This window comes from Bradyrhizobium sp. AUGA SZCCT0176, from assembly GCF_018130145.1.
GTDB lineage: Bacteria > Pseudomonadota > Alphaproteobacteria > Rhizobiales > Xanthobacteraceae > Bradyrhizobium.
Window position 1 is genome coordinate 282412 of sequence record NZ_JAFCMB010000001.1, and the last position, 113045, is coordinate 395456.

Annotated in this window: 109 protein-coding genes and 2 tRNA genes (1 of these 111 running past the window's edge); 51 read left to right on the plus strand and 60 right to left on the minus strand. The window is 63.5% G+C overall.

The genetic code is table 11. The annotated features are described in order from the left end of the window. The 4 genes from JQ600_RS01375 to rsmI all read right to left on the minus strand — a co-directional run. Positions 1-553: the 5' portion of an MBL fold metallo-hydrolase gene (locus JQ600_RS01375; protein ID WP_212386248.1), read on the minus strand. It extends 431 nt beyond the left edge of the window; 553 of the gene's 984 nt are visible here — the first part of the coding sequence; its start codon is at positions 551-553; its stop codon lies off the left edge, out of view. A 155-nt stretch (positions 554-708) separates the two neighbouring features. Continuing rightward, a complete protein-coding gene (gene gshB / locus JQ600_RS01380; RefSeq protein WP_212386249.1) occupies positions 709-1656 on the minus strand; it encodes a glutathione synthase in 948 nt (315 codons plus the stop codon). Between the two features lie 31 nt (positions 1657-1687). After that, entirely contained in the window at positions 1688-2101 is a 414-nt protein-coding gene (locus JQ600_RS01385; protein ID WP_212264132.1) for a YraN family protein, read from the minus strand. Then, on the minus strand, positions 2088-3047 hold the full coding sequence (gene rsmI / locus JQ600_RS01390) for a 16S rRNA (cytidine(1402)-2'-O)-methyltransferase (protein ID WP_212386250.1): 960 nt from the start codon (positions 3045-3047) through the stop codon (positions 2088-2090). Before rsmI ends, JQ600_RS01385 begins: the two co-directional genes overlap by 14 nt. Positions 3048-3411: 364 nt before the next feature. Here rsmI and JQ600_RS01395 point away from each other — a divergent pair, with 364 nt between their 5' ends. After that, positions 3412-4626 carry a penicillin-binding protein activator gene (locus JQ600_RS01395; RefSeq protein WP_212386251.1) on the plus strand — a complete coding sequence of 405 codons (1215 nt, stop codon included), beginning with the start codon at positions 3412-3414 and terminating at the stop codon, positions 4624-4626. 171 nt (positions 4627-4797) lie between these two features. Here the strand turns inward: JQ600_RS01395 and JQ600_RS01400 are convergent, their stop codons facing one another. From JQ600_RS01400 to rph, 5 genes are all read right to left on the minus strand, one after another. Then, positions 4798-5649, minus strand: coding sequence for a hypothetical protein (locus JQ600_RS01400; protein ID WP_212386252.1), 852 nt, complete (start codon positions 5647-5649; stop codon positions 4798-4800). 2 nt (positions 5650-5651) lie between these two features. Further along, positions 5652-6761, minus strand: coding sequence for an aminotransferase class I/II-fold pyridoxal phosphate-dependent enzyme (locus JQ600_RS01405; RefSeq protein WP_212386253.1), 1110 nt, complete (start codon positions 6759-6761; stop codon positions 5652-5654). A 273-nt stretch (positions 6762-7034) separates the two neighbouring features. Continuing rightward, on the minus strand, positions 7035-8216 hold the full coding sequence (gene hemW / locus JQ600_RS01410) for a radical SAM family heme chaperone HemW (protein WP_212386447.1): 1182 nt from the start codon (positions 8214-8216) through the stop codon (positions 7035-7037). After that, complete coding sequence (gene rdgB / locus JQ600_RS01415) at positions 8209-8838, minus strand: RdgB/HAM1 family non-canonical purine NTP pyrophosphatase (RefSeq protein WP_212264127.1); 630 nt, start codon at positions 8836-8838, stop codon at positions 8209-8211. Before rdgB ends, hemW begins: the two co-directional genes overlap by 8 nt. Before the next feature lie 11 nt (positions 8839-8849). After that, positions 8850-9563 carry a ribonuclease PH gene (gene rph / locus JQ600_RS01420; RefSeq protein WP_192736159.1) on the minus strand — a complete coding sequence of 238 codons (714 nt, stop codon included), beginning with the start codon at positions 9561-9563 and terminating at the stop codon, positions 8850-8852. A gap of 158 nt (positions 9564-9721) precedes the next feature. Between rph and hrcA the strand changes: the two genes are divergently transcribed. Together hrcA and grpE are read left to right on the plus strand one after the other, a co-directional pair. After that, positions 9722-10810, plus strand: coding sequence for a heat-inducible transcriptional repressor HrcA (hrcA, locus tag JQ600_RS01425; RefSeq protein ID WP_192736160.1), 1089 nt, complete (start codon positions 9722-9724; stop codon positions 10808-10810). A gap of 193 nt (positions 10811-11003) precedes the next feature. Further along, positions 11004-11603 carry a nucleotide exchange factor GrpE gene (grpE, locus tag JQ600_RS01430; protein ID WP_212386255.1) on the plus strand — a complete coding sequence of 200 codons (600 nt, stop codon included), beginning with the start codon at positions 11004-11006 and terminating at the stop codon, positions 11601-11603. A gap of 20 nt (positions 11604-11623) precedes the next feature. On the opposite strand, the gene JQ600_RS01435 is transcribed toward grpE, so the two are convergent. From JQ600_RS01435 to JQ600_RS01450, 4 genes are all read right to left on the minus strand, one after another. Beyond that, complete coding sequence (locus JQ600_RS01435) at positions 11624-12052, minus strand: VOC family protein (RefSeq protein WP_212386256.1); 429 nt, start codon at positions 12050-12052, stop codon at positions 11624-11626. Between the two features lie 70 nt (positions 12053-12122). Beyond that, positions 12123-12977 carry an AraC family transcriptional regulator gene (locus tag JQ600_RS01440; RefSeq protein WP_212386257.1) on the minus strand — a complete coding sequence of 285 codons (855 nt, stop codon included), beginning with the start codon at positions 12975-12977 and terminating at the stop codon, positions 12123-12125. Positions 12978-13006: 29 nt separating this feature from the next. Beyond that, positions 13007-13732 (minus strand): bifunctional nicotinamidase/pyrazinamidase, encoded by a 726-nt coding sequence (gene pncA / locus JQ600_RS01445; protein ID WP_212386258.1) that lies wholly within the window; start codon positions 13730-13732, stop codon positions 13007-13009. A gap of 121 nt (positions 13733-13853) precedes the next feature. After that, positions 13854-14789 carry a hypothetical protein gene (locus tag JQ600_RS01450; RefSeq protein ID WP_212386259.1) on the minus strand — a complete coding sequence of 312 codons (936 nt, stop codon included), beginning with the start codon at positions 14787-14789 and terminating at the stop codon, positions 13854-13856. Between the two features lie 556 nt (positions 14790-15345). Between JQ600_RS01450 and dnaK the strand changes: the two genes are divergently transcribed. From dnaK to dapB, 7 genes are all read left to right on the plus strand, one after another. Then, complete coding sequence (gene dnaK, locus JQ600_RS01455) at positions 15346-17247, plus strand: molecular chaperone DnaK (RefSeq protein WP_212386260.1); 1902 nt, start codon at positions 15346-15348, stop codon at positions 17245-17247. A gap of 140 nt (positions 17248-17387) precedes the next feature. After that, positions 17388-18527, plus strand: a complete 1140-nt coding sequence (gene dnaJ, locus JQ600_RS01460) for a molecular chaperone DnaJ (RefSeq protein WP_192736167.1) — start codon at positions 17388-17390, stop codon at positions 18525-18527. A 91-nt stretch (positions 18528-18618) separates the two neighbouring features. After that, positions 18619-19221, plus strand: a complete 603-nt coding sequence (locus JQ600_RS01465; protein ID WP_192736168.1) for a class I SAM-dependent methyltransferase — start codon at positions 18619-18621, stop codon at positions 19219-19221. 136 nt (positions 19222-19357) lie between these two features. Further along, entirely contained in the window at positions 19358-19936 is a 579-nt protein-coding gene (locus JQ600_RS01470; protein ID WP_212264119.1) for an NADPH-dependent FMN reductase, read from the plus strand. 6 nt (positions 19937-19942) lie between these two features. Then, positions 19943-20653, plus strand: a complete 711-nt coding sequence (gene pyrF / locus JQ600_RS01475) for an orotidine-5'-phosphate decarboxylase (RefSeq protein ID WP_212264118.1) — start codon at positions 19943-19945, stop codon at positions 20651-20653. Positions 20654-20684: 31 nt separating this feature from the next. Next, positions 20685-20987, plus strand: coding sequence for a DUF1330 domain-containing protein (locus JQ600_RS01480; RefSeq protein WP_212264117.1), 303 nt, complete (start codon positions 20685-20687; stop codon positions 20985-20987). Between the two features lie 170 nt (positions 20988-21157). Continuing rightward, complete coding sequence (gene dapB / locus JQ600_RS01485) at positions 21158-21973, plus strand: 4-hydroxy-tetrahydrodipicolinate reductase (RefSeq protein WP_212207554.1); 816 nt, start codon at positions 21158-21160, stop codon at positions 21971-21973. Positions 21974-22020: 47 nt separating this feature from the next. On the opposite strand, the gene JQ600_RS01490 is transcribed toward dapB, so the two are convergent. The 4 genes from JQ600_RS01490 to JQ600_RS01505 form a co-directional block, all read right to left on the minus strand. Then, the gene (locus JQ600_RS01490; protein ID WP_212386261.1) at positions 22021-22482 is read right to left on the minus strand and encodes a GNAT family N-acetyltransferase; all 462 of its coding nucleotides are present in this window, start codon (positions 22480-22482) and stop codon (positions 22021-22023) included. A 44-nt stretch (positions 22483-22526) separates the two neighbouring features. After that, a complete protein-coding gene (gpmI, locus tag JQ600_RS01495; RefSeq protein ID WP_212489641.1) occupies positions 22527-24059 on the minus strand; it encodes a 2,3-bisphosphoglycerate-independent phosphoglycerate mutase in 1533 nt (510 codons plus the stop codon). A gap of 234 nt (positions 24060-24293) precedes the next feature. After that, positions 24294-25190 carry a methylated-DNA--[protein]-cysteine S-methyltransferase gene (locus tag JQ600_RS01500; protein WP_212489717.1) on the minus strand — a complete coding sequence of 299 codons (897 nt, stop codon included), beginning with the start codon at positions 25188-25190 and terminating at the stop codon, positions 24294-24296. 55 nt (positions 25191-25245) lie between these two features. Beyond that, positions 25246-25767 carry a DUF2244 domain-containing protein gene (locus tag JQ600_RS01505; RefSeq protein ID WP_212386263.1) on the minus strand — a complete coding sequence of 174 codons (522 nt, stop codon included), beginning with the start codon at positions 25765-25767 and terminating at the stop codon, positions 25246-25248. 22 nt (positions 25768-25789) lie between these two features. On the opposite strand from JQ600_RS01505, the gene nth reads away from it, so the two are divergent. Continuing rightward, positions 25790-26566 carry an endonuclease III gene (gene nth, locus JQ600_RS01510; RefSeq protein WP_212386264.1) on the plus strand — a complete coding sequence of 259 codons (777 nt, stop codon included), beginning with the start codon at positions 25790-25792 and terminating at the stop codon, positions 26564-26566. Between the two features lie 154 nt (positions 26567-26720). Here nth and JQ600_RS01515 read toward each other — a convergent pair whose 3' ends face one another. Continuing rightward, positions 26721-27473 (minus strand): sulfate transporter family protein, encoded by a 753-nt coding sequence (locus tag JQ600_RS01515; RefSeq protein WP_212264111.1) that lies wholly within the window; start codon positions 27471-27473, stop codon positions 26721-26723. 232 nt (positions 27474-27705) lie between these two features. Here JQ600_RS01515 and JQ600_RS01520 point away from each other — a divergent pair, with 232 nt between their 5' ends. Both JQ600_RS01520 and JQ600_RS01525 read left to right on the plus strand, forming a co-directional pair. After that, positions 27706-28869, plus strand: a complete 1164-nt coding sequence (locus JQ600_RS01520) for a CaiB/BaiF CoA-transferase family protein (protein WP_212386265.1) — start codon at positions 27706-27708, stop codon at positions 28867-28869. A 7-nt stretch (positions 28870-28876) separates the two neighbouring features. Continuing rightward, on the plus strand, positions 28877-29821 hold the full coding sequence (locus JQ600_RS01525) for a hydroxymethylglutaryl-CoA lyase (protein ID WP_212386266.1): 945 nt from the start codon (positions 28877-28879) through the stop codon (positions 29819-29821). Positions 29822-29862: 41 nt separating this feature from the next. Here the strand turns inward: JQ600_RS01525 and nikR are convergent, their stop codons facing one another. After that, complete coding sequence (nikR, locus tag JQ600_RS01530; protein WP_212264108.1) at positions 29863-30306, minus strand: nickel-responsive transcriptional regulator NikR; 444 nt, start codon at positions 30304-30306, stop codon at positions 29863-29865. Between the two features lie 186 nt (positions 30307-30492). Here nikR and JQ600_RS01535 point away from each other — a divergent pair, with 186 nt between their 5' ends. Further along, positions 30493-32637 (plus strand): TonB-dependent receptor, encoded by a 2145-nt coding sequence (locus JQ600_RS01535; RefSeq protein WP_212489718.1) that lies wholly within the window; start codon positions 30493-30495, stop codon positions 32635-32637. 3 nt (positions 32638-32640) lie between these two features. Here JQ600_RS01535 and JQ600_RS01540 read toward each other — a convergent pair whose 3' ends face one another. Then, positions 32641-33636, minus strand: coding sequence for a YiiX/YebB-like N1pC/P60 family cysteine hydrolase (locus JQ600_RS01540; protein ID WP_212264107.1), 996 nt, complete (start codon positions 33634-33636; stop codon positions 32641-32643). 185 nt (positions 33637-33821) lie between these two features. Between JQ600_RS01540 and JQ600_RS01545 the strand changes: the two genes are divergently transcribed. The 4 genes from JQ600_RS01545 (at position 33822) to JQ600_RS01560 (ending at position 36908) form a co-directional block, all read left to right on the plus strand. Beyond that, positions 33822-35240: an NAD(P)/FAD-dependent oxidoreductase gene (locus JQ600_RS01545; protein ID WP_212386267.1), complete on the plus strand. Its 1419-nt coding sequence runs from the start codon at positions 33822-33824 to the stop codon at positions 35238-35240. Next, complete coding sequence (locus tag JQ600_RS01550; RefSeq protein ID WP_212386268.1) at positions 35240-35920, plus strand: adenine nucleotide alpha hydrolase; 681 nt, start codon at positions 35240-35242, stop codon at positions 35918-35920. The genes JQ600_RS01545 and JQ600_RS01550 overlap by 1 nt, the downstream gene beginning before the upstream one ends. A gap of 135 nt (positions 35921-36055) precedes the next feature. After that, entirely contained in the window at positions 36056-36421 is a 366-nt protein-coding gene (locus tag JQ600_RS01555; RefSeq protein WP_212386269.1) for a helix-turn-helix transcriptional regulator, read from the plus strand. Beyond that, a complete protein-coding gene (locus JQ600_RS01560) occupies positions 36396-36908 on the plus strand; it encodes an SRPBCC family protein (RefSeq protein ID WP_212489642.1) in 513 nt (170 codons plus the stop codon). The genes JQ600_RS01555 and JQ600_RS01560 overlap by 26 nt, the downstream gene beginning before the upstream one ends. Positions 36909-37054: 146 nt before the next feature. Here JQ600_RS01560 and JQ600_RS01565 read toward each other — a convergent pair whose 3' ends face one another. From JQ600_RS01565 to pheS, 4 genes are read right to left on the minus strand one after another with little or no spacing between them, the layout of a single operon-like run. After that, positions 37055-37825: a sulfite exporter TauE/SafE family protein gene (locus JQ600_RS01565; RefSeq protein WP_212489643.1), complete on the minus strand. Its 771-nt coding sequence runs from the start codon at positions 37823-37825 to the stop codon at positions 37055-37057. A gap of 59 nt (positions 37826-37884) precedes the next feature. Next, entirely contained in the window at positions 37885-40293 is a 2409-nt protein-coding gene (gene pheT / locus JQ600_RS01570) for a phenylalanine--tRNA ligase subunit beta (protein ID WP_212386272.1), read from the minus strand. Continuing rightward, positions 40290-40700 carry an endonuclease domain-containing protein gene (locus tag JQ600_RS01575; RefSeq protein WP_409363264.1) on the minus strand — a complete coding sequence of 137 codons (411 nt, stop codon included), beginning with the start codon at positions 40698-40700 and terminating at the stop codon, positions 40290-40292. The genes pheT and JQ600_RS01575 overlap by 4 nt, the downstream gene beginning before the upstream one ends. Further along, complete coding sequence (gene pheS, locus JQ600_RS01580) at positions 40697-41779, minus strand: phenylalanine--tRNA ligase subunit alpha (protein WP_212386273.1); 1083 nt, start codon at positions 41777-41779, stop codon at positions 40697-40699. Before pheS ends, JQ600_RS01575 begins: the two co-directional genes overlap by 4 nt. A 145-nt stretch (positions 41780-41924) precedes the next feature. Here pheS and JQ600_RS01585 point away from each other — a divergent pair, with 145 nt between their 5' ends. Further along, positions 41925-42299 carry a hypothetical protein gene (locus JQ600_RS01585; protein WP_212386274.1) on the plus strand — a complete coding sequence of 125 codons (375 nt, stop codon included), beginning with the start codon at positions 41925-41927 and terminating at the stop codon, positions 42297-42299. A gap of 47 nt (positions 42300-42346) precedes the next feature. On the opposite strand, the gene rplT is transcribed toward JQ600_RS01585, so the two are convergent. Continuing rightward, on the minus strand, positions 42347-42706 hold the full coding sequence (rplT, locus tag JQ600_RS01590) for a 50S ribosomal protein L20 (RefSeq protein WP_192736192.1): 360 nt from the start codon (positions 42704-42706) through the stop codon (positions 42347-42349). 80 nt (positions 42707-42786) lie between these two features. Continuing rightward, positions 42787-42987: a 50S ribosomal protein L35 gene (rpmI, locus tag JQ600_RS01595; RefSeq protein ID WP_008539890.1), complete on the minus strand. Its 201-nt coding sequence runs from the start codon at positions 42985-42987 to the stop codon at positions 42787-42789. 265 nt (positions 42988-43252) lie between these two features. On the opposite strand from rpmI, the gene JQ600_RS01600 reads away from it, so the two are divergent. Together JQ600_RS01600 and JQ600_RS01605 are read left to right on the plus strand one after the other, a co-directional pair. After that, the gene (locus JQ600_RS01600) at positions 43253-43672 is read left to right on the plus strand and encodes a hypothetical protein (protein ID WP_212264100.1); all 420 of its coding nucleotides are present in this window, start codon (positions 43253-43255) and stop codon (positions 43670-43672) included. Positions 43673-43747: 75 nt separating this feature from the next. Further along, entirely contained in the window at positions 43748-44737 is a 990-nt protein-coding gene (locus JQ600_RS01605) for a Gfo/Idh/MocA family protein (protein WP_212386275.1), read from the plus strand. 70 nt (positions 44738-44807) lie between these two features. On the opposite strand, the gene infC is transcribed toward JQ600_RS01605, so the two are convergent. Beyond that, a complete protein-coding gene (gene infC, locus JQ600_RS01610) occupies positions 44808-45347 on the minus strand; it encodes a translation initiation factor IF-3 (protein WP_212264220.1) in 540 nt (179 codons plus the stop codon). 249 nt (positions 45348-45596) lie between these two features. Here infC and JQ600_RS01615 point away from each other — a divergent pair, with 249 nt between their 5' ends. Further along, positions 45597-46421, plus strand: a complete 825-nt coding sequence (locus tag JQ600_RS01615; protein WP_212386276.1) for a carboxylesterase — start codon at positions 45597-45599, stop codon at positions 46419-46421. A 62-nt stretch (positions 46422-46483) separates the two neighbouring features. Next, positions 46484-46954 carry a nuclear transport factor 2 family protein gene (locus JQ600_RS01620; protein ID WP_212386277.1) on the plus strand — a complete coding sequence of 157 codons (471 nt, stop codon included), beginning with the start codon at positions 46484-46486 and terminating at the stop codon, positions 46952-46954. Between the two features lie 143 nt (positions 46955-47097). On the opposite strand, the gene JQ600_RS01625 is transcribed toward JQ600_RS01620, so the two are convergent. From JQ600_RS01625 to JQ600_RS01635, 3 genes are read right to left on the minus strand one after another with little or no spacing between them, the layout of a single operon-like run. Further along, positions 47098-47895 carry an acyl-CoA thioesterase domain-containing protein gene (locus JQ600_RS01625; protein WP_212386278.1) on the minus strand — a complete coding sequence of 266 codons (798 nt, stop codon included), beginning with the start codon at positions 47893-47895 and terminating at the stop codon, positions 47098-47100. Between the two features lie 34 nt (positions 47896-47929). Continuing rightward, the gene (queG, locus tag JQ600_RS01630) at positions 47930-49123 is read right to left on the minus strand and encodes a tRNA epoxyqueuosine(34) reductase QueG (protein ID WP_212386279.1); all 1194 of its coding nucleotides are present in this window, start codon (positions 49121-49123) and stop codon (positions 47930-47932) included. Then, complete coding sequence (locus JQ600_RS01635; RefSeq protein ID WP_212031986.1) at positions 49072-49764, minus strand: glutathione S-transferase family protein; 693 nt, start codon at positions 49762-49764, stop codon at positions 49072-49074. Before JQ600_RS01635 ends, queG begins: the two co-directional genes overlap by 52 nt. A 379-nt stretch (positions 49765-50143) precedes the next feature. Here JQ600_RS01635 and JQ600_RS01640 point away from each other — a divergent pair, with 379 nt between their 5' ends. Continuing rightward, positions 50144-50950 carry an undecaprenyl-diphosphate phosphatase gene (locus JQ600_RS01640; RefSeq protein ID WP_212386280.1) on the plus strand — a complete coding sequence of 269 codons (807 nt, stop codon included), beginning with the start codon at positions 50144-50146 and terminating at the stop codon, positions 50948-50950. 59 nt (positions 50951-51009) lie between these two features. Here the strand turns inward: JQ600_RS01640 and JQ600_RS01645 are convergent, their stop codons facing one another. After that, positions 51010-51978: a complex I NDUFA9 subunit family protein gene (locus tag JQ600_RS01645; RefSeq protein WP_212386433.1), complete on the minus strand. Its 969-nt coding sequence runs from the start codon at positions 51976-51978 to the stop codon at positions 51010-51012. A gap of 225 nt (positions 51979-52203) precedes the next feature. Between JQ600_RS01645 and JQ600_RS01650 the strand changes: the two genes are divergently transcribed. Next, positions 52204-52290: transfer RNA gene (locus JQ600_RS01650), tRNA-Leu, on the plus strand. Positions 52291-52386: 96 nt separating this feature from the next. Here the strand turns inward: JQ600_RS01650 and JQ600_RS01655 are convergent. Both JQ600_RS01655 and JQ600_RS01660 read right to left on the minus strand, forming a co-directional pair. Continuing rightward, on the minus strand, positions 52387-53658 hold the full coding sequence (locus JQ600_RS01655) for an MFS transporter (RefSeq protein ID WP_212264093.1): 1272 nt from the start codon (positions 53656-53658) through the stop codon (positions 52387-52389). 522 nt (positions 53659-54180) lie between these two features. Next, positions 54181-54936, minus strand: a complete 756-nt coding sequence (locus tag JQ600_RS01660; RefSeq protein WP_212264092.1) for an NYN domain-containing protein — start codon at positions 54934-54936, stop codon at positions 54181-54183. A gap of 165 nt (positions 54937-55101) precedes the next feature. Between JQ600_RS01660 and JQ600_RS01665 the strand changes: the two genes are divergently transcribed. The 7 genes from JQ600_RS01665 to ptsN all read left to right on the plus strand — a co-directional run bounded on the left by JQ600_RS01665 (position 55102) and on the right by ptsN (position 61642). Beyond that, on the plus strand, positions 55102-55716 hold the full coding sequence (locus tag JQ600_RS01665) for a ribonuclease D (protein WP_212386281.1): 615 nt from the start codon (positions 55102-55104) through the stop codon (positions 55714-55716). A 141-nt stretch (positions 55717-55857) separates the two neighbouring features. Beyond that, entirely contained in the window at positions 55858-56601 is a 744-nt protein-coding gene (gene lptC, locus JQ600_RS01670) for an LPS export ABC transporter periplasmic protein LptC (RefSeq protein ID WP_212264090.1), read from the plus strand. 5 nt (positions 56602-56606) lie between these two features. Continuing rightward, positions 56607-57284 carry an LptA/OstA family protein gene (locus tag JQ600_RS01675; protein ID WP_212264089.1) on the plus strand — a complete coding sequence of 226 codons (678 nt, stop codon included), beginning with the start codon at positions 56607-56609 and terminating at the stop codon, positions 57282-57284. A gap of 185 nt (positions 57285-57469) precedes the next feature. Further along, positions 57470-58501: an LPS export ABC transporter ATP-binding protein gene (gene lptB, locus JQ600_RS01680; protein WP_212386282.1), complete on the plus strand. Its 1032-nt coding sequence runs from the start codon at positions 57470-57472 to the stop codon at positions 58499-58501. A 93-nt stretch (positions 58502-58594) separates the two neighbouring features. After that, positions 58595-60265, plus strand: coding sequence for an RNA polymerase factor sigma-54 (gene rpoN / locus JQ600_RS01685; RefSeq protein WP_212386283.1), 1671 nt, complete (start codon positions 58595-58597; stop codon positions 60263-60265). Positions 60266-60336: 71 nt separating this feature from the next. Then, positions 60337-60936 carry a ribosome hibernation-promoting factor, HPF/YfiA family gene (gene hpf, locus JQ600_RS01690; protein WP_212386284.1) on the plus strand — a complete coding sequence of 200 codons (600 nt, stop codon included), beginning with the start codon at positions 60337-60339 and terminating at the stop codon, positions 60934-60936. Positions 60937-61180: 244 nt separating this feature from the next. Continuing rightward, the gene (ptsN, locus tag JQ600_RS01695; protein ID WP_192736214.1) at positions 61181-61642 is read left to right on the plus strand and encodes a PTS IIA-like nitrogen regulatory protein PtsN; all 462 of its coding nucleotides are present in this window, start codon (positions 61181-61183) and stop codon (positions 61640-61642) included. A 225-nt stretch (positions 61643-61867) separates the two neighbouring features. Here ptsN and JQ600_RS01700 read toward each other — a convergent pair whose 3' ends face one another. From JQ600_RS01700 to JQ600_RS01735, 8 genes are all read right to left on the minus strand, one after another. Beyond that, positions 61868-62134, minus strand: a complete 267-nt coding sequence (locus JQ600_RS01700; protein ID WP_211995367.1) for a DUF1150 domain-containing protein — start codon at positions 62132-62134, stop codon at positions 61868-61870. Positions 62135-62184: 50 nt separating this feature from the next. Beyond that, a complete protein-coding gene (locus JQ600_RS01705; RefSeq protein WP_212489644.1) occupies positions 62185-62610 on the minus strand; it encodes an Hsp20 family protein in 426 nt (141 codons plus the stop codon). A gap of 164 nt (positions 62611-62774) precedes the next feature. After that, a complete protein-coding gene (locus JQ600_RS01710; protein WP_212386285.1) occupies positions 62775-63866 on the minus strand; it encodes a sn-glycerol-3-phosphate import ATP-binding protein UgpC in 1092 nt (363 codons plus the stop codon). 36 nt (positions 63867-63902) lie between these two features. Further along, the gene (gene ugpE / locus JQ600_RS01715) at positions 63903-64751 is read right to left on the minus strand and encodes a sn-glycerol-3-phosphate ABC transporter permease UgpE (protein ID WP_212264084.1); all 849 of its coding nucleotides are present in this window, start codon (positions 64749-64751) and stop codon (positions 63903-63905) included. Next, positions 64751-65632: a sn-glycerol-3-phosphate ABC transporter permease UgpA gene (ugpA, locus tag JQ600_RS01720; protein ID WP_212264083.1), complete on the minus strand. Its 882-nt coding sequence runs from the start codon at positions 65630-65632 to the stop codon at positions 64751-64753. Before ugpA ends, ugpE begins: the two co-directional genes overlap by 1 nt. A 64-nt stretch (positions 65633-65696) precedes the next feature. Continuing rightward, complete coding sequence (gene ugpB, locus JQ600_RS01725; protein ID WP_212264082.1) at positions 65697-67010, minus strand: sn-glycerol-3-phosphate ABC transporter substrate-binding protein UgpB; 1314 nt, start codon at positions 67008-67010, stop codon at positions 65697-65699. Between the two features lie 229 nt (positions 67011-67239). Then, positions 67240-68442 carry a CaiB/BaiF CoA-transferase family protein gene (locus tag JQ600_RS01730; RefSeq protein ID WP_212386286.1) on the minus strand — a complete coding sequence of 401 codons (1203 nt, stop codon included), beginning with the start codon at positions 68440-68442 and terminating at the stop codon, positions 67240-67242. 154 nt (positions 68443-68596) lie between these two features. Further along, positions 68597-69025 (minus strand): organic hydroperoxide resistance protein, encoded by a 429-nt coding sequence (locus tag JQ600_RS01735; RefSeq protein ID WP_212264080.1) that lies wholly within the window; start codon positions 69023-69025, stop codon positions 68597-68599. Positions 69026-69186: 161 nt separating this feature from the next. On the opposite strand from JQ600_RS01735, the gene JQ600_RS01740 reads away from it, so the two are divergent. Next, on the plus strand, positions 69187-69642 hold the full coding sequence (locus JQ600_RS01740; protein ID WP_212386287.1) for a MarR family winged helix-turn-helix transcriptional regulator: 456 nt from the start codon (positions 69187-69189) through the stop codon (positions 69640-69642). Positions 69643-69776: 134 nt separating this feature from the next. Here the strand turns inward: JQ600_RS01740 and JQ600_RS01745 are convergent. Both JQ600_RS01745 and JQ600_RS01750 read right to left on the minus strand, forming a co-directional pair. After that, positions 69777-69852, minus strand: a tRNA-Ala gene (locus tag JQ600_RS01745). A gap of 62 nt (positions 69853-69914) precedes the next feature. Beyond that, positions 69915-70334: a TIGR02300 family protein gene (locus JQ600_RS01750; RefSeq protein WP_192736224.1), complete on the minus strand. Its 420-nt coding sequence runs from the start codon at positions 70332-70334 to the stop codon at positions 69915-69917. A gap of 147 nt (positions 70335-70481) precedes the next feature. Between JQ600_RS01750 and aroA the strand changes: the two genes are divergently transcribed. Continuing rightward, on the plus strand, positions 70482-71831 hold the full coding sequence (gene aroA / locus JQ600_RS01755; protein WP_212386288.1) for a 3-phosphoshikimate 1-carboxyvinyltransferase: 1350 nt from the start codon (positions 70482-70484) through the stop codon (positions 71829-71831). A gap of 17 nt (positions 71832-71848) precedes the next feature. Here aroA and JQ600_RS01760 read toward each other — a convergent pair whose 3' ends face one another. Beyond that, positions 71849-72838, minus strand: coding sequence for a tripartite tricarboxylate transporter substrate binding protein (locus JQ600_RS01760; RefSeq protein WP_212386289.1), 990 nt, complete (start codon positions 72836-72838; stop codon positions 71849-71851). Positions 72839-73085: 247 nt separating this feature from the next. Here JQ600_RS01760 and cmk point away from each other — a divergent pair, with 247 nt between their 5' ends. Then, the gene (gene cmk, locus JQ600_RS01765) at positions 73086-73715 is read left to right on the plus strand and encodes a (d)CMP kinase (protein WP_212386434.1); all 630 of its coding nucleotides are present in this window, start codon (positions 73086-73088) and stop codon (positions 73713-73715) included. Positions 73716-73725: 10 nt separating this feature from the next. On the opposite strand, the gene JQ600_RS01770 is transcribed toward cmk, so the two are convergent. Next, positions 73726-73896, minus strand: a complete 171-nt coding sequence (locus JQ600_RS01770; protein ID WP_212386290.1) for a hypothetical protein — start codon at positions 73894-73896, stop codon at positions 73726-73728. A 205-nt stretch (positions 73897-74101) separates the two neighbouring features. Continuing rightward, positions 74102-74281 carry a hypothetical protein gene (locus tag JQ600_RS01775; protein WP_212386291.1) on the minus strand — a complete coding sequence of 60 codons (180 nt, stop codon included), beginning with the start codon at positions 74279-74281 and terminating at the stop codon, positions 74102-74104. A 109-nt stretch (positions 74282-74390) separates the two neighbouring features. Between JQ600_RS01775 and rpsA the strand changes: the two genes are divergently transcribed. The 11 genes from rpsA (at position 74391) to JQ600_RS01830 (ending at position 85184) form a co-directional block, all read left to right on the plus strand. Further along, a complete protein-coding gene (rpsA, locus tag JQ600_RS01780) occupies positions 74391-76091 on the plus strand; it encodes a 30S ribosomal protein S1 (protein WP_192736228.1) in 1701 nt (566 codons plus the stop codon). 294 nt (positions 76092-76385) lie between these two features. After that, positions 76386-77366 carry a signal peptide peptidase SppA gene (sppA, locus tag JQ600_RS01785; protein WP_212386292.1) on the plus strand — a complete coding sequence of 327 codons (981 nt, stop codon included), beginning with the start codon at positions 76386-76388 and terminating at the stop codon, positions 77364-77366. Positions 77367-77538: 172 nt separating this feature from the next. Beyond that, a complete protein-coding gene (locus JQ600_RS01790; RefSeq protein ID WP_192736230.1) occupies positions 77539-77844 on the plus strand; it encodes an integration host factor subunit beta in 306 nt (101 codons plus the stop codon). Positions 77845-77997: 153 nt separating this feature from the next. Then, positions 77998-78390, plus strand: coding sequence for a lipopolysaccharide assembly protein LapA domain-containing protein (locus JQ600_RS01795; RefSeq protein ID WP_212386293.1), 393 nt, complete (start codon positions 77998-78000; stop codon positions 78388-78390). 64 nt (positions 78391-78454) lie between these two features. After that, positions 78455-79114, plus strand: a complete 660-nt coding sequence (locus tag JQ600_RS01800; protein WP_212386294.1) for a phosphoribosylanthranilate isomerase — start codon at positions 78455-78457, stop codon at positions 79112-79114. After that, positions 79111-80340: a tryptophan synthase subunit beta gene (gene trpB, locus JQ600_RS01805; protein ID WP_212386295.1), complete on the plus strand. Its 1230-nt coding sequence runs from the start codon at positions 79111-79113 to the stop codon at positions 80338-80340. The genes JQ600_RS01800 and trpB overlap by 4 nt, the downstream gene beginning before the upstream one ends. Next, positions 80337-81173 (plus strand): tryptophan synthase subunit alpha, encoded by an 837-nt coding sequence (trpA, locus tag JQ600_RS01810; protein WP_212386296.1) that lies wholly within the window; start codon positions 80337-80339, stop codon positions 81171-81173. The genes trpB and trpA overlap by 4 nt, the downstream gene beginning before the upstream one ends. Positions 81174-81275: 102 nt before the next feature. After that, the gene (gene accD, locus JQ600_RS01815; RefSeq protein ID WP_212264070.1) at positions 81276-82217 is read left to right on the plus strand and encodes an acetyl-CoA carboxylase, carboxyltransferase subunit beta; all 942 of its coding nucleotides are present in this window, start codon (positions 81276-81278) and stop codon (positions 82215-82217) included. After that, positions 82214-83581: a folylpolyglutamate synthase/dihydrofolate synthase family protein gene (locus JQ600_RS01820; protein WP_212386297.1), complete on the plus strand. Its 1368-nt coding sequence runs from the start codon at positions 82214-82216 to the stop codon at positions 83579-83581. The genes accD and JQ600_RS01820 overlap by 4 nt, the downstream gene beginning before the upstream one ends. A 167-nt stretch (positions 83582-83748) precedes the next feature. Further along, positions 83749-84489 carry a metallophosphoesterase gene (locus tag JQ600_RS01825; protein WP_212386298.1) on the plus strand — a complete coding sequence of 247 codons (741 nt, stop codon included), beginning with the start codon at positions 83749-83751 and terminating at the stop codon, positions 84487-84489. Between the two features lie 95 nt (positions 84490-84584). Further along, positions 84585-85184, plus strand: coding sequence for a class I SAM-dependent methyltransferase (locus JQ600_RS01830; RefSeq protein ID WP_212386299.1), 600 nt, complete (start codon positions 84585-84587; stop codon positions 85182-85184). A gap of 36 nt (positions 85185-85220) precedes the next feature. Here JQ600_RS01830 and trxA read toward each other — a convergent pair whose 3' ends face one another. The 12 genes from trxA to ubiE form a co-directional block, all read right to left on the minus strand. Then, positions 85221-85541 carry a thioredoxin gene (gene trxA, locus JQ600_RS01835; protein WP_192736238.1) on the minus strand — a complete coding sequence of 107 codons (321 nt, stop codon included), beginning with the start codon at positions 85539-85541 and terminating at the stop codon, positions 85221-85223. 68 nt (positions 85542-85609) lie between these two features. After that, entirely contained in the window at positions 85610-89137 is a 3528-nt protein-coding gene (gene addA / locus JQ600_RS01840; protein WP_212386300.1) for a double-strand break repair helicase AddA, read from the minus strand. Next, the gene (gene addB, locus JQ600_RS01845) at positions 89131-92277 is read right to left on the minus strand and encodes a double-strand break repair protein AddB (protein WP_212386301.1); all 3147 of its coding nucleotides are present in this window, start codon (positions 92275-92277) and stop codon (positions 89131-89133) included. The genes addA and addB overlap by 7 nt, the downstream gene beginning before the upstream one ends. Positions 92278-92528: 251 nt before the next feature. Then, positions 92529-93251, minus strand: coding sequence for a nucleotidyltransferase family protein (locus tag JQ600_RS01850; RefSeq protein ID WP_212386302.1), 723 nt, complete (start codon positions 93249-93251; stop codon positions 92529-92531). 124 nt (positions 93252-93375) lie between these two features. Beyond that, positions 93376-93702 carry a PilZ domain-containing protein gene (locus JQ600_RS01855; protein ID WP_212264063.1) on the minus strand — a complete coding sequence of 109 codons (327 nt, stop codon included), beginning with the start codon at positions 93700-93702 and terminating at the stop codon, positions 93376-93378. A gap of 89 nt (positions 93703-93791) precedes the next feature. After that, on the minus strand, positions 93792-95309 hold the full coding sequence (gene tsaE, locus JQ600_RS01860) for a tRNA (adenosine(37)-N6)-threonylcarbamoyltransferase complex ATPase subunit type 1 TsaE (protein ID WP_212386303.1): 1518 nt from the start codon (positions 95307-95309) through the stop codon (positions 93792-93794). Next, positions 95306-97825: a PAS domain-containing sensor histidine kinase gene (locus JQ600_RS01865; protein WP_212386304.1), complete on the minus strand. Its 2520-nt coding sequence runs from the start codon at positions 97823-97825 to the stop codon at positions 95306-95308. Before JQ600_RS01865 ends, tsaE begins: the two co-directional genes overlap by 4 nt. Positions 97826-98017: 192 nt before the next feature. Continuing rightward, complete coding sequence (locus JQ600_RS01870; protein ID WP_212386305.1) at positions 98018-99817, minus strand: alkaline phosphatase family protein; 1800 nt, start codon at positions 99815-99817, stop codon at positions 98018-98020. 123 nt (positions 99818-99940) lie between these two features. After that, positions 99941-100399, minus strand: coding sequence for a dUTP diphosphatase (dut, locus tag JQ600_RS01875; protein ID WP_212386306.1), 459 nt, complete (start codon positions 100397-100399; stop codon positions 99941-99943). Continuing rightward, positions 100396-101859 carry a bifunctional phosphopantothenoylcysteine decarboxylase/phosphopantothenate--cysteine ligase CoaBC gene (coaBC, locus tag JQ600_RS01880; protein WP_212386307.1) on the minus strand — a complete coding sequence of 488 codons (1464 nt, stop codon included), beginning with the start codon at positions 101857-101859 and terminating at the stop codon, positions 100396-100398. Before coaBC ends, dut begins: the two co-directional genes overlap by 4 nt. A 55-nt stretch (positions 101860-101914) precedes the next feature. Further along, on the minus strand, positions 101915-103489 hold the full coding sequence (ubiB, locus tag JQ600_RS01885; protein ID WP_212386435.1) for a 2-polyprenylphenol 6-hydroxylase: 1575 nt from the start codon (positions 103487-103489) through the stop codon (positions 101915-101917). Then, entirely contained in the window at positions 103486-104247 is a 762-nt protein-coding gene (gene ubiE, locus JQ600_RS01890) for a bifunctional demethylmenaquinone methyltransferase/2-methoxy-6-polyprenyl-1,4-benzoquinol methylase UbiE (protein ID WP_212386308.1), read from the minus strand. The genes ubiB and ubiE overlap by 4 nt, the downstream gene beginning before the upstream one ends. A gap of 79 nt (positions 104248-104326) precedes the next feature. On the opposite strand from ubiE, the gene mutM reads away from it, so the two are divergent. The 4 genes from mutM (at position 104327) to JQ600_RS01910 (ending at position 109948) form a co-directional block, all read left to right on the plus strand. Next, positions 104327-105235, plus strand: a complete 909-nt coding sequence (mutM, locus tag JQ600_RS01895) for a bifunctional DNA-formamidopyrimidine glycosylase/DNA-(apurinic or apyrimidinic site) lyase (RefSeq protein WP_212386309.1) — start codon at positions 104327-104329, stop codon at positions 105233-105235. Positions 105236-105266: 31 nt separating this feature from the next. Next, positions 105267-105851, plus strand: coding sequence for a GNAT family N-acetyltransferase (locus JQ600_RS01900; protein ID WP_212386310.1), 585 nt, complete (start codon positions 105267-105269; stop codon positions 105849-105851). A gap of 108 nt (positions 105852-105959) precedes the next feature. Next, positions 105960-107639 carry a gamma-glutamyltransferase gene (gene ggt / locus JQ600_RS01905; RefSeq protein ID WP_212386311.1) on the plus strand — a complete coding sequence of 560 codons (1680 nt, stop codon included), beginning with the start codon at positions 105960-105962 and terminating at the stop codon, positions 107637-107639. Positions 107640-107845: 206 nt separating this feature from the next. Continuing rightward, positions 107846-109948 carry a methyl-accepting chemotaxis protein gene (locus JQ600_RS01910; RefSeq protein ID WP_212386312.1) on the plus strand — a complete coding sequence of 701 codons (2103 nt, stop codon included), beginning with the start codon at positions 107846-107848 and terminating at the stop codon, positions 109946-109948. A gap of 187 nt (positions 109949-110135) precedes the next feature. Here the strand turns inward: JQ600_RS01910 and JQ600_RS01915 are convergent, their stop codons facing one another. After that, a complete protein-coding gene (locus JQ600_RS01915; protein ID WP_212386313.1) occupies positions 110136-111509 on the minus strand; it encodes a serine protease in 1374 nt (457 codons plus the stop codon). 136 nt (positions 111510-111645) lie between these two features. Here JQ600_RS01915 and JQ600_RS01920 point away from each other — a divergent pair, with 136 nt between their 5' ends. Then, positions 111646-112446: a molybdopterin-synthase adenylyltransferase MoeB gene (locus tag JQ600_RS01920; protein ID WP_212386314.1), complete on the plus strand. Its 801-nt coding sequence runs from the start codon at positions 111646-111648 to the stop codon at positions 112444-112446. 120 nt (positions 112447-112566) lie between these two features. Here JQ600_RS01920 and JQ600_RS01925 read toward each other — a convergent pair whose 3' ends face one another. Next, positions 112567-113001 carry a hypothetical protein gene (locus tag JQ600_RS01925; protein WP_192736253.1) on the minus strand — a complete coding sequence of 145 codons (435 nt, stop codon included), beginning with the start codon at positions 112999-113001 and terminating at the stop codon, positions 112567-112569. Between the last annotated feature and the right edge of the window lie 44 nt (positions 113002-113045).

Sequence of the window (113045 nt, forward strand, 5' to 3'; positions counted from 1 at the left end):
CGGTCCAGAACTCGAAATCGCTCTGGGTGATGTAGACCTGCGCGTTCGGGAATAGCGGCTTGTCGTCGGCGCCGACGAGGCCGCCGATGTGGTCGATATGCGCATGCGAGCACACCACGGCGTCGATATCGCCCGGCTTGATGCCGGCTTCCGCCATGCTCTTCTGCTGGCGGCCGGTGGTCGCCCCGAACGCTTTCGAAGTGCCCATGCCGGTGTCGAACAGGATCAGCTTGTCGCCGGTGTTCACGATCGGCGAGTTCTGCTCGAGCACGACATTTTCGGCGTCGAGGAAGTTGTCGGTCAGCATCTTCTTCACTTCGTCGTCGGACACGCCGACGAAGGTGCCCTTGGGTGGGCCGAGCGGCAGCGGGCCGTCGGAGACCACGGTTACCTCGGCGTCACCGAGAACGAAGCGGTGCCAGTAAGGCGTCTGCGTGCCGAGCTTGGGTGCCTTGGCGAGCGCGCTGCCGCCGAGCATGGTCGAGGCGCCGAGGCCAACACCAAGTCCTGCGCCGAGAGCAAACAGGGACCGTCGCGATACGTCCATCGTCATGCGTCTTCCTCCAGTGTTTTTGTAGAACTGCGTTGTGGCCGGACAGATTCATCCGCGGCTACAGGCTGCTCCCGCGCCTCGAAATTGGCAAGTAGGATTAGACGCCTGACAGGCGTGCAGCTGTGGTGTGCAGGCGCACAACCGCGCGAAGAAGATTATTTCGCGGCCCGCTTCGCCTCAATGCTGTCCCAAACCATTGCAGCGACGTCAGGCCCGTTGAGCCGGGCGATGGCGCGGATGCCGGTGGGCGAGGTGACGTTGATCTCGGTGAGGTTGCCGTCGATCACGTCGATGCCGACCAGCAGGAGGCCGCGCTCGCGGAGATGCGGTCCCAGCGTGGCGCAGATCTCGCGTTCGCGCGGCGAGAGGTCGGTGGCCTGGGCGGCGCCGCCGCGCACCATGTTGGAGCGCAGATCGTCGGCGGCCGGCACGCGGTTGACCGCACCCGCGAATTCGCCGTCGACCAGGATGATGCGCTTGTCGCCGTGTTTGACCTCGGGCAGGAAACGCTGGATCACCCAGGGCTCGCGGAAGGTGACCGAGAACATGTCGAACAGCGAGCCGAAGTTCATGTCCTGCGGCATTACGCGAAATACCGCGGCGCCGCCATGGCCGTGCAACGGTTTCATGACGACGGCGCCATGCTCGTCGCGGAACGAATTGATCTCATTGATGTCGCGCGAGATCAGCGTCGGCGGCATCAGCTGCGGAAAGTTCAGCACGAACAGCTTTTCCGGCGCGTTGCGCACGCTGGCGGGATCGTTCACGACCAGCGTCTTGGGGTGGATGCGCTCCAGCAGATGCGTCGAAGTGATGTAGGCGAGATCGAACGGCGGATCCTGCCGCAGCAGGATGACGTCGAAGCCATCAAGCGCCGTGCGCTTGGGCTCGCCGAGGGTGAAATGATTGCCGGGCTCGTCGCGTACGGTCAGCACCTGCACCGGCGCCACCAGTTCCTCGCCGCGCAGCGAGAGCTGGTCCGGCGTGTAATAGGAAATCGCGTGGCCCCGCTTCTGCGCTTCCAGCAATAAGGCAAAGGTCGAATCGCCGCGGATGTTGATACGCGCGATGGGGTCCATCTGGACGGCGACATTCAATTTCATGGGGCGGGTCCGGGTCTGTGGAAGGGGTGGTTTAAACGCTGGCGTCGAATGCCGCTAACAGATGGCGTGGCAATCGCCGCGGCGCAATCAGGATGGCGTCGAATCGCAGCTCGAATTCGGCATGCTCGGGATGCGCCATCAGCCAGGCCTGCGCGGCATCGATGATGCGGGCCTGTTGGCGCGGCGTCACCGCATAGGCGGCATCATCGAGGCGGGCTCGCGCCTTGACCTCGATGAAGGCGATCAGATTGCGCTTCTTGGCGACGATATCGATCTCGCCATAGGGGGTTTTGAAACGCTTGGCGAGAATGCGGTAGCCCTTGGCCATCAGGAACGCGGCGGCGCGGGTCTCGGCCGAAAGCCCGGTCTGGAAGGCGGCGACCCGCTCGGGCGCGGCGAGTTTTGTGGACGCGTCGGGCGGCGTGGCGCCGTCAGTCTTCGCCATCGTCCTCTCCATCCCGAATTTCTTTCGCGAGCTCGAGCGCGCGGGCATAGACCTCGCGGCGCGGGCGGCCGGACAGTTCGACGGCATGGGCGACCGCATCCTTGACGCTGTCCTGCGCAAGCGAGGAGCGTAGCAGGTCATCGAGATCAGCCTCGGTCATGACAAGTGCATCCGCCCGGGGCGGGCCGACGACCAGCACGAATTCGCCCCGCGTCTCCAGCGTGTCGGCGGCCTTCGCCAACTCCGCGATGGGGGCGCGCGAAATCTCCTCATGCAGTTTCGTCAGTTCGCGGCAGATCGCGGCGTCGCGCTCGGCCATGATCCCGGCGAGATCGCCCAGCGTGTCCGCGATGCGGTTACCGGATTCGAACATCACAAGCGTGGCATCGATCCTGGCAAGTTCTGCCAGCCGCGTGCGGCGCGCCTGTTGCTTGGCGGGTAAAAATCCCTCGAAGAAAAACCGGTCGGTGGGCAATGCTGCGACCGATAGCGCCGTCAGCACCGAGGAGGCGCCCGGTATCGCGATCACGGCATGGCCGGCGGCGCAGACCTCGCGCACCAGCTTGAAGCCGGGATCGGAGATCAGGGGCGTGCCGGCGTCCGAGACCAGCGCGATCGAGGCGCCCTGCGCCAGCTTTTCCAGGATCTTTGGCCGCGCCAGCGCGGCGTTGTGCTCGTGATACTGCTTGAGTTGCGCCGAGATCACGTAACGCTCGGTCAGGCGGCGGGTGATGCGGGTGTCCTCGCAGGCGATGATGTCGACGCCGGCCAGGGTTTCAAGCGCACGCAACGTGATGTCGCCGAGGTGGCCGATCGGGGTGGCCACCAGATAGAGCCCGGGAACCGGCTTTGGGGCGGTCAGGACATGGCCGCCAATCGAAAATGTCCTGATCACAGAACCCGGTTCGGCTTCAGGCCCGTAGTTGGAGCTGGTTTTTGCGCGCATCATGCCAATCTAAAGCGTTTTCAAGCGAAGTGGATACCGGTTCGCGTGAAGAAAACGCGTCAATACAAAGACCGGGTGTTCCGGTTCTGATAAGATCAGAACCGGAACACAGTGGTAGTAGCGCCAGCGCCACAGTGCGGTGGCAACGTTGGTGCTAGCATCACGGGAAGGGGGCAGGTATCCGCAACCGGCGTTGCGCCCGCGGGACCAAAATCCTTTTGTTTTGGTTAACTATTCGCCGACAATATGCCTGAATCCGCCCGCCTTTATTCCGGAGGTTGGAGCCTTAGGATTCAGGTCCTGAGGTTCAAGTCCTTGAGGTTCAAGGACTGGCCGATCCAGGTCGGTCAAGAGAAGAGATACGATGGTGGGCCCGCTCATTCGCAAACCTCAGCCGTCAGGGGCAACCCGGCGGACGGCGGTCGGCTTAATTCTCGGTGCGCCGCTGCTCGGCGCCTGCTCCAGCGTGCAGCAGAGTTTTGGCCAGTTTTCCAACCCGTTCTCCTCACCGCAACCCGAGGCCGGACCCGCGGGCCCGCAGCAGCAACCGCTCGCGGTCGGCACCGGGCAGGTCAAGGTCGGCCTGATCCTGCCGCTCTCGGCCGCCGGCAATGCCGGCGTCGCCGCGCAGTCGATGAAGAACGCCGCCGAAATGGCGCTGGCCGAGTTCCAGAATCCCAACATCCAGCTTCTGATCAAGGATGACGGCGGCAGCCCGCAAGGCGCCAGCCAGGCAACCCAGCAGGCGCTCGGTGAAGGCGCGGAGATCATCCTCGGCCCGCTGTTTGCGCAGTCGGTTCCCGCGGTCGCTCAGCAGACGCGCACGAAGGGCGTGTCCGTGATTGCATTCTCGACCGACTCCAGCGTGGCCGGCCGCGGCGTCTATCTGCTCAGCTTCCTGCCGGAGTCCGACGTCAACCGCATCGTCGATTACTCGGCCGGCATCGGAAAGAAATCATTTGCGGCGCTGCTGCCCGACAACGCCTATGGCAATGTGGTGGAAGGCGCCTTCAAGCAGGCGGCGGCGCGCAAGGGCCGCATCGTCGCGTTCGAAAAATATGGCGCCGATCGCTCGGCCGCCGTGCGCACCGTTTCGCAGTCGCTCGGCCAGGCCGACGCGCTGTTCATGGCCGATGACGGCGATTCGGTGGTGGCCACGGCGGATGCGCTCACCGCGGCAGGCGTGAATTTGCGCAACATCCAGTTGCTCGGCACCGGCCTGTGGGACAATCCGCGGGTGTTCGCGAGCCCGGCGCTGCAGGGCGGTCTCTATGCGGCACCGGATCCGTCGGGTTTCCGAAGTTTCGCGGGCCGCTACCGTACCAAATATGGCGGCGAGCCGGTGCGCACCGCGACGCTGGCCTATGACGCGGTCGCGCTCGTCGCCGCATTGTCGCGCACGCAAGGTCCGCAGCGTTTCGCGCCGGAAACGCTGACCAATCCGTCCGGCTTTGCCGGCATCGACGGGCTGTTCCGCTTCCGCTCCGACGGCACCAACGAGCGCGGGCTTGCGGTCATGAAGGTGGCGCAGGGCGGCGGCACGCCGGTTGCGGGCTCGCCGAAGAGTTTTGGGGCTTAGCCTCCGAGTAGTAGCGGTACTTCCAAACCCTCATGGTGAGGAGGCGCGTCAGCGCCGTCTCGAACCATGTGGCCCCGCCGGTGCCATTCATCCTTCGAGACGCGCTTCGCGCTCCTCCAGCGATGAGCTTGCGCTCACGCGGGGATGAGGTCTGACAGAGCAGTTGCCGCCCTATCGATCCGCTGCCTTGGCCGCGTTCGCGAATTCAGCCTCGTAACGGCGCCGGTTGCTCCAATAGATATTGGCGAACAGCGCGGCTTCCTGACGGTAGGGGATGTGATCTTCGGCATCCTGACCGGCCTGCGCCTCGATCCATGCCGCATGCTCTGCAATCGCGCCGGCGCGATCACCGCGCAACGCCTTGATCTGGAATTCGAACATGTGGCTCTCGATCTCCAGATAGCGATCGTACCAGCAGGTCGACCATTGACGGTTCTGCAGCGCGAAGCGGCGGATCCAGCGCTCCGTCAAATCCATCTCGTGTTCGGGTTTTGAAAACATCACGTCGCGCCGCGCTTCCTGCAGCGTTTCGATCGCAACGGGTTTGTTCTTGGCCCACAGCGTCTGCATCGCAGGATCGGACAAATAGCGGTCTGCATAGATCGGATGCGCAAAGGCCTGTTCGCGCAGATGCGGCAGTTCGAAATAGACGCGGATTTCCGAACAGACGCTGGCCTTCAGTTCATTGTCTTCCATCTTGCGGTGGAAGGCGTCGAAACCGATGCCGGGAAAGTAGGGCATGAACGCCGCGTGGAACATCTCATGCAATCGGTAGAGGTCCTCGATCGCGGGATTGTCGTAAGCGCGGTTCATGGTGACGCCCCACCATGAGCAGAAATGGGCGCGCTCCAACCGGTCGTCGGTGGAGTCGCAGAACAGCCGCGGCAGACTCGCGAACTGCTCGACGATGTCGTGGATGAATCCGCCATCAGTGTGGGAAGCACGGATCGGCGCGCTGCGCCACAGACCGTGAACGTGGCGGTGAATCTCTTTTACATCCGTCAGAATGACCGGGTTTTTCAAGTTCAGCCTCCGGAAACGGCGATCGGCCCGGCGGTTCCGATCATTTCGGCCATCGTTGGCGTCAGGCACAGCCGCAAGCGTGCATCGGGATCGCCGGCCGGGCGACGCAGGAAATCCGCAAGCGCGCGGTCGGTGGTGGCGTTGGCTTCTGCTTGGGCCAGCACGGTGACGTCGCTGGGCGAGAGCGTCAGCCCGAGGCGTCGGCCGACTTGAATGGCCGCTTCGCGCTGAACGGTTTTGTAGCGGCGCGGCAGCTCGAACACGTCGTGACGTTCCAGCAAGGTCAAGCCGAGTTGCAGCGAGGTGAGATTCTTGAACCATTGATTGCCGAACAGGCTCGGCATTGCGTGACGGCAGAGCACGCCGCCGATGCGGTCGTAATAGACCCCGAACGGTTTTGACAGGCTGAACGCCAGCGCCTGCACCGCCGGACTGTCGACGGCAATTTTCGCGGCCGGCGCTTCGGCAATCGAGCCGACATAGGTGGCGTCGAGCAGCACGCGGGGCTTTTCGGTGGCGGCGAGCAGCGCCAGGAAATCATTGGCGTGCGGCCAGACATTGCCGTCGATCGCGGAGGGTTGGCTCAGGCAGAACAAGGCATTTTTCGGAAGCGCGCGGCCGACGGCTTGCCACTCGGCGCGGCGATGTTCGATCACCGCGATGCCGCAGGCTTCGGCATAGGCCTTGTAGCCTTCATACTCGCCGGCGAAGACGTGCACCTCGGGATTGAATTTTTCGACGCGGGCGCGATTGCCGTAGGCGGTGATGACGTGAAACAGCGCTTCGCTGCCGCCGGCGGTTGGATATCGCCAGGGGAAGCCGGCGGCATCGATTGCGACCACGGGCGCCGCCCACGCCATCCAGCGTTCGATGAAGGCTTCATGCGAGGCGAATTGCTTTCCGGTCCAGGCGTCGCGGAATTGTTCGAGATGATGACGCCGCGCGGCGTCGGGGCCAGCAACCGCGTTGCCGAGAAGGAAATTCTTGACGGCTTCGGTTTCGGGGGTGACCAGCGCATAAACCGTCTTGCTCGCGCCGGCGCTTTTGACGCGGCGGTCGAGCTCGGGATCATGGATCGGCGGGGTGATGGTCCGGTCGTTCACGATCGTCATGCAAATGGCGGTTGGGGCAAAATCCGTGAAGGCAATTTACCACAGCCGGAAGCGCAGCGTCCGAATTCTCAGGCTTTGGCTTATCAAACCTTTACGCGGCGACGGGCCCGGATATCTCAACACGTCGTCCCGGACAAGTGAGCGCAGCGAACGCGATCCGGGACCCATACGCCGCGGCCTCTCGTTGAGACAACGCCGGCAGACGCGTTTTTCTAACAACAACGGCCGCGGCGTATGGGTCCCGGCTCAAGGCCGGGACGACGGAAGGAAAATTTACGCAGCCAGATCCGCGACAACAGCATCGAGCACGGGAAAACCGGCCTGCGTCACCCGCAGCCGGCCGTCGGTGTCGACGATGATCGCGCCTTCTTCGCGCAGCACGGCGATCCGGCCGGGATCGAGCGTGCGGCCCGACAGCGCGGCGTAGCGTTTGGGATCGATGCCTTCCGCAAGCCGCAACCCCATCAGCAAAAATTCGTCGGCGCGTTCTTCCGAGTTGAGGACGTCGTCGGTGATGAAGCCATGGCCGTTGGCCTCGACCCGCATCAGCCAGGCTTCGGGACGTTTCTCGGTCGCGATCGCGTGTCTTTCGCCATCGATGTCGAGGCGGCCATGCGCGCCGGGGCCGATGCCGGCATATTCCTCACCGCGCCAATAGACGAGATTATGTTTGCACTCCGCGCCCGGCCGCGCGTGGTTGGAAATCTCATAAGAAGGAAGACCCTGCGCGGCGCAGACATCCTGCGTCACGTCGTAGAGTGCGCGGGCGACGGCCTCATCCGGCGTCTTCAACTTGCCTGCGGCGTGCAATCCGAAGAACGGCGTGCCTTCCTCGATCGTAAGCTGATAGAGCGACAGATGTTCGGCGGCTTCCGAAATCGCCAGCTTCAGTTCATCGGCCCACATCTGCGGCGTCTGGTCGGGGCGGGCGTAGATCAGGTCGAACGAATAACGATCGAAGGATTGCCGCGCGATCGCCACCGCATCCAGCGCCTCGCGCGCGCTGTGCAGGCGGCCCAATGCTTTCAATGAGGCATCATCCAGCGCCTGCACGCCGAGCGAGACCCGGTTGACGCCGGCCGCGCGGTAGCCGCGGAAGCGCGTCGCCTCGACGCTGGTGGGATTGGCTTCCAGCGTGACTTCGACATCACCAGCGACGCGCCAGTGTTTGCCGATTGCATCCAGGATGGCGCCGACGGTCTGCGGCGCCATCAGCGACGGCGTGCCGCCGCCGAGAAAGATCGAGGTGACTTCCCGTCCCGGCGCGCGCTCGGCGGAAGTTTCGATCTCGCGCGCAAAGGCACTGACGAACCGCGCCTCGTCGATCGGGGCGTGGCGGACATGGCTGTTGAAATCGCAATACGGGCATTTCGACAGGCAGAATGGCCAGTGCACATAAACACCGAAAGCCGCTTTGCCGGTCTTGAGGATCTCGGGGCGCTCGAAGCTAGCCAAGGCAGATCTCCGCCAGTTTGACGAAGGCGCGGGCGCGATGCGACAGACCGAGTCCCAGCGGCGGCAGGCCGTGCTTCTCGATGCTGGCCATCTCGCCGAAGGTACGGCCGTGTCCATCGGGCAGGAACGACGGATCGTAACCGAAACCCTCGGTGCCGCGCGGTGGCCACACCAAAGTTCCATCGACCCGCGCCTCGACCTCTTCGAGGTGGCCGTCGGGCCAGGCGACGCACAATGCCGATACGAAATGCGCCTTGCGCTTGTCAGGCGTTTTGGCGCCGCGCTCCTGCAACAGGCGTTCGACCCGCGTCATCGCCGCCATAAAATCCGCAGGTTTGCCGGCCCAGCGCGCCGAATAGATCCCGGGCGCGCCGTCCAGCGCATCGACCACGAGGCCGGAATCATCGGCGAAGGCCGGAAGCTGCGCGGCTTTCGCGGCTGCGATCGCCTTGATCGCGGCATTGGCCCGAAAGGTCTCGCCGGTCTCCTCGGGCTCATCGAGGCCGAGCTCGCCCGCGGAGATCGCCTCGACGCCATGCGGCGCCAGCAATTCGCGCATCTCGGCAAGCTTGCCGGGATTGTGGGTCGCGATCACCAGGCGGCCTGTGATTCGACGGTGCATGATCAATCAGACTACGCGACGGCCATTTTTTGCAAGTCCACCAAACGCGCGACACCCTTGCGCGCCAGCGCCATCAGCGCCAGGAACTCGTCCTGCGAGAACGGCGTCTTCTCCGCGGTGCCCTGCACCTCGATGATGCGGCCGTCGCCGGTCATGACGAAATTGGCGTCGGTATCGGCCTCGGAATCCTCGGCATAATCGAGGTCGAGCACCGGCGTACCCTGATAGATGCCGCAGGAGATCGCCGCGACATTATCGCGGAGCACATTGGCTTTCAGCATGTTGCGGTTCTTCATCCACGAGATGCAGTCGGCCAGCGCCACCCAGGCGCCTGTTATCGAGGCGGTGCGGGTGCCGCCATCGGCCTGGATCACGTCGCAATCGACCGTGATCTGGCGCTCGCCGAGCGCTTCGAGGTCGACCGCCGCCCGCAAGGAGCGCCCGATCAGGCGCTGGATTTCGACGGTGCGGCCGCCCTGCTTGCCGGCCGCGGCCTCGCGGCGGGTGCGTTCCAGGGTGGCGCGGGGCAGCATGCCGTATTCGGCGGTGACCCAGCCGCGGCCCTGACCCTTGAGCCAGGGCGGCAGGCGTTCTTCCAGCGTGGCGGTGACCAGCACATGGGTATCGCCGAATTTCACCATGCAGGAACCTTCGGCGTATTTGACGACGCCGCGTTCCAGCGACACGGGGCGCAGCTCATCGGGCGCACGGCGGCTTGGCCGCATGGGAAATCCTCCGGAAAATCAAGTAAAAGCGGTTCGCGGTGCTTGTAGGAGGGGGAGCGGGCAGCGGCAAGGGCCTTTGCCACCTCTTTGAGGTGTAATGCGTGCTTGTCACCGGCCCTCCGGATAGACAGATTAGGGGCAGCTGTGAGGGAGTAATTGTGGCCCACCACGATCCGATTGGCCTGATCGCACCGAATGCCGGGCTGGCCCAGCTCAATGAGCGCTCGCGCGACATTTTTCGTCAAATCGTCGAGAGTTACCTCGCAACCGGCGAGCCGGTGGGCTCGCGCAACATCTCGCGCCTGATCGCGATGCCTCTGTCGCCGGCCTCGGTTCGCAATGTGATGTCGGACCTCGAACAGCTCGGCCTGATCTACGCGCCGCATACCTCGGCCGGCCGGCTGCCCACGGAACTCGGCCTGCGCTTCTTCGTCGATGCGCTGATGCAGGTCGGCGACCTCACCGAAGACGAACGGCAGTCGATCCAGACCCAGCTTGCCTCCGTCGGCCGCGCGCAGTCGGTAGAGGCGGCGCTCGGCGAAGCGCTGACGCGGCTGTCGGGCCTGACGCGTGCCGCCGCGGTGGTGCTGACCGCCAAATCCAATTCGCGGCTGAAGCACATCGAATTCGTGCGGCTGGAACCGGAACGCGCGCTGGTGGTGCTGGTCAGCGAAGACGGCCAGGTCGAAAACCGCGTGCTGACCCTGCCGCCCGGCGTTCCCTCGTCGGCGCTGACGGAAGCCAGCAATTTCCTCAATTCTCGCATTCGCGGCCGTACGCTTGCCGAGTCGCGCCTCGAACTTGAAACCGCGCTGACGCAAAGCCGCGCCGAACTCGATCAGCTGACGCAGAAGATCATCGCGGCCGGCATCGCGAGCTGGTCCGGCGGCGAAAGCGAGGACCGCCAGTTGATCGTGCGCGGTCATGCCAATCTGCTCGAGGATCTGCATGCGCTGGAAGATCTGGAGCGCGTGAAATCGCTGTTCGACGACCTCGAGACCAAGCGCGGCGTCATTGATCTGCTCGGTCGCGCCGAGCGCGCCGAGGGCGTGCGGATCTTCATCGGATCGGAGAACAAGCTGTTCTCGCTGTCCGGTTCCTCCACCATCATCGCGCCCTATAGTGACGCCGCCGGCCGCATCGTCGGGGTTCTCGGCGTGATCGGGCCGACGCGGCTCAACTATGCAAGGGTGATTCCGACGGTGGACTATGCCGCGCGCATCGTCAGCCGCATGCTCGGTGGTTAATCCGGCCCGAAAAAAGCTTCGCTTTGTTGTTTTGACGCCTTTCCCGGCGCGAACCGGGCCCCACCCCGGATCAGGTCCGGTGCAGGCATCACTCGAAAACGCCATGGAACGCTTGATTTTCGCCCGCTAAAGCACGATATCCCGGGCAGCAAATCCCCATTTAACCGAACGGTTCTTTTGAGAAGGCAGACTTATGACCGATCCCAACCGGCCGAATGATGATGCGGCGGCCCAGAGCGGCGAGCCCGTGGTCTCAAAGCCCTACATCATGCCTGATGATCCCGAAGAAGGATCGGTCGAGGCGTTGACGAAGGAAGCGGCTGAAGCGCGCGACAAGATGCTGCGCACGCTGGCGGAGATGGAAAACCTGCGCAAACGCACCGCCAAGGAAGTTGCCGATGCGCGGGCCTACGGCATCACCGGCTTCGCGCGCGACATTCTCGATATCGCCGACAATCTGCAACGCGCGCTGGATGCGGTTCCTGAGGAAATGAAGGCCTCGGCCGACCCGGCGCTGAAGGCGTTCATCGAAGGCGTCGAGCTGACCGAGCGGTCGCTGCTCAACACGCTTGAGAAAAACGGCGTCAAGAAATTCGATCCGTCGGGCGAGAAGTTCAATCCGAACTTCCAGCAGGCGATGTATGAAGTCCCTGACGCGTCGGTGCCGGCGGGCACCGTGGTTCAGGTGGTGCAGGCTGGCTTCATGATCGGCGAGCGCGTGCTGCGTCCGGCGCTGGTCGGCGTCTCCAAAGGCGGCGCCAAGGCGGCGCCCGCCGCCGACGTCACGACCTAAGCCGAAAGAGCCGATCCGACCTACGCGTCCATCGGCTTCTCATTCGCCTTCGGCCAGTAGGTGCCAAAGCTCCAGAGATTGCCTTCCGGGTCCCGGCAGGCGAAATCGCGGCTGCCGTAGTCGGTGTTGTGCAGCTCCATTTCGATTTTGGCGCCTGATGCCTTCACCTTGGCGCACAGCGCGTCGGGATCCTCGACGGCGACATAAAGCGCGTCGGTGCGGTGGCCGCTGATGTCGCCAACCAGCCTGCCGTACTCATCGTCACGGGCCTGACCGAGCATCAGAAGCGACGCGCCGCAGGCGAGTTGTGCGTGCTGTACCACGCCGTCCGTGCGGTAGACGACATGCTCGGTGAAACCAAGCACATCCTTGAGCCAGCGGATCATCGCCTCGGCATCCCTGCAGCGCATTGTCGGGTAGATGCGCTGCGCGTCATTGCTGTTCGTCACGGCAAACTCCTTCTTTCGGCTTCACCGCGTCAATATGCTGATACGGCCGCGGCGCCGGCTTGAAGATTTGTTACCAGCTCGAAAGCGCTTCGTTCGGGCGTGTCAGCCGGCTGTCGATCAGCGCCAGACGCCGTGCCCAGGCCGTCGGCGTCTCGCCGGCCAGTTCGCCGAATTCGCGCACCAGATGGGCCTGGTCGGAAAAGCCGCTCTCGGCGGCAATCCCGGCCCAGCCGGGAGCTGTCCCGCTGCGTGCCAGCCGGCAGGCCCGGTGAAAGCGCATCATGCGCGCGATTGATTTGGGCGCGAGGCCAAGCTCGGATCTAAAACGCTCGACCAGATGTTTGCGGCTCCAGCCGATCTCGCCGGCCAGCGCCGTGATCCGCGCGCTGCCCGCGGTCAGCGCCAGCCGGCGCCAGGCGAAGGCGATCTCCGGCGACGGCAGATGATTGGCGCGGCCGGCGATGAAGTCCTCGAGCAGGTCGAAGCGGTGTTGCCAGCAAGCCGTCGCGCCCAGTCTCTCGCGCAATTGCCGGCCTTCGTGGCTGAGCACGTCGCCGATATCGACCATGCGCGCGGCAAGATCGATGACGGCGCCGCCGAAAAAGCGGTAAGCGCCGAGCGGCGTGAAATCCACCTGCACGCATTCGGCGCCGCCATCGGACTCGATATGAACAGGCCCGGCGTAGAGGCCCGCGGCGAAGCTTGGCTGGCGGTCGGCCGCATCAGGCTGGCGCCCGAGCGCGATCAGGAACGGGCTGCCGAGGCTGATGATCAGCGGCACAATCAGGTGTGCGGCTTCACGCTGCGAAAACCGGCCAAGTGCGGTCTCGCGGTAACCCGTCATTCCCGTGATCAGGCCCGCCGTGCGCTGTGAGGGTGCACGGCGGATCATCTCGAACGCGAGGGGTGCGCCTAGATCCGACATTGTGCTCTCTCGCGAGAGAACGCTCTACTTTAAGCGGCGATATCGCTGGACTGGATGCGCTTGACGCCGGCCTCGCCCATATCGGCCCAGGCTTTCGCGAGCGAGCCTTGGGTATCGATGCCGCGGCAGGCGTCTTCGACGACATAGGTCTCAAAGCCGGCCTTGCGGGCGTCGAGCGCGCTCCATGCCACGCAAAAATCGGTGGCGAGACCGGCGAGGAACACGTGTTCCACCTTGCGCGCCTTCAAATAGGCGGCAAGCCCCGTCGTGGTCTTGCCATCGGCTTCGGTGAAGGCCGAATAGCTGTCGACGTCCTTGTTGGAGCCCTTGCGGATGACAAGTCCGGCATGGGCGATCGAAAGGTCCTTTGACAGCGCAGCGCCTTCGGTGCCCTGCACGCAGTGATCGGGCCACAGCACCTGCTTGCCGTAGGGCAAGTCGATCGTCTCGAACGGCTTCTTGCCGGAATGCGTCGTGGCGAACGAGACATGGCCTGACGTGTGCCAGTCCTGCGTCAGCACGACGTTGGCAAAGCTCTTGGCGATGCGGTTGATGACGGGAACGACCTGGTCGCCATCTTTTACCGCAAGGCTGCCGCCCGGCAGGAAGCAGTTCTGAACGTCGATCACCAGCAATGCCGACGCATTGTCGGGTTTGATCGACACGGCCAAAGCTGCCTTCGGAAGAATGGTCGCCATTGCCGCCGTGCCGAGAATCGTGCCGAAGCTCGTGAGAATTTGCCTACGCTCGAACATGGTGCATCTCCCTGTCAAAGAGGTCAACACCAGCAAATCAGGTCGCAGGCAGAGCGTAAAGCGGCTTTAGGCGGCGGTCTGCGGCTGATTCTTCGGCACCCCGTGCACCGGCATTCGATGTTTAGCGCGGGCGAATTCCGTCACGCACGGCGCGAAAACGCGTGAACGCGGTGGTCCAACCGTCGCGCGGCGAGCTGCCGATGATGCGCAGCGAATTCTGGCCGCCGAACCGCAACCATTGCACGATCGTCACCGGCGTATTGTCCTTGCCGCTGGTGGCTTCGATGCGGGTTTCGTATCCGGGCTGGCCGTCGATGCGGACCGCCTCCGACATCGTGATCCGCCCGTCGCGCACGCCGGGAATCGTCGTCGCCATCTGCTGGGCAAAGCGTCCGCGGTCGTCGGGCTGCGCCGGCGCGGATCCGACCAGGCCGACGATCATGAAGGGCGCGGTTTCAAAACCGCTTTTCTCGTCGCCATCGGCAATGATCAGGGCGGCGCCCGGCGCCAGCGTGCGGACCGTCTTGAAATTGCTGAGTTCGGCCATCCTGAACGGCATCAGGCCGAGCTGCTCATCGACCGGAACTTCGCTTCGGATCACGGCGGAAGCGAACATCTGGCGGATGGCGTCGTCGGTGTAGATCCGGGAGGCATTCTCCGGCACCTGCACGGCGACGTAGCCGGAGAAGGTCGGACCCGGCACGATCATCGAGTAGCGCCGGACATTGGTGGCGCCGTCCTTGGCGTTCTCAGCGGTGTAATAGGCGAGCCCCGCCACCGTCTCGATGCTCTCCGGCTTGATGCCGCCGGTGCCGCCCGGATTTGCCTTGAAAGCATTGGCGACCTCGCCATAGGCCTCGGCGGGCAGGTCCGCCACCAGCACCTTGACGCCCTGATCTTCGGTCTCGAAGCCGACGAATGATCTGGCTTTGACCAGGCCGACCAGCGGCGTCATGCCGACCCGCGCGCCCGGCGGAAAAACCGGGTCGGCGGCGAACGCGGCACAGGTCGCGGCGATGGTAAGGGCAACCGCAGCGAGGTATCGAACAGGCTTCATGAAGGGTCTACCGGGTTTACATTGAGGCCGTTCAATGGTCGGCCAGCGCAGCCCTCAAGGGTTCGAGGGCTGGGTTTAGTCAGCCCGCTTTTAGCGGTTTTGATGTCCCTGCAACAGGGCAGGGGCGGCGTCCGTTCCCTCATCACGTTCCGAAACACCGGAATTTTCGCGCGATATGGCGGCTAGCCAAACGTTTTCGGGCAATTTCGGCGGCGTACCGGACCGCCGGTCAGGTCCACGCAGCGGCCAAATACCGCGCTGGCGGCGATCATGAACTGGGCTGATTTTCGGACGTGGTGATGAGTGCGTCCTCACCTTCTTGCCCTTTTGTTAACACGGCTGAGGGCCTGAACCTTGACCTGCCCTGAGCTGACACAATCTTTCAAACGTCAGCATTTTCAGGCCCTAAGGTTGCGTTCGGTCCTTGCGGGCAGGACCCCCCCTCCTATATGAGGCTCACCGTCGCAATATCGCGAGTAATTGATCGTTGGGGGTTCGGTTAGGTGCGCCGTCCAGGGCCCAGCCAACCTGCCGCAAAAAGAAGGATATGAGGACCATGGGAAAGGTCATTGGGATCGATCTCGGCACCACCAATTCGTGCGTCGCCGTAATGGATGGCAAGACAGCTAAAGTCATCGAGAACGCAGAGGGCATGCGCACGACCCCGTCGATCGTCGCTTTCAGCGATGATGGCGAGCGCCTCGTCGGCCAGCCTGCCAAGCGTCAGGCGGTGACCAATCCCGAGCGCACCTTCTTCGCGGTCAAGCGCCTCGTCGGCCGCCGCTATGACGACCCGATGGTCGAGAAGGACAAGAAGCTCGTCCCCTACAAAATCGTCAAGGCATCGAACGGCGACGCCTGGGTCGAAGCCGATGCTAAGACCTACTCGCCCTCGCAGGTCTCCGCTTTCATTCTGCAGAAGATGAAAGAGACCGCGGAAGCCCATCTCGGCCAGAAGGTCGAGCAGGCCGTCATCACGGTTCCCGCCTATTTCAACGACGCGCAACGTCAGGCCACCAAGGACGCCGGCAAGATCGCCGGCCTTGAAGTGCTGCGCATCATCAACGAGCCGACCGCGGCCGCGCTCGCCTACGGCCTCGACAAGACCAAGACCGGCACCATTGCGGTGTACGACCTCGGCGGCGGCACCTTCGACGTCTCGATTCTCGAAATCGGCGACGGCGTATTCGAGGTGAAATCCACCAACGGCGATACGTTCCTCGGCGGCGAAGACTTCGACATGCGTCTCGTCAGCTATCTGGCCGATGAGTTCCAGAAGGAGCAGGGCATCAACCTGCGCAACGACAAGCTTGCCTTGCAGCGCCTGAAAGAGGCCGCCGAAAAGGCCAAGATCGAATTGTCCTCGACCACGCAGACCGAAATCAACCTGCCGTTCATCACGGCCGATCAGACCGGTCCGAAGCATCTGACGATGAAGCTGACCCGCTCGAAGTTCGAGGCGCTGGTCGACGATCTCGTCCAGAAGACCATCGAGCCGTGCCGCAAGGCGCTGAAGGATGCGGGCCTCACCGCCGCCGAGATCGGCGAAGTGGTGCTGGTCGGCGGCATGACGCGCATGCCGAAGGTTCAGGAAGTGGTGAAGCAGTTGTTCGGCAAGGAGCCGCACAAGGGCGTCAATCCGGACGAAGTCGTCGCCATCGGTGCGGCGATCCAGGCCGGCGTGCTGCAGGGCGACGTCAAGGACGTGCTGCTGCTCGACGTGACCCCGCTGTCGCTCGGCATCGAGACGCTGGGTGGCGTGTTCACCCGCATCATCGATCGCAACACCACGATCCCGACCAAGAAGAGCCAGGTCTTCTCGACCGCCGAGGACAACCAGAACGCCGTCACCATCCGCGTCTTCCAGGGCGAGCGTGAAATGGCGGCCGACAACAAGGTGCTCGGCCAGTTCGACCTGATGGGCATTCCGCCGTCGCCGCGCGGCATGCCGCAGATCGAGGTGACGTTCGACATCGACGCCAACGGCATCGTCAACGTCTCGGCCAAGGACAAGGCGACCGGCAAGGAACAGCAGATCCGGATTCAGGCCTCCGGCGGCCTGTCCGACGCCGACATCCAGAAGATGGTCAAGGACGCCGAGGCCAATGCGGCCGAGGACAAGAAGCGCCGCGAGGCGGTCGACGCCAAGAACCATGCCGACAGCCTGGTGCATTCCACCGAGAAGGCGCTGGCCGAACACGGTTCGAAGGTCGAGGAGAGCGAGCGCCGTTCCATCGAGGACGCCGTCAGCGACCTCAAGGAAGCGCTGAAGGGCGACGACGCCGAGGCGATCAAGGCCAAGACCAACACGCTGGCGCAGGCTTCGATGAAGCTCGGCGAGGCCATGTACAAGCAGCAGGCCGAAGCCGACGCCAAGAAGGATGCGGCCAAGGATGACGTCGTCGACGCGGAGTTCACCGAAGTCGACGACGACAAGAACAACAAGAAGTCGGCATAAGCGGGCTTTCGATCATGACCCTCACACCAAAGAGCGCGCGGCGTCTCGATGGGTGGGGGTCATTTTTCGTTAAGCGCGAGGCGGCATCCTCAACAGTGCACCCTTGCGGCATGAAGACGAAATTCGGACGGAACTGACGGATGTCCACCAAGCGCTGCTATTACGAAACCCTGGAAGTCGAACGGAGCGCGGACGACGGCAAGCTCAAGGCTGCGTTCCGCAAGCTCGCGATGAAATGGCATCCGGACAAGAATCCGGGCGATGCTTCCAGCGAAGTGAAGTTCAAGGAAATCAACGAAGCCTATGAGGTCCTGAAAGACGGCGACAAGCGCGCCGCCTATGACCGCTACGGCCACGCGGCGTTCGAGCAGGGCATGGGTGGCGGCGGGCCCGGATTCGGCGCCGGCTTCGCCTCGTCGTTCTCGGATATTTTCGAGGATCTGTTCGGCATGGCCGGACAACGCGGGCGCGGTGGCGGCGGCCGCGAGCGCGGCGCCGACCTGCGCTACAATATGGAAATCACGCTGGAGGAAGCCTTCCTCGGCAAGACCGCCCAGATCGAGATTCCGGTTTCGGTCACCTGCGAATCCTGTTCCGGCACCGGTGCCAAGGCCGGCACCAAGCCGAAGACCTGTTCGCTGTGCGGCGGGCAGGGAAGGGTGCGGCAGGCCCAGGGCTTCTTTACGCTGGAACGAACCTGTCCGGGCTGTCAGGGCCGCGGCCAGATGATCGAAGACCCCTGTCCCTCCTGCGCGGGCTCAGGCCGGGTGACGCGCGACCGGACCCTGTCGGTTAACATTCCGCAAGGCGTCGAAGACGGCACCCGCATTCGCCTCGCCGGCGAGGGCGAGGCCGGCGTCCGCGGCGGACCGCCCGGCGATCTCTATATTTTCCTGTCGCTGGCGACCCACGAATTCTTCCAGCGCGACGGCGCCGACCTGCATTGCCGGGTCCCGATCTCGATGGTGGCGGCCGCCCTTGGCGGCGAATTCGAGGTGCCGACCATCGACAAGGGCAAGACCAAGGTGAAGGTGCCGTCGGGAACACAGTCCGGCCGGCGATTCCGCATCGCATCAAAAGGCATGCCGGTGCTCCGTTCGCGCCAGACCGGCGACATGTATGTACAGGTGATGGTCGAAACGCCGCAAAATCTGACCAAGAAGCAGCAGGAATTGCTGGCCGAGTTCGAAAAGCTGTCGTCGGGTGCAACCCAGCCGGAGGCGGCGGGTTTCTTTACTAAGGTCAAGGACTTCTTCGGTAGCCGCGCTGCCCCGCAGTAAGCCTTTTGCTTGACCATGAGAGCTGCGACCTATACCTCTTTATGACCGTTTTCTGACATAACCGCCGTTCGCGGTCCCGCCTGGTAGCGACATGCCTCTGCAATCGTCCGTGCGTGCGTTGAAGAAACCTCTCCGTCTTGACGACGAGGTGCGTTTTCTCCGTTCATGGATCGAAAAGCCGCTGCACATGGGCGCGGTGATGCCGTCCAGCAAGCTGCTCGCGCGCACCATGGCGCAATATGTCGACGTCGATTCGAAAGGACCGGTCGTCGAACTTGGCCCCGGCACCGGCGCGATCACCAATGCGCTGATCGAACATGGCGTCGATCAGAAGCGTCTCGTGCTGGTTGAATATAATCCGGGCTTCTGCGCGCTGCTGCGCGACCGTTATCCGCACGCCAAAGTGGTGCAGGGCGACGCCTACAAACTTCGCGACTCGCTGTTGAAGGTTCTCGACGTGCCGGCCTCGGCCGTGGTCTCCGGCCTGCCGCTGGTCACAAAGCCGATGCTGACGCGCCTCAAATTGATCCGCGACGCCTTTACGGCGCTGGCACCTGGTGCGCCCTTCGTGCAGTTCACCTATTCGGTCGCGCCGCCGATCCCGAAATCGCTGCCCGGCGTGTCCACAGAAGCTTCCGAGCGGATCTGGATGAACCTTCCGCCCGCCCGGGTCTGGGTGTATCGCAAGGGCTGATACGCGCGTATTCCGCAAAAGTGGATGCCGGTTTTGCGCATAGAATACGCGCAAGATATTGGTTAAGAGCATTTTCGACGAAAATGCTCGCCCGCGTCTGCGCGGCGGGATTGGCCCGAACCGCGATCTATAAAATATGTCCGCGCTGAAAATCCTCGTGATCCCGGGATCGCTTCGATCAGGCTCGCTCAATGCGAGGCTGGCGGCCGCCGCCAGCCATGAGCTGGCGCTATCCGGCGCCGAAGTCACCCGCATCTCGCTGTCGGATTTTCCGCTGCCGATCTATGACGGCGACCTGCAGGCAAAATCCGGCGTGCCGAAGCACGCGGTCAATCTGAAGCGCATGATCGGCGCCCATCATGGCGTCCTGATCGTGACGCCGGAATATAATTCGTCGGTGCCGGCGCTGGTCAAAAACACCATCGACTGGGTCAGCCGGGTGCAGGACCCGCATGAAACCCGCGGCCAGGTGTTTCGCGGCGCCGTGTTTGCGATCGCGTCGGCCTCCGGCGGGCGGTTCGGCGGCGCGCGCGCGCTGGCGGCGCTGCGCCTCATTCTGTCGGCCTGTCACGCCAGCGTGGTTCCGAACCAGCTCGCATTGTCGTTCGCGGACCAGGCCTATGACGAGATGGACCGTCTGAAACATTCTGCCGATGTCGAGGCGCTGCAGGCGCTGGTGCGGCAGCTGATCGACCATTCCCAACGCATGATGTGAGGTGACATGCAGCCTGCCAGTATCGCTCCGAAAGACCGGTTGATTGTGGCGCTCGATCTGCCCGGCGTCGTCGAGGCTGAAGCGATGGTGGCGCGGCTCGGCGACAGCGTGACGTTCTACAAGATCGGCTATCAGCTGGCCTATGCCGGCGGCTTGCCGCTGGTCCGTCAATTATCCGGCGCGGGCAAAAAGGTGTTCGTCGATCTCAAGCTGCACGATATCGGCAACACCGTTGCACGCGGTGTCGAGAGCATCGCAAAACTCGGCGCCACTTTTCTTACCGTGCACGCCTATCCGCAGACCATGAAAGCCGCCGTCGAAGCGCGCGCGGGCTCAAGCCTGAAAATCCTCGCCGTCACCGTGCTGACCTCCTATGACGACGGCGATCTGCATGCCGCCGGCTATCGCCTCAACGTCTCCGATCTGGTCGAGGCGCGCGCCCAGCAGGCGCAGGTGCTCGGCGTCGACGGGCTGGTGAGCTCGCCGGAAGAGGCGGCGAGTTTGCGCAAGATCGTCGGCCACCAGATGAACCTGGTGACGCCGGGCATCCGGCCGGCGGGCTCTGCGACCGGCGACCAGAAGCGCATCATGACACCGGCGCGCGCCATCGCCGCCGGCGCGGATTATCTGGTGGTGGGACGGCCGGTCACCGAGGCCGCCGACCCCAAAGCCGCCGCGGATGCCATTCAAAGCGAAATCGCGCAGGCACTGGCGTAGTCAACAGCAGGACAAGAAACGGGAGAGCAAGATGGCCAAGGGATACTGGATCGGTCGCGTCGACGTCAGCAATGACGAGGGCTACAAGCCCTATGCGGCGGCCAATCTCGCGATCTTCAAGAAGTTCGGCGGGCGCTACGTCGTCCGCGGCGGCAAGTTCACCGGCGTCGAGGGCCAAAGCCGCTCGCGCAACGTGGTGATCGAGTTCGACAGCTACGACGCCGCGATGGCCTGCTATAACTCACCGGAATACCAGGCCAACATCAAAGTTCGGCAGCCGCACTCGATTGCCGAGCTGATCGTGATCGAAGGCTATGACGGCCCGCAACCCTAGCGTCTAGTTTTCTTCGTCATGCCCGGGCTTGTCCCAGGGCATCCACGTCTTGCTTTGGTCGCGCAACAGAGACGTGGATGGCCGGGACAAGCCCGGCCATGACGGGTATCGAGGCCGGATCGGTTGCCGGAATGGCCCCATCCCGCTATAGGGCTTGAAGAGGTGAAGCCATGGCCGACATGCGTTTGATCGTAGCTGGAGCCGGCGGCCGGATGGGCCGGGCGCTGGTGCGCGTCATTTCGGAGACGTCAGGTGCGGTTCTTGCCGGCGCGCTCGAAGCGCCGGGTTCGGAGCTGCTGGGCAAGGATTCCGGCATCCTCGCCGGCCTGCCCGAAAATGGCGTCAAGCTCTCCGCCGATCTCTGGGCGCTCACGGCGAACGCCGACGGCATTCTCGATTTCACGGTTCCCGCCGCCACCATCGCCAATGTGGCGATCGCCGCCGAACGGAAGCTGGTGCACGTGGTCGGAACCACGGGGTTGTCGAGCTCCGACATGGCGGTGATCAAGAGCGTGACGTCCCGTGCCATCGTCGTGCAGTCAGGCAATATGAGCCTCGGCGTCAATCTGCTGGCGGCCCTCGTGAAACGCGTGGCGCAATCGCTCGATACCGATTTCGATATCGAGATCCTGGAGATGCACCATAAGGCCAAGGTCGATGCGCCGTCGGGCACCGCACTGATGCTGGGCGAAGCCGCCGCGGCGGGCCGCGGCATCGACCTGCATCTGCACTCGGCGCGCGGACGCGACGGCATTACCGGCGCGCGCAAGGCCGGCGATATCGGGTTTGCAGCACTGCGCGGCGGCACCGTCACCGGCGAACACAGCGTGATCTTCGCCGGTGCGATGGAGCGCATCGAGCTGACCCACCGCGCCGAGGACCGCACGATGTTTGCGCAAGGCGCGGTCAAGGCGGCGTTGTGGGCGCAAGGCAAGACGCCCGGCCTGTATTCGATGGCCGATGTGCTCGGCCTCGGGGACTTCTGAAGCTTCGACAACGTGCCGAATGCGTAGCTTGAATTAGCTGACCGGACCTACGGACGGTCCTGCAATGATCGCTCCATGATGATCGTGCGCTCTTCACCATAGTAGCTATCGCGCACGGCTCTGAACCCGAGCTGCCCGTAGAACGTTTCGGCGCTGATTGAAGAAGGCACCGCCAACGTCGGGATGTTTCTCTCGCGTGCCGTGCGCTCGACCTCGGCCATCAGCAGCTTGCCGATACCGCGGGCCTGAACATCAGGGGACACGAAGACGGTGCGGATCACGTTTCCATCGAGGCTTGCCGTTCCAACGACACGACTATCAATCGCGGCAACAAAGACGGTGCGCTTGCCGATCAGCTCCAGCACGGCGCCCGGACTAAAGCTGTGCTCGATCCTCTCGATGATCTCTTCTGCATAGTCCTTCGCATTGGTTTCGCGCAGTGCACGGATAATGACCGCGCTTATTTCGTCGGCGTCATCCTCACGCGCCGGCCGGATCGTGCATTCCATCGGTCGTCTCCGCTCGCCAAGGGTCGCATAAGCGATTGCACGCCCTAGCCTTGCTTGTTCTGGCGCAGCAACGACATGCCGGTCATGTCCGCCGGCTTCGGCAATTGCATCAGGTCGAGCAGTGTCGGCGCAATGTCCGCCAGCCGGCCTTCCGCCAAGGTCACGCCGCCGCCGCCCTGCAGCAGCAGGGGCACCGGGTTCGTCGTGTGAGCCGTATGCGGACCGCCGGTGACAGGGTCGCGCATCATTTCGCAGTTGCCGTGATCGGCGGTCACCAGCAGCGCGCCGCCGGATCGCTCGATCGCCTCCGAGATTTTCCCGAGCGCGGTATCGACGGTTTCGACCGCCTTGATCGCGGCCGTCAGGTTTCCCGAGTGGCCTACCATGTCCGGATTGGCGTAGTTCAGCACGATTAGATCGTACTTGCCTCCGTCGATCGCCTCCACGGCTTTCGCCGTCAGTTCGGCGGCCGACATCTCCGGCTGCAGGTCATAGGTCGCGACCTTGGGCGAAGGCACCATGATGCGGTCTTCGCCGGGAAAAGGTTCTTCCCGTCCACCGTTGAGAAAATAGGTGACGTGCGGATACTTTTCCGTTTCGGCCATCCGCACTTGCGTCCGGTTTGCCGCTGATGTGACTTCGCCCAGGATGTTTGGAAACGCCTGCGGCGGAAATATCGTCTGCATCAGCCGGTCCAGATCAGCGCTGTACTGCGTCATTCCAACGGCGGCGGTGTACCGGACGCTGCGTTTGCGCGGGAAACCGTCGAACGACGGATCGAGCATCGCACCAAGGATCTCGCGGACGCGGTCGGCGCGAAAGTTGAAGCTCAGCACGCCGTCGCCGTCTTTGATGCCGGCGTAATTGCCGATCACCGACGGCACCACGAACTCGTCGGTGACATCATGCGCATAGGCATCAGACATGGCCGATTGCGCGTCGGCAAAATGCGGGCCTTCGGCCTCGACGATGGCGTCATAGGCTTTGCCAACGCGTTCCCAGCGCTTGTCGCGGTCCATCGCATAATATCGACCGACAACGGTTGCGATCGGAACCTGTGGCGGCAGCGCAGCGCTCAGCCGCTTCAAATCATCGGCTCCCGATCGCGGCGGCGTATCGCGTCCGTCCGTCAGCGCGTGTACGACCGCCGGCACGCCGTGCTCAGCGAGGATCGCGGCCAGTGCGGCGACGTGGTCCTGATGCGAATGGACGCCGCCCGGCGACACCAGTCCGATCAGATGACAGGTGCCGCCGCTCTGCTTCAGCGCCTGGACCAGGGCGGTGAGCGCCGGCGCGGATTTGATTTCGCCGGACGCAATGGCGTCGTTGATCCGCGGCAGGTCCTGCATCACCACGCGGCCCGCGCCGATGTTCAGGTGCCCGACTTCGGAATTGCCCATCTGCCCATCGGGCAGCCCGACATCCCGCCCTGATGTCCGCAGGAAGGCGCGCGGACCCGCGTTCCACAGGCGATCGAAATTCGGTGTCCTGGCCTGACGGACGGCATTGTCGGCGGGATCCTCCCGCCAACCCCAACCATCCAATATCGCTAGCATCACCGGGCGGCGCTTCTGCATCGACGGGCCTTTCGCTGTTTACCCCGGGCGTGGTTGTGAGCGATCGATACGCGATCGTCAATCGACGCGCGCCGTCAGTGTTCCGGCCGGGTGCTCTGCGAGGTTGGCATATCAGCTATGGGTAATGGGAGGCCGTAGGATGGGTTGAGCTCTTCGCGAAACCCATCAATTGCGCGACAAACGTGATGGGTTTCGCAAGGGCTCAACCCATCCTACGAACCACGAACAACGATCTCAATGCAGCCCGACCTGGCCGGCTTCCCAGCCCAGCATCGCCTGCTTGCGGGTGATGCCCCAGTGATAGCCGGTGAGCGCGCCGCCTTTGCCGAGTGCGCGATGGCAGGGCACTACGAACGACACCGGGTTGCGGCCGACCGCAGCACCAACCGCGCGAGAGGCTTTTGGATTCTTGATCTTGTTGGCGATGTCGGAATAGCTGACCGCGCGGCCCATCGGGATCTTCAGCAAGGTTTCCCAAACGCGCACCTCGAAATCAGTACCGATCAGGACCACGCGCAGCGGCTGGTCCGGCCGCCACATCCTGGTGTCGAAGATGCGCTGCGCGAGACCGGCCGTGCCGTCGCGATCCTCGACATAGGTAGCGTTGGGCCAGCGCCGCTTCATGTCGGCGAAAGATGCCGGCTCCTCGCCGGGATCGGCGAAGGCAAGCCCCGCAAGGCCGCGGCCGCTGGCGATCACGATGGCAGTGCCGAACGGCGAGGGATGGAAACCGTAGCGCAGCGTCATGCCGGCGCCGCCGTTCTTCCATTCGCCCGGCGACATCGCTTCATGCGTCACGAACAGATCGTGCAGCCGGCCCGGACCCGACAGGCCCGAGTCGAGGGCGGCGTCGATCACGCTGGCCGAGTCGCGCAACAGGCCCTTGGCGTGATCGAGCGTCAGCGCCTGCATGAAGTCCTTTGGCGTCAGCCCGGCCCAGCGGCGGAACAGAAGGTGTAATTCATCTGGCGTCACCGAGGCGGCATCTGCCATCGCTTCGATGGTCGGCTGCGCGCGCCAGTGTTCCGAGATGAAGGCGATGGCGCGGCGCACGGAATCATAGTCGCGCAGCGCGGCGTTCTGGGGGCCCGGCTTGGCCAGGCGCTGGTCATGTATGGCAAGTGTCATCATGGGATCAGATTTAGGGCTCATCCGACGTCCAAACCACCCGATTTCCGATAGGAGATCACGTTACGGGGTTGTACGTGATGCCGCGTTTGGCGGCTTGCAGCGCGGCCAGTAAAGCCTTGGCAAAGCTTGCCTTTTCGTCCGGCCCCAAAAAATACCCGACCGAGACGCGGCGGCCGCGCGAGACCAGATAAAGCCGCTCGATGCCGAATTCGGGGTCGCCGGTCTGATCAAGCCGCACCCAGAGCGGATTGAGCACCCACTCCACCACATGGCCGCGGTGGCTGACCCGGCGCACCCGCAGCTCCGACGGCGTCACCGTGATTTCCTCCGACGCATTGGCGGTGCGGAAATTGACCCGGAACGCCCAGTAGATCACGAGCACGTCGAGCCCGAAGAATCCGAACACCGGCCAGGCGCCCATCAACAGAAACGCGACGCCCGCGACAAAGCTCACCGCACATAGGAATGCCATCAGCACCAGGAAGCCGGTGCGGTTGAGCGAACGATGCGGCGTCAGCCGAGCCGAAAACAGCTTCGGCTGGTCAACCTCCCGATCAAAGTCGTTGCTTGCGGTCATCGCTGGTCAGTATACCCGGATCATGGCCAAAATCATCCGCGCTAAAGCTGACAAAAAACCAAGCGTTCCACCCGTGCCAAGTAAAACCGCAAGTAAAACCGCAAGGAAAACAGCCAAAAAGGCCATGGCCAAGCCCGTGGCGAAGCGATCACCAAAGCCAAAACCCTGGACCTCAGCCGAGGTCCATGAGGCGTTCAGCCGCTTTCGGAAAGCCAATCCGGAGCCGAAGGGCGAGCTCGAACATCTCAACCCCTACACGCTGCTGGTCGCCGTGGTGCTGTCGGCGCAGGCGACCGACGCCGGCGTCAACCGCGCGACGCGCCCCCTGTTCGCGGTGGCGGATACGCCCGAGAAGATGCTGGCGCTCGGCGAGGACACCGTGCGCGACTACATCAAGACCATCGGGCTTTATCGCAACAAGGCCAAGAACGTCATCGCGCTCTCGCAGAAGCTGATCACGGAATTCGGCGGTGAGGTGCCGCGCACCCGCGCCGAGATCGAGTCGCTGCCCGGCGCCGGCCGCAAGACCGCCAATGTCGTGCTCAACATGGCCTTCGGCGAACACACCATGGCTGTCGATACCCACGTGTTCCGTGTCGGCAATCGCACCGGAATGGCGCCCGGCAATAACGTGCTCGAGGTCGAGCTCGGGATGGAAAAAGTGATCCCGTCCGAGTTCATGCTGCACGCCCACCACTGGCTGATCCTGCACGGCCGCTACATCTGCCTCGCCCGCAAGCCGCGCTGCGATGTATGCGTGATCAACGATCTCTGCCGCTGGCCGGAGAAGACGGTGTGAGGTTTGTGGTTCTTACCTCGCCCCGCTTGCGGGGAGAGGTCGGATCGCACTTGCGATCCGGGTGAGGGGGTACAGGTCCTTCGGCAATCTTTGCTCGGAGAGAGGCCCTCACCCCAACCCTCTCCCCGCAAGAGCGGGGCGAGGGAGAAGATACTCACACCACAGGCATTCCCGTGCGCCGCGACGGCTCGATCAACTCCGGCCGGGGGCCGCTCAATCGCTTGTGCATATGGACCATGAAGGCCATGCCGAACAGCGGCGTCGCCAGGTTGACGATCGGGATCGAGACAAAGGCGGCGATGAACAGTCCCGCCGTGAACACGGTCGCCGCATTGTCCTTGCGCATCGCCTTGGCTTCCGCGGGCGAGCGGAAACGCATCGCCGCGAGCTCGAAATATTCCCGGCCCAGCAGCCAGGCGGTGGCGAAGAAGAAAATCAGAAAACCGGCGCCCGCGAACAGCACGAACGGCAGCGCGATCAGATAGACCAGGATGGTCAGCAGCGCCGTCTTGATGCCCTCGGGGATCGCGACGCCAAGCGGCAGCGCGGAGCCGGGCTTCTCTGCCGGATAATGCTCGCGCTCGACATGGTCGGCGACGTCGTCAACGAACACGCTGGCGACCAGCGAGGTGATCGCCGGCATCAGGAAGATGCCGCCAAGTACGACGCCAAGCCCGGCCGCGATCGAGACGATCCAGGCCAGGATGTTCAGCGGCGTGTGAAAGCCAGGTCCCAGCAGCCCTTCCGCCCAGACCTCGCCATATTCGGCGAACCAGCTGAGCAGCCGCTGCAGTCCGACCGCCAGCACCGTGATCAGGACCAGCGCCAGCCCGATCGAACGCCACAGAATGGTGCGCATCGGCGGCGCCAGGATTTGGGAAAGCGCCTTGACGGCGGCGTCCAGCATGATGGCCTCTGTTTCTCGCTAAAAACCCTCGCGAGAGGTAGAGATGCAATCGGGCTTCGGCAAGACCTGGGCAGAAGGCCTGGGCAGAAGGCCTGGGCAGGGATCGCCGGTGACGATCCCGCCCATGCATTTGCGTCATGCAGCCGTGACGGCACCATCAGGCAGATTATGTTTTCCCGGCAAGTCCTGAAGGCCTAGTCTGGCCGACGACAGACGGCGCAAGGGAGAAACCATGACCGGGACGGGACTGCCGCTCGAGGGCGTGAGGGTCGTCGAGATGACCCATATGGTGATGGGTCCGACCTGCGGCATGATCCTGGCGCAGCTCGGCGCCGAGGTGATCAAGGTCGAACCACCCGTCGGCGACAAGACCCGCAGCCTCGGCGGCATGGGGGTCTCGTTCTTCCCGCTGTTCAACCGCGGCAAGCGCAGCGTCGTGCTCGACCTCTCCAAGGCTGAGGATCGCGAGACCATGGACCGGCTGCTTGCCAGCGCCGACGTGTTTCTGGAAAATTTTCGCGACGGCCAGCTCGACAAGCAGGGGCTCGGCACCGAGGATTTGCGCCGCAAGCATCCGCATCTGATCGTCGCCGGCCACAAGGGATTTCTCTCCGGCCCCTACGAGCACCGTCCGGCGCTCGACGAGGTCGTGCAGATGATGTCGGGCCTCGCCGCGATGACCGGGACGCGCGACAAGCCGCAGCGCGTTGGTTCTTCCGCCAACGACATCATGGGCGGCATGTTCGGCGTGATCGCGATTTTAGCCGCGCTCTACCAGAAGCGCGGCGGCAACAAGGATGGCGCCGATATCAGGATCGGGCTGTTCGAGAACTGCCTGTTTCTCGTCGCGCAGCACATGGTCGAATATGAAATGACCGGCCGCAAGCCGCGTTCGATGCCGGAGCGCGAACATGCCTGGCCGATCTATGACATCTTCGACACCGCCGGTGGCGGCCGCATTTTCATCGGCGTCGTCACCGAAGGTCACTGGCTGAGTTTCTGCCGCGAGTTCGGCTTGCAGGAATTTTTGGACGATCCGACCTTGCGCAACACCACGGAGCGGATCATGGCGCGGGACCGGATCATTCCGCGCGTCGCCGAGGTGATCAAAGGCTGGAACGTCACCGAGCTTTCGGCCAGGCTCGACGCGCTCAACATCTGCTTCTCGCCGATCAATCGCCCGGAGGATCTATTGCAGGACCCGCATGTGCTGCGCCCCGGCGGGCTAGTCAACAATTTCAACGCCGATGGCGCGCCGTTCCGCGTTCCCGCATTGCCGGTGGAATGGAACGGCGGCAATGTCGGCGAAGGCCTCAAGGTGCCGGTGCTTGGCGCCGACACCGAGGCTGTCAGAGCCGAACTGAACCAACAAACTTCAACCGACAACGCTGCGTGAGGCTGCCATGACCCGTCTTCAGGACGTCTATCCCGACAACAAGATCATTCTGCGCGAAGTCGGTTTGCGCGACGGGTTGCAGTTGGTGAAGAAGTTTCCGTCCACCGCCGCCAAGCAGCGCTGGATCCGCGACGAGTACGCCGCCGGCGTACGGCATTTCGAGGTCGGCTCGTTCTTGCCCGCGAAAACCTTTCCGCAATTCACCGATGTGCGCGACATCATCGCGACCATTGCGTCGCTGCCGGGTGCCTATGGCATCGCGCTGACGCTGAACGAGCGCGGCGTCAACGAGGCGCTGGAATCAGGGGTGGCTGAAGTGGCCACCGTGGTCTCGGCGACCGAAGAGCACAGCCAGGCCAATGCCAACCGCTCTCGCGAATCCGCCATCGCCAACGTCAGGCGGCTCTGTGAGCTGCGTGACGCAACCGCCCACAAGCCTGTCGTGAACGCCGCGATCTCGATGGCGCTGGGCTGTTCGATCGTCGGTGCCGTCGACCCGAATGAGGTGATCAGGATCGCGGAAAAGCTGTTCGAGGCCGGTGTCGACATGGTCGCGGTCGCCGACACCGTCGGCTATGCCGGGCCGAAGCAGGTCGGCGAGCTGACGGCGGCGGTGGTGAAGATCGCGGGACCAAAGCCGGTCTGCATTCATCTGCACGACACCCGCGGCATGGGCATCGCCAACGCTTCGGCCGCGCTCGACGCCGGCGCGCGCGTGCTGGATGGATCGCTGGGCGGTCTCGGCGGCTGCCCGTTCGCGCCGGGCGCGACCGGCAATGTCGTGTTCGAGGACCTCGTGTTCCTGTGCGAGAGCAAGGGCTTTCCGACCGGCATCGATATCGAAAAACTGGTCGCGGTGCGATCAATCCTGAAATCGGAAATGCCGGACGAGCAACTCTATGGCGGCATGGCGCGTGCCGGACTGCCGTGCGGGACGGCGAAGGCGGCGTGATTCTTCTCCCTCGCCCCGCTCTTGCGGGGAGAGGTGACCCTTCATCCGTGTTTATGCCCACCCTTGCGCGGCTTCTTGTCCGCTGCCGTGGTCGGGATCATCACCACGCGGCCGTAGCGCACGCCGCGCTCGGCGATGATGTGGTCGGCGAAATGCCGGACCTCGCCGCTTGAACCCTTCAGCGCCGTGACCTCCATGCAGCTGTCGTCGTCGAGATGGACGTGCAGCGTCGCCAGTGACAGATCGTGATGGCCGTGGAAATTCTGCACCAGCCGCTTCGACAGATCGCGCGCGGCATGGTCGTAGACATAGACCAGCGCGGCGACGCATTGCCCTGACGGCGCGGCGTCCTCGGCGCTTTGCTGCAAACCGGCGCGGGCGAGATCGCGGATGATCTCGGAGCGGTTCTGGTAGCCGCGCGCTTCAGCTGCGGCGTCGATCTCGGCGAGCAAATCGTCTTCGATCGTGATGGTGATCCGTTGCATCTTGAGATTCCGTGCTTTCGGCGGTATGACATTTATATTGTATCGTCATACCGGGCTTGCTAGCGTGAGGGGCCGGGTTGTGTAGCGCAGTCGCTCTCGGACTGTAGCAGTTATCATGCGGGGTCACGGCGGGTGCGTAGAGTCTTGTTGCGGATATTTTCCGCTACGGCTTCTTCTGCCGTCGTGATGCTCCCCGCCGAGGCGCAAGAGCGGGCGTCTCAGCCTGGCCAGCTTCCGCCGGTAACCATCACCGCTTCCGACCCAACGCCCAAGCGGGCCGCTCGGTCGAAACCATCGCAAAATCGTGGTGCGCCGAACAGGACCGCCATTCGCTCGAATCAGCCAGTTACCGCGGGCACTAGCGGCGTGACGACTGGTGCTTCACCCGATGGCGCTGCTGCCTTGCAGCCCACCGCCGCCAGCGCCGTGCGCATCAGCGGCGCGGAAGTGAATGCCGTTCCGTATGTGCGGCCCGGTGAGGCGCTGGAGGCCGTGCCCGGGCTGATTGTCACCCAGCATTCCGGAGAGGGCAAAGCCAACCAGTATTTTTTGCGCGGCTTCAACCTCGACCACGGGACTGATCTGTCCATCAAGGTCGACGGCATGCCCGTCAACATGCCGACGCATGGCCACGCACAGGGCTACGCGGACATCAACTTTCTGATCCCCGAGCTGATTCAGTCGCTGAATGTCCGCAAGGGTCCGTACTTCGCAGATGTCGGCGACTTCAGCTCCGCCGGTTCCGTCGAAATCGACTACCTCACCAGGCTGCCGAAAAACCTGGCCGAGCTCACCGTTGGCAGCTTCGGGTATCGGCGCGGGGTGGCCGCCGGTTCAGTCGCGGTCGGCGCGGGTACGCTGCTCTCTGCCATCGAAGGCGTGAAGTACAACGGTCCATGGGACGTGCCGGACGATGTGCGCAAGATCAACGGCGTCATGCGCTACAGCCAGGGTACCGCGACCGACGGCTTGACGCTGACGGGCATGGCCTATTCCAACGCCTGGAATTCGACGGATCAGGTTGCGCAGCGCGCCATCGACCAGGGCGTGATCGGCCGCTTCGGCACGCTCGATCCGACCGATGGCGGCGTGGCCAGCCGCTTCAGCCTGTCCGGCAATTTTACGCATTCGAGCGAATACGGGCAGAGCAAGATTAGCGCCTATGTCGTCCGATCCAACTTGCAGCTCTACAACAATTTCACCTATTTCCTCGACGACCCCGTCAATGGCGACCAGTTCAACCAGCTCGACAGCCGTACCCTCGGCGGCTTCGATGCACGGCACGCCTTCGATTGGCGCCTCGGCGGACTTGAGACGCAAACACGCATCGGCCTGCAAAGCCGTTATGACGATATCCATGTCGGCCTGTTCAAGACGCAGCAGCGAGGTTGGCTTTCGACCGTGCGCGAGGACCGCGTAAGGGAAGGCAATGTCGGCGTCTGGATGGACAGCACCACACGCTGGACAGACTGGCTGCGTACCACTGTCGGCATTCGCGAGGATGTCTTTGCCGGCAGCGTTCTGAGCGACACGCCTGAAAACTCCGGCAATGCGCAGGCTTCGATTGCGAGCCCGAAGGCCGGTATCGTGCTTGGACCCTGGTACAAGACGGAGTTTTATGGAAATGCCGGCTACGGGCTGCACAGCAACGACATCCGTGGCGCGACGATCACGGTCGATCCGATCGACAAGGTAACGCCGCAGGATCGCGTGCCGCTGTTGGTGCGGTCGAAAGGCGCCGAACTTGGCGTCCGCACCAGGGCGATCGATGGACTCACAAGCTCGGTCGCGGTCTTTGTGCTCGACTTCGATTCCGAACTGCTGTTCGTCGGCGATGCCGGCACCACCGAGGCCAGCCGGCCAAGCCGCCGGGTCGGCGTGGAGTGGACCAACAAGTACAGGCCGGTGCCGTGGCTGACGTTCGATCTGGATGTTGCGTATACAAGCGCCCGCTTTACCGATTTCGATGTCGCGGGCGATCGCATCCCAGGTGTGCCGGCCTGGATTGCGAGTGGCGCCGTCACCTTCGGCAATGAAACCGGCTGGTTCGGCGCGCTGAAGGGACGCTATTTCGGCCCGCGTCCGCTGATCGAGGACGACAGCGTGCGTTCGCTGTCATCACTGATCTTCAACGCGCGGGCCGGCTACAGATTCGACAGCGGCATACGCCTGCAGCTCGACGTGCTCAATCTCTTCAACGCGAAGACCAACCAGATCGAGTATTATTATCTGTCGCGGTTGCCGGGCGAGCCGATCGACGGTGTTGCCGATCGCCATGTGCATCCGGCGGAGCCGCTCGCGGTGCGGCTGACGCTGGCGGGGAGATTTTAGAACCTACGCCGCCTCAATAACCCTGTTGCGCGGACGGGCGCGGCGTTGCGGCGGGCGGACCGGGACATATTCGACGGCGAGGAAATGCTCCGACACGGTCACGCGTTCGACCATGGTCGTTTGCACGGTGACGTCGCTCATTTCTTCAGCCGAAACCGGAACCGGCGCCTCTTCGTTAGCCTCCTCAGGAACAAGCGACGGCGACTCGACTTCTGGAAACACACCGAATTCGCCCGCTACCTCCTGGAGCGGCTTCTGCTTGTCGGCCCAATGCAGGGCCAGATAGTCGAAGCCGTGCACGATGGTGGGTTTGACGACTTCGAAATAGGGCGAGATATCGAAATCGCGCGGCATGTAGAGCGACGAATCGCGAATGTGGAGAATCTCGCGCCGGGCCTTTCGCGAGGCGGCGCGCGTGATCTTGGGCAGGATCGGATAGCGCACGGCGTCGAACGCCTGCGCGATCAGGGCCGAGCAGATGATCTTGGTGGGATCGCCTGAACCGAACGCGATCAAGCGCCGCCGCCAGCGCTGCGGCACCGGCAGCGGGAACAGATATCGCGCCAGGTCGACGATGTTCTTGGTGTCGTAGCCGAAGCCGATCCGGTTGATGGCGTAACGGCACACCGTGACGCGGTCCTCATAGGACAGTCCGACGGGTCGGCAGAGGCGGGTGTGATAGGGATAATATTTCGACAGCGGCGCCGAGGTCACGCCTTCGCCGATATTGGCTTCGATCAGGACATGCGGCTCGCCGTCCGGTTCCGTCGCGCCGTCGATCGGGCCGACATAGAGCGCGGCATGCGACCAGGTGGATTGCGTGAGGTATTTGATGATACCGGAAATGCGGTTGTTGCCTTCGACCAGCAGCACGTCGCCGGGCTCGATGACGCCGCGCAGATGCTCGGGATCACTGGGCGTGAACGGTTCATAGCCCGGGACTTCCTTCTGCAGGTAGCCCGCAATCAACTGGCCGATCGTATCGAGCATTACGCCCATGAAATCCCCCCGCGGTTCTTTGACCGCTTTTATGTTCCATTAGCATGGTCGCAAGCCGTTTCAATTTAGTTCATGCGTGAAGCGGGTCAATCATGATTGATTTACCATGAGTGTTGCTGCGCACGGTGAGATGCGGCAGAGTTCGCTAGCTGTTCTCTTTGCTTCAAGGCCCCGGAAACCATGACATGACAATGACTCGCCGCGATTTCCTCTCGGCGTCCGCTGGCCTGGCGGTGATGCCGGTTTTCGGTGGGCGGGCAGGGGCCGCGCCCCTGCCACGCGAGGCTGACATTGTCGTGATCGGCGCCGGCGCCGCCGGTATTGCTGCGGCGCGGCGGATCATGGCGGCGAACCGCAAGGTGATCGTGGTGGAAGCGGCCGGCCAGATCGGCGGGCGCTGCCAGACCGATACCACCACCTTCGAGGTGCCGTTCGATCGCGGCGCGCGCTGGATGCACAATCCCGAAACCAACCCGATGATCAAGCTGGCGCGATCCGCCGGGTTCGAGATTGTCACCGCGCCGTCGGGCCAGAAAATCCGCATCGGCCGCCGCAACGCCCGCGCCGGCGAGACCGAGGAGTTTCTTGCAGCACTGGTGCGCGCCAACCGCGCCATCGACGAGGCCTCGCGCCGGCTCGACGTCTCCTGCGCCTCGGCGCTGCCGAAAGACCTCGGCGACTGGGCGGGCACCGCCGAATTCGTGCTCGGCGCCAATTTCGCCGGCAAGGACCTGAAGGATATTTCTGTTGTCGACAAGGTCCGCGCGCAGGATCGCAACACCGCGATCGCCTGCCGCCAGGGGCTGGGGACGCTGATCACGAAACTCGGCGAGCAGGTGCCGTTGGCACTGTCGACGCCGGCGAACCGGATTTCCTGGGGCAGCCGCGACGTTGCGGTGGAAACGCCGTCGGGCAAGATTGTCGCGCGCGCCGCCGTCGTGACGGTCTCGAGCAACGTGCTGGCGGCCGGCAACATCAAATTCACGCCCGACATTCCCAAGCGCACGCTGGATGCCGCCGCCAAACTGAGCCTCGGCAGCTTTGACCGCATCGCGCTGCAAATGCCGGGCAATCCGCTCGGGCTCGCCCGCGACGACATCATCATCGAGCAGAGCAATTCGACGCGCACCGCCTTGCTGTACGCCAATATGGGGTCGTCATCGCTGTGTTCGATCGACGTCGCCGGCTCGTTCGGCCGCGATCTCTCCGCCCAGGGCGAAAAGGCCATGATCGCGTTTGCGGTGGAGTGGTTGACCAAGCTGTACGGCAGCGAGGTTGCCGCGGCGGTGAAGAAATCGAGCGCGACGCGCTGGAACGCCGCGCCGTTCGCGCTCGGTGCGATGTCCGCGGCCGGGCCGGGCGCGCAGGCGTCGCGAAAGGTTCTCGCCGAACCGTTCGGCTGCATGTATCTCGCCGGCGAAGCCACGCATGAGACGCTGTGGGGCACGATCGACGGTGCCTGGGAAAGCGGCGAGCGCGCGGCCGAAGCGGCGTTGCGCAGGATCGGGGCGTTGAGAGATCCCGAACCGGCGGCGCCGCCACCGAAGCAGCGTCAGCGCGCGCCGCAGCCGAAGGCGGCGATGCCATCCTCGCAGTTCAACTGATGTCGCGACCGAAGGCGCTGATCTCGTGGTCGAGCGGCAAGGACAGCGCTTTTGCGCTGCACGAAGTGCGGCGCGCGGGCGAATTAGATGTCGTGGGTGCGCTGACCACGGTGACGGAGACGTTCGGCCGCGTCTCGATCCACGGCGTGCGACAGGAGATCCTGCAGGCGCAATGCGAAGCCGCAGGCCTGCCGCAACGGATCGTGCCGATCCCCTATCCCTGCCCGAACGAAGTTTACGAAGCCCGCATGGGCGAAGCGGTCGCGCAAGCCGTCGCCGACGGCGTCACGCACATGATCTTCGGCGATTTGTACTTGCGGGATATCCGCGCCTATCGCGAAGCGAAGCTCGCCGGCACCGGGATCACGCCAATCTTTCCGCTCTGGGACCGGCCGACGCCCGAACTGGCGCGGGCGATGATGGAATGTGGTCTGGAAGCCTATCTTGCGACCGTTGACATGAAGAAGCTTTCGGCGGAATTCGCCGGCCGCAAATTCGATGCGCAGCTGTTGGCTGAACTGCCCGACAGCGTCGATCCTTGCGGCGAGAACGGCGAATTCCACACCTGCGTGGTGGCGGGGCCGATGTTTTCACATCCGCTTTCCGTCAGCACCGGCGAGCGCGTCGAGCGCGACGGCTACGCCTATTGCGATCTGGTGATGCAGGCCGTGAATTCATAAATTCGGTTCTGCAAAGGGCACTCTCGCCTCACAAGCTAGCGAACTCGATCGACGACGCTGTGCGCACCATTTATTAGTTAGCCGTCTGGCTAACTGTTGTTGACCCGCGTTTGTGCCTCCACTATCGTTAGCTATATGGCTAACCAATCAATGCAACTCGACAACGTTTTCGGCGCCCTGTCCGACGCGACCCGTCGTGCGATCGTCATGCGACTATGCGACGGCGAGGCATCTGTCGGAGAGCTGGCGAAGCCGTTCGAAATGGCGCTGCCGAGCCTGATGAAACACATCCGGATTCTGGAGAGCAGCGGCCTCGTTGCGTCCGAGAAGACCGGTCGCGTCAGGATGTGCTCATTGCAGACGGAAGCTCTCGCAACCGTCGAGGTTTGGTTGGCGGCCCAAAGAGAGATCTGGGAGCAACGACTGGATCGCCTGGAAATGTACGTTGAGAGACTGAAGAAAAGGGAGAAGTCCAATGCCCGCAAACGCAAGTCAAAATGAAACGCCGCTGTCCACGTGGGCGCTCGATCGAGAGATTGTCCTCTCGCGCGTGATCAACGCGCCGCGAGAGCTGGTTTTCTCCGCCTGGACTGATCCGCGTCATCTCCCCCAATGGTTTGGTCCGGCCGGCTTTAAGGTCGAGACAAAGTCAATGGATATCCGCGTCAACGGCGAATGGCGGTTCGATATGATCGCGCCCGACGGCAAGCGATATACGAACCGGATGCAGTTCCGGCGCATCGAGAGGCCGCATTTGATCGAGATCGATCATGGCGCCGACAAAGACAACGATCCTGGCATATTCCGCACCACCATCACCTTCGATGAGCAGAGCGACGGCAAGACCGTCATCACTTTGCGTCAGTTGCATCCGACGAAGGCTCAGCGCGACGCGGGGATCGGATTCGGCGCGGTCGAATACGGTTATCAGACCCTCGAGAAACTGGCGCAGCATGTCGAACGCGATGGCGATCTAGTGCTGGAATAAATTTCGTCGTCCCGGCGAAGGCCGGGACCCATACCGCGTGATCTCACGTAAGGCAAAGGTAGCAGATATCTTCCGCCAAACTGCTGCCGCGGCGTATGGGTCCCGGCGTTCGCCGGGACGACGCAGAATTTGGAATCGTGCGGCCGTTAGCGCAGCACGCCATCCAGCGTCGGCAGGCCGGCGATCACGGCCATCGCGATCAGCGCGTAGCAGATAGCGCGGAACAATGCTTCACTGGCGCGGCCGAACAAGGAGGCGCCGAGCCAGACGCCGATGCCGTAGACGGGCCCGACCACCAGCGAGAATTTGATCGCATCCATCGTGATCAACCCGGTCAGGCTGTAGCTGACGACCGAGAAGAAATCCGAGGCGCCGAAGAACAGCAGGATGTTCGCCCGTGCGATGCTGGAGGCGATCGGCCGGCCGAGCCAATAGCCGACGATCGGCGGCCCGCCGGTCTGCGCCAGCCCGCTGCAAAAGCCGGATACGCCGCCGATACCGACGGAAATCGCGGCGTGGTCCTTGCCCCGGTAGCGCCAGCCGGAAAGCAGCAGCAAGAGCAGCGCAAACACGAAGGCGGAAATGATCCAGCGTGTGGTGACCGGCTCGAGCCGGCTCAGGAAATAGGTTCCAATGGGAACGCCGATCAGGGCGCCGAACACCATCACCGCGGTCGCCCTGCGGTCGGCCTGTTTCCACGCGTTCGGAACCAATGGTGCAGCCGCGATGAAATCGATTATCAGCAGCAGCGCCGCTACCAGCTGTGGCGCCGCCATGCTGCTCGCCAGCGGCATGAAGATCAGCGCCGAGCCGAAACCGGAAAACCCGCGTGCCAAGCCGGACACGAAAGCAATCGCGCAGATCGCGATTGCGGCGGCGAGGCTGACGCTGGCGGGGATGAGGCCTTCGAGGCTCATGTTCTGTTTCTAGAACGTATTTTTGGGCGTGATGTCCGAACCGCTCACGCCTTTCGGCATCATGCCCGCAACGTGCCGCCGGTCTTCTTGGTCACTTCGGCCACGATCTTCGCCGCCACCGCGTCGATCTCCTGGTCGGTGAGCGTTTTCTCGCGCGGCTGGATGGTCACGGCAATCGCGACGGACTTCTTGGCCTCATCGATGCCCTTGCCCTCGTAGACGTCGAACACGGTGACCCCAGTGATCAGCTTCTTGTCGACACCCTGCGCGGCGCGCACGATATCGCCCGCCTTGACGGCGCGATCGACGATGAAGGCAAAATCGCGCGACACCGGCTGGAACGCGGAGAGTTCAAGCACCGGTTTGGCGCGGGTCGGCTTCTGCTTGGCGTCGGGAATGCGATCGAGGATCACTTCGAACGCGATCAGTGGGCCGTCAGCGCCGAGCGCCTCCAGCGTGCGCGGATGCAATTCGCCGAAATAGCCGAGCACGTTTTGCGGCCCGATCTGGATGCTGCCGGATCGTCCCGGATGCAGCCAGCTCGCGCCGCCCGGCACGACCTGCAGCGCCTGCATCGGCGCGCCGGCGGCGGCGAGCACCGCGAACGCATCAGCCTTGGCGTCGAGCGCGTCGGTCTCCGCCGAGCCGGACCAGTGCCGCCCCATTCCCTTGGCGGAGGCAAAGCCGTGGCGCACGCCGGAAGCCGCGACCAGCTGGTCTTCCGGCTTGTCGCCCTTGAACACCTGGCCGACCTCGAACAGCGCGACATCGGACGAGCCGCGATTGGCATTGGCCTGCGCGGCGGCGATCAGGCCGGGCAGCAGGCTCGGCCGCATGTCGGAAAGGTCTGATGCGATCGGATTGGCGAGCGCGAGCTCGGCCTGTCCGCCGCCGAACAATTCCGCCGCGGGCTTTGAAATGAACGACCACGTCACGGCCTCAACCATGCCGCGGGCGGCCAGCGCGCGCTTGGCGCGGCGGGTGCGCAGCTGGATCGTGGTGAGCACCGGCTTGCGCGGCGCGTCACCGCGCTCGAACGGCGTCATTGGCACCTTGTCGACGCCGACGATGCGTACGATCTCCTCGACGATATCGGCCTTGCCTCCGATATCCGTACGCCAGGAGGGCACCGCGATCTTCACGATCGGACCGCTGCCGGCCACCATGAAGCCGAGATGGCTGAGGATGCGCTTCATCTCGACCAGCGGCACTTCGATGGCGGCGAGGCGCTTGACCTCGCTGAGCGGGAAGTCGATCACGCGATCTTCGCCGAAGGGGTTGCCGACGACGACGTTCTCCGACGGCGTGCCGCCGCACAGTTCTATCACCATTTTGGTCGCGAGCTCGAGCCCGGGCACCATGAACGCCGGATCAACGCCGCGTTCGAAGCGATAGCGCGCGTCCGAATTGACGCCGAGCTTGCGGCCGGTCTGCGCGATGTTGATCTCGTTCCACAGCGCCGATTCGATCAGCACGTCGGTCGTGTTCTCGTCGCAGCCGGAGGCTTCGCCGCCCATGATGCCGGCCAGCGACTCCACGCCATGCTCGTCCGCGATCACGCAGATACCGGGATCGAGCGTGTAGGTGCGGCCGTCGAGCGCCAGCAGGCTCTCGCCTTCGCGCGCGCGGCGCACGGTGAGATTCCCCGTCACCTTTTTGGCGTCGAACACATGCAGCGGCCGGGCGCGGTCGTAGGTCATGAAGTTGGTGATATCGACCAGCGCGTTGATCGGACGCAGTCCGATCGAAGTCAGCCGCTTCTGCAGCCATTCCGGCGACGGGCCGTTCTTGACGCCGCGCACCAGCCGCAGCGCGAAGCCCGGGCACAGCGTGGCGTCTTCCACCGTCACCGTCACCGGGCAGGGGAACTCGCCCTTGACCGGGCGGATACCGGGATCCCTGAACTTGCCCATATCGGCGGCGGAAAGATCGCGGGCGATGCCGTGCACGCCGGTGCAATCCTGCCGGTTCGGCGTCAGGTTGATCTCGATCACGGGATCGCCGAGCCCGGCCCATTGCGCGTAGGCAGCTCCGACGGGCGCATCGGCCGGCAGCTCCATGATGCCGTCATGGTCCTCGGAAATCTGCAGTTCGGCCGCCGAGCACAGCATGCCGCGGCTCTCGACGCCTCTGATGGTGCCGACGCCGAGCGTGATGTTCTTGCCGGGAATGAACGTGCCGGGCGGCGAGAACACGCTGATCAGGCCGGCACGCGCGTTCGGCGCGCCGCAGACCACCTGCACCGCTGCGCCACCATCGCCGGTGTCGACCATGCAGACACGCAGGCGATCCGCATTCGGATGCTGCTCGGCCGAAATCACCCGCGCAATCGAGAACGGCGCAAGCTGCTTGGCCTTGTCGTCGATCTGCTCGACCTCAAGCCCGATCATGGTGAGCTTGTCGGCGAGCTTTTCCAGCGGCTCGTCGGTGTCGAGATGTTCCTTCAGCCAGGAGAGCGTGAATTTCATGACGGTTGCTTTTCTTGCTCCCTCTCCCGCTTGCGGGGCGAGACGAGCGAAGCTCGCTCTTTGAGGGTTGGGGTGGGGGCTCTCTCCGCGACGGCGGCAGCAATTGTTTCAAGGACGCCTGCGCGATTCGTCATCACGTCATGATTGCTGAAGCGAAGTACCTGGAAGCCTCGGGCTTCAATTACGGACGATCGAACGGCATCAGCCTGCTCGGCCTGATCTGAAAAATGCTGCCCGCCATCGAGCTCAACCACCAGCTTTGCTGTATGACAGGCGAAGTCGGCGATGTAGTTCTTGATCGGCACTTGGCGCCGAAAGCCTATGCCGTTCAGCTTGTGATCGCGAAGTTCAGACCAGAGCATGCGTTCAGCATCGCTGGAATTCTTTCGGAGTTCGCGCGCGCTCACGTGCTCAATCCCCCCGCCAGCGTCGGGATGTCGAGCGGCTTGAAGCCGTAATGGTTGAGCCAGCGCACGTCGCTGTCGAACAGCTGCCGCAGATCCGACATGCCATACTTGAGCATCGCGATACGATCGATGCCCATGCCCCAGGCAAAGCCCTGATAGATGTCGGGATCGATGCCGCAGGCGCGCAGCACGTTCGGATGCACCATGCCGCAGCCGAGAATCTCCAGCCAGTCCTCGCCTTCGCCGAAGCGGATTTCACCCTTGTCGCGCCGGCACTGGATGTCGACCTCGAGCGAGGGCTCCGTGAACGGGAAGAACGACGGCCGGAACCGCATGTTGATGTGGTCGACCTCGAAGAACGCCTTGCAGAACTCATGCAGGATCCATTTGAGGTGGCCGAGATGCGAGCCCTTGTCGATGACGAGACCCTCGACCTGGTGGAACTGCGGCGTATGCGTCGCGTCGGAATCGATGCGATAGGTACGGCCCGGACAGACCACGCGGATCGGCGGCTTCTGGTTCAGCATGGTGCGCACCTGCACCGGCGAGGTGTGGGTGCGGAGCAGCATGCGCGAATTGTCTTCCTTCGGATTGAAGAAGAACGTGTCGTGCATCTCCCGCGCCGGATGGCCCTCGGGGAAATTCAGTTTTGTAAAATTGTAGTCGTCGGTCTCGATATCGGGACCTTCGGCGATCGCAAATCCCATATCGGCGAAGATGACGTTGACCTCTTCGAACACCTGGCTCAGCGGATGGATGCGGCCCTGTTCGGCCACCGCGTCGCGCAGCGGCAGCGTGACGTCGATGGTCTCGGAAGCGAGGCGGGCGTCGAGGGCTGCCGATTTCAGGATATCGCGGCGCGCGGTCAGCGCCTGCGTGACCTTGTCTTTGGCGACGTTGATCGCGGCGCCCTGGGTCTTGCGCTCGTCCGGCGACATTTTGCCGAGCGTTGCCAGCAGCGCCGAGATCGATCCCTTCTTGCCGAGTGCGGCAACGCGCACCGCTTCGAGCGCGGCTTCATCGGCGGCGGTAGCGATATCGGTGAGGATGGTCTGTTCGAGTGTGGTGAGGTCGGACACGGTCAAATCTCTTTCGCAAAAGGCCGCCGGTTGTCGCCGCTCCCGGGCTAAAACGTCAAGCAAAAAGCCCGTAACTGAAGCAGGCGGCTTTTGAACCCTCGATCCCGCACGCTCTACTCACGGTGAGTTCGAGAAGGAGCAATTGATGCGTTTTGGACCTGGGGTGGCCGTTCTGGCCCTCGTTCTGTCGTTTGCCGCACCCGCCGCCGCCGAGGACTGTCCGGCGAAGTCGAGGGACGACGTCTTGGCTGCGATGAAGGCGGCGAGCTGCAACCGTGCCATGCAAATCGCCTCGGCCTGCTCAGGCGGGGCCACCGGCGACGTTGGCCTCACCGACGCCGTTGAAACGAAATGCGAGGGCGACTTCCTCGCCCGCCTCAAGGCGCAGCAGAAAAGGGCCTATCAGCGCGAAAAGGATGCCTGCGACCGCAAGTACAGCGGCGAGGAGGGCACCATGTATATTTCGTTCGCTGCGTTCTGCCGGGCGAAGGTCGCCCAGCGTTACTCGCAGGTGCGCTGAAAGCTGCGAGCCCTGCACGGGCTCGCTGACGCCTCAAGTCGAGCGCCTCAGGCTGCGAGCGCAGCCTTGGCCTTTTCAGCGATCGCCTGGAACGCCGCCGGCTCGGTGATGGCGAGATCCGACAGCACCTTGCGGTCCACCGTGATGCCCGACTTCGAGAGGCCGTTGATAAAGACGCTGTAGGTCATGCCGAACGGACGGACCGCGGCATTGATGCGCTGGATCCAGAGCGCGCGGAACGTGCGCTTCTTGCGCTTGCGGTCACGGAAGGCATATTGCCCGGCCTTTTCGACCGCGGCCTTGGCGGCGCGGATGGTGTTCTTGCGGCGGCCGGAAAAGCCCTTGGCGGCCTTGTAGACTTTCTTGTGCTTGGCGTGAGAGGTCACACCGCGTTTGACGCGAGACATGACTGCTATCCTTAAAATCTGAAATCAGGTGACGGATTGCCGCGCGCACGCGGCCGGCTAAATCGGAAACGCGAGCGCGATCAGGCGTTCGGCAAGAAGTACTTCTTGACGTTGTCGCCGTCGGTCTTGAACAGCACACGCGTGCCGCGGAGCTGACGAATCTGCTTCTTCGTCCGCTTGATCATGCCGTGGCGCTTGCCGCGCTGGGCGTGCATCACTTTGCCGGTGGCAGTCACCTTGAAGCGCTTTTTAGCGCCTGACTTGGTCTTCAGCTTGGGCATTTGGCTCTCCTTTGGCCACAGGAAAACGCGCCCCGAGGGGCGCTTTTGCGGCTTAAAATGCTCGTTAGAGCGTTGAAAGTGCTCAGGTTTTTTCGAAAACGAAACCACCCGCACGGGGTCATCGACACGGCAGCCCTTAATCAGCCGGGCGATGAAGGCTGGGCTTATGGCAGACCAGACGCATGTTTGCAACGTTGAACCGGTAAACCCTGTGCTGTGACGAAGTCGTTGATGTGATCCCAGTCTCAGCCCGAACAGGACCAAAATGACCAGGTTTCATCGTTCCATTTCCCGCTTCCCCATCTTTTCCCACTTTTCGACCCTGCGCTGGCTCCCCGTGTTCGCGGCGCTTGCCGTGACCGTGGTGCCCTCCACCGCCGACGCGGCCAGAGCCTCAGGCGCCTACAACGGCACCTGGAACGTGGTGTTCGCCACCACCCGGGGTAATTGCAGTTCCGGCTACAGCGTCCCGTTCCAGGTGATGGGAACCCGGGTGTCATCGGCAGGCGGGGGCAGGGTCTCCGGCTCGGTCAGCCGTGGCGGCGCGGTTGCCGTCAACGTGTCGGTTGGCGCATCCAAGGCCAGCGGCGGCGGCCGGCTCGCCGGCACCAGCGGCGCCGGCTCATGGAGCGGCATCATCACCGGCGATCGCTGCAGCGGCACCTGGCAGGCCACCCGCAGCTGATTTTTGCCGTATCCGCCGCATTGGCTGTAGCTTGACGAAACGCGCGAAAGACGCGGTTCGATCAAGGGGCACCTGATGCTGGGAGTGGGTATTCTGGGCGCCGGATTTTTCGGCGCCTTTCATGCGCGCGCGCTTGCGGCCGTTCCGGATATCAGCGTCGTCGCGGTGTGCGCGGAGGAACTGGCGCTCGCCGAAGCTTTCGCCGCCGAACATGGCGGCAAGCCATATGGCGATTGGCGCGCGATGCTGGGTGACAAGTCGGTCGACGCCGTCGCGATCACGGCCCCGCATCATTTGCATTGCGAATTGGCGGTGGCCGCGCTGCAGGCCGGCAAGCATGTGTTGCTGGAAAAGCCGATGGCGCTGTCGGTCGCCGAATGCAGCCGCATCATTGCGGCCGCCGAAACCGGCCGTCGCAAATTGATGGTCGGGCAGATCATGCATTTCGTGTGGCCCTGCCTTGTCGCGCGCCAGATCCTGGATCGCGGTGAACTCGGCAAGCCCGTGACGGGGTCGAGTTCGCTGCAGAAAATCTGGATGGAGCAGAACCGCCGTGGCTGGCACCTTGATCCCGCCACCGGCGGCGGCATGCTGATGACCGCCGGGATCCATGCGCTGGACCAGCTGGTCTGGCTGATGAACGGCCGGGTCGGGTCGGTTTCAGCCGCGGTCAGCACGTCGTTTCACGATCAAAAAGCCGATGACAGCGCCATGATGCTGCTGCGCTTTACCGACGGCCGGTTCGCCCAGATGGCCAGCATCGGCTTCCGGGACGGCGGCGGAACCTTCGATCTCGACCTCGTCTGCGAGCGCGGCACGATGCGGATCGATTTGGATCGCGGGGTCGCCATCGGACAGAATGGAAAGTGGACCGACGTTCCGAACTCCCATGATCCCGCGTGGATGCAGAACGCCGTCGTCAGGGAATGGCAGGCGATGGCGGCGGCGATCGTTCATGATGTGGATGCGCCGGTTACCGGCGACTACGGGCGGCACATCATTGCGTGCATCGATGCCGCCATGATTTCGGCCCGCGAACGCCGGGACGTGGAAGTCGAGGCGTGACGCCAATTGAAAACGCCCCCGGATCAATTCCGAGGGCGTGTTTCGCTATCGATTGAACGCGTATTGCCGATCAGCGCGGCGCCAGTACCATCACGACCTGGCGGCCTTCGAAGCGCGCGTCCTGCTCGACCTTGGCGAACTCGGCGACGTCGGCCTTGACCTTGTCCAGCAGCTTGGTGCCGATCTCCTGGTGGGCCATTTCGCGGCCGCGGTAGCGCAGGGTGATCTTGACCTTGTCGCCTTCCTCGAAGAACCGCTGCATCGCGCGCATCTTCACGTCGTAATCGTGATCGTCGATCATCGGCCGCAGCTTGATCTCCTTGATCTCGACGACCTTCTGCTTCTTGCGGGCTTCAGCGGCTTTTTTCTGCGCGGAATATTTGAACTTCCCGTAGTCCATGATCTTGCAAACGGGAGGATTATTGTTCGGCGAAATCTCGACAAGATCCATGCCCGCTTCAAGGGCCATCTTGACGGCCAGCACGGTTTCGACGGTGCCGTGGTTGAGGCCGTTCTGATCGATCAGCTGGATCTGCGCGTTGCGGATTTCATCATTGGTGCGCGGCCCGTCTTTGGCTGCAGCGGGCGGGGCTCTGTTGGGACGGCGAATGGGTAATTCTCCAATGCTGTGAAGGAAGGCTATATTTTGAAGCAATACGCGGCGCTGAGCAAGCGAACTCGCCATCTGCGCTCGAAAACCGTCAAATGCGAGGCATTTTGGTCACGCCCGGCAAATATAGCGCAACGGCACGTTCCGCAAGGACAGCCCCGATATTGCCTGTGCGTTTGCCGGCGTTGACCGGTGGTTGACCCAAGAGGTGGGCTCGCCGACAAAGCAGCGGGCAAGAGTAGTGAATCCATGACCAATTCAGCGGTAAACGATCAGGAACCGGCCTTCATCGAGGTAGGTAGCGGCGATGGCCAGCGCAAAATCGCGGTGCGGGCCCGGGCCGGAGCTACTCCCGGCCTGATCTGGCTGGGTGGTTTCAACTCCGACATGAAGGGCACCAAGGCGCTGGCGCTGGATGCCTGGGCCGCCGAACAGGGCCGCGCCTGCGTCCGGTTCGACTATTCCGGCCATGGCGAATCCGGCGGCGCCTTCATCGACGGCACCATCGGGCGCTGGCTGGAGGAGAGCGTTGCCGTGTTCGCGCGGTTTTGTCGCGGCCCCCAGGTCGTGATCGGCTCGTCCATGGGCGGCTGGATGGCGCTGCTGTTGGCGCGCGAGATCGCAAAGCGGGAAGCGAGCCAGGCGGCATCGCAGGCGAGCCAGGCATCGCAGGCAAGCCTGGCGGGACTGGTGCTGATCGCACCGGCGCCTGATTTCACCGAGCAGTTGATGTGGAATCACTTTACGCCCGAAATTCAGCAGGAGATCCAGACCAAGGGTGTCTGGATGCGGCCGTCGCCCTATGGCGATGGCGCGCCCTACCCGATCACGCGCGCGCTGATCGAGGACGGCCGCAACCACCTTCTGCTCGGCAGCGCCATCGAGGTCGGTTGCCCCGTCCGCATCCTGCAGGGCGCGCAGGACCCTGACGTGCCATGGCAGCACGCGTTCGCATTGGCGCACCGGCTGCCGAGCGAGGACGTGGTGTTGACCATGATCCAGGACGGCGATCACCGCCTGTCGCGACCGCAGGACATCGCCCGGCTCATCGCCGCCGTGGCGGAGATCGGGTAAGGTTCTGCTTCCCTTCTCCCACAAGGGGAGGGGGGAAGAAAAGCGTAAGGGAGAGAACCCCCATGAACACATCGGAGCTGCTGCGCGCGTTCTGCGACGGCGTCGAACAGCACAATGGCAAGGCGTTCGCCGAATTGTTCACCGAAGACGGCGTCTATCACGACGTGTTCTACGGCGCCTTCGCCGGCCGCGCCAAAATCGCCGAGTTGATCGACGACTGGTTCTATCGCACGGCCACCGACTTTCGCTGGGACATGCACAGCCCGGTCAGCGACGGCCAGACGCTCTATGCGCGCTATACGTTCAGCTACCGCTCGACGCTGCCGGAGGCCAAGGGCGCGCGGGCGATGTTCGAGGGCGTTTCGATCATGCGGCTGCGCGACGGCAAGATTCTCGAATACCACGAGGTCGCCAACACCGCGCCGGCCTTTGTCCAACTGAATTTTGCGCCGGAGCGGATCGCCAAGATCGTCGCCAAGCAGGGCGCCGCGCTGAAGGCGCGGCCCGAGATGGCGCGGCATTTGGTGGAGTGAGTCTCCCGCTACTCGTCATTCCGGGGCGCGACGAAGTCGCGAACCCGGAATCCATTTCTCCACCGGTTATGCGGCGCAATGGATTCCGGGCTCGCGCTTCGCGCGCCCCGGAATGACGTGGTTGGGATTGGTGCGCCCCACGCTTACGGCGGCGGCACGTTCGTCATCGGCTTCTTCTGCGCCAATGCTGCCACCGTCGACGTGCCGATCGGGCCTTTTTCGTCATAGAGCCAGCACTCGCCGATGGCGACGCCGTCGCTGGCGTGATGGTTGACCACGTCGAAGCCGATCCATCGTGTCACGGGCAGGCGGTGCAAATAGAGCGTGACGTCGCTGTTGATGTAGCCGAGCCCGCTATCGCCCGCATTGGCAAACGGGCTCGCAAAGTCCGCGCCGGTGGCGACATGGACGAAGGGTGACATCGGCACGCCCTCGACCAGCTCACGGACCTCGCTCATCCACAAACGCCGCGGGCCGAGCGAGCCCATGCGGCCCGTGATCGGCCTGGTCGTCCATTTGCCGTTCATGCCGAGCTTGGGGTCGGTCGGCGCCGGGATCGTTTCGGGCAGCGGCGCGTCCCAGTTTGACGGCGACCAGACATTGCCGGGCGCATTTTCCGTCCGGCGCAACAACTGGCAGGAAGCGCGCGCCATGCGGGTGGTGCCGGAGAAAAACTCGGCTTCCACCACCTTGATCCGCAGGCCCTCGCGGATCAGCCGCGTGGTGACTTCCACCGGTGTGTGGATGTCCGGCAGCCGGAACATGTCGACCGTCAGCCGTGCCGGCACGAAGTCGTCGGAGCCGTGACGCTCCTCGATCACGTGGGCCAGAAGGCCGACCACGACGCGACCATGCATCGAGCTCGGGTCCCACGGACCGTTCGAAACCGGATTGGGGATGAAGGCGTCGCCGTTTTTGGCGAAAAAGGGCTGATTTGTCATGACCGGCGAACATGACGGAAACCACGCGATAAAATCAAGCGGGCAGGGCGCAATCCATCCATTCCGCGCGAACAGTCGCGTCGGTTTCGCCGGCTGTGGCGCGGCTCGCTAGTGCGGCAAAGGCTTCCGGTGCCATCAGCTGCGACAGCGCCCAGGCCGCCGCGCCCCGCACCAGCGCGCTTTCGTCGTCAAGCAATCGTTCGGCCTCATGCGCCAATGATGCATCGCCGGAGTTGCCGACCGCAATCAGCACATTGCGAATGAAGCGGTCGCGGCCGATACGCTTGACCGGCGATTTCGCAAACAGCGCGCGAAACGCGCCATCGTCGAGCCGGGCCAATTCCGAAAGTGCTGGCGCACGCAACTCCGCGCGGGCGGCGAGTCTTGTTTCGCGCCCTTGTTGGGCGAACTTGTTCCACGGGCATATGGCGAGGCAATCGTCGCAGCCATAGATGCGGTTGCCGATCGCCTTGCGGAATTCGCGCGGGATCGGGCCCTTGTTTTCGATCGTGAGATAGGAAATGCAGCGGCGCGCATCGAGCTTGTAGGGAGCCGGGAATGCCGCGGTCGGGCAGATGTCCTGGCACGCGCGGCAGGAGCCGCAACGATCGGCGTCCGCCTCATCGCGCGGCAGGTCGGTGGCGGTGTAGATCGCGCCGAGAAACAGCCATGATCCAAACTCGCGCGACACCAGATTGGTGTGCTTGCCCTGCCAGCCCAACCCAGCCGCCTGCGCCAGCGGCTTTTCCATCACGGCCGCGGTATCGACGAACACTTTGACTTCGTCGCCCGACATCGCGACCAGCCATCGCGCGAGTGCCTTGAGGCGCTTCTTGATCAAATCGTGATAGTCGTCACCTTGCGCATAGACCGAGATCGCACCGCGCGTGCGCTTTTCGAGAATGTGCAGCGGATTTTCATCCGGCCCGTAATTGACGCCGAGCATGATCACCGAGCGCACGCCGGGCCACAACACGCGCGGATCGGTGCGGCGCTCGGGGCTGGCGGCAAGCCAGTCCATGTCGCCATGGGCGCCGGTCTGAAGGAACTCACGAAAATGCATGCCGGCCTGCGCGATCGCTTCGGGACCGGTGACGCCGATGCCGTCGAAGCCGAGCGCGCGCGCTTCATGCGCCAGCGCGGCCTTGAGGTCTTCGCCGGAGAGTTTGGCCTTGTTCAGAAGTCGAGGTCCACATAGCTCTGCGACGCCGGCACGCCGGCCAGCCATTCGCTCAGCAGCGGGCGGAACGACGGGCGGGATTTCACCCGCGCGTACCACGCCTTTGCCGCGTCGTCCTCGCTCCATGGCACGTCGCCCAGATAATCGATCGCCGAAAGATGCGCCGCGGCGGCGAGGTCGGCGTAGGTCAGCCGGTCGCCGGCAAGGAAGTTCCGGGTCTGCGCCAGCCAGCCGATATAGGCCAGATGATAGCGCACATTGACCTTGGCCGCGCGGATCACGTCGGCCGCCGGGGCGCCGCCACCATTCTCCTCAGCCATGAAGCGCTTGTAGATGCGCTCGGTGACCAGCGGATTGGAGGCCTCCTCGAAAAATTTCTCGTTGAACCATGCCATCAGCCGGCGCACCTCGATGCGCTCGCCCATCGAGACCGGCAGCATCCGCCGCTCGTCGGCACTGGGGCCATGCACCTCATCGAGATATTCGGCGATGATGCCGACGCCGGGTATCGCGGGATAGCCTTCGGCGATCAGGACCGGCGTGGTGCCCGCGGGGTTGAGCGCGAGAAACGCCTCGCGACGTTCCCAGACCCGTTCTTCCACCAGGCGCAAATCGAGACCGTGTTCGCCGAGGACCAGGCGAATGAAACGCGAATGCGGGCAGAACGGATGATGGTGCAGCGTGTACATGAAGTCCTTGAATTGGTCCTTGGATCAGGAATCCTCGAATTAGATCCTTGGGGTTAGTTCGCGGCGCTTAAAAAACCCTCAATCTCTTCAAGGCCGCGTCGATCGAACGGAGCCACTAGACCCTATTCGGGTCCCGATTGAAATCAGAAGGGAGGCCGCAATCACTTGTTTCGACGCGTTTTCCTGCCGCAGATAAGTTTACCGATCTGCGTAAGGCAGATTGCTATCCGATCCGGGTTCGGTTCGCTCGAAACGCTATAGCCGAGCCTGCATACGAGGCAACCGGTGTTTGCCGTTTTTTTGCGATTGCGAGATGGGTTCGAATAGGCGAGAAGGGCGCGGCTTTTTCGGCTGGTTTTCGATCGGAACGGACCCAATCATGATGTCAGATGCAGTGCGGGCGGTGATTCTCGGCATCATCGAGGGTGTCACGGAATTCGTGCCGGTTTCCTCGACCGGCCATTTGCTGCTGGCGCAACGCTTCTTCGGCCTCGGTGAGGGCAATTTCTGGCAGAGTTTTGTCGTGCTGATTCAGCTCGGCGCGATTCTCGCGATTGTGGTGCTCTATTTCAGCAAATTGTGGCGGGTCGCGCTCGGGATGTTCTCCAATCCCGACGACCGGCGCTTCGTCATCGGCGTGCTGGTGGCGTTCCTGCCGGCCGTCATCGTCGGCCTGATTGGCGGCAAGTACATCAAGGAACTTTTGTTCAATCCGTGGGTGGTTTGTTTCTCGCTGATTGTCGGCGGCGCAGTCCTGTTGTGGGTCGATCAGCTCGAGCTCAAACCGCGCGAGGACGACGCCACGCGGTATCCGCTGATGATGTATCTGTGGATCGGCATCGCCCAGTGCGTGGCGATGATTCCCGGCGTGTCGCGCTCCGGCGCCAGCATCGTGGCGGCGATGTTGCTCGGCGGTGACAAGCGGTCGGCCGCTGAATTCTCGTTCTTCCTGGCGATCCCGACCATGATCGGTGCCTTCGCCTATGATTTCTACAAGAACCGCGGCGAGATGACGACCGATCACATCGGCGTCGTCGCGATCGGCTTCGTGGTCTCCTTCATTACAGCGATGATCGTGGTGAAGACCTTCCTGACCTACGTCACGCGCCACGGCTTCACGTTTTTCGCGTGGTGGCGCATCATCGCCGGCACGCTCGGCCTGATCGCGTTGGCGCTGGGAAGATAATTTATCCGCGGGTCGTCCCGGCCCCCGTGCGCAATTGCGCACTAGGCCGGGACGACTAGTTACACGGCCTTCCTTTGGAACTGGCCCGCGGCGCGGAAGCGCCAGAGGTATTGCGGGGCGATCGCTTCCATCGAATCGGGAGCGATGCCGAGCCCTTCCAGCGTCAGCCCTGCGGCCTTCGCCGCATCCGACACCACATTGTCCGAGCGCAGCATCGCGACCTGATCCGGCGTCAGTTTCAGCGCGCCCGGTGCGAATTGCAGGAACAGTGCGTTCAGCTTCGCCAGGCCGAACGGCAGCGAAACCAGCGCACGCTTACGTTCGGTGATGCTAAGAATGATTTCCATGATCTCGCGCATGGTCAGCACTTCCGGCCCGCCGAGCTCATAGGTCGCGCCTGGCTTTGCCTTGCCATCGACGGCCTCGGCGACCGCGGTCGCGACGTCGCCGACATAGACCGGCTGCATCCGGGTCTCGCCACCGCCGATCAGCGGCAGCGCCGGCGACATCCGCGCGAGCGCGGCAAAACGGTTGGTGAATTGATCCTCCGGCCCGAACATCAGCGACGGCCGCAGGATGGTGGCGGAAGGCACGGCAGCCAGCACGGCCTGTTCGCCGGCGGCCTTGGAGCGGCCATAGCCCGACGGCGAGTTCTCGTCGGCGCCGATCGCGGAGACATGCACCATCCGCCCGCCGACGGCCGCGGCCGCCTTGGCGATCGTCTCGGGGCCCTTGGTCTGCACGGCATCAAAGGACTGCGCGCCGCCCTCGGTCAGGATGCCGACCAGATTGATCGCGATCTGAGAATCCCGCATGGCGGCCTCGACCGAGGCCGGATAGCGCAAATTGGCCTGTACGGCGTGGATCTGGCCGACCCTGCCAAGCGGCTGCAGATGCCCGGCCAGTTCCGGCCGTCGCACCGCCACCCGGATGCGATAGTCGCGCTTGGCCAGCGCCCGGACCACGTTTCGCCCCAGAAAGCCCGATCCGCCGAAGATCGTGACGAGCGTTTCCTGGTTCGATGCCATCGGGTCCATTGCCGGGTCCATTCCTGCGGTCAAATTCGAGAGATCGTGGGCGAATTTAGCGGATTCGCGATACGCCAACCCGCTGTCGCTGTACAGCATATTTGCACATCGCCCCGGAAAAGTGGGCTCCGGTTTTCCGCAAGGGCGATGGGCAAGAAATTAATAGCGCAGCTCGCAATTCATCAATTTGACAAGCGCGCGACCGGTCCTTACTAACCCGCCCGGGCCCAGGTGGCGGAATTGGTAGACGCGCTGGCTTCAGGTGCCAGTGGCTTAACGGCCGTGAAGGTTCGAGTCCTTTCCTGGGCACCATTGCCCATGCCCATGAGATCGCGGAAAAGCGGGCAGACCGGTCCCAAAACCGGACGCTCGCTGCCGGGGCGCCGCGGCTGGCGGAACGCGCAAGCCTCAAACCATGCGCTTGGCGGCCTGATTCGCGACCGACTTCTGCACGAAATACATCATGATCAGCGAGAGGATCGACGTCGCGACCACGACGTATCCCAGCCAGTCGAAATGCCGGAGCGTGCCGTCCGGGTTTTGCGCGATGATCGCTGCGGCGAACACCGACCCGAGCCCGCCGGAGAGTTGCTGCAGGGAAGCGCTGACCGCGCTGAACGAGCCGCGCTGGCTGGCGTCGGGTATCGCTGAAATCAGCGCCTGCGACGGGATCATGCGTGAGAAGATGCCGACAAACATCAAGACGTTGACGATGATCGCGGTCGTCAAACTGACGTGGCCGAGATGCGTGTAGATCAGCACCATGATCACCGAAACCGCGCTGCCAAACGCAAAGGTAGGGAATTTTCCGAAAGCGTCGCTCGCCCGTCCGACCAGCGGCCCGATGAAAATGCTGAAAACGCCGGAAACCAGATAGATGGTCGGAAGATGCAGGATATCGATGCCGAGATTATGCACGGTGAAGGCGCTGCCGAACGGCATCAGCATGAAGCCGCCGGTCGACAGCAGCGTCGTCACCGCGAAAGCCAGCGTATAGCGCGGCTGTCCGATGGTCGCGATCAGGTGCCCGAACGCGTTGCGTTCCTGCTTCAGTCGCAGATGCGCGTTCACCGGCTGCATCACGAGCAGGATCGCGGCCATCGCGACGAGTGACAAGCCGACGATCGCGCCGAAAGAGACGTGCCAGCTCCAGTGGTTGGCGAGAAAAAGTCCGGCCGGTATGCCGAGCACCTGGCTGGCGGCGAAGGCGGTTTGCACGAAACCCATCACGCGGCCGCGCAGGTGCAGCGGAAACAGATCGGTGACGATGGCGAGCACCACGGCGCCAATCACGCCGCCGAACAGTCCGGTCACGATCCGGCCGAGCAGAAGCACGTGATAGTTTGGCGCCACCGCGCAAAGCAGCGTGCCCAACGTGAAGCCGGCATAGAAAAACAGCAGCAGGCGCTTGCGATCGAATCGATCGGCAAAGCCCGCCGCAAGGATACCCGAAATGCCGGCGCTGAACGCGTAGGCCGAAACCGCCACGCCGAATTGCCCGGCGGTAATATTGAGCGCGGGCATCAGGATAGCGCCGAGCGGTGACATGATGATGAAGTCGAGAATGATCGTGAACTGCGCGAATGCCAACAGCGCAATGAGGAATGACTGGTAGCGCGAAAAGCCGCGCTCCTGCTCCGGTTGTTCCTCGATTGGCGCCGCCGCGATTTGTTCGGTCATGACATTCTTTCGTCGGGAGCGATGCCGTGCGGCGCGCCGGACGGACGCCGCATTGCCGGGAAAATATGAGCTGGGACGGATCGATTCACGCGGACGGCGCAAGCCGAGACGGGCGCCGGCGATCAAGCGTTAGAATCGGGCGAGAGGTTGTCTAAACGCAAAGCAGCGCATTGAAAATTCCGAAAGAATACAAATCGCGTTGGTTATCACGGCGATGTGACGAGAAGTCGTCGCCCCCGGCGCGGTGCATCGACAGCAAGACTGCAATAGGTCTGCGCAAGAACTTTCGTATCGTGCGCATTATTCCTCAGGGAATAGCAGGCGCTCATAATCTCGCGCGCCGTGAAGGATATGGGTGACTTCAATCGCATCCTGACTGACGCGGTAGAAAATCAGAAACCGGCCAAAGGGACGGCGTGTCTTTCAGGCGGGTTCCTGGGCCCCATTCTATCTTTGCATGGGGTTGTTTTCGCGATTTTGCGTCCGGACTCTGTACTGGACCGGATCACGATCGCGAGGACGCTACCTCGCCTTGCTTTTGGGACGGTCAGCTTCGGCCTTGGCCCTGATACGCATATTCGCGTCATCAATCTTCTCAACGTCAAAAGCACCCGTTTTCCGCACGAGGTCGCTGAGTTTGCGATGGCCGTAGGAGCGGACGTCGAAATCCGAGAACAGGTTCGAGAGCTGCGTGCCGACCTGCCCCAGCATGACCCAGCCGTCCTCGTCCTCGATCTGCGAGATCGCTTTGTTCAGCATTGGAATTGCAGCGCTCCGCGGCTGCAAGGAGGTCGCCCTGGAGGGTGTCTCCGCGTTGGAGGTCGGCGGCGCCGGCAAAAGATTCTCGGTGTAAATAAACCTGCGGCACGCCTGCCGGAAACTCTCCGGCGTCTTCTGGGCGCCGAAGCCGTAAACGTCGGCACCTTGCTCGCGCATGCGGGAGGCAAGGCGCGTAAAGTCGCTGTCTGACGACACCAGGCAAAAGCCGTCGAACCGTCCGCTGTGCAAGAGGTCCATGGCGTCGATGACCAGCGCGATATCAGACGCGTTCTTGCCCTTGGTGTAGGCAAACTGCTGGTACGGATCGATGGCGTGCTTTTGCAGGATCTCGGACCATGATTTGAGGTGCGGCCCGGAAAAATCACCGTAAATGCGGCGCACGCTGGCCTCGCCGAATTTCGCGACTTCCTCGAACAAGCCGCCGGCAATCAGCGGCGAGGTGTTGTCGGCATCGATCAGCACGGCAAAACGAGGCAATCGCTGCTGTTCGGCTTTCATCGGTGCACCCCCTTTGTGGTCGCTGTCCATATTGACGCAACTCCGCCGATTCTGGAAAAGGCCCCATAAAGTACGCGATTTGGCGAGCCGGACCCTCGTTTGGCGGCGATTTCGACGTTATCTTAGGACTTTAGGCTCTGCCGATTCGAAGAGGTTCCCAACGCCATGACCATCCGCCTGCATCGCGGCGATCTGCCGGATCTTTCCCGCTACACGGATTCGGTTGCGATCGACACTGAGACCATGGGGCTCAATCCGCATCGCGACCGGCTCTGCGTGGTGCAGATGTCGAATGGCGACGGCACCGCCGACGTGATCCAGATTCCGAAAGACCACAGCGATGCGCCGAACCTGAAGGCGCTGCTCGCCAATCCCAAGATCACCAAGATCTTCCACTTTGCCCGCTTCGATCTCGCTGCCCTCTACAACGCCTTCGGCGTGATGCCGCAGCCGGTCTACTGCACCAAGATCGCCTCGCGACTGAGCCGCACCTACACCGACCGGCATGGCCTGAAGGATCTGGTGCGCGAGGTGCTCAATATCGACCTGTCGAAACAGCAGCAGTCCAGCGACTGGGGCTCGGCCAGCCTCAGCGAGGCGCAGCTCGCCTATGCGGCCTCCGATGTGCTGCATCTGCATGGACTGCGTGAACGGCTCAACGCCATGCTGGCGCGCGAGGGGCGCACCGAACTGGCGCAGGCCTGTTTCGATTTCCTGCCGACCCGAGCCAGGCTCGACCTCGGCGGCTGGGAGGCCGAGGATATTTTTGCGCATTCCTGAACCGGGGCGATTTGAAGCAGTCCCCAGGGCGCTTGGGGGGTGTTTACGCCCCGTTTCGGTCACACTGGTAAAGCGTGGTCCGGGCTGCATCGTGAGGCAATCCCGGCTACAATGGCGGGCTAACCTCGCTCTGGAGCAGCGGTGAACTCGTCACAGAACCCAGCCTACGTCGCCGGAATGGAGGCGCGCTTTGCCAGCGCGGCGCGCCACAGCCGGATGGTACGGATGCTGCGGATCGCGGTGCCGTCGGCGGTGGTGCTGGCGATGGCGAGCATCGTCGCCGTGTCGGTTTTCAATCCGTTCCGGATGCTGTTGCCGAAGCTCCCGGTCGACATCGGCAATCTGGTGGTTTCCGGTACCAAGATCACGATGGAATCGCCGCATCTCGCCGGCTTTTCGACCGACCAGCGGCCGTACGAAGTCTGGGCCAAGGCCGCGATCCAGGATCTGACCGATCCCGACCATATGGAACTCAAGGCGCCGCGCGCCAAGGTGATGCTGGAAGACAAGAGCACGGTGACGATGGACGCCCGCACCGGCTATTACGACAGCAAGCAGCAATTGCTCGATCTGCGTAAGGATATCTTCCTGCAATCCTCCACCGGCTATGAAGCCCGCATGTCGCAGGCCTATATCGACATCAACAAGGGCACGGTAACCTCGGATGAACATGTCGATGTCAAACTGCTGAACGGAACGCTGGTCGCGGACAGGCTCAGAATCCTCAACAGCGGCGAGGTGGTGCGGTTCGAAGGCAATGTCGTGATGAATTTGGACAAACTGGGTGATGACGTTGCGCCCGCTCAGCCTGTGCCGGCGCCCGAACCCGTTGCTCCAGCGCCGAAGACGCGATCCGTCTCCGGCAAATCTTCCAGCACGAAGTGATTTTCATGAAGCTGTTTTTCCCGCGCAGTCTGGCCACGGCGGCGTTCGCGCTCGCGCTGATCGGCCCCGGTGCGGCTTTGGCGCAAGGAGCGGTGTCGGGTGTGCCCAATGCGATGCAGGGCTTCTCGCAGAATCGCGATCAGCCGATTCAAATCGAGGCGGCGTCGCTGGAGATGCGCGACAAGCAAAAGGAAGCGACCTTCTCCGGCAACGTGAAGGTCGTGCAGGGCGACACCACCATGACCTCGAAGACTCTGGTGGTGTTTTACGATTCGGGTCCGGCCGCGCCGGCGCCTGCTGCCGCCAAGGGATCGAAATCCGCCCCGATGCAGGCGGCAGCCCCGGGGCCCGGCGGCAGCTCCTCGATCCGCCGGCTGGAAGCCAAGGGCAAAGTCGTCGTCACGCAGAAAGATCAGGTGGTGACCGGCGAGACCGCTATCTTCGACACCAGGGCCAACCTCATCACCATGACGGGCGGCGTGGTGCTCACCCAATGCAAAAACGTGCTCCAGGGCGACCGCCTGAAGGTGGACATGACCACCGGCGTGTCGCGGGTCGAATCCGACAGCGGCCAGGTGCGGGGCCTGTTCGACCAGGGGTCCCAAGGCTGCGGATCGGCGCCGGCGCCGGCACCGGGCGGCGCGAAGCCGGGCCTGCCTATGCTGCTTCCTGGGAAAAAATAAGACAAATCAAAGTCTTAGTTATTATGTTGGGCTCGCACGGTTGAAGCCGGGGTTCCGAGGCTGTATCTACTGGGCGGGCGCGGCAAGGTGTTCCACTGGGCACGGAACATTCATTCATGCTTTGCAGGCGGATCGATTCGCCGGCGGGTGGCGCGGGATCACCGTGAAAGGCTAAGCGAAGCGGGATGGTGGATTTACTCGGCATGTTCCGTCGACGCTCCGCAAAACGCGGGCCGGCAGGATTTGCGCGTTCGCGCGAGGACATCACCGCGCTCGGCGATTCCTTTGGCGACATGCTGACGAACCCGGTGCGCGATGCGCCGCCGATGGCGCGTGCCGTCCCGCTGACCGGGTTGGAATTGCCCCAGCCGCCGGAGCATGCGGTGGAGCCGCCGTACGAGGAACCGCGCCCGCGCGCGCAGGCCCCCAGGACCCAAGCCCCCAAGAACCAATCCAGGACCAATGGCGCAGCTGCGCCCCGCCTGATCCAGCGGCCGGGCTACCTGGCCGTGCATAGCGTGGAAAAAAGCTTTGGCACCCGCAAGGTCGTGCGCGGCGTCAGCATCTATGTTCGCCGCGGTGAGGCGGTGGGTTTGCTGGGGCCGAACGGCGCCGGCAAGACCACGGTGTTCTACATGATCACCGGGCTGATCAAGGCCGACCGCGGCGCCATCGAACTCGACGGCCATGACGTCACGAAGCTGCCGATGTATCAGCGCGCGCGGCTCGGCATCGGCTATCTGCCGCAGGAAGCGTCAATCTTCCGCGGCCTCACGGTGGAACAGAATATTCGCGCGGTGCTCGAGGTGGTCGAACCCTCGAGGAAGAAGCGCGAGGCCGAACTCGATTCGCTGCTCGATGAATTCAACATCGCGCGCTTGCGTAAATCGCCGTCGATCGCACTGTCCGGCGGTGAGCGTCGCCGCGTCGAGATCGCGCGCGCGCTGGCGACGCGTCCGAACTACATGCTGCTCGACGAGCCGTTCGCCGGCATCGATCCGATCGCCGTCGGCGACATTCAGGATCTGGTGCGCCACCTCACCAATCGCGGCATCGGCGTCTTGATCACCGACCACAATGTGCGTGAAACGCTCGGCCTGACCGACCGCGCCTACATCGTCTATGCCGGGGAAATCTTGACTGAAGGCAGTCCGGACGACATCGTCAACGATCCGGATGTACGCCGTCTTTACCTTGGCGAGGAATTCCGCCTCTAGCCCATTTTTAGCGTACGTCAAGCCGTGTACATCGGCTTTGGACTAGGATAAGCAAGAATCGGACCAACTTTCAGTGGATCGGTTCTCGCCTCCATGGCTTTGACGCAGAGACTAGAGTTCCGCCAGTCGCAGTCGCTGGTCATGACGCCGCAGCTGATGCAGGCGATCAAGCTGCTGCAACTGTCGAACCTCGACCTCTCGGCCTTCGTCGAGGAGGAGCTGGAACGTAATCCGCTGCTCGAACGGGCCAGCGACGGTCCCGAAGCACCGGTCAGGGGCGAGCCGGTCCCGGAACAGGCTGAATTCTCCAATTCCGGTGATTCCCAGAGCTATGGCGACGAGGGCGGTGCCGAGCCGGGCGAGATGGCCGGTTCTACCGGCGACAATTTTGAGCCCGGCCAGTTCGAGGCCGGCCAGGAAGATTGGCTGAACCGCGATCTCGGCAGTCGCACAGAAATTGAGCAGACGCTGGATACCCCGCTCGACAACGTCTTCTCCGAGGAGCCCGCAGAAGCGGCCGCCCGGGCGGCGCAGGATGCCGCGCCCACCGCCTATACCGAATGGGGCGGCGGCGCGTCGAATGACGACGACTACAATCTGGAAGCCTTTGTCGCCGCCGAAATCACCCTCGGCAGCCATCTCGCCGAACAACTGGCGGTGGCCTTCCCCGGGCCGGTGCAGCGCATGATCGGACAATATCTGATCGATCTGGTCGACGATGCCGGTTATCTGCCGCAGGACCTCGGGCAGGCCGCCGAACGGCTCGGCGCCGCGCAAGCCGATGTCGATGCGGTTCTTGCGGTGCTGCAGAAATTCGACCCGCCCGGCGTTTGCGCGCGCAATTTGAGCGAATGCCTCGCGATCCAGCTGCGCGAACTCAATCGCTACGATCCCGCGATGCAGGCGCTGGTCGAACATCTGGATTTCCTGGCCAAGCGCGACATCGCGTCTTTGCGCAAATTGTGCGGTGTCGACGACGAGGACATCACCGACATGATCGGCGAGATCCGCCGGCTCGATCCCAAGCCCGGCCTGAAGTTCGGCTCGGCGCGCACCCAGACCATGGTGCCGGATGTCTACGTACGGCCGGGCCCGGACGGCGGCTGGCATGTTGAACTCAACAGCGACACGTTGCCGCGTGTGCTGGTCAATCAGGTCTATTACACCGAGCTGTCGAAGACGATCCGCAAGGACGGCGACAAATCCTACTTCACCGACTGCCTGCAGAACGCGACGTGGCTGGTCCGTGCGCTCGATCAGCGCGCCCGCACCATTCTGAAGGTCGCGACCGAAATCGTGCGCCAGCAGGACGGCTTCTTCACCCATGGCGTGGCGCATCTTCGCCCGCTGAACCTCAAGGCGGTGGCGGACGCGATCCAGATGCATGAATCGACGGTGTCACGGGTTACCGCCAACAAATACATGGCGACCAATCGCGGCAGCTTTGAACTAAAGTATTTCTTCACCGCCTCGATCGCCTCGGCCGACGGCGGCGAGGCCCATTCGGCCGAAGCGGTCCGCCACCACATCAAGCAATTGATCGACGCGGAAGCCCCGGCCGCGATCCTCTCCGACGATACGATCGTGGAACGATTGCGCGAGTCGGGCATTGATATTGCCCGCCGCACCGTCGCGAAGTACCGCGAAGCGATGCGAATTCCTTCCTCGGTGCAGCGCCGCCGTGACAAACAAAGCATGCTCGGTAACGCACTTTCAGCCCCGGCCACTTCCTCCGACCGGTCCCGTGATACGGCGCCGGCCTGATTGCGTTCGCGTCAAATCGCGATAGTGTCGGTTTCCCGACAGAGTGAACGAGGCATCAAGCGAGGCATCAAATGACCCTTCGAATCTCCGGGAAAAGCATCAGCGTCGGCGAAGCGCTTCGTTCCCGCGTCAGCGAGCGCACCGATGAGGTTCTGCGAAAATATTTCGACGGCAATTATTCCGGCCACATCACGCTGAGCAAGGATGGCTTCGGCTTCCGTACCGATTGTTCGCTGCACCTCGATTCCGGCATTACGCTGGAAGCCGATTCGAACGCCACCGACGCCTATGCCAGCGCCGACCAGGCGCTGGTGATGATCGAGAAGCGCCTGCGCCGCTACAAGAGCCGGCTGAAGGACCGCTCGGCACGCAAGACCTACGCGGCATCCATGGCGATCGCGGAGTTGAACGGTGGGGGTCTCGACGCGCCGAGCTATGTCATCGAGGCCCCGGAGGGCGACGACGAGGTCTCTGAATACAGCCCCGTGATCATTGCGGAGGCGACCAAGTCGCTGAAGCGGCTGTCGGTCAGCGAAGCTGTCATGGAGCTCGACCTGACCGGGGCCGCCTGCATCGTGTTTCAGCACGGCTCGAGCGGCCGGCTGAACATCATCTACCGGCGCACGGACGGCAATGTCGGGTGGGTCGATCCCCCGGCGGTTACCCCCTGACAAGCATGGCTGACAGCATTGACGCCCAAAGCGCCCCTCCCTATGGTCCGCCGCCCTTTAAGGATAGCGTGCGGGAACTCGCCCGTGGGAGTTGGCACCGGTCATGCGTTGGAGTAGAAGCCGACCAATCGGGACCCGGGCCTAAGCCCGCCTCCCACCTCAGCTTCTTGACGCCCAATTCTTGAAGCTGAAGTTCTCGAACCCATTTCGCACCCTGACGGCTTAATTCACCTCGGAACGCCCCATGACGATTACCGATCTGGTCGCACCCGAGGCGATACTCCCCGCGTTGAAAGTCATCAGCAAGAAGCAGGCGCTGCAGGAACTTGCGGCGCGGGCGGCGACCCTGACCGGGCAGAACGAGCGCGCGGTCTTCGAAGTGCTGCTGCAGCGCGAAAAACTGGGGACCACCGCCGTCGGCTACGGCGTAGCTATACCGCACGGCAAGCTGCCCAAGCTTGAAAAGCTGTTCGGGTTTTTCGCCCGGCTTGAACGCCCGATCGATTTCGAAGCGATGGATGGCCAGCCGGTCGACCTGGTATTCCTGCTGCTGGCACCGGAAGGCGCCGGCGCCGATCATTTGAAGGCGCTGGCGCGGATTGCCCGCCTGCTGCGCGATCAGGACGTCGCCAAGAAACTGCGCGCCTCGCGCGACGCCCAGGCGATCTATTCGGTATTGGCGCTGCCGCCGGCTAGCGCGGCGTAACATCCTCATTCTCGAACTGACGCTGGCGAATTGCGCCGGCCAAAAAAATACGCGGGACGTCCCGATCCGAGGACATGCCCGCGTATTGCGAACTCTCATCGCGGCCTACGCGACCGCCACCAAGTCTGCGCCAGCGACAGCAGCAAACGCTGCATCAGTGATACCGACAAGCGTCGGATCAGTTGACACCGGCAAGCCGGGTCAGTGACACCAGCAAGTGCTGGGTCAGTGCACGCTGACGGCCTGCAATTCGTTGCTCCATGCATTGGCGACCGCCGCCTCGCGGCTGTCGGTCAGCATGATCGGGGTGCCGTCGGCGGCATGCAGCGCGAACAGTTTCAGTCCTGGCGCGATCTTTGGCGCCTGCGGAAACAGTCCGGGCACGTCCTCGGAACGGACTTGCTTTACGTAGGCGATATGGCCCTCGCCAAGATGGGCCAGCGCCTCAACAGAAACCTTTTCAGCTTCGAACGTCACACTCACATCACTCATGGTCTCGACTCCTCTATGAGACTAAGCGGTCGAGTCCGCTCCTCGTTCCATTATTCGTGTTCATTGATAGCAATTGTCTTAACGACCCTTTCAGGTTCCGGCCTGGCAAGGTCGATCGACAACAGCCCGTTCTTCAGATCCGCGCCCAGCACCTGCATCCCCTCCGCCAGCACGAAGGTGCGCTGGAAGTGGCGCGCGGCGATGCCGCGATGGATGTATTGCCGGGCCTTGTCGTCCTGCTGACGGCCCCGGATCACCAGCTGGTTTTCCTCAATGGTCACATCGAGTTGGTCACGGGTAAACCCGGCGACCGCCAGCGTGATGCGCAAGCGTTCGGGTTGCCCAATGCTGCGGTCGCAGCGCTCGATGTTGTAGGGAGGATAGCCGTCGGCGCCTTTGACGACGCGATCGAGCGCACGCTCAATTTCGTCGAACCCAAGCAGGAACGGACTGGATAACGATGGAACACGAGACATTACAAAGTCCTCTCGAAGCGACTTTGAGGGGCCCTTGCGGCACCCCATGCGACCGGCCGGCGGGTTTGCTGACCGGTCAAACAGCAATATGGGGGTGATTTGGGGAGGGTTCAAGCCGCTCCAGGCGCAGCGTAAATCGGCCGCGCCGCCCCGGAGTGACAGGGTTAATCACCCACGCGCTTGCGGCCATCGGCGGTAAATAGATGCAGTTTGTCCGGTGGCGCCACCGCCCTGATTCGCTCGCCGATGGCGGGGCCGATGGCGCCGGGAATCCGCACGATCACCTCGCCGGGCGGCAGTTCCCCGGGGTTGGCAGCCACAGCCTGCGTCTCGTTCTGTCGGGCGCCGTAGATGAAGGTTTCGGCCCCCACGTGCTCGATCGCCTCGACGGTGAGGCCAAGTGCCACACCGCCGCCGACGGCCTCATTTGAAATGACAAAATCCTCGGGACGGATTCCGAGGATGCCGGCCTCGTTGACGCGGCTGTCGCCGGCCAGTTGCGATTTGAGTTCATCGGACCGCAGCGCCATCAAATTCATCGGTGGCGCGCCGATGAACGAGGCGACGAAGGTGGTCGCGGGCTTCTGGTAGATGTCGAGCGGATTGCCGATCTGTTCGACCTGGCCGGCGTTCATTACGACAAGGATGTCGGCCAGCGTCATCGCCTCGAGCTGATCGTGGGTGACGTAAATCGCCGTCGTGGAGAGGCGGCGCTGCAGTTTGCGGATCTCGACCCGCATCGCGATGCGCAGCTTGGCATCGAGGTTCGACAGCGGCTCGTCGAACAGAAACACTTTCGGTTGCCGCACGATCGCGCGCCCCATCGCCACGCGCTGGCGCTGGCCGCCGGACAACTGCCGCGGCTTGCGGTCGAGCATGGCGCCGAGTTCGAGGATGCGCGCGGCTTCCTCGACGCGGGTCTTGATCTCGGGCTCGGGCATGCCGCGGTTGCGCAGGCCGTAGGCCATGTTGTTGAAGACGCTCATGTGAGGGTAGAGCGCGTAGTTCTGGAACACCATCGCGATGTCGCGGTCGGCCGGCTCGATCTGGTTGACGATACGGCCGCCGATATCGATCTCGCCGCCGGTTATCGTCTCGAGCCCCGCGACCATCCGCAGCAGCGTGGACTTGCCGCAGCCGGAAGGGCCGACCAGCACGCAGAACTGGCCGTCGCCGACGTCAAATTCGATGCCCTTGATGGCTTCGAAGCCACCGGCATAGGTCTTGCGGACGTTACGCAGCGTTACGTTAGCCATTTAGTTTGCCTTGGGTCACCAGCGCCACTCGCTTCCTCACTTTTCCGTCTCGACCAGTCCGCGCACGAACAGGCGCTGCATGAACACGACAACTGCGACCGGCGGCAGCATCGCCAGGATGGCGGTCGCCATCGCAAGCTGCCATTCAGCCAGCTCGTCGGTCGTGTACAGCATCTTCTTGATGCCGGTGACGATGGTCTGCATCGAATCCTGGGTGGTGATCAGAAGCGGCCACAGATACTGGTTCCAGCCATAGATGAACTGGATCACGAACAGCGCCGCGATCGTCGTTACCGACAGCGGCAGCAGCGTATCCCAGAAGAAGCGGAACGGACCCGCGCCGTCGATCCGCGATGCTTCCAGCAACTCCTCAGGAACCGTCATGAAGAACTGCCTAAACAGCAGCGTTCCCGTGGCGGAAGCGATCAGCGGCATGATCAGCCCTGCGTAGGTGTCGAGCATCTTGAGGTCGGCGACCACCTTGTAGGTCGGATAGATACGCACCTCGACCGGCAGCATCAGCGTGACGAAGATGATCCAGAACGCGGTCTTGCGGAACGGGAAGCGGAAATACACCACGGCGTAGGCCGACAGGATCGAGATGAAGATCTTCCCGATCGCGATGCCGAGTGCCGAGATGAAGGAGTTCATCAGCATGTGGCCGACCGGCTCGCGGCTGGTCCGCGAACCGCCGACGAATATCGCGCGGTAGTAGTTTTCCAGCGTCTGGCTGCCGGGCGTCAGCGGCATGTTGCCGCCGACGACGGTGGCGGCGTCATGGGTGGATGCGATCAGTGCCAAATAGACCGGAAAGGCGACGATGAAGACGCCGAGCGTCAGGATCGCGTAGGCGATGATGTCGCTGAGCGGGCGGTGCTCGACCATCAGTATTGCACCTTGCGCTCGATATATTTGAACTGGACTGCTGTCAGCGCGATCACGATCACCATCAGCACTACCGACTGCGCGGCCGAGCCGCCGAGATCGCCGCCGAGCCGCCCGTCGGCAAACACCTTGTAGACCATCGTGGTGGTGGCGCCGGCCGGGCCGCCGCCGGTGACCGCATCGATGATGCCGAACGTGTCGAAGAAGACGTAGACGACATTGACGACCAGAAGAAAGAACGTCGTCGGCGACAGCAGCGGAAAGACGATGGTCCAGAACCGCCGCATCGGGCCGGCGCCGTCGATCGCGCCGGCTTCCAGCACGCTTTTCGGGATCGATTGCAGGCCGGCCAGGAAGAACAGGAAATTGTAGGAGATCTGCTTCCACACCGCGGCCATCACCACCAGGGCCATGGCGTGGTTGCCGTTGAGCAGCGGATTCCAGTCGAAATTCATCCAGCGCAGCGGCCGCGCCAGCGTGCCGAGCGAGGGATGGAACATGAAGATCCAGAGCACGCCGGCGACCGCGGGCGCCACCGCATAGGGCCAGATCATCAGCGTCTTGTAGGTGCCGGCGGCCTTGAGGTTCTTGTCGGCCTGGGTTGCGAACAATAGCGCAATGGAAAGCGACAACGCCGCGACCAACGACGAGAAGATCACCGTCGTCAGCATCGACTTGTAATATTCAGGCTGGGCGAAAAGGGTCTGGTAATTTTCCAGCCCGACGAACTCGGATGTCAGGCCAAACGCGTCCTCGCGCTTGAAGGATTGAAAGACCGCCTGGCTCGCCGGCCAGTAGAAGAATACGAATGTAATGATGAGCTGCGGCACCAGCAGCAGATATGGCAGCAGCTTGTTGTTGAAGACGACCGACTTTTCCATTCAGGACGCTGTGATGCCAGAGGTGCTCCCTCTCCGAAAAGCGGAGAGGGAGTCTTCGCCGCTACTATTTGGCCGTCTTTTCAAACGTCCGCAACATCGCATTGCCGCGCGCGACCGCGGCGTCGAGGGCTTCCTGGGCGGTCTTCTTGCCAGCCAGCGCCGCTTCCAGTTCCTCGGCCCAGAGATCGCGCATCTGCACCATGTTGCCGAAGCGCAGGCCGCGCGAGTTCTCGGTCGGCTCCTTGTTGGTGAGTTCTTTCAGCGGCGTCTGCAGGACGGGGTTTTTCTCGTAGAAGCCGTCCGCCTTGGTTTTTTCATAGGCTGCCTTGGTGATCGGCAGGTAGCCGGATTTCTGGTGCAGGTCGGCCTGACGGTTGGTGTCGGACAGGAACGTGAAGAACTTGGCGACGCCCTTGTACTCCTCAGGCTTCTTGCCGCCCATCACCCACAGCGAAGCGCCGCCGATGATCGAGTTCTGCGGCGCACCCTGAACGTCCGGGTAGTAGGGCATCGGCGCCGAGGTGAAGTCGAACTTGGCGGTGCTCTTGGCAGTGGCGTAATAGCCCGACGAGGTCAGGAAGATCGCGCACTCGCCGGACGCAAAGCGGTTCTCGCTGGCGTTGGCGCGGCCGGCATAGTCGTAGGTCTTGTCCTTTTGCAGGTCCATCAGGTTCTGCAGATGCTTCACATGCAGCGGCGAGTTGAACGTCAGCACGGTATCGAAACCGTCGAGGCCGTTGGCCTTGCTGCCGATCGGGACGTTATGCCAGGCCGAGAACTGTTCGATATGCACCCATGACGCCCACGCGTTGGAGAATCCGCAGGTCGTGTGCCCGGCCGCCTTCAGCTTCTTGGCGGCGTCGAAAACTTCCGGCCAGGTTTTCGGAATCTCGGCGATGCCGGCCTTCTTCAGCTCGTCGTTGTTGATCCACATCACCGTCGACGACGAGTTGAAGGGAAACGACAGCATGTCGCCCTTCGACGTCGAGTAATAACCCGTGATCGCCGGCAGGTAGGCCTTGGGGTCGAACGGCTCGTTGGCATCCTTCATCAGCTGGTAAACCGGCTTGATGGCGCCGGTGGCGCTCATCATGGTCGCAGTGCCGACCTCGAACACCTGAATGATGTGCGGCGCGGTGCCGGCACGGAACGCCGCAATGCCGGCATTCATGGTGTCGGGATAGCTGCCCTTGAAGGTGGGGACGACCTTGTAGTCGGACTGGCTGGCGTTGAAATCCTCGGCAAGCTTGTTGACGATGTCGTTGTTGCCGCCGGTCATGGCGTGCCACCACTGGATCTCAGTCGCAGCGTAGGCAGGCGTGGCGAGCGCAAGCGCGACAGTCACGCTCGCGGCTACGCCGAATTGTCGAAATGCCATGTAATTCCCTCCAGGTTGGGTCGTCATCTTCGTTTCGCGCGATAGCAGCGCCGGATGACGTGCAAATGACCGTATAAGCGAAAGCATGGTATCGGGGAAGCGGGCCCCTCGGGAAGCCGTCAAATAGGCCAAGGGTGACGGATCCGATCTGCCCCGTCGCCCCTGCGAACGTGTTTGGCCCCGGGAGATTGGCGAGGGCTTGGAGCGGCGAATGCAGGGACGACAGCGGCTACCGCTTCCGCTCCGGTCCGCACACTACGCCCTTGGCGACCATCGCCTCGACCTCGCTCTTGGAGTAGCCGAACTCGCCCAGCACCTCGGCGGAGTGCTGGCTGAATTTCGGTGGGGTCCGGCGCAGGCTCGGTTTGGTTCGCTCCAGGCGGATCGGCGAGGCGACGCCCTTGTACCAGTCCTTCTCGATGACATCGCCGCGGTGAAGCGTGTGGGCGGCGGTCAGCGCCTGGTCGATCGACTGGACCGGGCCGGCCGGCAGGCCAGCCGCGAGCAGGCGGTCGCACAGCGGCGCGGCATCGTGCTGGCTGAACACCGCGGCGAGTTCGGCGCGCAGCGCATCGCGGTTGGCGATGCGGTCCTTGTTGCGGGCAAAGCGCGGATCGGTGCCGAGTTCCGGCTTGCCGATTTCCCTGGCGAGCTTGCGGAAGGTGCCGTCATTGCCGACGCCGATGAAGATGTTGTCGGTGCGGGTCGGAAAGATCGCATAGGGCACGAGATTGGGATGCTCGTTGCCGGTTAGATTCGGCGGCTTGCCATGCATGAAATAATTCGCGGTGTGCGGATGCATGATCGCAAGGCCGGTTTCATACAGCGTGGTCTCGAGGAATTGGCCAAGGCCCGAGCGCTGCCGCTCCGACAGCGCCATCAGGATGCCGATCGCGGCATAAAGCCCGGTGGTGATGTCGACGAGCGGGACGCCGATCCGCATCGGGCCGCTTTGCGGCGAACCGGTCGCGGCGATCATGCCGGTCATGGCCTGGATGATCGCGTCATAGCCGGGATTGCCGCCGCGCGGGCCGTCGCCGCCAAAGCCGGAAATCCGGCAATGCACGAGCTTTGGGAATTTCGCGCGCAGCACGTCGTTGCCGATGCCCCATTTGTCGAGCGTGCCCGGCTTGAAATTCTCGATCAGGACGTCGGCGGTCTCCAGCATCTTGAGCAGCACAGTGCGGCCGCCCTCGGAGGCGAGGTCGAGGCCGATCGAACGCTTGTTGCGGTTGATGCCGACGAAATAGGCGGCGTCCTCCTCGTGGAACGGAGGGCCCCAGTCGCGCACCTCGTCACCGGCGGGCGGCTCGACCTTGATCACGTCGGCGCCGTGGTCGGCGAGGATCTGCGTGCAATAGGGGCCGCCGAGCACGCGCGTGAGATCGATCACGCGCAGGCCCGTCATTGCGCCGGGAGCCGGAGAACTCATGGAAAAAACCTTCGCTCAAGTAAGACCAATGGAATTCTTGAGCTAGCGGTCTTCGGGCGCGTCGGCAATGCCCGCGCGCGCACAGGCGCATGCGGAGACAGAGGCGCGCGAAAACGGCCCGCGGCTTGTTGCAGCGGGCCGTTCGACGCGGTCGTTACGCCACGGTCAGGCGCACATCCACATTGCCGCGGGTGGCGTTGGAATACGGGCAAACCTGGTGGGCCTTCTGGACCAGCGCTTCGGCGTCGGCGCGGGCAAGGCCGGGCAGGGAAACGGCGAGGTCGATATCAAGGCCAAAGCCGCCTTCCGAGCGCGGGCCGATGCCGACGGTGGAGGTAACGGAGGCGTCCGCGGGCACCTTCACGCCGCCGCCCTGAGCTGCAACCGCCTTCATCGCGCCGATGAAACAGGCGGCATAGCCGGCCGCAAACAGCTGTTCGGGATTGTTGCCGGCGCCACCGCCGCCGCCGAGTTCCTTCGGGGTCGCAAGCTTGACGCTGAAGGCGCCGTCAGCCGTCGAGGCGGTGCCGTCGCGGCCGCCGGTGGCCGTTGCGGTGGTCTTGTAGAGGACTTTCACGGACATGTTGGTCTCCCTTGGGTTGGTTTCGATGGCCATCGTATTGCACACAATTAGATTGTGCACAATAGAAAAAATGAAGGGGTCCGCAATTTAATTGTATGCAATTGATTAGGCTCGTCCGCGGCCCTAAATGATCACGGGCGTCCCCACTTGGCGAGGTGCAAATGGCTAGGAAACCGGCGGTCGATCCGCTGCTGCTCGGCAATCAGATCTGTTTCGCGGTGTATTCCACGGCGCATGCCTTCACCCGCGTCTACAAGCCCTTGCTCGACAAGCTCGGGCTGACCTATCCGCAATATCTCGTGATGATGGTGCTGTGGGAGCGCGACGGCGTGCCCGTCAAGGATATCGGCGAGAAGCTGTTCCTCGATTCCGGCACGCTGACCCCGCTCCTGAAGCGGATGGAGGCCGCCGAATTGATCCGGCGCACACGCAGCACCGAGGACGAGCGCCAGGTCCTGATCGCACTGACGCCAAAAGGCCAGGCGCTGCGGGAAAAAGCCAGGGTCGTGCCGCAGGGTATTCTGGCGAGCTCGGCGTGCTCGGTGGGCGAACTGGTGGCGATGAAGAATGAACTGCTCGCGCTGCGCGACAAGTTGAATGCGGCGTTGGGGGAGTAGGGGCGGGCGGCCGCCGGCTAGAGGCGCTTCTTGGCGAAGGCCCGGCCGGAATGGGATTTGAGGTATTTCTCGAACACGCTTCGCCCTTCAGGCTCCGTCGTGGCTGCGCCAAGCGTAGCCCGAAGGGCGAAGCGTGGTGGAGCCAGGCGGGATCGAACCGCCGACCTCTTGCATGCCATGCAAGCGCTCTCCCAGCTGAGCTATGGCCCCTTAACCGACCCGCGCGCCTTGGGCGACGCGCAGGCACCCTGAACCACAGTTCAGGGCCGATCTCAAGTCTCTTCGTCGCCGCCGACGTCACCAATGATGTCGGTGACGTCCTCATCGCCTTCTTCCTCGTCGGGAATGAAGGTCGAATCGTCGTCTTCGTCACCCTCGATGGTCTCGTCGATTTCGATGTCGTCTTCCGATTCGGGAACGACGGCCTTGACCTTGCCGGTGTTCTCCTCGGCATCAGCCTCTTCGAGCGAGACCAATTCCTCGGCCTCGGCCGGTTCCGGCGCATCGGCGGCGGCGCTTGCTGCGGCGGCAGCGCGTGCAGCATCACCGCGGGCTGCCCGGGGCGGCGCAATCGGCGCAATCGGCACGACCTCACCGGTATAGGGCGAGATCACCGGACTCTTGTTCAAGTCATAGAACTTCTTACCCGTCGTCGGGCAAATGCGTTTGGTTCCGAGATCGGATTTGGCCACGTGTGGAGTCCTGGGAATTTCTGAAAAACGGTGCTTCACTTGGCTAGTTGCTAGGCCGCTGTCAATAGCGGTTTGCGCGCATGAGACGGCCGCGTGACGCGGTGTTGCCTATGTGATACCTGCCGCCCTGCGCGAGAGGACACAATCTTGACCCATTCAGACCGGCTTGCAGCCCACCCGACCCCGCTGGAATCCCGCTCCAGCGGTTCCCTGACCGGTAAAGTCCGGGTTCCCGGCGATAAGTCGATATCGCACCGGGCCCTGATCCTGGGGGCGCTTTCGGTCGGCCAGACCACGATTTCCGGCCTGCTTGAGGGCGAAGACGTGCTCAATACGGCGAAATCTATGCAGGCGCTGGGCGCCAAGGTCGAGCGAACAGGCCCGTTTGCCTGGCAGGTGAGGGGCGTCGGGGTGGCGGGCTTCGCCCAACCCGCAAGCCCGCTCGATTTCGGCAATTCCGGCACCGGTTGCCGGCTGGTGATGGGGGCGGTCGCCGGCTGCCCGATTTCGGCGGTCTTCGACGGCGACGCCTCACTGCGCTCGCGGCCGATGCGGCGGATCCTCGATCCCCTGGAATTGATGGGCGCCAGGACCGGCGAGGCCAAGGAAGGCGGCCGCCTGCCGCTGACGCTGCATGGTGCCCGCGATCCCGTGCCAATCCTGTACCGGACGCCGGTGGCCTCCGCCCAGATCAAATCGGCGGTGCTCTTGGCGGGCCTCGCAGCGCCGGGTGTCACGACCGTGATCGAACAGGAGGCGAGCCGCGACCATACCGAACTGATGCTGAAGCATTTTGGCGCGCAGATCGTCTCGACCAGGGAAGGCAGCCATGGCCGGAAGATCGCGCTCACCGGCCAGCCCGAACTGCACGGCGCCGATGTCGTGGTGCCCGCCGATCCCTCTTCTGCAGCGTTCCCGATCGTCGCGGCGCTCATCGTCGAGGGCTCCGACATCGTCTTCTCCGACGTCATGACCAACCCACTGCGCACCGGCCTGATCACGACCTTGCGCGAGATGGGCGCCTCGATCGAGGAGAGCGACGTGCGTGGCGACGTCGGCGAGCCGATGGCCACCCTGCGCGTGCGGGCATCAAAACTGCGCGGCGTCGAAGTGCCGCCGGAGCGCGCGCCCTCGATGATCGACGAATATCTGGTGCTCGCGGTTGCGGCCTCGTTTGCCGAAGGCACCACCATCATGCGCGGCCTGCAGGAGCTGCGCGTCAAGGAATCAGACCGGCTGGAGGCGACCGCCGACATGCTGCGCGTCAACGGCGTCAAGGTCGAGGTCGCGGGCGACGATCTGATCGTCGAAGGCCGTGGCCACGTGCCCGGCGGCGGCCTTGTCGCCACCCACATGGATCATCGCATCGCGATGTCGGCGCTGGTGATGGGGCTTGCCGCCGACAAGCCGGTAAAGATCGACGACACCACCTTCATCGCCACCAGCTTTCCGGATTTCATTCCGATGATGCGCGGGCTCGGGGCGGAATTTTCATAAAGCGGAGGCTTGCGCGGTCAGGACGGCGCAAGCCCCAGGCTGGTCACTGCCTCGAGCCAGATGGGCGATTCTTCCTTGTACAGTTTCTGCGTCTCCTCGAAGGTCATCGCGGTGTCGTCGACGCCGAATGATTTCATCAGCTGCAGTACTTTTTCAGTCTTGCCGCCCTCGACGAGGAGTTTTGACAGCTTCTGAACGATTTCCGGTGGCGTGCCTGTCGGCACGGCGCAGCACTGGAAGCCGGTCAGCTTGAAGATCGGCGATGTGGTGCCCTGCTCTGCAAAGGAAGGGACGTCGGGCAATGTCGACATGCGCTTGCGCGAGACGGCGACCGCACGGCCGCGGCCGCTCTGCAGCACGGACAACGCCGCGGAGTAGCTGCCGTGGGCGCCATCGATAAATCCGCCGGCCAGATCGGTCCACATGGGCGCTTCGCCGCGATAGTGCACCGCTTCCATCTTGAGACCGTATTGCTTGTTCATTTCGGCGACCGCCATGTGCGCGTATGACCCTGCGCCATAGGTGCCGATGTTGATCTTCTCGGCCTTCTTCGCGTAGGCGACAAATTCGGCGAGAGTCTTGGCACCGGTCTTCTCGCCGGCCACGAACGGCAGGCTGCCTGCCGGCATGATCGAGACGAGGGTGAAATCCTTGTCGGCGTCGTAAGCGATGTCCTTGATCAGAACGCGGTTCATGATCATCGTCGTCGAGATCGTGAACATCAGAGTGTAGCCGTCCGGCGCGGCGCGTTTGGCTTCAACCGCCGCGACCGATCCTGAGGCACCGGCCTTGTTTTCCACCACCACATTCTGGTCCGTGGTGGCCCGGATATATTCTCCATAGGTCCGCGCAAACAGATCAGTCTGACCTCCGGCGGGATAGCCGGCGATGATCTTGATGGGCTTGATCGGCCAGTCGGTCTGCGCATGCGCCGAACTCCCGATCAATGGGATCGCCGAGGCTGCTGCGGCGGTGCCAATAAACTGACGTCGTGAAATGGTGCTCATCGTATCCCTCCGGCCGTTATCATTTTTTTGAATCGGGCGATTCGCAGTCGGAATGCCCCGGCTGGTCTCAGGATAGAGACGGGCAGCGGCGGGGGCGAGGCACATTTGGACGCATCTGGCGCGCATATGTCCGCATCGCGGAATTCAGGTTTCCTGGCGGTGAGGCCGCCGTTTCCCGGAGCGGTGGCCCCATCACCTCTGACGCATGGTCTTGACCGCCATGGCCGCTCTGTCGCACATGGCGCTCATGATCATCGCCATCGACGGACCCGCCGCCTCGGGCAAGGGCACGCTGGGCAAGCGGCTCGCGCAGCACTACGGCTATCGCCACCTCGACACCGGCGTGATTTACCGCGCCGTGGCCAAAATGCTGCTGGACCAGGGTTTTGATCTCACCGATGAAGCCCGCGCCGTCGCCGCGGCGATGGCGCTCGATCCGGAAAACTTCGGCCATCCCGAACTGAAGTCGCAGCGCATCGGCGATGCTGCTTCGGTGGTCTCCGCCATCCCCACGGTACGGGAAGCGCTGGTCAGTTTTCAGCGCCAGTTCGCGGCCGGTCCGCCCGGCGCGGTGCTCGACGGGCGCGACATCGGCACCGTGATTTGCCCGAATGCCGAAGTGAAGATTTTCGTCGTCGCCGACCCAAAGGTGCGGGCCCACCGCCGCACGCTGGAAGCGCTCGCGCGGGGTGAAGCGGCGGATGAAGCGCTGGTGCTGGCCGATATTCTCAAGCGCGACGAGCGGGACCGCAATCGGGCCGCGGCGCCTCTGAAGGCGGCCCCCGATGCGCATGTCCTGGACAATTCCAATCTCGATATCGAAGGCGGCGTTCGCGCCGCGATCGCGATCGTCGAGGCTGTCCGCGCCAGGCGGTGAAGTCTCCGGTTCAGTTCTTCGAGCGGTCGCGGTCGAACGGCAATCGCTGTTCGGCCATCAGCACGGGCTTCGATTTGGCCGCGGCCATCGCCTTGTCGGTCGCAAAATAGGCCGGCTTGCCGGCAACGGCCGTAGCGACGGTAAAGACGGCGACGGCGGTCATCGCGATCAGGCTCTTCATGGTGGCACTCCCCCTGTTTTTGAACCGTGCCATCGTTGGGGGGCGGCACTTAAGGCCGGGTTCCATCTCGCCTGACACTGCGGGCCTTTTGCGTCATGCGGTGAACAAGGCGTTGAAAACATGGGCCCATGGCGAGCGTCCGTCAGCCCTACAAGCCCCGTAAACCGGGCATTTCCGCTTGCCGAAAAGACCCCTTGGGGCTATATCACCGGCCATCCGGGCCGCCATCGATGAGATCAGGGCTGTCCGAGCGGGCCGGCAGGAGGTTTGAACCCCTGTCGTCATTGGAGGAAAGCCCGCTCCAGGTTCTTGAAGTCGATACGCTCGTTTCAGGCTCCGGATAAATCAACGTATCGAACGTGCAGGCATGCTGCCGGCCCGCCATTTGCGATTTCCCGCAAACGGCGGTCGTTAGGGTTTGCGGACCCCTGACACTTCACGCGCGATACGCCCCTTAACCCGACTGGCCGGCGATACCCGCATCTGGAGAACAAATGGCTTCGACTGCTGCTTCTTATAATCCTACCCGCGACGATTTCGCTGCGATGCTGGACGAGTCCTTCGCCGGCGGCAATTTGCAGGAAAGCTCCGTCATCAAGGGCAAGGTAGTTGCAATTGAAAAGGACATGGCCGTCATCGACGTCGGCCTGAAGACCGAAGGCCGCGTGGCGCTGCGTGAGTTCGCAGGACCCGGCCGCGACAGCGAACTCAAGGTTGGCGACGAAGTCGAGGTGTTCCTCGACCGGATCGAGAATGCGCTCGGCGAAGCCGTGCTGTCGCGCGACAAGGCGCGCCGCGAGGAGAGCTGGGGCAAGCTCGAGAAGGCCTTCAACAACAACGAGAAGGTTCACGGCGTCATCTTCAACCAGGTCAAGGGCGGCTTCACCGTCGATCTCGACGGCGCGGTGGCCTTCCTGCCGCGTTCGCAGGTCGACATCCGCCCGATCCGCGACGTCGCGCCGCTGATGAACAATTCGCAGCCGTTCCAGATCCTCAAGATGGACCGCCGCCGCGGCAACATCGTGGTGTCGCGCCGCACGGTTCTCGAAGAGACCCGCGCCGAGCAGCGCCAGGAGCTGGTGCAGAACCTCGAAGAGGGTCAGGTGATCGACGGCGTGGTCAAGAACATCACCGATTACGGTGCGTTCGTTGATCTCGGCGGCATCGACGGCCTCTTGCACGTCACCGATATCGCCTGGCGCCGGGTCAATCACCCGACCGAGGTGCTCACCATCGGCCAGACCGTCAAGGTCAAGATCATCAAGATCAACCACGAGACCCACCGTATCTCGCTCGGCATGAAGCAGCTGCTGGACGATCCGTGGCAGGGCATCGAGGCGAAGTATCCGCTGAACGCACGCTTCACCGGCCGCGTCACCAACATCACCGACTACGGCGCGTTCGTCGAACTGGAGCCGGGCATCGAAGGCCTGATCCACGTCTCGGAAATGTCGTGGACCAAGAAGAACATGCACCCCGGCAAGATCGTTTCGACCTCGCAGGAAGTCGAAGTGCAGGTTCTCGAAGTGGATTCGGTCAAGCGCCGCATCTCGCTCGGCCTCAAGCAGACCATGCGCAACCCCTGGGAGGTCTTCGTCGAGAAGTTCCCGGTCGGTGCGACCGTCGAAGGCGAGGTCAAGAACAAGACCGAGTTCGGTCTGTTCCTCGGTCTCGACGGCGACGTCGATGGCATGGTCCATCTCTCCGACCTCGACTGGAAGCTTCCGGGCGAGCAGGTGATCGACAACTTCAAGAAGGGCGACATGGTCAAGGCCGTGGTGCTCGACGTCGATGTCGAAAAGGAGCGCATCTCGCTCGGCGTCAAGCAGCTCGAAGGCGACCCCTTCGCAGAGCCTGGCGACGTCAAGAAGGGTGCAGTCGTGACCTGCGAAGTGCTCGAAGTGAAGGAAGCCGGCATCGAGGTGAAAATCTCGGGTACCGATTTCTCGACCTTCATCAAGCGGTCGGAACTCGCCCGCGACCGCAACGATCAGCGCGCCGAGCGTTTCGCCGTCGGCGAGAAGGTCGATGCCCGCGTGATCCAGTTCGACAAGAAGGCCCGCAAGGTGCAGGTCTCGATCAAGGCGCTGGAAGTTGCCGAAGAGAAGGAAGCCATCGCGCAGTATGGTTCCTCCGATTCGGGAGCGACGCTGGGCGACATTCTCGGCACCGCGCTCAAGAACCGCGACAAGTAGGCACAGCTTCCCTGTTCGCAAAGACCAGGCCCCGGTTTCGACCGGGGCCTTTTTTGTTGCACCGGTGTCGTCCCGGCCTTCGCCGGGACCCATAACCACAGGGGTTTGTGGTTGTGAAAAACTGGAGCTCCAGCCTGGCGCGACAATCAGGATTGGTGGTTATGGGTCCCCGCCTCCGCGGGGACGACAACTGGGCCTTGTTTTCTTCATATTGCATCGCAATTGATGTAATTGGATAATGCGCTGGTGACGCTGCGAAGGCAAAACGGCGCTGCCGACCCCAGGAGAATTTCGATGTCGCTCGATTCGGACGTGATCGTCGATCGCCGCAGGATACGCCGCAAGCTGACTTTCTGGCGCCTGGTGGCGGCCGTGGTCGTTCTTGCCGCGGTCGTTGTCGTCGGTGTGCTGGCGACACCCGCCGGCCGCTCGTCGCTGTCGGTGTCCGGCTCGATTGCCCGCGTCAATATCGAAGGCCTCATTCGCAGCGATCAGCAACGCGTCGAGGCGCTGGAGCGGCTGGAGAAGTCGTCGGCCGCCGCCGTCATCGTGCACATCAATTCGCCGGGTGGCACCACCGCCGGCTCCGAGCAGCTTTACGATGCGCTGATGCGGCTGAAGGCCAAGAAGCCGCTGGTCGTGGTGGTCGAAGGGCTGGCCGCCTCGGGCGGTTACATCGGGGCGCTTGCGGCCGATCATATCATCGCCCAGCAGAGCTCATTGGTCGGCTCGATCGGTGTGTTGTTTCAGTTTCCGAATTTCACCGAGTTGATGAAGACCGTCGGCGTCAAGGTCGAGGAAGTGAAATCCTCGCCGCTGAAGGCGGCGCCGAACGGCTTTGAGCCAACCAGCCCGGAGGCGCGGGCGGCGCTCGACGCGCTGGTGAAGGACTCTTACGCCTGGTTCCGCGGCCTCGTGAAGGCGCGGCGCGGCATGGACGAGGCGTTGCTCGACAAAGTCGCGGACGGACGCGTGTTCACCGGCCGCCAGGCGGTCGAGCTGAAGCTGGTCGATCAGCTCGGCGACGAGAAAACCGCGGTGGCATGGCTGGTCGCCGAGAAGAAGATCAAGAGCGATCTGCCGGTGCGCGATTTCAAGCTGACCCCGCGGTTCGGCGACATGACTTTCCTGCGCGCAGTCGCGTCCGTCAGCTTCGATGCGCTCGGCCTGAGCGCGATCGCGCGCCAGATCGAGCAGGCCGGCGTCACAGGTGCCGTCGACCAGCTGGCATTGGACGGTATGCTGGCACTTTGGCGGCCCGCGGCCTCCAATTGAACCCGCGCAAGCGAGGTTTGGCGCGGTCCTCCCGCATTGCGGGTGTTGCGACAACCCCTTTCCGGGCCATTTGTCACGTCATTTCGCGTGGCCCAAAATTGATTTAGCGTCTTGACAGTTCAAGGCATTTTCACGGAAATGGAAGTCCGCACGACAGTGGACCCCAGTCTCGATGATCAAATCCGAACTTGTTCAGCGCATCGCCGAGCACAACCCGCATCTTTATCAGCGGGATGTGGAGAACATTGTGAACGCGATTCTCGATGAGATCGTCGCTGCCCTGGCGCGCGGCGACCGTGTCGAGCTCCGCGGTTTCGGCGCTTTCTCGGTCAAGCATCGTCCAGCCCGCGCAGGGCGCAATCCACGCACCGGCGCGCATGTGCCGGTCGATCAGAAGAGCGTCCCGTTTTTCAAGACGGGCAAGGAAATGCGTGAGCGGCTGAACCGCGAGGGCGGTTCGCCCGAGGCCGGCGCGTAACCATAGCGTTTTCAAGCGAAGTGGGCCCGGTTCGCGTGAAGAGAACGCGTCAAATAAAAGACTCCACCGGGTTCTGAAGATCGGGTGCCGTGTTGCGGGACAAGCGCTCGCCGATGTCAGCTGCTTCAAGAGTCCGCACTGCGAGATATGGTCATGCGAAAATTCTTCTCGGCGCTGGTCGTCATTCCCTTAGGCGTCATCTTCATCTTCTTTGCGGTCGCCAACCGTCATTCGGTGACGGTGTCGTTCGATCCGTTCGAATCCGTCAATCCGTCGGTCGCGGTGTCGATGCCGCTGTTCGTCGTGATTATTGCGGTCGCGATTTTGGGGGTCGCGGCGGGCGGCTCGGCGACCTGGTTCCGCCAGCGCCGCTGGCGCCGCGCCGCACGCCAGCACGAGGCCGAGGCCCGGCGGGCGCGGTCGGAAATAGCTGATCTGCGCGCCGCGGCGGCGGTCTCCCGGGGCGGCGTGCCGCAGCTTGCAGCACCGGCGCCGCGCGGCTTTTACGGGGCCGCCGGGCGAGACAAGCAGGGCGCGACGTTGTAGAACCCGCCCAAACAGCTCCGTTCCAACCCGCACTTCGCGGCTTGAAAGCCGCGCCCGAGAGACCATGTCCCTGCTCGTCAAAATTTGCGGCCTGTCCACGCGCGAGACGCTCGACGTCGCGCTCGGGGCTGGCGCCGATATGGTCGGATTCGTGTTCTTCCCCCCGTCGCCGCGGCATGTCGGCCTCGAGACCGCGCGCGAGCTCGGCATGCAGGCCAAGGGCCGCGCCGTCAAGGTGGCGCTCACGGTCGATGCCGACGACGCGACGCTCGAGAATATCGTCGAGACCCTGCGGCCGGACATCCTGCAACTACATGGCAAGGAAACCACCGCGCGGCTGCGCGACATCAAGGCGAAATTCGGTCTGCCGCTGATGAAGGCGCTGCCGGTTGAGACCGCGGCCGATCTCGTGCCGCTTGCGGGCTATGCTGCGGTCGCCGACCGCATCCTGTTCGACGCCCGCGCGCCAAAAGAGGCCACCCGCCCGGGCGGGTTAGGGGCCGTGTTCGACTGGCGCCTGCTTGAGAAGCTCGACCTCGAACTGCCGTTCATGGTTTCGGGCGGGCTCAACGCCTCCAACCTCGCCGAGGCCGTTCGCGTCACCCGTGCGGGCGGCGTCGATGTGTCCTCGGGCGTCGAGCGTTCGCCCGGCGTCAAGGATCCCGACATGATCCGCGATTTTATCCGCGCCGCGCGCGCCACCGAAGAATTGATGGTCCGATGAATCCAGGTCAGCCGAACTCCTTGCCAAACTCCTTCCGCACCGGCCCCGACGAGCGCGGGCATTTTGGTAATTTCGGTGGCCGCTTCGTCGCCGAAACGCTGATGCCGCTGATCCTGGATCTGGAGAAGGCCTACGTCGCGGCCAAGGCCGATCCGTCGTTCGCTGCGGAAATGAAGGGCTTTCTCAAGCACTATGTCGGACGGCCGTCGCCGCTGTACTTCGCCGAGCGCCTGACCGAGCATCTCGGCGGCGCAAAAGTCTATTTCAAGCGCGAGGAGCTCAACCACACCGGCTCGCACAAGGTCAATAATGTGCTCGGCCAGATCATGGTCGCGCGCCGGATGGGCAAGAAGCGCATCATCGCCGAAACCGGCGCCGGCCAGCACGGCGTCGCCACCGCGACGCTGTGTGCGCGGTTCGGGCTGGAATGCATCGTCTATATGGGCGCGGTCGACGTCGCGCGTCAGGCGCCCAACGTGTTCCGCATGGAAATGCTCGGCGCCAAGGTGATCCCGGTTCAATCAGGGACGCGCACACTGAAGGACGCGATGAACGAGGCGCTGCGTGACTGGGTCACCAACGTGCACAACACCTTCTACTGCATCGGCACGATCGCGGGGCCGCATCCCTATCCGATGATGGTGCGCGACTTCCAGTGCGTGATCGGTGACGAGACCCGCGAGCAGATGCAGGAGGCCGAGGGGCGCTTGCCGGATTCGCTGGTCGCCTGCATCGGCGGCGGCTCCAATGCGATGGGACTGTTTCATCCCTTCCTCGACGATCCCTCGGTCGAGATTTTCGGTGTCGAGGCGGCAGGCCATGGCCTGACCCAGCTGCATGCGGCCTCGATCGCCGGCGGCCGGGCCGGCGTGCTGCATGGCAACCGCACCTATTTGTTGATGGACGATGACGGCCAGATCCAGGACGCGCATTCGATCTCGGCGGGACTGGATTATCCCGGCATCGGGCCGGAGCATTCCTGGCTCTATGAAAACGGCCGGGTCACCTATCTGAGCGCCACCGACGACGAGGCGCTCGCCGCGTTCCAATTGCTGTCGCGGCTGGAAGGCATCATCCCGGCGCTGGAATCGGCACACGCCATCGCCAAGGTTGTGGAACTCGCGCCGAAACGGCCCAGGGATCATCTGATGGTCGTCAATCTCTCGGGCCGTGGCGACAAGGACATCCCGCAGGTCGCCGAAATCTTGAAGGGTGAGAAGAAGTGAGTACCCGTATCGACGCGCGCTTCGCCGAACTCGCCAAGCAGGGCCGCTCGGCTTTCGTCACCTTCCTGATGGCTGGCGATCCCGATCCGAAAACCTCGCTCGACATCCTCAAGACGCTGCCGAAGGCCGGCGCCGACATGATCGAGATCGGCATGCCCTTTACCGATCCGATGGCCGACGGGCCGTCGATTCAGGCGGCGGGCCTGCGCGCCCTGAAAGCCGGCATGACCCTGAAGAAGACGCTGGAGATGGTGCGCGGCTTCCGCAAGGACGACGACACCACGCCGCTGGTGCTGATGGGCTATTACAATCCGATCTACATTTACGGCGTCGACAAGTTCCTTGTCGACGCGAAGACCGCTGGCGTCGATGGTCTGATTATCGTCGATCTGCCGCCGGAAGAGGACGACGAGCTGTGCCTGCCGGCGATGAAGGCCGGGCTCAATTTCATTCGCCTGGCGACGCCGACCACCGACGACAAGCGCCTGCCGGCGGTGCTCGCGAACACCTCGGGTTTTGTCTATTACGTCGCGATCACCGGCATCACCGGCAGCGCCAGCGCCGATTCCCACGTGGTCGGTGAAGCCGTCGCCCGAATCAAGCGGCATACCAAGCTGCCGGTCTGCGTCGGCTTCGGTATCAGGACGCCGGATGCCGCGCGCGCGATCGCCGAGAACGCCAATGGCGCGGTGGTCGGCACCGCCCTGGTCGATGCCCTGCGCGGCAGCCTCGACGCCGAGGGGCGCGCCACCGCCAAGACCGTACCCGCCGTGGCCGATCTCGTCGCCGCCCTGGCTCAGGGGGTTCGGGGCGCCAAACAGGCCGCAGAATAGGCCATTTTGGCGTAGATTGAGGCGGTACCTGCGGCTTGTCGGGTCAGACCGGGGCCGCCATATATTGCAACTGATGCGTCCAACCGCATTTCGGAGCGAAACATGAATTGGCTCACCAACGTCGTCCGGCCGAAGATCCGCAGCATCCTGCGCCGCGAGACGCCGGAGAATCTGTGGATCAAGTGCCCGGATTCCGGGCAGCTCGTGTTCTACAAGGACGTCGAGGCCAACCAGTTCGTGATTCCCGGTTCGAACTATCACATGCGCATGGGCGCGGTGGCGCGGCTGAAGTCGATCTTCGACAACGAGACCTGGTACGATATCGCGCTGCCCGACGTGACCGCCGATCCGCTGAAGTTTCGCGACGAGCGCAAATATGCCGACCGCATCAAGGATGCGCGCGCCAAGACCGGATTGAACGACGCCATCAAGGTCGGCTACGGCAAACTCGAAGGCGCCGGCGTCGTCGTGGCCGTGCAGGATTTCGATTTCATGGGCGGTTCGCTCGGCATGGCCGCGGGTGAAGCGATCGTGCGTGGGCTCGAGCTCGCGGTCGAAAAGAAATCGCCGTTCATCGTGTTCGCCGCTTCCGGCGGCGCGCGGATGCAGGAAGGCATTTTATCGCTCATGCAGATGCCGCGAACGACGGTCGGCGTGCAGATGCTGCGCGAAGCAAAACTGCCCTACATCGTCGTGCTGACCAATCCGACCACCGGCGGCGTCACGGCATCCTACGCCATGCTGGGCGACGTGCAGATCGCCGAGCCCGGTGCGCTGATCGGATTCGCCGGCGCGCGCGTCATCGAACAGACCATTCGCGAGAAACTGCCGGAAGGTTTTCAGCGCGCCGAATATCTGCGCGACCACGGCATGGTCGACATGGTGGTGCACCGCCACGAAATGCGTCCCACCTTGGCGCGGCTGTGCCGGCTGCTGACGAAGTCGCCGGCGCCTGAGGTTGCGTCGAAAGCCGTGCTGCAGGTCACCGACCCGGCCCAGATCGTCTCGGCGCCGGAAGCGGTGCCGGCCGCACCGCACGCGTGAACGCACTCGCCGCCAGACCGCAGCCTTCGCTCGACGAATTGATCGCGCGGCTGTCGGCGCTCCATCCCAGCCGCATCGATCTCAGCCTCGATCGCATGCAGGCCCTGCTGGCGCGGCTCGATCACCCTGAAGGCAAGCTGCCGCCGGTGATCCATGTCGCCGGGACCAACGGCAAGGGTTCCACCATTGCCTATCTGCGCGCGATCCTGGAAGCCGCGGGCCTGCGCGTCCACGTCTATACCTCGCCCTATCTGGTGCGGCTCAACGAATGCTTTCGTCTTGGCCGCAGCGGTGGCGGCGTGCTGGTCGATGACGATGAATTGTGCGCCGTGCTCGGGCATTGCGAACACGCCAACAATGGCGATCCGATCACGATTTTCGAGATCGAAACCGCGGCGGCGTTTTCTCTGTTTGCACAGCATCCGGCCGATGTCGTGCTGCTGGAAGTGGGCCTCGGCGGACGGCTGGACGCCACCAATGTGATCGACGCGCCGATTGCGAGCGTGATTGCGCCGGTCAGCATGGATCATACGGAATTCCTCGGCAATTCGCTGACCGAGATCGCCGGTGAGAAAGCCGCCATCATCAAGCGCAATGCGCCGGTGGTTTGTGCCGAGCAGGCGCCGGAAGCGATGGCGGTGATCGAGGCGCATGCGCGCCGCATGCGCGCGCCGCTGCATGCGGCCGGCCAGCAATGGCATGTCAGCGTCGAGCGCGGCAGGCTGGTCTATCAGGACGATCGCGGCCTGATGGATCTGGTGGCGCCAAAACTGTTCGGCCGGCATCAGTTCGACAATGCCGGGCTCGCGATCGCGACCTTGCGTGCGCTCGACACCTTCAAGATCGGCATGCCCCATTTCGAGGCCGGCATCGTCAACGCCGAATGGCCGGCGCGGATGCAGCGCCTGGTTTCGGGCGCGCTGGTCGAGCAGGGCCCACAGGGCTGCGAGATTTGGCTCGATGGCGGACACAATGCCGAAGGCGGGCGCGTCGCCGCGGCGGCGCTGGGGGATCTGGAGGAGAGGGTGTCGCGGCCGCTGGTCGTCATAACAGGCATGATGGCGAACAAGGATGCCGGCGCGTTCCTCGCCAATTTCGCCGGGCTGACGCGCCATATCATGGCGGTGCCAATCCCCGGTCGCGACAATGCGAGTTCGATGGCCATGGCGGCGTCGATGCCGCCGGACCGGCTGGCGGATGCCGCCCGCGCCCTCGGCATGCGCGTGGAAAATGCCGCCAGCGTCGAAGCCGCGCTTCAAACACTGTCGCGTCTGGCTTATGAAGTGCCGCCGCGCATCCTGATCACAGGATCGCTATACCTCGCGGGCCATGTGCTGGCCGCCAATGGCACGCCGCCTGCATAACACCCTCGTGTCCCGGACGCGGTGCAGCGTCCTTCACGCTGCTCCGCAGAGCCGGGACCCATCTGGACCCCGGATCAGCAGCGCACCGTCGGAGTCGCGCGAAGCGCGATCCTGAGCGCGCTGCGCAGCATCCGGGGTACGTAGACTTAGACGGGACTGGAAGCACCATGCGTTTTGCCGCGATTGCCGATGTGCACGGAAACTATCTCGCGCTGGAAGCTGTCATCGCCGACATCCGCGCGCAGGGCATCAAAGAGATCGTCAATCTCGGCGACATCGCGAGCGGCCCGCTCGACGCTCGGCGCGCGATGGATGCGTTGATCGCGCTCGATGCCGTGCACGTGCTCGGCAACCATGACCGCTATCTGATAGACCGGCCGCCGGAGAAGATGGGTTCCTGGGACCGGCCGGCCCATGCGCAACTCGACAAGACGCATCTCGACTGGCTGCGCGCGGTGCCGCCGACGCGCGTCTATCGCGACCTTGTGTTTCTCTGTCACGCCACGCCTGCGCACGACGAAGTCTATTGGCTGGAGACCGTGCTCCCCGACGGTACCGTTTGCATGTCGTCGCCGGATGCGATCGAGAAGCAAGCCGCTGGAATCACGCAGCCGCTGATCCTGTGCGCCCACACCCATGTCGCGCGCACCGTCCGGCTTGGCGATGGCCGCAGAATCGTCAATCCCGGCAGCGTCGGCTCACCCGGTTATCGCGACACCCATCCGTTTCCGCATGTGATCGAAGCCGGCACGCCGGACGCGCGCTATGCGATCCTCGAACTGGCCGATGGATCCTGGCGCGTGACGTTCCGCCATGTGCCCTACGACCATGAGGCGATGGCGGCGCTGGCGCGGCAGAACGGCCAGCTTGAGCTGGCCTCCGCGCTGGCGACGGGTTGGATCGGGTAAGAGCGATGTCCGGCTACGACGAGGCGTATCGTCGTGTGCGGGCCGATGGTCATTCGGGTTGGGCAGGAAGCCGGCATCACCAGAACGTCGCTCGGATGACTGCAACGCTTGATCGGCTGGAACACGAGACCTTTCCGCGGCCGCCCGCAAGAGTGCTCGAACTCGGATGCGGCAATGGCATGTCGTCATCGCTATGGATGGCCCGCAAGACTTACGAGGTGTACGGCATCGATATTTCCGATATCGCTGTCGCCTGGGCCAGGGAACTGTTCGATGCATGCGGTCTTTCCGGCTCCTTCCGGCAAGGCAGCGTTTGCGAGATGACGTTCTTTCCCGAAAGGTCCTTTGACATCGCGATCGACGGCAGCTGTCTGCATTGCCTGATCGGAAGCGACAGAGCCCGGTGCCTTCGGGAGGTTCGCCGCATTCTTCGGCCCGGCGGCGTTTTCGTCGTCAGCAGCATGTGCGGTTTGCCGAAGTCCGATGAGGCCAAGGCTCGCTTTGACCCGCTAACCGGTCATTTGTTGGAGAATGGCCGGCCCTACCGGACGCTGAAGCTCCTGCCGGATCTCGTGCAGGAGTTGGAGGACGCGGGCTTCGGCGTGCAGAACACGCAGGTCGGCGTCAATCCATGGTGGGATCATGCCACCATGGTCTGTCGGATCAGGGATGGCTCAACGCAAACGGCCGGCTAATCGCCGGCCGCTCAACGAATCAGATAGCGAAAAACCTCAGACCGCCGCAGTGATCCACTGCTGCAGCTTCGCCTTCGGCGCGGCGCCGACCTGGCGGGAGGCCATCTCGCCGCCCTTGAAGATCATCAGGGTCGGGATCGACATCACGCCGTATTTCGAGGCCGTCTTCGGGCTCTCGTCGACGTTCAGCTTCACGATCTTGACCTTGTCGCCCATCGCGCCGGAAATCTCGTCGAGCGCCGGGGCGATCATGCGGCAGGGGCCGCACCATTCGGCCCAGAAATCCACGACCACCGGCCCGGTCGCGTTGAGCACTTCGGCTTCGAAATCGGCGTCAGAAACCTTGCCAACGGCCATGGGAATACCTCGTTCGGTTGAAAACAGCGCGCGGATGAGAATCGCGCCTTAGGATCATATTGACGAACCTATGAACGCGATCTTGCCGGGTCAAGCGCGGTCACGCCGAGATGATAGGATGCCAGTGCCGCGTCCAGCGCGGGGGCGGAAATCTCCATCAAATCAGGCGTTTCGGTCCAGAGCAGCGCGGCCCGGACCGGCAGCTGGGGATAAAGTTTTGCCAGTACCGCCCGGTAGAGCGCGAGCTGGCGGACATAGCCGCGCGGCGCCTCGGCAGGCAGCTTGGGCGGGGCGTGGTTGGTCTTGTAGTCGACGATCAAAACCTCTCGCTCGGTCACCACCAGCCGGTCGATCTGGCCGGAAACCAGCGCCGGTGGCTGCCCGGCCCGGTCCAGCCGTCCGACGATCGAGACCTCGGCCTGGCTGCCCGGTGCAAAGGCGTGCGCAAAGCGCGCATCCGCAATCAGCGCCAGCGCTTTTTCCGCCAGCGTGAGCCGTTCGTCGTCGGTCCAGCCGCCGGCGTTGCGGGCGAGGTAGGACAACGCGGCCTCGCGGCGGCGTTCGGCGGCGATATCGGGCAGCGACTGCAGCAACCGGTGCACCAGCGTGCCGCGCTTGAGAGCCTTGGCGCGGGCGAGGATCGATTCGCCTGACCGGACCGGATGGCTGTCGTCGTCAGCGGGATCGGACGGGCGCAGCAAACCCTCCGCCGGACGCTCCGGCTGCGCCGGTGTCAGCAACCACGATGGAAAATCGATCGATGGCGTCTTTGCCGGCGTAACTGATCCCGTGGCAGGCACGACTTTCTCGGCCCGCAAATAGCGCTTCACGACGCCGCTCGATGTCATGATCTCCTCGAGCTGCAATTCGGAACGGTCGAGGCCCTTGCTGATAAGATCATACCAGGAGGAGGGGCGAACATCCTTCCTGTTGCCGGGCATGCAACCACCGACGATCAGGCGATCGGCCGCGCGCGTCATCGCCACGTAAAGCAGGCGGCGGTATTCATCCTCGGTATCGCCTAGCATCGCCGCCCGTGCGGTGACGAGGGCGGGGGGATCCTCGGCCTTGCGGCCGGCCCAAACCACGATTCCGGGAGCGTGCGGACCAGCATTGCCCTGCGGCAGGTTGATGAGTCGTAGCCGCTGCGTATCCGAGGGAGATGTCGTGGTGTCGACCAGGAACACCACAGACGCCTCCAGGCCCTTGGCGCCATGGACGGTCATGACGCGAACTTCGTCGCGCGAGATTTCCATGTCGCGCTTGACCTCGGTATCGGCCGCATGCAGCCACGCCATGAAGCCCTGCAGCGAGGCAGGCGCCTTGCGCTCGTAGCTCAGCGCAAGTTCCAGAAACTCATCGAGCGCATCATTGGCTTCATGCCCGAGCCGGTTCAGGATCCGCGCACGGCCCCCGTCGCCGCCCAGCAGCCAGGAGTAGAAAGCAAACGGCGTCGCGTTGACGACGCGCCGCTCGCATTGCTCCAACCGCCAGAGCGCGTCCCTCAGCAATCCATCGGTCGCGGCGCGCGCGCTCAATGCCGCACGCAACGATCCCTTTCGCTGCCAGGCCAGCTTGAACAGATCGTCGTCGGTGAGGCCGAACAGCGGGCTCTTCAATGCAACCGCCAGCGCCAGATCGTCCTGCGGCAACAGCAGCGCGTCCGCCAGGTTCATCAGGTCGATGGCCGCGATGTGCTCAGTCAGTTTGAGTCGGTCGGCGCCGGCGACCGGGACATTTGCGTGCTTCAACGCCTGAATCACCGCATCGAATGCATTGCCACGCCGGCGCACCAGCACCAGCATGTCGCCGTATCGCAGTGGACGGCGGCTACCGGCGCTGCCGGTCATGGTGCCGCTTTCGACCAGCGATTTGATCTCGGCCTGAATCCGCCGGGCGAGCTTTACCTCGGGACTGGTCACGGCGACGCCGTCGAACGGCGCGCGCCAGCCTTCCATGTCTGGCCTGTCGTCGGCTACGGCCAATTCCCAGAGATCGATCAGGCTTGGGCCTGCGTCTTCCAGCGCATGATGGATCGGGTATCCGTTCTCGACCGCGTGGATACTGCGGAATATCTCCTGCTCGCGGAAAACATGATCGACCGAATGCAGGACTGCCGGCCCGGAACGAAACGAATAGTTGAAAGACACCGGATCGAATTTCAGGCCGGCATCTTCGAATTTCTTCTTCAGCGCTCGCCGACGCAGGTCGAATTCGCGGGGGGCCGCACCCTGAAACGAAAAGATCGACTGTTTCTCGTCGCCGACGGCGAACACGGTACGCATCACGCCATCACGCGCACCCGCGCCGGAAGTAAATTCGGAAATGATGTGCGCGATGATGTCCCATTGCCGCGGGCTGGTGTCCTGCGCCTCGTCGATCAGCACATGATCGACGCCACGATCAAGTTTGTAATGGACCCAGCCGGAGGAGACGCGGTCCAGCATCCGAAGCGTCTTGTCGATCAGGTCGTCATAATCGAGCAGTCCACGTTCCAGCTTCTCGCGCCGGTAGTTCGCGGCAGAAGCGGTTGCGATGTGCAGCAGCGCCTCGGTGCGGTCCCGGGCCGTCAAGGCGCGGCGGCGTTCGATCAGAGGGGCGATGCGATCGGCCTCGGATTCGAACAGCCGGCCGATGGCCGGATTGTTGTCGACGAATTTCTTGGTCACCACCGATTTGCGGCGGGTGCGGTCGGTCTCGGTGAGAAACAGGCCGAGATATTCGTCGACCTGCGCAGCGCCGGTGAACACCAGCCCTGCACGAAGCCGGGCGGCCTGATCCTGGTCGGTCTTGCTGCCGGTGTCGAGAATTCCGGAGATCTCCGACCAGCGCGATCGCGGCAGGTTCGGTCCATCGACAATGGCGCGCTCGACATCCTCAATGCGATCCTCAGGGTCGACACCGAGTGCCGCGGAGACTTGCCCCGCCGCCACGTGGGCGCCACCCGCGGTGTCCGTCCACGCCATGAAATGATCGCGGCTAAGACAGGCCTCGCGCACAACCTCCTTGAAGGTCACGTCCGCCGCACTGGCCATCGCCATGCGGAGCGCCTGGCCGGTCGCGCTGTCGGGGTGGCGCGACGCCTCCAGAAACACCGCGAGATTGGCGCGCTCCATCATCTCGTTCTGGTCGCGGTCGTCGAGCACGGCGAAGCGCGCGGGCACATTAGCCTCGAACGGGAATTGCTGCAGCAGGCGCGTGCACAGCGCGTGGATGGTCTGCACTTTCAGTCCGCCCGGCGTCTCCAGCGCGCAGGCGAACAATTGGCGCGCCGTTTTCCGCAGCTTTGCATTGGGATTCGCAATCCCTACTTCCTTGATCGCGGCATCCAGCGAAGCGTCGTCGAGCGTGACCCAATGTCCCAGCGTCGAGAACACCCGTTCCGCCATGTTGGCGGCGGCGGCTTTTGTAAAGGTGATGCAGAGGATCTTTTCCGGCGCCACGCCACCCAGCAGCAGCCGTATCACGCGTTGCACCAGCACATGGGTCTTGCCCGAGCCGGCATTGGCCGACACGAACGAGGACGCCGCCGGATCGGACGCGCGCGCCTGGGTATCGCGCACATTGGGAGGAATGATGCGGGGAGCCTTCACCATTCCTCGATCCCCAACCCGCCGGCCGCGGACCATTCCTTGATCCGGGCGAGATCGTCATAGGCGCCGTAGCGGTTCGACCACATCGACAGGTTCAACGAGGTGTAGGCCTGGTTCTCGTCTTCGAATTTGCGGATCAGTTTTTCCAGCTCCAGCCGCGCATAATCCGCCGCTTCGTCCGGTGGCTGCGGCGTATCGTTGTTTCTGATCTTCAGTTCCAGCGAACGGTGCTCGCCCGGCGGGTTGTTGCCGCTGAGCCTGACATAGGCGAGTTCGGCGACCGACGAATCCGCGCCGATATCCTTGAAGCCGCCTTCGCGCAGGATTGCGGCCTCGAGGGTGAGCTGCGGCGACAGTCCCATCCGCACCTGCTTGCCGGTCGGCGGCTGGCCCGTCTTGTAGTCGAGGATCGCGAAGCGGCCGTCAGCGCGCTGCTCGATGCGGTCGGCGCGGGCTGACAGGATGAAGGTTCGTTCGTTGTCGAGCGGAATACCGATTTCGCCCTTGATCTCGGCATCGATCCGGTGGATGTGATCGCGGCGCGCCATTTCCCAATCGGCGAACCATGCGGCGATGCGCTGGAACCGCGGCCACCACAGCGCCCGCGCCTCGGGGCGCTCCATCAGCGGCGCAAAAAATTTCTCCCCGATGCCGCGCAGCGCGAGCGCAGGCTGGGCCGGCAATGTGTCGGCGAAGGTTTTTGTAAATTCGCCAAGCGCTTCATGGATCGCCGAGCCGCGATCGGCAGCTGACAGTGGCATATCGACGGGATCGAGCGGGTCGAGCCGCAGAATGTATTTCGCGTAGATCGTGTAGGGATCGCGCAGCCAGTCCTCGATCGCCGTCACCGACAATTTCAGCGGGCGCGTCGCACGTGGCGGCTTTGGCGCGGGCTGCGGGATCGGCTCTATCTTTGCCGGCCGGTCGAGTTCGGCGGCGAAGCGGACATAATCCTCGCCGGCCTGTGTGGCTTGCTTCCAGTGCTCTTCGCCGGCGACGGCCTCGAGCCGGTGCAGGAAGCGCGAGGCCACCGCCGGCGCGCCGCCGACTTTCGCCGAATGGGTCAGGATGACGTCGGTGTGGCCGAGCAGTTGCGCGAAGTCATGCGCTGACAGGCCGATGCGCCGCTCCGGCAGATCGAGGCCGAGTTCATGCCGCATCGGCCGGCTCAACCACGGATCGATCCGCGGTGACGGTGGCCACACGCCTTCGACCAGCCCGCCCAGAATCACGCGATCGGATTCGGTCAAGCGTGCTTCGAGCTGGCCATAAATGTGCAGATGCGCGCTCGCCGATTCCGGCCGCCGCACCATGCGGTCGGCGAAGGCGGTCTGGAACAATTCCGGATAATCGCCGAGCTGGACCATCAGCCCGCTGGGTTTCTGTTCGCCCAACAGATCGGCAAACGCCGAGGCCAGCGCTGATCCCTGGGCGCCCTCGAACACGACGGCGATTTCGGTTTGGTCGGATGACAGGGCCATCAACACCTCGCGGTGGCGATGCGCCAGTTCAGCGAAGTCATAGGGCTGCGAAGACGCCATGCTTTCCAGCGGCAACAGCGCCTGCTGCAGCGCAGAGATCAACCCTCGCGCCTGATCGAGTTCGTCATCGCGCAATTTGGCGCGTTGCTCGGACGCGTGGAGCGAAGAGGTCTCGCCGTCTCTCAATTTCCTGAGTTCAGCGCGAAAACGATCGAAGTCGCGCGCGAGGCCATTGCTGCCGGCTTGCGGCCGCGTGCCGCGCAGCAGGGCCAGTTCCAACACCTCGATGGTGTGTTTCAGCGCACCATGCGCGCCACCCAGCCGGAACAGCGGGTGCTTCATCAGCGCCAGCAAGGTCGGTGGCTCCAGCCCCTTCGCCGCGGCTTGCGCCACCAGCCGCGCAAAGATTCCGGCGGAGGTATCCATCAGCGCGTCACCGCCGGAATCATCGAATTCGAGGTTCCAGCGGCCGAGTGCTGCCATCACCCGCCGCGCCAGCGCACGGTCCGGCGTCACCAGCGCGGCCGATTTGTCGAGGTGCCGCGCCTCGCGCATGGCGACCGCGATCGCCAGCGCCTCCATCTCCGGATTGGGCGCCGCGACGACCGCGAGGTTTTTCATGCCGCCCGAAATCTTCGCGGCAATGTCAGGCTGTTCCAGCCGGTCGTGCCATTGTTCGGTCGCGGTCGACGGCCGCATCGTTTCGGAGACCAGCACGTCGCGTCCATCAGGCGCAGGCGTGCCCAAAATCTCGACGTCGCTGCGCTTGATTCCGAACCGGTCCAATAGGGCATGCATCGCGAATTGCGGATGGTTCGAGGCCGGCGGAGTGGTGAATTTGCCTTGCGCGTCTCTGATGCCGCCGATGGTCCGCCAGGCCGCGTCATCGAGATCGGTATCTAACCCCGGCAGCACCACCGCGCCTTGTTTGAGCCTGGCGACGACGTGCAGGAATTTTGCGGTCGCGGGCATCGAGCCGGTCGAACCCGCCGCGATCACCGGGCCCTTGTGGTGCGCAGTCAGGCGCGCGGCCTCGGCGTCGATCAGAAGGTCGCGCCGCGCCGCCGGTTCGATCCGTCCGATTTCGTGCAAATGCTGCGGCCACGCCTTGCGCGCGATGCGCAGGAATTCCAGCGAGTGCTGCCAGTATCGATCGAGCTGGTCCGGCACCAGTTTGTCGAGCGCATTCCAGTCGACGCCGCGGGTGACCATGTCGTCCATCAATCGCGCCAGATCGCCGGCCAGCGCCAGCGTCGAGGCCGGGCCGCCGACCACCAGCGGCGCCGACACCGGCGTTTTGGCCCACGCCGCCACCAGATGGGCCAGCGTCAGCCGCCGCTCGAGTTCGCCGAGCCGCGGCGGAATGTCGAGCGGCGCCACGCCGCCGAATTGTTCGGAGCCTTCCGCGAACGCCAGTTCGTCCTCATCGATATCGCCGAGCGCCACGATGCGCGGCAGGATCGCAGCATCGGTCTTCATCTCGTCGAGAAAGATCTCCCGCGCCATCCGGCCGGCGCGCCGGGTCGGCAGATAGAGCGTCGCCTGCGCCAGGTTCAATGGATTCTGGCGCGCCTCGAATCCATCGACCAACCGGCCGTCGACCAACGCCGATATGACGGTGCGCAGAAGCGGCACGGATACGGGAACGCTGAAAACGCGCATGGGCTGCCTGATTCGAGGTCAGGGCAATATAGGGAGTGATGGCTCAATGGTCATGGGTGGGGTGACGGCAGCCCGCAACTCTGTACGCCGTCTCGGCCTTGACCTCAGATGTGCAATTGCACATCGGGGGACCCATACGCCGCGGCCCATCGTTTGCATGCTCGCGTTAGATGCCTTCTGCCATAATGACCGCCGCGGCGTATGGGTCCCGGCGTTCGCCGGGACGACGATAACGGGTCGTACGCGGCGCCTTACGCCACGCTCTCCAGATACGCCTCTTCCGCGGCCTGCACCGCATCGGGGGTTCCGACATGCATCCAGACGCCGTCGAGGCGCAGGCCGAACAGCCGCTCCTGCTCATTGGCCTGGTCGAACAATTTCGTCAGCGAGAACTCGCCCGCGGGCGCACCTGTAAACAGCGACGGCGACATGATCGCGGCGCCGGCATAGACGAACGGCACCACCTGATGTTCACGCCGCTTGCGCAGCGCACCGTCCGGCAGCATCGAGTAATCGCCGCGGCCGGCATAGCCGATGCTGCTGGTGGTCGGCGCCATCAACAGCAGGATATCCATGCGCGCGGGATCGAAGGTCTCGGCCAGCCGCGTCAGATTGGGCCGCACGCCGTCGATCCACATGGTGTCGGCGTTGAGATGGAAGAACGGCTCTGTGCCGAGCAAAGGCAGGGCCTTCACGACGGCGCCGCCGGTGCCGAGCACCTGATCGCGTTCGTCGGAGATGGTAATGCGGGGGCGGGTTCGGGAGGCGGTATGTTCGATGATCTGGTCGGGCAGATAATGCACATTGACCACGGCTTCGCCGACGCCGGCGGCGGCCAGCTTGTCCAGCACGTGATCGAGCAGCGGCTGGCCCATCACGCGCACCAGGGGCTTTGGCATGTGGTCGGTCAACGGGCGCATCCGCAGGCCTAGACCGGCGGCGAGGACCATGGCTTTCTTGGGCGTGACGGACATTTCCTGGATTTCTCGAAACGGATCAGCGCTTGGGATCATATCACGGTGATTCGGCTGATCCAGCGACTGTGAGGCCATAGTCATTGCAGATGACGGCTGTAAGACGACGCTGGCGCGGCGGGGCTCATGCCTCGGCGGTCTCCGCGCCGCGCTTGCCGGTCGCCTTTTTCTTCTTGTCGCCCTGCTTCAGGAAATTGACGCCGATCTGGTCGCCATTGACCCAGGCCAGTTCGCAGCGGCGGTAGGCCAGTCCCGTGGACGACAGCAGCAGAAAGAATTCCTTCAGATGCAAGCCCTCGACGGAACCTTCCACCGTCAGCTTGGCACCGGTCTCGGAGACGTCTTCCATCACGCATTCACGCCGCCAGGTGCCGTCGATGCCCATCATATGCGCCGGATAGCCGCGCTCGAATGTGACGCGATCTCCCTTGCGCCGCTCTGATGTCGCCATCGCCGTATTCCCGGATTCGAAACAGCCGCTCGCACACGCGGAGCATAGCCTTCCGCAGATTAAAGCCGGGGTGGCTAACAAGTGGTAAATCAGGCGACCGGCGGCGGCACGTTGGCGGTGTACCATTCGCGAAAATCCGCCAGGGCCGGGTGAGCCAATGAACGGTTCAGATAGGTCCAGATTCGCGGCTGATGACGCAGATATTGCGGCTTGCCATCGCGCCGGTTGAGCCGCGCGAAAGTGCCGAGCAGGCGGGTATTCCGCTGCGCCGACATGATGGCATAGAGCTCGGCGAAACGGGCCGGATCGAAATTGCTGTCGGCGGCGCGCCGCGCCTTGATGTAGCGGGTCAGCAGCGTCAGTTCGAGCGCCTCGGGCACGTCGATCCGCGCGTCCTGCAGCAGCGACACCAGGTCGTAGGCGGCAGGTCCCAGCACCGCGTCCTGGAAATCGATGATGCCGACCCGCAGGATTCCGGAACGATCATCGAGCCAGATGATGTTGGGGGAATGGAAGTCCCGGATCACCCAGGTCCGCGGCGCGGCCGCCGGCTTCTTCAATAACTCCCGCCACATCCCGACGAATTCGTCGCGCAGCTCCTGGCTTGGCTCGACGCCGCGATCGGGCATGTACCACTCAAGCATCAGCCCCATCTCGACCAGCCACGCTTCGGTGTCGAATACGGGAATGGCGTGGGTCGATTGCAATGTCAGCAGCAGGATGTCCGGCAGCGGCTCGCGATGCAGCGCCGCCAGCATGTCGGTCGCGGCCTCGTAGCGCTCCACGATCGGTTGCGGCGGATCGCCTTCGACGATGCCGGCGTGGCCGAAATCCTCGGTGATCAGGAAACCGGCATCGAGGTCCTGGTGGCGGATCGCCGGCGCCGAGAAGCCGCGCTCGCGCAGGCCGTTGGCGATGGCGACGAACGGCTTGACGTCTTCGGCCAGATGCACGGCGGCGCTGTAGGATTTGCCGTCATAGATCGCCGGGCCGTCCGGCCGCTTCGGTGAATTCATCAGGATGGCTGTGCCGCCCAGATGCAGCCGCGCATAGGAACGCGTCGAGGCATCGCCGGGCATGCGCTCGCGCTGCGCTTCCAAAAAGCCTGATGTTTCGAGAAATTGGCGCAGGACTTTAAGTCTCTCGACCTGGGCCGCCGCCTTGCCGTGACCGGTAAACTCGGCGGCGCGCGCACTGGATCCGAACGCGGGACGATGGCTGAAGGCGATGTCGATGCGGTCGTCCGGCAGCGCGTCCGCAGCGCGCTCCGGCCATTCGATCAGCGCCAGCGCCCCCTCGGGCAGCGGCGACAGCCCGATTTCCTCCAGCTCGCTCGAATCGTTGATGCGATAGAGATCGGCGTGAACGATCGGAAACGGCTGGTCATAGCTTTGCGCCAGCGTGAATGTCGGGCTCGGCACTTCCAGCGCCTCGTCGTTGGCGAGGTAGCGGATCATCGCGCGCGCCGCTGACGTCTTGCCGGCGCCGAGATCGCCCGACAGCGTGATCACATCGCCGGGGCCAACCAGCAGCGCCAAGTCGGCCATCAGTTGCGCGGTCGCGGTCTCGTTCGCGAGCGCCACCGAGAATGTCGCGGGGCCGGTCATTCGGCGGCGTTGCGATGGGCGTTCTGGTCGATCGGAAAGTCGCACGTGACCGTCGTGCCCTTGCCGAGTTCCGAATCGACCCGCACCTTGCCGCCGTGCAGTTCGACAAAGGAGCGCACCAGCGACAGACCAAGCCCCGCGCCGCGGTGCCGCGAGCCGTTGGAATGGCTCTCGAACCAGTCGAACACCTTGTCCTTGACGTCGGGCGGGATGCCCGGTCCGGAATCGGTGACGGTGAAGATGACGCGATGCTCGTTGCGCCGTGCGCTGATGCTGACGGTTGCATCATGCGGCGAGAAGCCGACGGCATTGGCAAGCAGGTTATAGAGCACCTGCACCACGCGGCGCTCGTCGCCGGTGAAGTCGCCGATGCTGGGATCGATGTCGACCTTGAGTTCGATACGGTCGGTGGCGAGCCGGTCCTGAATGCCTTCCCTGGCCGACTCGATGGCTTTCGCGATGTTGACCGGGCCGAGTTCGAGCTTCATGGCGCCGGCGTCGATGGTGGCGAGGTCGAGGATGTTGTTGGTCAGCGCCAGCAGCGCGTTGGTGGATTTGGTGACGTAGTCGAGATACTCGGCCTGCTTTGGCGTCAGCGGACCGGTCGAGGGATCGCTCAGGAAGTGCGCGAAGCCGATGATGGTGGTGAGCGGGGCGCGCAGTTCGTAGGACACGTGGTGGACGAAATCGACCTTCATCTGGTCGGCGGTCTCGAGCGCCTCGTTGCGTTCGCGCAGCGCGCGTTCGACGTTTTCGGTGTCGCTGATGTCCTGGAAGGTCAGCATCGTGGCGCCGTCGGGCAGCGGCATGGTCATGCAGGTCAGCACGCTGCCGTCCTTGCGCTCGAGCTTCAGCGCCACCTGCGCCCGGTTGCCGATCGCGGTGATCGCCTCGCGCAGCGTGCGCCAGGTCAGATCGTCGTCGAACAGCGGCTTGCACCAGGATTCCACGGTCTCGATGTGGGGCTGTTCGCGCAGCTGCTCTTCCGACAGTTTCCACATCTTCGCAAAGGCGGGATTGAACAGTTCCACGCGGCCGTTGCTGCCGAACACCGCGACCGCTTCGGCGAGATTGTTGAGCGTCTCGTGCTGTACCCTTGTCAGCCCGTCGAACCGCCGCGCCAGATCGAGGCTTTCGGTGACATTGTCGAACAAATAGGTGACGCCGCCTTCGAGGTTCGGCGTCGTGACGACGCTGACCGCGCGGCCGTCGGGCAGGAACCAGGTGTAGGTCTCCGGCTCGACCGCGCGATAGGCCTCGTGCAGCTTGGCTTTCCAGGCCCGGAAGTCCGGCTGCTCGGGGAGTTTGCGCGTGGCGCGCAGCCGGTCGAGCACGCTGGAATCGTCGGGCTGGCCGTCGAGGAAGGCCTGATCGAGGCCCCACAGCCGGCGGTAGGATTCGTTGTAGAAGGCGAGCCGGCGCTGGGCGTCGAATACCGCAACCCCCGACGACAATTGGTCGAGAGTGCGGCGATGCGCCTCCACCATCCGCTGCAGCGCGGCGCGCAGCTGGGTCGCCTCGCTGGCGTCGATCGCGATGCCGGCGCTGCCGCCGCCAAGCTTCAAGGCCTGCACGTCATAGATCCGCCGTTCGCCGCTGACGACGATCGGCAGCCGCGCGCTGAAGCTGGAACTGTCGTTCAAGGTCCGGCTCATGTCGGTGCGCTGGTCGGTTTCCAAAAGTTCGAGGTTGCGACGGACGACATCCGCGACGCTGGTCCCTTCGGTCGCCCGCACATAGGCCGTATTGGCGTAGCGCAGATTGCCCTCGGGGCTCTTGGCCCATATCGGCCAGGGCGCGGCGGCGGCGAAGTCACGCAGCAGCTCGGTCTCTTCCTGAAGCGTCTTGTAGCGCAGATTGGATTCGGCGAGTTCGCGGCGCAGCCCACCGAGTTCGCGAATCCGAACAACGGCTTGGCCGCCGATGGCGCGGCCCATCGCCTCGATCGCGCGGCCGTTCGAGGTCGAGAGGTTGAGCAGAAAGCCTTCCCCTGCCTCGCGCAACGCATCGACGGCATGGTCCATCTGCAGCGCCGGTTCCGGCGGCAGCCAGGTTCCAAAGGCGAGGATCCGCTGCGGTGAGTTTTGCAACGCTTCCTGCGAGATCAGCAGCGCGGTGTCACCGCTGATCTGGGGCCGGCTGTCGCCCGCGGCCCAGGAGATCAGAATTTGCGGCTCGGCGAACAGCAGTGCCCGCAACCGGTCGGCCTGAACCTGCAGATCGGCGATGTCCTGGCGCAGGCGGACCTCGGTGCGGGTCGCCTTGACGCGGGTGCGCATCAACAGGATTGCCGCCACGACGGTGAAGCCGAGCAGCGACAATGCCGTGGTCAGCACCGCGAATTCCTGGTGATTGAGGTCGAGCCAGGCCGAAATCACCTCGGAGAGCGGCAAATCGCCGGCCAAAGCCGGTTCCGATACGATGGATAAAGCAGAGGCGAGCGCGATCATGCCGTGACGTGCCAGTGAGGTGCACGACAGCAGGTTTCGACGCATCGCCGCGACTACGCCCGACATGATTTGCCCCAGAACGCACGACTTCAGGCCCGGCGCTAACCCCCGCCGTGCACGAATCGAGTGAGAGTATCCCCAAGGTGACTCCATGGGTAAGAGTCCAGACCGTGAACGTGAATCCGGCTGTGCAAAAATGAGCGGATAACGTCGCGCCCAAAGCCGACGTTCGGTCTCATCGCTTGCTACAGCACCTCTTCACCTCGCACTATCAGGCACCTTCAGTCCGACGGTGCGTCCTGGAAAGCCAGCGGCGTCAAAATAGCGCGTCGAGCCGACAAACTGCATGTTCACGATGGTGCGCAGGCCGTTGTCGCCCCGCTTCGAGACAATGTCCTGTCGCCACGGCCGGGCGGGCTTCCCGCCGAGGAGTGCTTCGGTAAGCGCGCGGCCACGCAGCTTGCCGACCGGCGGAAGCGTGACACCCAGGATCTTTTCCAGCGTCGGAGCGATATCGGCGTTGCTGACCGGGGCCGTATCGTTGAAGCCGGTCTTGAACGCAGGCCCGATGGCCGCCATGAAGTTCCCGGTATCGGCGCGGCTAAAGCTGCCGTGATGGCCTTGCCCCTGCAAGAGGGTGGTATCGGATACGGTCACGCTACAAAACAGCGGCTGATCACACCCCGTCGTTTCGGAGCGGAAATTGACGACGATGGCCGGCGTTGGCGTTCGCGCTCCCCCTTTGAGGCCTACTCTGCTCAGCGGCAGGGTTCCCGGAATCGGTCCAAGGTCATCACGAACGAAGACGCCGCTGGTGTAGTCTTGCGCCAGGAGCGCCTTGACCACCTGCCTCACCATGGTCTTGGCGTTGTCCTGCGGTAGATAGATGAGATCGTTGCCTCCGTTGGCGCCAACCACGATATCGGGTTTGGCCGGATCGTTGCCGATCGAAGCGCTGGCGCGGCGCGGGTATTTCCCGGCCTTGTAGTCGATGCCAGCGCCTTGAGCGGAGGGCTCATGCAGCGGCAGGCCCACAGCGTGCGCAAGGTCGATGGCAAGAAAGCCGGGTGGCAACTGCCCTTCGGGCACATTGTCGTATTTCAGTTTTGCAGCTGGACTGGTCTTGCTTTGCTTCGACACCGTGCTGAAGCCGTGGTCGGCGGTGATGAAGATGTTGGTGTCGGCCTCGAGCCCAAGTTCTTTGAGCGCAGCGACGATCGCCGCAAGATCGTCGTCGGCCACCTTGATTGCGGCAAGCGAGGTCGGACCGTTGATGCCGGGAACAAGTTCATTGACGCTGTCGCGCTGGGAGTGCTGGGTGCCGTCCGGATCGGATGACCAATACAGCAGCATGAACGGCTTCTTGTTCTCCTTGAAATGCGGCAACAGCACCTTGGTGACGACGTCGCGATAATATTTCTGCTGCACGATATTGGTAGCCTTGCCGGGATTTTCGCGTTGCGCGCGCCCCGGCGTTTCCAGCGCCAATCCGGCCTTCTTGAGCATCTCGACGAGATCCGGCCGCAACGCGATGCCATCCTTCTTGCCGGTATCGTCGTCGAAGAAAATCGTGGTCTTGCCGTCGAGCTCGGTGAGGTCATGGATCGCCACCGGCCCGACCTTGCCGAGGGCGGCCGTGAAGTAGCCCTTGTCACGCGCCGCCGCCATGATCGAGCGCTCGGCAATGAAATTTCCGCCGTGATGCTGGTTCAGCTCACTCAACACCGCATTGTTCTGGATGAAAGGCGTTATGGTTCCGGCTGCGCTGGCAACCGGAAAGCCGGTGTAGAACACGTTGCCGAAATCTCCGGTGTCGCCAATCAGGTGACCGGTCGCGATCACCGAGGCGTTCGACGTCGTAATGGTCGGATAGACCGAATGACTGTTCGAGAAGTTGACACCTGTGTCCCGTATCCGGGCGAATGTGGGGGCTCGCTCGGGCGTAACAGCAGCGGCGCGAAGACCGTCAGCGACGAACAGGATGACGTTCTGTTGGGCATTGCATGGTAGCGTGCCCGACAGGATAGCGAACACCGCGCAGACGATTAATTTCCCCATGGTGCCCCCCGGCATTGCGAATTATTGGAGCGCAGTATGAGGGAAAGCGCTGCTTGCGCCAAGCATTCTCACGGCAAGGCAAGCTGCCGCGTAACGTGCCAATTCAGCTGGAGTTGAAGTGGCTTAACGCCCGGTCGAGCCGAAACCGCCGGCGCCGCGGTCGGTGGTCGATAGCGTCTCGACCTGAACCAGTTGCGCCTGCGTGACCGGCGCGATCACCATCTGCGCGATGCGTTCGCCGCGCCGGATCGGGAATGGCGCCTCGCCATGGTTGATCAGGATCACGTTGATCTCGCCGCGATAATCCGCGTCCACCGTGCCGGGCGTATTGAGGACGGTGACGCCGTGCTTTGCCGCCAGCCCCGAGCGCGGTCGCACCTGCGCCTCAAATCCCGGGGGCAATGCGATGGCAAGGCCGGTGGGCACCATCGCGTATTTGCCCGGCGGCAGGATCAAGGGCGTTTCCGCCGGCACCGCCGCCAGCAGATCCAGCCCCGCCGCGTCCGCGCTCTGATAGGCCGGCAGCGCCAGGCCCTCGGCGTGCGGCAATTGCATGATGTCGACCTTGACCGTTGCGCTCACGAATTCTTCTCCAGTGATTTTGCGATCCGCGCCACCAGTTCGGCCGCGACCTGTTCTTTCGTCATGACCGGCCAAGAGTCCACTTCAATATTGTCCACTGCAATGTTATCGACGCCGGCTTCTTTGCCGTCCCGCGTCAGCAGATGCACGGTGTTGCGGTCGCCGCCCATCACGCCGGTTGAAGGTGAAACATCGTTGGCGACGATCCAGTCGCAGCCCTTGCGCGCGATCTTGGCCTTTGCATTTTCGATCAGATGTTCGGTCTCGGCGGCGAAGCCGATCACCAGCGGCGGGCGCTTATCCCCAAGTTTTGAAATCGTCGCCAGGATGTCGGGGTTTTCGAGCAGTTGCAGCGGCGGCATGCCGGCCGATGTCTTCTTCAATTTCTGCTCGCCCTCATTGGCGACGCGCCAGTCGGCGACGGCGGCGGCGAAGATCGCGATATCCGCCGGCAACGCCGCCTCGACCCGGTGCAGCATGTCGCGCGCCGATTCGACCCGGATCACCGTCACGCCTGCGGGATCGCGCAAGTCGACCGGGCCGGACACCAGCGTCACGTCGGCGCCCGCGGCCTGCGCCGCGGCGGCGATCGCAAAACCCTGCTTGCCCGACGAGCGGTTGGCGATATAGCGCACCGGATCTATCGGCTCATGGGTCGGGCCCGCGGTGATCAGCACGCGTTTTCCCAAGAGCGGACGCGGACGCGGCGGACGCAGGATGTCGACTGCGGCAGCGGCAATTTCCACGGCCTCAGACATCCGTCCGACGCCGGCCTCGTTGGTCTCGGCCATCTCGCCGGCATTGGGGCCGATCATGATGACCCCGTCGCGGCGAAGCTGCAGCACGTTACGGCGGGTGGCGGGGTTGTTCCACATCAAGGGGTTCATCGCCGGTGCCAGCAGGATCGGCTTGTTGGCAGCCAGAAGGATAGCGCTTGCGAGATCGTCGGCGTGGCCATGCGCCATCTTCGCCATCAGGTCGGCCGTCGCCGGTGCGACCACGATCAGATCGCATTCACGGGCCAGACGGATGTGACCGGCGTCGAATTCGCTGCCGGGGTCGAACAGGTCCGTATAGACGCGCTCATGCGACAGCGCGCTCGCGGACAGCGGCGTGACGAATTGCTGCGCCGCCTTGGTCAGCACGCAGCGGACCTCGATGCGCCGCTCCTTCAGCCGCCGGATCAGTTCGAGCGATTTGAAGGCGGCGATGCCGCCGCCGATGATCAGCGTGACGCTGGCCTGATTGGCCGCATCGGCGATCGCCGGCGCGCGGGCGGAGGCTTGCTCAGGCGGCGTCGTGCCGGCAGACGGGGAGGCAGGAAATTCGGGGCGGTCCTGGATGAGGTCGCCCAGGATGACTCGGACTTCTTCTTCCACCGAACGGCCGTTGCCGGCGGATCGCAGCCGCAAATAGGCCTTTACGGCGTCGTCGAGCTTTCGGATGGTGAGGCTGGCCATGGTCGGCTCCAGGCAGACATGATGTCAATGCTAGCATACAATGCATGCATTGCAATCACATTTGCCGGACGGCCACCAGAATCCCGATAAATGTCACGGCGATGATCCAGAGCGCCACGGTGCGCCAGCGGCTCTTGCGCCCCTCGGCCCTGCCCAGCGCCGCAATCGTCTCCGGCGACAGTGTGACGCCCTCCCGGGTCATCTTCTCCAGCTGCTCCAGCACCGCCACCGAGCGCGTGGCAACTGCCGGCAGGCCTGCCAGCACGCGGCCAAGATCGCCCGCGCCGGACACCGCGCCCTGGATACGTCCGATCGGGCCGAGATTGCGCTCGATCCATTCGCGCACCACGGGATCGGCGACCTTCCAGATATCAAGCTTGGGATCGAAACCGCGCGCCACGCCCTCGACCACCACCATGGTCTTTTGCAGCAGGATCAGTTCGGGGCGGGTCTGCATGTCGAACAGCCCGGTGACCTCGAGCAGCAAGGTCAACAGCTTCGCCATCGAGATGTCTTCGGCGATGCGGTTGTGGATCGGCTCGCCGATGGCGCGGATCGCCTGCGCGAAATTCTCGACCGAGTGATGGCCGGGCACATAGCCGGCCTCGAAATGCACCTCGGCGACGCGGCGGTAGTCGCGGGTAATGAAACCCAGAAGAATTTCGGCGAGGAAGCGCCGCTCCTTCAGGCCAAGCCGGCCCATGATGCCGAAATCGACGGCGACCAGGCGGCCGGCCTCATCGAGGAACAGATTGCCGGGATGCATGTCGGCATGAAAGAAGCCATCGCGCAGCGCGTGGCGCAGGAAACTCTGGATCACCTTGCGCCCGAGATCGGGCAGGTCGATCTGCGATTGTGCGAGGCGCGCGTGGTCGTTGAGCGCGATGCCGTCGATCCACTCCATCGTCAGCACGTTGTGGGTGGTGCGGTCCCAATCCACCGCCGGCACGCGGAAATCCGGATCGTCGCGCGTGTTCTCCGCCATCTCGGACATCGCGGCCGCTTCCAGCCGCAAGTCCATCTCCATCGCGACCGAGCGCGACATCGTGTTGATGACCTCGATCAGCCGCAGCCGGCGCGCTTCAGCCGAATGCGCTTCCGCATTATTCGCGACGAAAAAGAAATCGGCGAGGTCGCGGCGGAAACGTGCGGCGACGTTCGGTCGGAGCACCTTGACGGCGACGGCCTTGCGCACGCCATCGCGCTCGGTCTCGCCGCGATGAACCTGCGCGATCGAAGCTGCGGCAACCGACGGCCCGAAGCTCGCAAACGCCTGTGCTACAGGGCGTTCCAGCGATGTGGCAATGACGGCCTCGGCCTCGCTTTGCGAAAACGGCGGCAGCCGATCCTGCAAGGCTTCCAGATCCCGCGCCATCGCAACGCCGACCACGTCGGGCCGCGTTGCCAGAAATTGTCCGAGCTTGAGATAGGCGGGGCCGAGCCGGGTCAGCGCCCGCGACAGCCGCGGGCCGGATTTGGCGCCGGGCCGCTCGATGATCCGCGCCAGCTTGAGCGCGAGTTGCCCGGGCGGCGGCACCAGGCTCGGATCGACAACGCCGAACACGCCCTCGCGTGCGAACACAAAGCCGGCGCGGACAAGCCGCGCGATGTGGGTCGCCGCAGAAATCACAAACGCCAGCCCGAATGCAGCGCCACGATACCGCCGGAGAGGCTTTCCCATTTCACCCGCGAGAAGCCGGCGGCGCTGATCATCTCGGCAAAGGCGTTGGGCCTCGGAAATTTCCGGATCGATTCAACGAGGTATTGGTAGGAGTCGGCGTCGCCGGTCACGGCTCGGCCGAGCGGCGGGATCACCTTGAACGAGAAAAAGTCATAGAGCCGGTCGAGCCCGGGCACATCGACGGCGGAGAATTCCAGGCACAGGAATCTGCTGCCGGGTCTCAGCACGCGGTAGGCTTCCTTCAGCGCGGCATCGATCCGCGGCACGTTGCGGATGCCGAACGCGATCGTATAGGCGTCAAACGCGCGATCCGGAAATTCCAGCGCCTCGGCGTTGCCCTCGACGAACGAAACCTGCTGGTCGAGATGCCGCGCAATCGCGCGGTTGCGGCCGACGTCGAGCATGTCGGTATTGATGTCGCAGACCGTGGCGCGGAAGCCGGTGCCTGCCGCCTTGGCGGCGCGAAACGCGATATCGCCGGTGCCGCCGGCAACATCCAGCAGTGCGAACGGCGCATCGCCCTTCGGCGGATTGAGCTTATTGATCATGATGTCTTTCCAGACCCGGTGCAGGCCCGCCGACATCAGATCGTTCATCAAATCATAGCGCGACGCCACGCTGTGAAACACGTCGTTCACCAGCGTCTGCTTGTCCCCAAGGGGGACGTCCCTGAAGCCAAAATGCGTCGTTTGGTCCGGCCGATCCATCAACTTATCTCCATGGCCTGACCATAGCGCGCCCGCCGCAATGGCGCTATCACGTCACCTTCATAAGGTGAATAGCTGCATGCCTGAATTACCCGAAGTTGAGACCGTCCGCCGCGGCCTGCAACCCGCCATGGAGGGGTCAAAAATCGTCAAGGCGGAAGCCCGGCGGAAAGATCTGCGGTTTCCCTTTCAAAAAGACTTTATCGCGCGGCTGGAGGGCCAGACCGTGACCGGCCTTGGCCGCCGCGCCAAATATCTGATGGCGGACCTGACCTCGGGCGACGTGCTGCTGATGCATCTAGGCATGTCGGGCTCGTTTCGCGTGCTGGAAAACGGCGCCAACAGCACAAGCAAGAATACACCTGGCCAAAATACACCTGGCCAATTCCATCTCCCGCGCAGCGAAGACCGCGCCCATGATCACGTCGTGTTCCACATGTCGTCGGGCGCTTCTGTCGTGTTCAACGATCCGCGCCGCTTCGGTTACATGAAGATTATCGCCCGCAACGCGCTGGAGGAGGAGCCGCTGCTGAAAGGGCTCGGTCCCGAACCGCTCGGCAATGAATTTGATGCAAGGATGCTGGCGCAATCCTGCCACAACAAGAAAACCAGCCTGAAGGCCGCCTTGCTCGACCAGCGCGTGGTGGCGGGACTTGGCAACATCTATGTCTGCGAAGCGCTTTATCGCGCCCATCTGTCGCCGCGCCGGCTGGCTGCGACCCTGGCGACGAAGAAAGCCGAGCCGACCGACCACGCCAAGCGCCTGGTCGGCTCGATCCACGATGTCTTGAACCAGGCGATCAAGGCCGGCGGCTCCTCGATCAGCGACCATCGCCAGACCTCGGGCGAACTCGGCTATTTCCAGCACTCGTTCCAGGTCTATGACCGCGAGGGCGAGAAATGCCAGACCGCGCGCTGCGGCGGCGTCGTGCGGCGCTTCGTCCAGAACGGCCGCTCGACCTTCTGGTGCCCGAAATGCCAGAAGTAGTCACGCACGTCCGCGCCGCGGCATCGACATCATGAACACGCCGCCGATCCGGACCTCGCGCCTGATCCTGCGACCGCTCGCGCTATCCGACGCGCCGGCGATCCAGCGCCATTTCAACAACTGGAACATTATCCGCAATCTCGCATCCGTCGTGCCCTGGCCCTATCCGGACGACGGCGCGGAAAGCTTCATCAGGATTCAGTTGGAAAAAATCACCGCGGGCGAAGAACTCTATCATTGGGTCTTGGTATTGCGAGCGGGCGACGGCGAGGCCATCGGCAACATCCATTTTCGACCCTCGGCGGACAGCCCGAAAGGCAACCGGGGATTCTGGCTCGCCGAGCCCTATTGGAATCGCGGGCTGATGACCGAGGCCATCTCGGCCGTAAACGATTTTGCCTTCAACACGCTCGCTATCGAGCAGTTCTACGTTTGCAACGTGGCTTCCAATGAAGCGTCCCGCCGCGTCAAGCAAAAGACCGGAGCCGAGTTCGTTGGCTACATCGAACTCGCGCATCACAACGGCCAGTCGAAATCGGAAAAGTGGCGCGTGACGCGCGAAAACTGGCTGCGCCTGGCTCCATCTCGTTCCGAAACGGACGTAAACAGGCAGTAAGCGCAACAATGCAACCGCCCAATTATAACATTGTGGCTAATCCGCATGATTACTGGCGCGGTTTGGCTGAAATGCCAGCCGCAGAACAACAAAGAAACGGGAAACAACATGACCAGCAACTGGCGGGATCGCGCGGCCACTACTTTTCAATGTCAGAAGCAGCCGGCGACTTCCAGCCGCGGCATGGTGGTGAGCAATCATCCGCTGGCCTCGAGCGCGGGCGCCGAGATGTTGGCGGCCGGCGGCAACGCCATCGATGCGGCGATCGCGACGCTGTTCACGCTGACGGTGGTCGAGCCGATGATGGTCGGCATCATCGGCGGCGGCATGGCACATATTCGCCTCGCCGACGGCAGTCATCGCTTCATCGACGGCCAGAGCACCGTGCCGCTGTCGGTCCGTCCCGACACCTTCAGATCGAAACCGGGTTCGGCGCATGACGTGTTCGATACGGTCGGCGCCGAAAACCTCCACGGCCCGAAAGCGGTGGCGACACCGGGCTCGCTGAAAGCCTGGTGCGAGACGCTGCAAAGGTTCGGCACGATGAGCCTTGCCGACGTGATGCAGCCCGCGATCAAGCACGCCGCGCGCGGCTATGCGGCGACGCCCTATCTGCACGAATGCATCAGCGACAGCGCGGCTGACATGCTGAAGGACAAGGCGATCTCGGCGGTCTTTCTGCCCAAGGGGGTGCCGCTGAAGGCCGGCGAGCGCGTGGTGCAGTCGGAATATGCGGAGACGCTGACTCACATTTCGCAGCACGGCGCAGCGGCGCTGTACCAGGGACCGCTCGGCGATATCCTGGTCGACTACATGAAAGCGCATGGCGGCTTCATCAGCCGTGAAGACCTCACCACCTACAGGACCGTCGAGCGCCAGCCGATCCGCGCTGATTATCGCGGTTGGGAAATTCAGGGGCCGCCACCGCCCGCGGCCTCCGGCGTGCACATCGCGCAGATGCTCAACATTCTGGAAGGCTACGATATCGCACGCCTCGGCTTCGGTTCGGCGGAGACGATTCACTATCTCGCCGAAGTGCTGAAGATTGCCTTTGCCGATCGCGCGGCCGCCAGCGGTGATCCTGACTTCATCAACGTGCCGGTGGAGCGGCTGACGTCGAAGGCCTATGCCGGGGAACGCCGCCGCGCGATCGATCCCGGCCGCGCGAAAAAATGGGGCGCCGGCGTCGCGCAGCTTGAAGGCGCGCACACCACGCATATGACGGCGGCGGATGCGTTTGGGAATGTGGTCGCGACCACGCAGACCATCAACAATCTGTTCGGCGCCAAGATCATGATCCCCGGTCTCGGCACCGTGCCGAACAACTACATGAACCTCTACGATCCCCGGCCCGGCCATGCGCTGTCACTGGCGCCGGGCAAGCGCGTCACTACCTCGATGTCGCCAATGATGGCGCTGCGCGACGGCAAGCTGGTCTATGCGCTCGGCCTGCCCGGTGGAAAGCGAATCTTTCCGAGCGCGATGCAGGCGCTGATCAATCTGATCGACCATGGCATGAGTCTGCAGGAAGCCGTCGAGGCGCCGCGGGTCTGGACCGAGGGCAATGCCCTCGAAGTGGAATCGGCGGTGCCGGAAAGCGTTCGCGCCAAACTCACTTCGATGGGCCACAGAGTGCAGGCGGTGCGGACGGTGGCCGGTGGCATGAATGCCATTCAATTCCACGACGACGGCCGGATGTCGGGCGCAGCCTGCTGGCGCGCCGACGGCACACCGATCGGCATCGCCGGCGGCCTTGCGCGCGCCGGCGTGAGGTTCGGGCTGACCTAGCAAATCGGTGGACGCAATTTCTCGGATTCGAAGATTGCCGCGGCTTCGTTGTGGTTGAAAATAGCGCAAATATTCTCATGCGATTCCGTCGTTGCGGCAGGAATTGCGTACTAGTACGGGCCGCCTGTTTCTCCATTCTTCATGGTTAATCCCCATCCTGATGCGCCGACGGTTGTTGTCCGCCTGCATCCTGGAGGGGGTTCGCCATGGCAATTCTGAAGTTGAATATTCGTGGGCGTCTGATCTTGGGCTTCAGCGTGATCTGCGCATTGCTTGCATGCGTGGTCGTCATCACCATCGTCAAAGTTGGCAACGTCAACGAATCCACCGAGCGGACCGTCAATCTTCGCGTGCCGACCGCGATGGCCGCGAATGATGTGGTGGCCGGGGTTTATGCCTCGCTCGCTTCACTGCGCGGCTGGCTGATCACCGGCAACGACACATTCAAGGCCGAGCGCGTGTTGCTCTGGAAAGACATTCAGCGCCATGGCGCCGAGATGGATGGCCTCTCAACGCGTTGGTCCTCCGAACAGAACAAGGCGGACTGGAAGCAGGCCAAGCCACTGCTCGACGAACTGCGCAGCGCGCAGGACAAGGCCGAAGCAATTGCCCACACCATCGACGAGCAGCCCGCAGCAAAGATGCTCGCCACCGAGGCCGCGCCGCTGGCGAAACTCATGCTGCAAAAGGCGACGTCGATCATCGACGAGGAGGGCGGCATTGCTTCGACGGATGCGCGCAAGAGCCTGTTGATCGGTTTTGCAGATATGCGCGGCAGTATGGCGATGGCAATCGGCGCGATCCGCGCCTATCTGCTGACCGCGGACATGGCCTTCAAGAAGGAGTTTGAGGATCTCTGGGCGCTCAACCAGACAAAGTTCGAGGCGCTCTCGAAGCGACGCGCGGAAATGACAAGCGAGCAGCAGAAAGCGTTTGACGCGCTGGTCGATGCCCGCGCCAAGTTCGCGCCGATGCCGCAGAAGATGTTCGAGATCCGGGCCTCGGCTCGCTGGAACATGGCGCAGTGGTTCCTGACCAACGAGGCGGCTCCCCGCGCCAACAAACTGCTCGATATCTTCGCGGGAACAAAGGACGCCACCGGATCGCGTTCCGGCGGGATGGTCGCGCGCCAGCAAGACAATCTGAAACGCGACGGCGCGGCGGTTCTCGCTGAAACCAGTTTCCTGATGACGCTGCTCTGGGTGCTGCTCGGTGTCGGCATCGGCGTTGCGGCGACTGTCGTCTATCTGACCAACCGTTCGATCGTGCCGCCGATTCTGAAGATGGTCGGCGCCATGGGCCAGCTTGCCGGCGGCGATCATTCGGTTGCGATCCCGGCGACCGACAAGAAGGACGAAATCGGGCTGATGGCGCGGGCGGTCCTGATCTTCAAGGAGAACATGATCAAGGCCAAGGGGCTCGCCGAAAAGGAAGCCGAAGCCATCAACGCGCGCGTGGCGCGGGCGGCGCGGGTCAATGATCTGACCCAGACCTTCGATGCCAATATATCGACCGTGTTGAGGTCGGTTGCGTCGGCATCGACCGAACTGCAGGCAACCGCGTCGTCAATGACGGCGACGGCGGAGGAGACCAGCAACCAGGCGACCGCGGTGGCGGCTGCGACCGAGGAGGCTTCGACGAACGTACAAACCGTCGCGGCTGCGTCGGAGGAACTGGCCAGTTCCGTTACCGAGATCAGCCGTCAGGTCGCGCAGTCGGCCTCGATCGCGCAGAAGGCCGTGGGCGAAGCCGATCGCACCAACGCGACGGTGCAGGGCCTGTTCAAGGACGCCGCCGGCATCGGCGATGTCGTCAAGCTGATCAGCGAGATCGCCAGCCAGACCAATCTGCTGGCGCTCAATGCGACGATCGAGGCGGCGCGCGCCGGTGAGGCCGGCCGCGGCTTCGCGGTGGTGGCGGCCGAGGTCAAGAGCCTCGCCGAACAAACCGCGAAAGCAACGGACCAAATCAGCACGCAGGTCTCGTCGATCCAGGCTTCATCGAGCGAAGCCGTCGCTGCCATCAAGGGGATCTCCGCGACGATCAATGAAATGAGCGAGATCGCCTCCGCGATTGCGGGTGCCGTGGAAGAACAGGGCTCGGCGACTCAGGAGATCGCCCGCAACGTGCAGCAGGCGGCGCTCGGCACCGGCGAAATCTCGTCGAACGTGAGTGGCGTTCAGCAAGCCGCCGGCGACACCGGTGCCGCCGCGCATCAGGTGCTGCAGGCCTCCAGCGAATTGTCTCGGCAGTCCGAGACGATGCGAAGCCATGTCGAAACCTTCCTCAGCGACATCAAGGCTGCCTGATACGCAACCGATCGGCCTCTCCGCGCGACCGGGGAGGCCAGAGCGTTTTCCAGTGAAAGCCTGTCCCGCACTTGATGCGGGATGGATACCGGTTCGCGTCAAGAAAACGCGTCAGAACGAGAATCCAGAGCTCCGTTCCGATTCAATCGGAACGGAATGGTTTCGGTCCCGCAATGACGTCGTCGGTCTACTTCCGCACGCAGATCACACGCACCACGGATGCTTTTGCGTCCGGTGATCCGCTGGCGCCAGTGACGCCATTGGCCTTGAGGAAATCGCGCACGGCATCTGATGTCACCAGCACCGCCTGTGCGGCGCCGTTCGCCGGACCTGCAACGACCACCGGCTTCAGCAGCGCGATGCCGGCGAATTTGCCGTCGCCGTCGAGCGCGGCCGCGCCGGAAAAGCCGAGCGCGGGCGGCGGCGACAACGCGACGTCACTGCTGCCGCCAAGCTGTGCGACCGAGGCCCTGACGCTGCTGACGGCGCCGCCGCCGCCCTGGTTCTGCGGATCGGCAATGCCGGTCAGGTCGAGCGCCGTCTTCGAGGCCGGGCTCGCGAGGTTGAGCGGCTTCAGTCCGCGCGCGCCATAGATGCGCAGCAAAGCGAGATCGTGCTCCTTGTCCTCGGCCACACGGTCGGCATTGCCGAAGCCGGCGATCGCGACCGCGACGCAGCCGTCGGTGATCTGGCGGTCGGCGATGATCGCGCCGTCGTCGCTGACCACGACGCCGGTGCCATATTCCACGGTCTTGCGCGGCGGGGGGCCCGCGACCTGCGGGCCGGTTGGAAAAGCGTTGAATGCGCTCGACATTGCGATCACCACCGGCTCCACGGTATTTTCCGTGGCCTGATCATAGAGGATGGTGAGGATGCGGACTTCATCGCCCTTGAAGGTGCCGCGCAAATAGAACTTCTTCAGGCCTTGCAGGCCGGACAGCACGAAGAAGTCCGGCTTCACCACCGTGTAATCGATCTTGCGCTGGGCTTCCTTCTTTTCCAGCTCGGCGAGTTTTGCCGTGGTCGGATTGGCTTCCTTGCGCCGCGCCAGTTGGATCTGGATGGTTCCGGTCGGCGACGTCCATTTGGTGCCGTTGGCGTCGCTGGCCTGCTGCGGCACCAGCTTTGTGGGAATGCCGAGCCGTACGCCGGTGCCGGGATCGGTGGCGATCTTCCAGCCGACATTTTCCTGCCGCTTCCTGGCGGTGTCGGCGAGGATGCCGCGCTCCTGCGGATTGAGCACGCCAGTCTCCTTGGCCCCGCGGCTCTTCTGGAATTCCTTGATCGCCTTGACCATGCGCTCGCTGACGTCGCCGGTGACCGCGCCATTGTACTGGCCAACCCAGGCGAGGTCGGATTGCAGCGCCAGCCGTTCGGCCTGCGACATCGCGTTGGCGGTTTCCTCGGGCTTTTGCAGCGCGGGCCGGATCGGCACGGTCGCGACCGGCTTCGGCTTGGCGCCGGCCGTGGAGGGCGGCGTCAACTGGGCCTGAGCTGACGATCCCAGGCTCGCGAAAATGGCGGCCGAGACCATCATTGTTGCTGAAAACACCGATCTCATGACAAATCCCAGGGAATATTCGGAATCGGGAGGGAATATTGGAGCGATCATTGACCTCGGGTCAATTAAGCACATCTGCTTGGTCAGCAACAACAGCGCCCCGGTTCACGGAACGGCGCATGGGAATAGACCGACGATGCTGACCGCCGACGAACTCGAACGCTATGCCCGCCACATCGTGCTGCGCGAGGTCGGCGGCCCCGGCCAGACCGCCCTGAAGGAGGCGTCCGTGCTGGTGATCGGCGCCGGCGGTCTCGGCGCCCCGGTCCTGATGTATCTCGCCGCCGCCGGCATCGGCACGCTCGGCGTGGTCGACGACGATATTGTCTCGCTGTCCAATTTGCAGCGCCAGATCATCCACACCACGCCCGATATCGGCAAGCGCAAGGTCGATAGCGCCGCGCAGCAGATCGACGCGCTCAACCCGCACGTCAACTTCGAGGCGCATGCGGTGCGTCTCGATGCCGGCAACGCGATGTCGCTGATCGGCGGTTATGATCTGGTGCTCGATGGGTCAGATAATTTCGAAACCCGCTATCTGGTTTCCGACGCCTGCTTCCTCGCGGCCAAGCCGCTGATCACGGCGGCGCTTGGCCAGTTCGACGGATCGCTGACGACGATCCGCGCCCATGAGCGGGACGCCGGCGGCGAGTTCAATCCGACCTATCGCTGTCTGTTTCCAGAGGCGCCGCCGCCGGGCACGGTGCCGGCCTGCGCCGAGGCCGGCGTGATGGGCGCTCTCGCGGGCATGCTGGGATCGATGATGGCGCTGGAAGCGATTCGCGAAATCGTCGGCTTCGGCGACAGCCTGGTCGGACGGCTGGTGATGGTGGACGCCCGCGCGATGCGGTTCGAAACTCTGCGCTACCGGCGCGATCCCGCGAACCCGCTCAACGGCGATACGCCCACGATCACTGATCTAAGTGCGCACCGGTGAGGACTGGCGGGCATCCGTCCTAAAGCGTTTTCCAGCGAAGTGGATCCCGGTTCGCGCTAAGAAAACGCGTCAAAACAAAATATAGAGCCCCGTTCCGATCTAATCGGAACGGAAAAGGCTCTAGTCGATGTCGGCAATCTGCTTCTCGTAGTCAGACGCGTTTGATTTATCCGTCATGACCTGCGGGCAACGGAAGCAGGCCTCTTTGCCTTCCTGACGGAACCAGCGGCAGGTGGGGCGAATCTCGCAGGCGGGAAGCGCGTTGACGACAGCCGGAACGCCTTCAACGATCCTTTTGGCCAGACTGCAGGTGTTACCCTTGAAATGCTTGCAGCCGCCGCTGGCGCCCGCGCAGGGTGCCGCGATGCGGAACAGTTCCGTGGGCTTGGCATCTCCCGCAAGGGCAAGGACCTGTTCGGAGATTGGCACGGTCTCGGTGAGATATCCGACCCGGTGCTGCTCCGGCGTACCGGTGATTACGCCAAAGATTCGGGCGCCCTCGTCGGTCGCCTGCGAACTCGGGCAGTCGATCTGCTTCTTTAAATCCTTGGACATGAATCCCTCTATCTCGCTGCGCGTGCCGGGTGAGCTGCGTCTAA

Coding starts and splice junctions, on each gene's coding strand:
- gshB (WP_212386249.1), bottom strand. CDS start 1,656: ATGAAATTGAATGTCGCCGTCCAGATGGACCCCATCGCGCGTATCAAC.
- JQ600_RS01385 (WP_212264132.1), bottom strand. CDS start 2,101: ATGGCGAAGACTGACGGCGCCACGCCGCCCGACGCGTCCACAAAACTC.
- rsmI (WP_212386250.1), bottom strand. CDS start 3,047: ATGCGCGCAAAAACCAGCTCCAACTACGGGCCTGAAGCCGAACCGGGT.
- JQ600_RS01395 (WP_212386251.1), top strand. CDS start 3,412: ATGGTGGGCCCGCTCATTCGCAAACCTCAGCCGTCAGGGGCAACCCGG.
- JQ600_RS01405 (WP_212386253.1), bottom strand. CDS start 6,761: ATGACGATCGTGAACGACCGGACCATCACCCCGCCGATCCATGATCCC.
- rdgB (WP_212264127.1), bottom strand. CDS start 8,838: ATGCACCGTCGAATCACAGGCCGCCTGGTGATCGCGACCCACAATCCC.
- rph (WP_192736159.1), bottom strand. CDS start 9,563: ATGCGGCCAAGCCGCCGTGCGCCCGATGAGCTGCGCCCCGTGTCGCTG.
- grpE (WP_212386255.1), top strand. CDS start 11,004: ATGACCGATCCCAACCGGCCGAATGATGATGCGGCGGCCCAGAGCGGC.
- JQ600_RS01440 (WP_212386257.1), bottom strand. CDS start 12,977: ATGTCGGATCTAGGCGCACCCCTCGCGTTCGAGATGATCCGCCGTGCA.
- pncA (WP_212386258.1), bottom strand. CDS start 13,732: ATGTTCGAGCGTAGGCAAATTCTCACGAGCTTCGGCACGATTCTCGGC.
- JQ600_RS01450 (WP_212386259.1), bottom strand. CDS start 14,789: ATGAAGCCTGTTCGATACCTCGCTGCGGTTGCCCTTACCATCGCCGCG.
- dnaK (WP_212386260.1), top strand. CDS start 15,346: ATGGGAAAGGTCATTGGGATCGATCTCGGCACCACCAATTCGTGCGTC.
- dnaJ (WP_192736167.1), top strand. CDS start 17,388: ATGTCCACCAAGCGCTGCTATTACGAAACCCTGGAAGTCGAACGGAGC.
- JQ600_RS01465 (WP_192736168.1), top strand. CDS start 18,619: ATGCCTCTGCAATCGTCCGTGCGTGCGTTGAAGAAACCTCTCCGTCTT.
- JQ600_RS01470 (WP_212264119.1), top strand. CDS start 19,358: ATGTCCGCGCTGAAAATCCTCGTGATCCCGGGATCGCTTCGATCAGGC.
- pyrF (WP_212264118.1), top strand. CDS start 19,943: ATGCAGCCTGCCAGTATCGCTCCGAAAGACCGGTTGATTGTGGCGCTC.
- JQ600_RS01480 (WP_212264117.1), top strand. CDS start 20,685: ATGGCCAAGGGATACTGGATCGGTCGCGTCGACGTCAGCAATGACGAG.
- dapB (WP_212207554.1), top strand. CDS start 21,158: ATGGCCGACATGCGTTTGATCGTAGCTGGAGCCGGCGGCCGGATGGGC.
- JQ600_RS01490 (WP_212386261.1), bottom strand. CDS start 22,482: ATGGAATGCACGATCCGGCCGGCGCGTGAGGATGACGCCGACGAAATA.
- gpmI (WP_212489641.1), bottom strand. CDS start 24,059: ATGCAGAAGCGCCGCCCGGTGATGCTAGCGATATTGGATGGTTGGGGT.
- JQ600_RS01500 (WP_212489717.1), bottom strand. CDS start 25,190: ATGATGACACTTGCCATACATGACCAGCGCCTGGCCAAGCCGGGCCCC.
- JQ600_RS01505 (WP_212386263.1), bottom strand. CDS start 25,767: ATGACCGCAAGCAACGACTTTGATCGGGAGGTTGACCAGCCGAAGCTG.
- nth (WP_212386264.1), top strand. CDS start 25,790: ATGGCCAAAATCATCCGCGCTAAAGCTGACAAAAAACCAAGCGTTCCA.
- JQ600_RS01515 (WP_212264111.1), bottom strand. CDS start 27,473: ATGCTGGACGCCGCCGTCAAGGCGCTTTCCCAAATCCTGGCGCCGCCG.
- JQ600_RS01520 (WP_212386265.1), top strand. CDS start 27,706: ATGACCGGGACGGGACTGCCGCTCGAGGGCGTGAGGGTCGTCGAGATG.
- JQ600_RS01525 (WP_212386266.1), top strand. CDS start 28,877: ATGACCCGTCTTCAGGACGTCTATCCCGACAACAAGATCATTCTGCGC.
- nikR (WP_212264108.1), bottom strand. CDS start 30,306: ATGCAACGGATCACCATCACGATCGAAGACGATTTGCTCGCCGAGATC.
- JQ600_RS01535 (WP_212489718.1), top strand. CDS start 30,493: ATGCTCCCCGCCGAGGCGCAAGAGCGGGCGTCTCAGCCTGGCCAGCTT.
- JQ600_RS01540 (WP_212264107.1), bottom strand. CDS start 33,636: ATGGGCGTAATGCTCGATACGATCGGCCAGTTGATTGCGGGCTACCTG.
- JQ600_RS01545 (WP_212386267.1), top strand. CDS start 33,822: ATGACAATGACTCGCCGCGATTTCCTCTCGGCGTCCGCTGGCCTGGCG.
- JQ600_RS01550 (WP_212386268.1), top strand. CDS start 35,240: ATGTCGCGACCGAAGGCGCTGATCTCGTGGTCGAGCGGCAAGGACAGC.
- JQ600_RS01555 (WP_212386269.1), top strand. CDS start 36,056: ATGGCTAACCAATCAATGCAACTCGACAACGTTTTCGGCGCCCTGTCC.
- JQ600_RS01560 (WP_212489642.1), top strand. CDS start 36,396: ATGCCCGCAAACGCAAGTCAAAATGAAACGCCGCTGTCCACGTGGGCG.
- JQ600_RS01565 (WP_212489643.1), bottom strand. CDS start 37,825: ATGAGCCTCGAAGGCCTCATCCCCGCCAGCGTCAGCCTCGCCGCCGCA.
- pheT (WP_212386272.1), bottom strand. CDS start 40,293: ATGAAATTCACGCTCTCCTGGCTGAAGGAACATCTCGACACCGACGAG.
- JQ600_RS01585 (WP_212386274.1), top strand. CDS start 41,925: ATGCGTTTTGGACCTGGGGTGGCCGTTCTGGCCCTCGTTCTGTCGTTT.
- rplT (WP_192736192.1), bottom strand. CDS start 42,706: ATGTCTCGCGTCAAACGCGGTGTGACCTCTCACGCCAAGCACAAGAAA.
- rpmI (WP_008539890.1), bottom strand. CDS start 42,987: ATGCCCAAGCTGAAGACCAAGTCAGGCGCTAAAAAGCGCTTCAAGGTG.
- JQ600_RS01600 (WP_212264100.1), top strand. CDS start 43,253: ATGACCAGGTTTCATCGTTCCATTTCCCGCTTCCCCATCTTTTCCCAC.
- JQ600_RS01605 (WP_212386275.1), top strand. CDS start 43,748: ATGCTGGGAGTGGGTATTCTGGGCGCCGGATTTTTCGGCGCCTTTCAT.
- JQ600_RS01615 (WP_212386276.1), top strand. CDS start 45,597: ATGACCAATTCAGCGGTAAACGATCAGGAACCGGCCTTCATCGAGGTA.
- JQ600_RS01620 (WP_212386277.1), top strand. CDS start 46,484: ATGAACACATCGGAGCTGCTGCGCGCGTTCTGCGACGGCGTCGAACAG.
- JQ600_RS01625 (WP_212386278.1), bottom strand. CDS start 47,895: ATGACAAATCAGCCCTTTTTCGCCAAAAACGGCGACGCCTTCATCCCC.
- queG (WP_212386279.1), bottom strand. CDS start 49,123: ATGGCTGGCCGGCGTGCCGGCGTCGCAGAGCTATGTGGACCTCGACTT.
- JQ600_RS01635 (WP_212031986.1), bottom strand. CDS start 49,764: ATGTACACGCTGCACCATCATCCGTTCTGCCCGCATTCGCGTTTCATT.
- JQ600_RS01640 (WP_212386280.1), top strand. CDS start 50,144: ATGATGTCAGATGCAGTGCGGGCGGTGATTCTCGGCATCATCGAGGGT.
- JQ600_RS01645 (WP_212386433.1), bottom strand. CDS start 51,978: ATGGCATCGAACCAGGAAACGCTCGTCACGATCTTCGGCGGATCGGGC.
- JQ600_RS01655 (WP_212264093.1), bottom strand. CDS start 53,658: ATGACCGAACAAATCGCGGCGGCGCCAATCGAGGAACAACCGGAGCAG.
- JQ600_RS01660 (WP_212264092.1), bottom strand. CDS start 54,936: ATGAAAGCCGAACAGCAGCGATTGCCTCGTTTTGCCGTGCTGATCGAT.
- JQ600_RS01665 (WP_212386281.1), top strand. CDS start 55,102: ATGACCATCCGCCTGCATCGCGGCGATCTGCCGGATCTTTCCCGCTAC.
- JQ600_RS01675 (WP_212264089.1), top strand. CDS start 56,607: ATGAAGCTGTTTTTCCCGCGCAGTCTGGCCACGGCGGCGTTCGCGCTC.
- lptB (WP_212386282.1), top strand. CDS start 57,470: ATGGTGGATTTACTCGGCATGTTCCGTCGACGCTCCGCAAAACGCGGG.
- rpoN (WP_212386283.1), top strand. CDS start 58,595: ATGGCTTTGACGCAGAGACTAGAGTTCCGCCAGTCGCAGTCGCTGGTC.
- hpf (WP_212386284.1), top strand. CDS start 60,337: ATGACCCTTCGAATCTCCGGGAAAAGCATCAGCGTCGGCGAAGCGCTT.
- ptsN (WP_192736214.1), top strand. CDS start 61,181: ATGACGATTACCGATCTGGTCGCACCCGAGGCGATACTCCCCGCGTTG.
- JQ600_RS01700 (WP_211995367.1), bottom strand. CDS start 62,134: ATGAGTGATGTGAGTGTGACGTTCGAAGCTGAAAAGGTTTCTGTTGAG.
- JQ600_RS01705 (WP_212489644.1), bottom strand. CDS start 62,610: ATGTCTCGTGTTCCATCGTTATCCAGTCCGTTCCTGCTTGGGTTCGAC.
- JQ600_RS01710 (WP_212386285.1), bottom strand. CDS start 63,866: ATGGCTAACGTAACGCTGCGTAACGTCCGCAAGACCTATGCCGGTGGC.
- ugpE (WP_212264084.1), bottom strand. CDS start 64,751: ATGGTCGAGCACCGCCCGCTCAGCGACATCATCGCCTACGCGATCCTG.
- ugpA (WP_212264083.1), bottom strand. CDS start 65,632: ATGGAAAAGTCGGTCGTCTTCAACAACAAGCTGCTGCCATATCTGCTG.
- ugpB (WP_212264082.1), bottom strand. CDS start 67,010: ATGGCATTTCGACAATTCGGCGTAGCCGCGAGCGTGACTGTCGCGCTT.
- JQ600_RS01730 (WP_212386286.1), bottom strand. CDS start 68,442: ATGAGTTCTCCGGCTCCCGGCGCAATGACGGGCCTGCGCGTGATCGAT.
- JQ600_RS01735 (WP_212264080.1), bottom strand. CDS start 69,025: ATGTCCGTGAAAGTCCTCTACAAGACCACCGCAACGGCCACCGGCGGC.
- JQ600_RS01740 (WP_212386287.1), top strand. CDS start 69,187: ATGGCTAGGAAACCGGCGGTCGATCCGCTGCTGCTCGGCAATCAGATC.
- JQ600_RS01760 (WP_212386289.1), bottom strand. CDS start 72,838: ATGAGCACCATTTCACGACGTCAGTTTATTGGCACCGCCGCAGCAGCC.
- cmk (WP_212386434.1), top strand. CDS start 73,086: ATGATCATCGCCATCGACGGACCCGCCGCCTCGGGCAAGGGCACGCTG.
- JQ600_RS01770 (WP_212386290.1), bottom strand. CDS start 73,896: ATGAAGAGCCTGATCGCGATGACCGCCGTCGCCGTCTTTACCGTCGCT.
- JQ600_RS01775 (WP_212386291.1), bottom strand. CDS start 74,281: ATGGCGGGCCGGCAGCATGCCTGCACGTTCGATACGTTGATTTATCCG.
- rpsA (WP_192736228.1), top strand. CDS start 74,391: ATGGCTTCGACTGCTGCTTCTTATAATCCTACCCGCGACGATTTCGCT.
- sppA (WP_212386292.1), top strand. CDS start 76,386: ATGTCGCTCGATTCGGACGTGATCGTCGATCGCCGCAGGATACGCCGC.
- JQ600_RS01790 (WP_192736230.1), top strand. CDS start 77,539: ATGATCAAATCCGAACTTGTTCAGCGCATCGCCGAGCACAACCCGCAT.
- JQ600_RS01795 (WP_212386293.1), top strand. CDS start 77,998: ATGCGAAAATTCTTCTCGGCGCTGGTCGTCATTCCCTTAGGCGTCATC.
- JQ600_RS01800 (WP_212386294.1), top strand. CDS start 78,455: ATGTCCCTGCTCGTCAAAATTTGCGGCCTGTCCACGCGCGAGACGCTC.
- trpB (WP_212386295.1), top strand. CDS start 79,111: ATGAATCCAGGTCAGCCGAACTCCTTGCCAAACTCCTTCCGCACCGGC.
- accD (WP_212264070.1), top strand. CDS start 81,276: ATGAATTGGCTCACCAACGTCGTCCGGCCGAAGATCCGCAGCATCCTG.
- JQ600_RS01825 (WP_212386298.1), top strand. CDS start 83,749: ATGCGTTTTGCCGCGATTGCCGATGTGCACGGAAACTATCTCGCGCTG.
- JQ600_RS01830 (WP_212386299.1), top strand. CDS start 84,585: ATGACTGCAACGCTTGATCGGCTGGAACACGAGACCTTTCCGCGGCCG.
- trxA (WP_192736238.1), bottom strand. CDS start 85,541: ATGGCCGTTGGCAAGGTTTCTGACGCCGATTTCGAAGCCGAAGTGCTC.
- addA (WP_212386300.1), bottom strand. CDS start 89,137: ATGGTGAAGGCTCCCCGCATCATTCCTCCCAATGTGCGCGATACCCAG.
- addB (WP_212386301.1), bottom strand. CDS start 92,277: ATGCGCGTTTTCAGCGTTCCCGTATCCGTGCCGCTTCTGCGCACCGTC.
- JQ600_RS01850 (WP_212386302.1), bottom strand. CDS start 93,251: ATGTCCGTCACGCCCAAGAAAGCCATGGTCCTCGCCGCCGGTCTAGGC.
- JQ600_RS01855 (WP_212264063.1), bottom strand. CDS start 93,702: ATGGCGACATCAGAGCGGCGCAAGGGAGATCGCGTCACATTCGAGCGC.
- tsaE (WP_212386303.1), bottom strand. CDS start 95,309: ATGACCGGCCCCGCGACATTCTCGGTGGCGCTCGCGAACGAGACCGCG.
- JQ600_RS01865 (WP_212386304.1), bottom strand. CDS start 97,825: ATGTCGGGCGTAGTCGCGGCGATGCGTCGAAACCTGCTGTCGTGCACC.
- JQ600_RS01870 (WP_212386305.1), bottom strand. CDS start 99,817: ATGGGGAAATTAATCGTCTGCGCGGTGTTCGCTATCCTGTCGGGCACG.
- coaBC (WP_212386307.1), bottom strand. CDS start 101,859: ATGGCCAGCCTCACCATCCGAAAGCTCGACGACGCCGTAAAGGCCTAT.
- ubiE (WP_212386308.1), bottom strand. CDS start 104,247: ATGGATCGGCCGGACCAAACGACGCATTTTGGCTTCAGGGACGTCCCC.
- mutM (WP_212386309.1), top strand. CDS start 104,327: ATGCCTGAATTACCCGAAGTTGAGACCGTCCGCCGCGGCCTGCAACCC.
- JQ600_RS01900 (WP_212386310.1), top strand. CDS start 105,267: ATGAACACGCCGCCGATCCGGACCTCGCGCCTGATCCTGCGACCGCTC.
- ggt (WP_212386311.1), top strand. CDS start 105,960: ATGACCAGCAACTGGCGGGATCGCGCGGCCACTACTTTTCAATGTCAG.
- JQ600_RS01910 (WP_212386312.1), top strand. CDS start 107,846: ATGGCAATTCTGAAGTTGAATATTCGTGGGCGTCTGATCTTGGGCTTC.
- JQ600_RS01915 (WP_212386313.1), bottom strand. CDS start 111,509: ATGAGATCGGTGTTTTCAGCAACAATGATGGTCTCGGCCGCCATTTTC.
- JQ600_RS01920 (WP_212386314.1), top strand. CDS start 111,646: ATGCTGACCGCCGACGAACTCGAACGCTATGCCCGCCACATCGTGCTG.
- JQ600_RS01925 (WP_192736253.1), bottom strand. CDS start 113,001: ATGTCCAAGGATTTAAAGAAGCAGATCGACTGCCCGAGTTCGCAGGCG.